At 68.5% G+C, this 103,113-nt stretch carries 83 protein-coding genes, 2 tRNA genes, 1 other RNA gene and 1 CRISPR repeat array; of the genes, 43 read left to right on the forward strand and 43 right to left on the reverse strand.

Going from position 1 to position 103,113, the window contains the following annotated elements; translation table 11 throughout:
- From LBC97_07815 to rnpB, 11 genes are all read left to right on the forward strand, one after another.
- On the forward strand, positions 1-671 hold a 671-nt coding region (locus tag LBC97_07815; GenBank protein ID MDR2565953.1), incomplete at its 5' end, for a hypothetical protein.
- A gap of 164 nt (positions 672-835) precedes the next feature.
- Entirely contained in the window at positions 836-2,344 is a 1,509-nt protein-coding gene (locus LBC97_07820) for an acetyl-CoA hydrolase/transferase family protein (protein ID MDR2565954.1), read from the forward strand.
- A gap of 80 nt (positions 2,345-2,424) precedes the next feature.
- Positions 2,425-3,042, forward strand: coding sequence for a hydrolase (locus LBC97_07825; protein MDR2565955.1), 618 nt, complete (start codon positions 2,425-2,427; stop codon positions 3,040-3,042).
- A gap of 19 nt (positions 3,043-3,061) precedes the next feature.
- Positions 3,062-3,883 carry an aldo/keto reductase gene (locus LBC97_07830; GenBank protein ID MDR2565956.1) on the forward strand — a complete coding sequence of 274 codons (822 nt, stop codon included), beginning with the start codon at positions 3,062-3,064 and terminating at the stop codon, positions 3,881-3,883.
- A gap of 109 nt (positions 3,884-3,992) precedes the next feature.
- Complete coding sequence (locus tag LBC97_07835; GenBank protein ID MDR2565957.1) at positions 3,993-5,033, forward strand: ABC transporter substrate-binding protein; 1,041 nt, start codon at positions 3,993-3,995, stop codon at positions 5,031-5,033.
- A 172-nt stretch (positions 5,034-5,205) separates the two neighbouring features.
- Positions 5,206-6,282, forward strand: a complete 1,077-nt coding sequence (locus LBC97_07840; GenBank protein ID MDR2565958.1) for an ABC transporter permease — start codon at positions 5,206-5,208, stop codon at positions 6,280-6,282.
- Between the two features lie 3 nt (positions 6,283-6,285).
- Complete coding sequence (locus LBC97_07845; protein ID MDR2565959.1) at positions 6,286-7,074, forward strand: ABC transporter ATP-binding protein; 789 nt, start codon at positions 6,286-6,288, stop codon at positions 7,072-7,074.
- A 59-nt stretch (positions 7,075-7,133) separates the two neighbouring features.
- Positions 7,134-7,982 (forward strand): Nif3-like dinuclear metal center hexameric protein, encoded by an 849-nt coding sequence (locus tag LBC97_07850; GenBank protein MDR2565960.1) that lies wholly within the window; start codon positions 7,134-7,136, stop codon positions 7,980-7,982.
- On the forward strand, positions 7,979-8,719 hold the full coding sequence (locus LBC97_07855) for a C4-type zinc ribbon domain-containing protein (protein MDR2565961.1): 741 nt from the start codon (positions 7,979-7,981) through the stop codon (positions 8,717-8,719). The genes LBC97_07850 and LBC97_07855 overlap by 4 nt, the downstream gene beginning before the upstream one ends.
- A complete protein-coding gene (locus tag LBC97_07860) occupies positions 8,716-9,912 on the forward strand; it encodes a bifunctional RNase H/acid phosphatase (protein ID MDR2565962.1) in 1,197 nt (398 codons plus the stop codon). The genes LBC97_07855 and LBC97_07860 overlap by 4 nt, the downstream gene beginning before the upstream one ends.
- 14 nt (positions 9,913-9,926) lie before the next feature.
- Positions 9,927-10,281, forward strand: an RNA gene (gene rnpB, locus LBC97_07865) — RNase P RNA component class A.
- A 29-nt stretch (positions 10,282-10,310) separates the two neighbouring features.
- On the opposite strand, the gene LBC97_07870 is transcribed toward rnpB, so the two are convergent.
- Positions 10,311-11,126: an ROK family protein gene (locus LBC97_07870; GenBank protein ID MDR2565963.1), complete on the reverse strand. Its 816-nt coding sequence runs from the start codon at positions 11,124-11,126 to the stop codon at positions 10,311-10,313.
- A 161-nt stretch (positions 11,127-11,287) separates the two neighbouring features.
- Between LBC97_07870 and LBC97_07875 the strand changes: the two genes are divergently transcribed.
- The gene (locus LBC97_07875) at positions 11,288-12,046 is read left to right on the forward strand and encodes an RNA methyltransferase (GenBank protein ID MDR2565964.1); all 759 of its coding nucleotides are present in this window, start codon (positions 11,288-11,290) and stop codon (positions 12,044-12,046) included.
- Between the two features lie 22 nt (positions 12,047-12,068).
- Here LBC97_07875 and LBC97_07880 read toward each other — a convergent pair whose 3' ends face one another.
- Positions 12,069-12,686, reverse strand: a complete 618-nt coding sequence (locus tag LBC97_07880; GenBank protein MDR2565965.1) for a superoxide dismutase — start codon at positions 12,684-12,686, stop codon at positions 12,069-12,071.
- An 84-nt stretch (positions 12,687-12,770) separates the two neighbouring features.
- On the opposite strand from LBC97_07880, the gene LBC97_07885 reads away from it, so the two are divergent.
- Together LBC97_07885 and trpD are read left to right on the forward strand one after the other, a co-directional pair.
- On the forward strand, positions 12,771-13,205 hold the full coding sequence (locus tag LBC97_07885; protein MDR2565966.1) for a response regulator: 435 nt from the start codon (positions 12,771-12,773) through the stop codon (positions 13,203-13,205).
- A gap of 17 nt (positions 13,206-13,222) precedes the next feature.
- On the forward strand, positions 13,223-14,299 hold the full coding sequence (trpD, locus tag LBC97_07890; protein MDR2565967.1) for an anthranilate phosphoribosyltransferase: 1,077 nt from the start codon (positions 13,223-13,225) through the stop codon (positions 14,297-14,299).
- On the opposite strand, the gene LBC97_07895 is transcribed toward trpD, so the two are convergent.
- From LBC97_07895 to LBC97_07905, 3 genes are read right to left on the reverse strand one after another with little or no spacing between them, the layout of a single operon-like run.
- Positions 14,275-14,556 carry an Lrp/AsnC ligand binding domain-containing protein gene (locus tag LBC97_07895; GenBank protein MDR2565968.1) on the reverse strand — a complete coding sequence of 94 codons (282 nt, stop codon included), beginning with the start codon at positions 14,554-14,556 and terminating at the stop codon, positions 14,275-14,277. The genes trpD and LBC97_07895 overlap by 25 nt on opposite strands.
- Entirely contained in the window at positions 14,553-15,122 is a 570-nt protein-coding gene (locus LBC97_07900) for a hypothetical protein (protein ID MDR2565969.1), read from the reverse strand. Before LBC97_07900 ends, LBC97_07895 begins: the two co-directional genes overlap by 4 nt.
- A 30-nt stretch (positions 15,123-15,152) precedes the next feature.
- Positions 15,153-16,997: a long-chain fatty acid--CoA ligase gene (locus LBC97_07905; protein ID MDR2565970.1), complete on the reverse strand. Its 1,845-nt coding sequence runs from the start codon at positions 16,995-16,997 to the stop codon at positions 15,153-15,155.
- A gap of 71 nt (positions 16,998-17,068) precedes the next feature.
- On the opposite strand from LBC97_07905, the gene recO reads away from it, so the two are divergent.
- The 3 genes from recO (at position 17,069) to LBC97_07920 (ending at position 18,595) form a co-directional block, all read left to right on the forward strand.
- Positions 17,069-17,872, forward strand: coding sequence for a DNA repair protein RecO (gene recO, locus LBC97_07910; GenBank protein MDR2565971.1), 804 nt, complete (start codon positions 17,069-17,071; stop codon positions 17,870-17,872).
- A gap of 118 nt (positions 17,873-17,990) precedes the next feature.
- Positions 17,991-18,260: a hypothetical protein gene (locus LBC97_07915; protein MDR2565972.1), complete on the forward strand. Its 270-nt coding sequence runs from the start codon at positions 17,991-17,993 to the stop codon at positions 18,258-18,260.
- The gene (locus LBC97_07920) at positions 18,257-18,595 is read left to right on the forward strand and encodes a ribbon-helix-helix protein, CopG family (GenBank protein MDR2565973.1); all 339 of its coding nucleotides are present in this window, start codon (positions 18,257-18,259) and stop codon (positions 18,593-18,595) included. The genes LBC97_07915 and LBC97_07920 overlap by 4 nt, the downstream gene beginning before the upstream one ends.
- Positions 18,596-18,639: 44 nt before the next feature.
- Here the strand turns inward: LBC97_07920 and LBC97_07925 are convergent, their stop codons facing one another.
- On the reverse strand, positions 18,640-20,355 hold the full coding sequence (locus tag LBC97_07925; GenBank protein MDR2565974.1) for a PQQ-like beta-propeller repeat protein: 1,716 nt from the start codon (positions 20,353-20,355) through the stop codon (positions 18,640-18,642).
- Between the two features lie 48 nt (positions 20,356-20,403).
- On the opposite strand from LBC97_07925, the gene uppS reads away from it, so the two are divergent.
- Positions 20,404-21,129 carry a di-trans,poly-cis-decaprenylcistransferase gene (gene uppS, locus LBC97_07930; GenBank protein ID MDR2565975.1) on the forward strand — a complete coding sequence of 242 codons (726 nt, stop codon included), beginning with the start codon at positions 20,404-20,406 and terminating at the stop codon, positions 21,127-21,129.
- Here uppS and LBC97_07935 read toward each other — a convergent pair.
- The 4 genes from LBC97_07935 to LBC97_07950 are packed head-to-tail and all read right to left on the reverse strand — an operon-like array spanning position 21,114 to position 24,134.
- On the reverse strand, positions 21,114-21,551 hold the full coding sequence (locus tag LBC97_07935; GenBank protein ID MDR2565976.1) for a transcriptional repressor: 438 nt from the start codon (positions 21,549-21,551) through the stop codon (positions 21,114-21,116). The genes uppS and LBC97_07935 overlap by 16 nt on opposite strands.
- Positions 21,548-22,417, reverse strand: a complete 870-nt coding sequence (locus tag LBC97_07940) for a metal ABC transporter permease (GenBank protein ID MDR2565977.1) — start codon at positions 22,415-22,417, stop codon at positions 21,548-21,550. The genes LBC97_07935 and LBC97_07940 overlap by 4 nt, the downstream gene beginning before the upstream one ends.
- Positions 22,414-23,160: an ATP-binding cassette domain-containing protein gene (locus tag LBC97_07945; GenBank protein ID MDR2565978.1), complete on the reverse strand. Its 747-nt coding sequence runs from the start codon at positions 23,158-23,160 to the stop codon at positions 22,414-22,416. The genes LBC97_07940 and LBC97_07945 overlap by 4 nt, the downstream gene beginning before the upstream one ends.
- On the reverse strand, positions 23,157-24,134 hold the full coding sequence (locus LBC97_07950) for a metal ABC transporter substrate-binding protein (protein ID MDR2565979.1): 978 nt from the start codon (positions 24,132-24,134) through the stop codon (positions 23,157-23,159). Before LBC97_07950 ends, LBC97_07945 begins: the two co-directional genes overlap by 4 nt.
- A gap of 181 nt (positions 24,135-24,315) precedes the next feature.
- Between LBC97_07950 and LBC97_07955 the strand changes: the two genes are divergently transcribed.
- Both LBC97_07955 and dusB read left to right on the forward strand, forming a co-directional pair.
- Positions 24,316-25,704: a glycine--tRNA ligase gene (locus tag LBC97_07955; protein MDR2565980.1), complete on the forward strand. Its 1,389-nt coding sequence runs from the start codon at positions 24,316-24,318 to the stop codon at positions 25,702-25,704.
- On the forward strand, positions 25,701-26,876 hold the full coding sequence (gene dusB / locus LBC97_07960) for a tRNA dihydrouridine synthase DusB (protein MDR2565981.1): 1,176 nt from the start codon (positions 25,701-25,703) through the stop codon (positions 26,874-26,876). Before LBC97_07955 ends, dusB begins: the two co-directional genes overlap by 4 nt.
- A 37-nt stretch (positions 26,877-26,913) precedes the next feature.
- On the opposite strand, the gene LBC97_07965 is transcribed toward dusB, so the two are convergent.
- Positions 26,914-28,308: a hypothetical protein gene (locus LBC97_07965; GenBank protein ID MDR2565982.1), complete on the reverse strand. Its 1,395-nt coding sequence runs from the start codon at positions 28,306-28,308 to the stop codon at positions 26,914-26,916.
- A complete protein-coding gene (locus LBC97_07970; GenBank protein MDR2565983.1) occupies positions 28,305-29,075 on the reverse strand; it encodes an ATP-binding cassette domain-containing protein in 771 nt (256 codons plus the stop codon). Before LBC97_07970 ends, LBC97_07965 begins: the two co-directional genes overlap by 4 nt.
- Positions 29,076-29,110: 35 nt before the next feature.
- Between LBC97_07970 and LBC97_07975 the strand changes: the two genes are divergently transcribed.
- Positions 29,111-30,409, forward strand: coding sequence for a deoxyguanosinetriphosphate triphosphohydrolase (locus LBC97_07975; GenBank protein MDR2565984.1), 1,299 nt, complete (start codon positions 29,111-29,113; stop codon positions 30,407-30,409).
- Between the two features lie 11 nt (positions 30,410-30,420).
- The gene (dnaG, locus tag LBC97_07980) at positions 30,421-32,328 is read left to right on the forward strand and encodes a DNA primase (GenBank protein MDR2565985.1); all 1,908 of its coding nucleotides are present in this window, start codon (positions 30,421-30,423) and stop codon (positions 32,326-32,328) included.
- Positions 32,329-32,330: 2 nt separating this feature from the next.
- Here the strand turns inward: dnaG and LBC97_07985 are convergent, their stop codons facing one another.
- Entirely contained in the window at positions 32,331-32,636 is a 306-nt protein-coding gene (locus tag LBC97_07985; protein MDR2565986.1) for a DUF3467 domain-containing protein, read from the reverse strand.
- A 91-nt stretch (positions 32,637-32,727) separates the two neighbouring features.
- Between LBC97_07985 and LBC97_07990 the strand changes: the two genes are divergently transcribed.
- From LBC97_07990 to LBC97_08000, 3 genes are all read left to right on the forward strand, one after another.
- A complete protein-coding gene (locus LBC97_07990) occupies positions 32,728-33,240 on the forward strand; it encodes a hypothetical protein (protein ID MDR2565987.1) in 513 nt (170 codons plus the stop codon).
- Between the two features lie 15 nt (positions 33,241-33,255).
- Positions 33,256-33,331, forward strand: a tRNA-Asn gene (locus LBC97_07995).
- 13 nt (positions 33,332-33,344) lie between these two features.
- Positions 33,345-33,418 (forward strand) — tRNA-Ile (locus LBC97_08000).
- Positions 33,419-33,480: 62 nt separating this feature from the next.
- On the opposite strand, the gene LBC97_08005 is transcribed toward LBC97_08000, so the two are convergent.
- Together LBC97_08005 and LBC97_08010 are read right to left on the reverse strand one after the other, a co-directional pair.
- Positions 33,481-33,918 (reverse strand): transposase, encoded by a 438-nt coding sequence (locus LBC97_08005; protein MDR2565988.1) that lies wholly within the window; start codon positions 33,916-33,918, stop codon positions 33,481-33,483.
- Between the two features lie 16 nt (positions 33,919-33,934).
- Entirely contained in the window at positions 33,935-34,162 is a 228-nt protein-coding gene (locus LBC97_08010) for a peptidase C39 family protein (GenBank protein ID MDR2565989.1), read from the reverse strand.
- A 245-nt stretch (positions 34,163-34,407) separates the two neighbouring features.
- Between LBC97_08010 and LBC97_08015 the strand changes: the two genes are divergently transcribed.
- From LBC97_08015 to LBC97_08025, 3 genes are all read left to right on the forward strand, one after another.
- Positions 34,408-35,622, forward strand: coding sequence for an aminotransferase class V-fold PLP-dependent enzyme (locus LBC97_08015; GenBank protein ID MDR2565990.1), 1,215 nt, complete (start codon positions 34,408-34,410; stop codon positions 35,620-35,622).
- 927 nt (positions 35,623-36,549) lie between these two features.
- A complete protein-coding gene (locus LBC97_08020; protein MDR2565991.1) occupies positions 36,550-40,710 on the forward strand; it encodes a choice-of-anchor M domain-containing protein in 4,161 nt (1,386 codons plus the stop codon).
- A 150-nt stretch (positions 40,711-40,860) separates the two neighbouring features.
- Positions 40,861-41,130, forward strand: a complete 270-nt coding sequence (locus tag LBC97_08025; protein ID MDR2565992.1) for a hypothetical protein — start codon at positions 40,861-40,863, stop codon at positions 41,128-41,130.
- Here the strand turns inward: LBC97_08025 and LBC97_08030 are convergent.
- The 3 genes from LBC97_08030 to LBC97_08040 all read right to left on the reverse strand — a co-directional run bounded on the left by LBC97_08030 (position 41,061) and on the right by LBC97_08040 (position 45,073).
- Positions 41,061-42,131, reverse strand: a complete 1,071-nt coding sequence (locus tag LBC97_08030) for a hypothetical protein (protein ID MDR2565993.1) — start codon at positions 42,129-42,131, stop codon at positions 41,061-41,063. The genes LBC97_08025 and LBC97_08030 overlap by 70 nt on opposite strands.
- A 205-nt stretch (positions 42,132-42,336) precedes the next feature.
- A complete protein-coding gene (locus tag LBC97_08035; GenBank protein MDR2565994.1) occupies positions 42,337-43,989 on the reverse strand; it encodes a glycosyltransferase family 39 protein in 1,653 nt (550 codons plus the stop codon).
- An 88-nt stretch (positions 43,990-44,077) separates the two neighbouring features.
- On the reverse strand, positions 44,078-45,073 hold the full coding sequence (locus tag LBC97_08040) for a DMT family transporter (protein ID MDR2565995.1): 996 nt from the start codon (positions 45,071-45,073) through the stop codon (positions 44,078-44,080).
- 233 nt (positions 45,074-45,306) lie between these two features.
- Between LBC97_08040 and LBC97_08045 the strand changes: the two genes are divergently transcribed.
- The 3 genes from LBC97_08045 (at position 45,307) to LBC97_08055 (ending at position 47,476) form a co-directional block, all read left to right on the forward strand.
- The gene (locus tag LBC97_08045; protein MDR2565996.1) at positions 45,307-45,870 is read left to right on the forward strand and encodes a methylated-DNA--[protein]-cysteine S-methyltransferase; all 564 of its coding nucleotides are present in this window, start codon (positions 45,307-45,309) and stop codon (positions 45,868-45,870) included.
- Positions 45,867-46,856, forward strand: a complete 990-nt coding sequence (locus LBC97_08050) for a Gfo/Idh/MocA family oxidoreductase (protein MDR2565997.1) — start codon at positions 45,867-45,869, stop codon at positions 46,854-46,856. Before LBC97_08045 ends, LBC97_08050 begins: the two co-directional genes overlap by 4 nt.
- 113 nt (positions 46,857-46,969) lie before the next feature.
- Entirely contained in the window at positions 46,970-47,476 is a 507-nt protein-coding gene (locus LBC97_08055) for a sigma-70 family RNA polymerase sigma factor (protein MDR2565998.1), read from the forward strand.
- 127 nt (positions 47,477-47,603) lie between these two features.
- Here the strand turns inward: LBC97_08055 and LBC97_08060 are convergent, their stop codons facing one another.
- The 6 genes from LBC97_08060 to LBC97_08085 form a co-directional block, all read right to left on the reverse strand.
- A complete protein-coding gene (locus LBC97_08060) occupies positions 47,604-47,882 on the reverse strand; it encodes a hypothetical protein (GenBank protein ID MDR2565999.1) in 279 nt (92 codons plus the stop codon).
- On the reverse strand, positions 47,879-48,151 hold the full coding sequence (locus LBC97_08065; GenBank protein ID MDR2566000.1) for a hypothetical protein: 273 nt from the start codon (positions 48,149-48,151) through the stop codon (positions 47,879-47,881). Before LBC97_08065 ends, LBC97_08060 begins: the two co-directional genes overlap by 4 nt.
- 59 nt (positions 48,152-48,210) lie before the next feature.
- Positions 48,211-50,583 carry an FtsX-like permease family protein gene (locus tag LBC97_08070; GenBank protein MDR2566001.1) on the reverse strand — a complete coding sequence of 791 codons (2,373 nt, stop codon included), beginning with the start codon at positions 50,581-50,583 and terminating at the stop codon, positions 48,211-48,213.
- 2 nt (positions 50,584-50,585) lie between these two features.
- A complete protein-coding gene (locus tag LBC97_08075) occupies positions 50,586-51,473 on the reverse strand; it encodes an ABC transporter ATP-binding protein (GenBank protein ID MDR2566002.1) in 888 nt (295 codons plus the stop codon).
- A gap of 290 nt (positions 51,474-51,763) precedes the next feature.
- Positions 51,764-53,038, reverse strand: a complete 1,275-nt coding sequence (locus tag LBC97_08080) for a HAMP domain-containing histidine kinase (GenBank protein MDR2566003.1) — start codon at positions 53,036-53,038, stop codon at positions 51,764-51,766.
- Positions 53,035-53,913, reverse strand: coding sequence for a response regulator transcription factor (locus LBC97_08085; protein ID MDR2566004.1), 879 nt, complete (start codon positions 53,911-53,913; stop codon positions 53,035-53,037). Before LBC97_08085 ends, LBC97_08080 begins: the two co-directional genes overlap by 4 nt.
- 628 nt (positions 53,914-54,541) lie before the next feature.
- Here LBC97_08085 and LBC97_08090 point away from each other — a divergent pair.
- On the forward strand, positions 54,542-54,916 hold the full coding sequence (locus tag LBC97_08090; protein MDR2566005.1) for a hypothetical protein: 375 nt from the start codon (positions 54,542-54,544) through the stop codon (positions 54,914-54,916).
- Between the two features lie 15 nt (positions 54,917-54,931).
- Here LBC97_08090 and LBC97_08095 read toward each other — a convergent pair whose 3' ends face one another.
- The 3 genes from LBC97_08095 to LBC97_08105 all read right to left on the reverse strand — a co-directional run bounded on the left by LBC97_08095 (position 54,932) and on the right by LBC97_08105 (position 58,485).
- Positions 54,932-56,314, reverse strand: a complete 1,383-nt coding sequence (locus LBC97_08095) for a hypothetical protein (protein MDR2566006.1) — start codon at positions 56,312-56,314, stop codon at positions 54,932-54,934.
- Between the two features lie 121 nt (positions 56,315-56,435).
- Entirely contained in the window at positions 56,436-57,803 is a 1,368-nt protein-coding gene (locus LBC97_08100; GenBank protein ID MDR2566007.1) for a hypothetical protein, read from the reverse strand.
- Between the two features lie 292 nt (positions 57,804-58,095).
- Positions 58,096-58,485: a hotdog fold thioesterase gene (locus LBC97_08105; protein MDR2566008.1), complete on the reverse strand. Its 390-nt coding sequence runs from the start codon at positions 58,483-58,485 to the stop codon at positions 58,096-58,098.
- Positions 58,486-58,502: 17 nt separating this feature from the next.
- Here LBC97_08105 and LBC97_08110 point away from each other — a divergent pair, with 17 nt between their 5' ends.
- The 7 genes from LBC97_08110 (at position 58,503) to LBC97_08140 (ending at position 66,228) form a co-directional block, all read left to right on the forward strand.
- Positions 58,503-59,993: an aldehyde dehydrogenase family protein gene (locus tag LBC97_08110; protein ID MDR2566009.1), complete on the forward strand. Its 1,491-nt coding sequence runs from the start codon at positions 58,503-58,505 to the stop codon at positions 59,991-59,993.
- A gap of 10 nt (positions 59,994-60,003) precedes the next feature.
- On the forward strand, positions 60,004-60,978 hold the full coding sequence (locus tag LBC97_08115; protein MDR2566010.1) for a MoxR family ATPase: 975 nt from the start codon (positions 60,004-60,006) through the stop codon (positions 60,976-60,978).
- Positions 60,975-61,877 carry a DUF58 domain-containing protein gene (locus LBC97_08120; protein ID MDR2566011.1) on the forward strand — a complete coding sequence of 301 codons (903 nt, stop codon included), beginning with the start codon at positions 60,975-60,977 and terminating at the stop codon, positions 61,875-61,877. Before LBC97_08115 ends, LBC97_08120 begins: the two co-directional genes overlap by 4 nt.
- Positions 61,864-62,337, forward strand: coding sequence for a hypothetical protein (locus tag LBC97_08125; GenBank protein MDR2566012.1), 474 nt, complete (start codon positions 61,864-61,866; stop codon positions 62,335-62,337). Before LBC97_08120 ends, LBC97_08125 begins: the two co-directional genes overlap by 14 nt.
- Positions 62,334-64,337, forward strand: a complete 2,004-nt coding sequence (locus LBC97_08130; protein MDR2566013.1) for a VWA domain-containing protein — start codon at positions 62,334-62,336, stop codon at positions 64,335-64,337. Before LBC97_08125 ends, LBC97_08130 begins: the two co-directional genes overlap by 4 nt.
- Positions 64,334-65,278, forward strand: a complete 945-nt coding sequence (locus LBC97_08135) for a hypothetical protein (GenBank protein MDR2566014.1) — start codon at positions 64,334-64,336, stop codon at positions 65,276-65,278. Before LBC97_08130 ends, LBC97_08135 begins: the two co-directional genes overlap by 4 nt.
- 314 nt (positions 65,279-65,592) lie before the next feature.
- Complete coding sequence (locus LBC97_08140) at positions 65,593-66,228, forward strand: cysteine hydrolase (protein MDR2566015.1); 636 nt, start codon at positions 65,593-65,595, stop codon at positions 66,226-66,228.
- 13 nt (positions 66,229-66,241) lie between these two features.
- Here the strand turns inward: LBC97_08140 and LBC97_08145 are convergent, their stop codons facing one another.
- The 7 genes from LBC97_08145 to cas7u all read right to left on the reverse strand — a co-directional run bounded on the left by LBC97_08145 (position 66,242) and on the right by cas7u (position 82,376).
- The gene (locus LBC97_08145) at positions 66,242-69,142 is read right to left on the reverse strand and encodes an FAD-binding oxidoreductase (GenBank protein ID MDR2566016.1); all 2,901 of its coding nucleotides are present in this window, start codon (positions 69,140-69,142) and stop codon (positions 66,242-66,244) included.
- Between the two features lie 487 nt (positions 69,143-69,629).
- Positions 69,630-73,453: a CRISPR direct-repeat array (repeat unit 36 nt; unit sequence GCCTCAATGAAGGGCGCCGCTGAAGAGCGGCGCAAT).
- A gap of 192 nt (positions 73,454-73,645) precedes the next feature.
- The gene (gene cas2 / locus LBC97_08150) at positions 73,646-73,948 is read right to left on the reverse strand and encodes a CRISPR-associated endonuclease Cas2 (GenBank protein MDR2566017.1); all 303 of its coding nucleotides are present in this window, start codon (positions 73,946-73,948) and stop codon (positions 73,646-73,648) included.
- Entirely contained in the window at positions 73,945-75,546 is a 1,602-nt protein-coding gene (gene cas1 / locus LBC97_08155; protein MDR2566018.1) for a CRISPR-associated endonuclease Cas1, read from the reverse strand. The genes cas2 and cas1 overlap by 4 nt, the downstream gene beginning before the upstream one ends.
- A complete protein-coding gene (locus LBC97_08160; GenBank protein ID MDR2566019.1) occupies positions 75,543-76,619 on the reverse strand; it encodes a hypothetical protein in 1,077 nt (358 codons plus the stop codon). Before LBC97_08160 ends, cas1 begins: the two co-directional genes overlap by 4 nt.
- On the reverse strand, positions 76,616-79,576 hold the full coding sequence (gene cas3u / locus LBC97_08165) for a type I-U CRISPR-associated helicase/endonuclease Cas3 (protein ID MDR2566020.1): 2,961 nt from the start codon (positions 79,574-79,576) through the stop codon (positions 76,616-76,618). Before cas3u ends, LBC97_08160 begins: the two co-directional genes overlap by 4 nt.
- Positions 79,573-81,150 carry a type I-U CRISPR-associated protein Cas5/Cas6 gene (cas5u6u, locus tag LBC97_08170; protein ID MDR2566021.1) on the reverse strand — a complete coding sequence of 526 codons (1,578 nt, stop codon included), beginning with the start codon at positions 81,148-81,150 and terminating at the stop codon, positions 79,573-79,575. The genes cas3u and cas5u6u overlap by 4 nt, the downstream gene beginning before the upstream one ends.
- Positions 81,151-81,152: 2 nt before the next feature.
- Positions 81,153-82,376 (reverse strand): type I-U CRISPR-associated protein Cas7, encoded by a 1,224-nt coding sequence (gene cas7u, locus LBC97_08175; GenBank protein ID MDR2566022.1) that lies wholly within the window; start codon positions 82,374-82,376, stop codon positions 81,153-81,155.
- A gap of 678 nt (positions 82,377-83,054) precedes the next feature.
- Here cas7u and LBC97_08180 point away from each other — a divergent pair.
- On the forward strand, positions 83,055-83,405 hold the full coding sequence (locus LBC97_08180) for an RNA polymerase-binding protein RbpA (protein ID MDR2566023.1): 351 nt from the start codon (positions 83,055-83,057) through the stop codon (positions 83,403-83,405).
- A gap of 39 nt (positions 83,406-83,444) precedes the next feature.
- Here the strand turns inward: LBC97_08180 and lnt are convergent, their stop codons facing one another.
- The 5 genes from lnt to LBC97_08205 form a co-directional block, all read right to left on the reverse strand.
- Positions 83,445-85,247, reverse strand: a complete 1,803-nt coding sequence (gene lnt, locus LBC97_08185; protein MDR2566024.1) for an apolipoprotein N-acyltransferase — start codon at positions 85,245-85,247, stop codon at positions 83,445-83,447.
- Between the two features lie 445 nt (positions 85,248-85,692).
- Positions 85,693-88,710, reverse strand: coding sequence for a DEAD/DEAH box helicase (locus tag LBC97_08190; protein ID MDR2566025.1), 3,018 nt, complete (start codon positions 88,708-88,710; stop codon positions 85,693-85,695).
- Positions 88,707-89,633, reverse strand: a complete 927-nt coding sequence (locus LBC97_08195; GenBank protein MDR2566026.1) for a diacylglycerol kinase family lipid kinase — start codon at positions 89,631-89,633, stop codon at positions 88,707-88,709. Before LBC97_08195 ends, LBC97_08190 begins: the two co-directional genes overlap by 4 nt.
- 1 nt (position 89,634) lies before the next feature.
- The gene (locus LBC97_08200) at positions 89,635-90,084 is read right to left on the reverse strand and encodes a hypothetical protein (protein MDR2566027.1); all 450 of its coding nucleotides are present in this window, start codon (positions 90,082-90,084) and stop codon (positions 89,635-89,637) included.
- 11 nt (positions 90,085-90,095) lie between these two features.
- Entirely contained in the window at positions 90,096-92,186 is a 2,091-nt protein-coding gene (locus tag LBC97_08205; GenBank protein MDR2566028.1) for a WYL domain-containing protein, read from the reverse strand.
- A 24-nt stretch (positions 92,187-92,210) separates the two neighbouring features.
- Here LBC97_08205 and LBC97_08210 point away from each other — a divergent pair, with 24 nt between their 5' ends.
- Entirely contained in the window at positions 92,211-93,464 is a 1,254-nt protein-coding gene (locus LBC97_08210; GenBank protein MDR2566029.1) for a DUF3866 family protein, read from the forward strand.
- Positions 93,465-93,836: 372 nt separating this feature from the next.
- Here LBC97_08210 and LBC97_08215 read toward each other — a convergent pair whose 3' ends face one another.
- Entirely contained in the window at positions 93,837-96,017 is a 2,181-nt protein-coding gene (locus LBC97_08215; protein MDR2566030.1) for a VWA domain-containing protein, read from the reverse strand.
- Between the two features lie 496 nt (positions 96,018-96,513).
- On the opposite strand from LBC97_08215, the gene LBC97_08220 reads away from it, so the two are divergent.
- Positions 96,514-97,716: a class A beta-lactamase-related serine hydrolase gene (locus LBC97_08220; GenBank protein MDR2566031.1), complete on the forward strand. Its 1,203-nt coding sequence runs from the start codon at positions 96,514-96,516 to the stop codon at positions 97,714-97,716.
- Positions 97,717-98,019: 303 nt separating this feature from the next.
- Here the strand turns inward: LBC97_08220 and LBC97_08225 are convergent, their stop codons facing one another.
- Both LBC97_08225 and xylA read right to left on the reverse strand, forming a co-directional pair.
- The gene (locus LBC97_08225) at positions 98,020-99,462 is read right to left on the reverse strand and encodes a xylulose kinase (GenBank protein ID MDR2566032.1); all 1,443 of its coding nucleotides are present in this window, start codon (positions 99,460-99,462) and stop codon (positions 98,020-98,022) included.
- A complete protein-coding gene (gene xylA, locus LBC97_08230) occupies positions 99,459-100,652 on the reverse strand; it encodes a xylose isomerase (protein ID MDR2566033.1) in 1,194 nt (397 codons plus the stop codon). The genes LBC97_08225 and xylA overlap by 4 nt, the downstream gene beginning before the upstream one ends.
- 181 nt (positions 100,653-100,833) lie before the next feature.
- On the opposite strand from xylA, the gene LBC97_08235 reads away from it, so the two are divergent.
- Entirely contained in the window at positions 100,834-102,072 is a 1,239-nt protein-coding gene (locus LBC97_08235; protein MDR2566034.1) for an ROK family protein, read from the forward strand.
- 137 nt (positions 102,073-102,209) lie between these two features.
- Here LBC97_08235 and coaE read toward each other — a convergent pair whose 3' ends face one another.
- Positions 102,210-102,818 (reverse strand): dephospho-CoA kinase, encoded by a 609-nt coding sequence (gene coaE / locus LBC97_08240; protein MDR2566035.1) that lies wholly within the window; start codon positions 102,816-102,818, stop codon positions 102,210-102,212.
- Positions 102,819-103,113: the final 295 nt, after the last annotated feature.

The following is a 103,113-nucleotide window of genomic DNA, read 5'->3' on the forward strand; positions in this document are numbered from 1 at the left end:
CGATGTACCGGGCGGCGGAGGCCGCGCTCGAGGCGGCGGCCGGGCGCGGGCTGGACGTGGCCGAACACCTGGAGCGGGTGCGGCGCCGCCAAGCCAACGCCGCGGCCTACAGCCAGACCGTGGACCGGTACGCCTGGCCGACGAACGGTTTGGAGGGCGTGCAAATCGCGCCTTTCCAACTGCTCGCCGCCAGCGGACAGGCCCTCTACGGCCGGGGCCACGAGTGGCACATGGCCGTGGCTGAGCGGCTGGCCGCCGCCGACCAGGCCCTGATCCGGCCAACGCGGTGGCTGGCGCTCAACCCGGGGGACCAGGCCGACCGCCGGCGCGGGGTCCAATGGTGGGAGGACCTGACACGGGCCGGGGGAGAGGGCATGGTGGTCAAACCGGCGGCGGGGCCGGTCAAACAGGGCCAGCGGTTGGTCCAGCCGGGGCTGAAGGTCCGCGGCCGCGACTACCTGCGCATGACCTACGGCCCGGACTACCTGGACCGGCTTGGGGACCTCAGGCAACGCCAACTCGGCCTGAAGCGGTCGCTGGCGCTGAGGGAGTACGCGCTGGGGCTGGAGGCGATCGACCGCCTGGTCGCAGGCGACCCGCTGTGGCGGCGCCATGAGGCAGTGTTCGCCGTGCTGGCCCTCGAGTCGGAGCCGACCGACCCCAGGCTGTGAGACTGGCGGCGAGACGGCCGGGAAACAACCGGGGGCCAGGCGCAAGTGTGGCGCTGATCACAGGCTTTGGGTGGGCGATCAGGTCTAAAGACCTATTAAGATAGATGGCAGGCGGTTCACTCGAAGGCCGCGCTGAGGAAGAATCTCACGAACCAGGAGCAAGGATGAGCCGAATCAGGAACGCGCAGTTCGCCAGCAAGGTCATGACCGCCGATCAAGCCGCGACCTTCATCGAGGACGGCAGCAACGTCGGATTCTCGGGATTCACCGGCTCGGGCTACCCGAAGGCGGTGCCACAGGCGTTGGCTGCCCGGATTCAACAACTGCACGCGGACGGACAGCCGTTCAAGATCGGCGTGTTCACGGGCGCCTCGACGGCGCCCGAACTGGACGGGGTCCTGGCGGAGGCGGACGGGATCGCCTGGCGGATGCCCTACCAATCGGACCCCGTGCTGCGCGGCAAGATCAACGAGGGCGTGACGGACTACTGCGACATCCACTTGGGGCTGTCGGGTCCGCTGACGGCATCGGGCTTCCTGGGCAAACTCGACACGGCGGTGATCGAGATCACGGCGATCACTGAGGACGGCGACCTGATCCCGTCCTCCTCGCTGGGCAACAACCTGCTGTGGATCGAAACGGCGCGTCAGGTGATCCTGGAGGTCAACCACTGGCAGTCGCTGGACCTCTACGGCATGCACGACGTGTATTACCAGCCCGCGCTGCCGCCGGACCGCGTCCCCATCCCGATTGTCGCGGCTGGCGACCGGATTGGCCAAAAGACCCTCAGGATCGACCCGGAGAAAGTGGTCGCGGTGGTGGAAACCGAGGCGCCGGACCGCAACTCGCCGTTCAAACCGTTGGACGACCAATCGAAGCTGATCGCCGGGCACCTGCTGGACTTCCTCCAGCACGAGGTCCAGATCGGGCGCCTGCCGAAGAACCTGCTGCCGCTGCAATCCGGGGTGGGCAACATAGCCAACGCGGTGTTGGCCGGGCTGCTCGACGGGCCCTTCGACGCGATCACCTCCTACACCGAGGTGATCCAGGACGGGATGGTGGACTTGCTGGATTCCGGCAAGATGACCGTCGCGTCGGCCACCGCCTTCTCGCTCAGCCCGGAATACGCCGAAAAGCTCAACGACGGCGCCGCCGAATACTCGCAGAAGATCATCCTGCGCCCGCAGGACGTGTCCAACAACCCGGAGGTAATCCGACGGTTGGGTGTGATCGCCTGCAACGGCCTGATCGAGGCAGACATCTACGGCAACGTCAACTCCACGCACATCATGGGCTCGCGTATGCAGAACGGACTGGGCGGCTCCGGCGACTTCACGCGCAACGCCTACATCTCTTCGTTCGTGACGCCGTCCGTGGCGAAGGGCGGCGCCATCTCCTGCATTGTGCCCATGGTTTCCCACGTGGACCACACCGAGCATGACGTGCAGGTCATCATCACGGAACAAGGCCTGGCGGACCTGCGCGGCCTGGCGCCGCGCAAACGCGCCCGCGTGGTGATCGACAAATGCGCGCACCCCGACTTCAAGCCTGCGCTGGAGGAGTACTTCGAGCGCGCCCAGCGGGTCGCCAACTCGCAGCACACCCCGCACGACCTGAAGACCGCGCTAGGTTGGCACGTCCGCTTCTTGGAGACGGGGTCCATGAAGGCCTGAAAGTCGGCTGGCGTCCGCCCTGTGAGCAGTCGGGGGCGGACGCCGCGCGCCGGTTGGGCGCCGGCCTAGCCTCTGTTGGCATGACTAGCTACCCGCCGCGCGACCCGGCCAAGGATCCTTTGCTCAGCCCATCGAACGCCGCCCTGCTGATCATCGACTATCAGCCGACGCAGCTTGAGTCGCTGCAGTCCCATCCGCAAGAGCAGATCATCGAGAAAGTGGTGGAGCTGGCGCGCACCGGCGTCATCTACGGCCTGCCGATCATTTTGAGCACGGTCAACGTCTCCTCCGGCCGCGAGCAGCCGACCATTCCACGCCTCGCCTCGGTGCTCCAAGGCGTCACCACGTATGACCGCACCTCAATCAACTCCTGGGAGGACCAACAGTTCAACGAGGCGGTCCACGCGACCGGCCGCAAGAAGCTGGTCATTGCGGGACTGTGGACGGAGGCGTGCGTCACTTTCCCAACGGTCGACGCGCTCGCGGAGGGTTTCGAGGTCTATCCGGTGGTGGACGCTATTGCGGGCACCTCGTTGACCTCCCACAACACAGCGCTGCGGCGCATTGAGCACGCCGGGGCGCACCTGACGTCCGTGGTGCAGTTGCTGTGCGAACTTCAGCGCGACTGGAACCGCCAGAACACGGTCCAACCGTTCGTCAAGGAGATGTTCCAGGTCCACGCCTTCCCGCAGTACTGACCGGGTTTATGGTGAACCCATGGCGATTCCCACCTTCCGGCTCAATTCGGGCCATGGCATCCCGGCTCTTGGGGTCGGCACCTACAAGTTGGAGCCGTCGCTGACGGCCGCGACCGTTGAGCAGGCCCTTCAGCTGGGCTACCGGCATGTCGACACGGCCGCGCTCTACGGCAACGAGGCCGAGGTGGGGGAGGGGCTCAGACGTTCCGGGGTCCCGCGCGAGGAGGTTTTCGTCACAACCAAGCTTTGGAACGACCAGCACGGGCACCGTGCCGCGTTGGCGGCTTTCGACCATTCGCTCGGTTTGCTGGGTCTGGACTATGTGGACCTCTACCTGATCCACTGGCCCGTGCCGGCGAACGGGCTGATGGTGGAGGCGTGGCAGGCGCTGATTGACATCGCCGCGACCGGCCGGGCCCGGTCGATCGGCGTGTCCAACTTCCGCTCCGAGGACCTGGCGGCCGTCATCGACGCGACGGGCGTGGTGCCCGCGGTCAACCAGATCGAGTTGCATCCGCTCTACCAGCAGCGCGACCTGCGCTCCGTGGACGCCGACCTGGGCATTGTGACGGAGGCTTGGAGCCCGTTGGGGCGGGGCGCGGACCTGGGGAACGACACCATCCGCGCCGTCGCCGGCGAGACGGGCAAGAGCGCGGCCCAGGTGGTTTTGCGCTGGCTGATCCAGCTTGGGATTGTCGCGTTCCCCAAGACGTCGAAGCCCGCCCGGCTGGCGGAGAACCTCGCCATTGACGACTTCGAACTGCGGCCCGACCAGATGGAGCGAATCAACGCCATCCGGGACGCGTCACGGGTCGGCAGCAATCCGGCCACTGTCCATTAGTCGAACCGATCTGTCCATAGGGTGAGATTCGGGTAAACTGCCGGGGTAATGCCCGTGCAGCATCCAGTGTTGCCCGGCTTCGCCCCCTTTTGGAGAGGTAAACGGACTAGTGAAAACACGCTCTCGTATAGCAGCCCTGGCCGTCGTCGCGGCCGCCGCGGTGGCATTGACCGGCTGCGGCACCAACGAGCCGGCCGGCGGCGGCTCGAAGACTCCGGACGCCGGGCGTTCGGCGGACGCCGGCGCGCAAGGCGCCGAGGCTTACAAGATCGCCATCACGCAGTACTTGGCGCACCCCTCGCTCGACCTGATCACGCAGGGTTTCAAGGACGGCTTGGCGGAGAAGAACGTCCAAGTCGAGTACACGTACGATGACGCCCAGGGCGATCCGAACAACACCGCCACGATCGCGGGCAAGTACGCCGCCGACGCGTCCTTCGACTTGATCTTGGCGGTCGCGACGCCCTCAGCCCAGGCGGTTGTGAACCAGGTTGGCGACCGGCCGGTGCTGTTCGCGGGCGTGACGGACCCGGTTGACGCGGGCCTGGTACCCTCCTGGGAGCCTTCCGGCACAAACGTCACCGGCACCTCCGACCTGAACCCGGAGGGTTACCCGGCCGCGTTGATTCAGGAGATCCTGGGTGTGGACAAGGTCAAGACCATCGGCTACCTCTACTCGTTGGGTGAGAAGAACTCGGTGGTCCAACTCAACATGCTGCAGGCTGAGGCGGAAGCCCTCGGGATCGAGGTGAAGGAGTCCGGCATCACCAACGCCTCGGAGCTGACCGCCGGCGTGCAGGCTCTGGCCGACGTGGATGCGATCTACGTGGGCACCGACAACACCGTGGTGGAGGGGATTGAGCAAGTGGTCGCGTTCGGCCAGGAGAACAAGATCCCGGTGTTCGTGGCCGACGCGGCGTCGGTGGAACGGGGCGGCTTGGCCACCCGCGGAATCGACTACTACGAACTGGGCAAGCGGACGGCCGAGCAGGCTTACGAGATCCTGGTCAACGGGGCCGATCCGGGTTCGATCGCGCCGCTGCAGGTCACCGACACCCAGATCGTGGCGAACCCGGAGGCGGCGGAGCAGTACGGCGTCACCATCCCCGAGTCGGTGTTGGCGGACGCCACACAGGTCACCACGAGCTGACCGCCGGACCGCCGGCGGCCTTCGCCCGCCGGCAGTCTCTTGCGAAAACCGGCCCCGGCGCGCCGGGCAGCCGCCCCTTTGGGCGGTTTACCAGGCGCGGCGGGGCCGGTTAGGCTGTGTCCGCAGTGATTTCACATCCTCTTAGCCATCCCAGAAGTCAAGGAAGCCGCCGTTGCTAGCAGCCGTCGAACAAGGCCTTATCTTCTCCCTGCTGGCGCTGGGCGTCTTCCTGACCTACCGAATCCTCAACTTCGCGGACCTGACCGTTGACGGTTCGTTCACCACGGGCGCCGGCACGGCCGCGATCCTGATCTACAACGGCTGCAACCCCTACCTGGCGACGGCCGCCGGGTTCGCCGTCGGCGCGGTGGCCGGCCTGATCACCGCCTTGCTGCACACCAAGCTCAGGATCGATCCGCTGCTGGCCTCGATCTTGACCATGATCGGCCTGTATTCGATCAACTTGAGGATCATGGGCGGTCCGAACGTCGGGCTGAACATGCGCAGCGGCCAGTTGATTGAGACCGTCTTCACACCGCTCAAACAGGCCAAGCTGATGTCCTCCTGGCAAACCGCGACCATTTTGACCGCGGTGGCGCTGGCGTTCACGGCCGGGATCGTCTGGTTCCTGGCCACCAACTTCGGGCTGGCCACGCAGGCCACCGGCGACAACCCGCAGATGGCCCTGGCGGGCGGGATCTCCACCGACTGGACCAAGATCGTGACCCTGATGATCTCGAACGGCTTGGTGGGGCTGTCCGGCGCGATTTACGCGCAATTCCAGGGCTACGCGGACGTGCAGATGGGGATCGGGCTGATCCTGGTCGGGTTGGCCTCTGTGATCGTGGGCAACGCCATACTCGGCACCCGCTACATGGCCCTCGCGGTGCTGGGCGTGGTGGTTGGCTCGGTGGTCTACAGACTGGTGCTCTATTACGCGATCTACTGGGAGATCGCCGAGGCGGGGGACATGAAGCTGATCTCGGCGGTATTGGTGGTGATCGCCCTGGTGATCTCGCAAAGCGAGACTGTGCGCGGCCTGATGAACAAGCTCTCTCCTTTCAAGTCGCCCGTGGTGCCGGAGCCGCTGACCGCCCCGGAACTGGGCGCGGAACCGGCCGAGGGGCCAACGCCGGTCGACCCGGATCCGTTCTTAGACCAGGGCGACCTTATGGAAGGCGACCGCGAGGAGGCGGGCGCCCGGCCGGGATTGCGGCGCCGCCGCCACGACCAGGACGGGGAGGTGTGAGCCATGCTCAATCTGACCGGGGTGTCGAAAACCTTCTTCGCGGGCACGGCGAACGAGCGCCGGGCGTTGCGCCACGTCTCGCTGGAACTGGCGGAAGGCGATTTCGCCACCGTGATCGGCTCAAACGGCGCCGGCAAGTCGACCCTGCTGAACGTGATCGCCGGCTCGCTGCCCACGGACGGCGGCAGCGTCTTGATCGACGGCCACGACGTGACCAAGCTGCCGGCCTACCGACGGGCCTCGCTGTTGGCGCGGGTCTTCCAGGACCCGCAGGCGGGGACGGCGCCGCACCTGACGATCGAACAGAACATGGCAATCGCCCTGACGCGAGGCTCCCGCCGGGGGCTGGGAATGGGCGTGGGCCCGAAACGCCGGGCCATGTTCCGCGAGGAGCTGGAGGTGCTGGGGCTAGGCCTGGAGAATCGCCTCAAGACCAGGGTCGGCATGCTCTCCGGCGGGCAGCGCCAGGCCTTGTCGTTGCTGATGGCCTCTTTCACGGAGCCCCGCCTGCTGCTGCTGGACGAGCACACCGCCGCGCTGGACCCGGCCCGCGCCGAACTGGTCACCGAGCTGACCGTGAAGGTTGTGGCGGAGTCCAACCTGACCGCCTTGATGGTCACCCACAACATGGCCCAGGCTTTGCGGGTCGGAAACCGCCTCTTGATGATGCACGAGGGCGAGATCATCCTCGAATTGAACGCCGCCCAGAAGCGGCGCACCACTGTGGCCGACTTGATGGAGCGCTTCACCTCCGTCAAGGGCCAGATGGCGGACCGGAGCCTGCTGAGCTGACGGGTCTTGGCGCCACCCGGCGGCGATCCGGGCCGGGGGCGGGTCCCTAAGCTAGAAGGATGACTGCCACCCTGGCCGGCGCCGTGCGCGTCCTGGACGACCTCTACCCGCCCTCGCTGAAAGAGGAGTGGGACCGGATCGGTCTGGTCTGCGGCGAACCGGAGGCGCCGGTCGCGCGGGTCGCCTTCGCGGTCGACCCGACCCTGCGGTCGGTCCGCCAGGCGATCGACTGGGGCGCTGACCTGTTTGTGGTCCACCATCCGCTGCTGCTGCGGCCGGTCAACTCGGTCGCGGCCACGACCTTCAAGGGCGCGATTGTGCATTCGCTGATCAAGGCCGGCTGCGCCCTTTACACCGCCCACACCAACGCGGACGCGGCCGCCGGGGGCGTCGCGGACGCCCTGGCTGGCGGTCTGGGCCTGGAACGAACCCGGCCGCTGGTGCCGGACGCGGCCGACCCGGCGGTCGGCATCGGACGCGTCGGGTCGTTGCCCGGCCCGGCGGCGTTGGGGGAACTCGCGGCGCGCCTGGCCGCCTCCCTGCCCCCCAACCGCCACGGGGTGCGGATCGCCGGGCCGGTGGACGCCATGGTCGCCACGGCGGCGGTGGTCGGGGGAGCGGGCGATTCGCTGTTCGATGCCGTCCGGGCGGCCGGAGTGGACGTGTACGTCACGGCCGACCTCCGGCACCATCCGGCCCTGGAAGCCCGCGAGCAAGCCGAATTCGCAGGTCACGGGCGGCCGTACCTGCTGGACGTGTCGCATGCGGCCTCCGAATGGGGGTGGCTGGCGCGAGCGGCGCGGCAACTCGAGGAGAGGCTGGCGGCTGCGGGCGATAGGGTTGTGACCTGGGTGAATCCCGAGGTGGCCGATCCCTGGACGGCCCGTGTGGAAAGGACAGACGCTTGAAAGCCCCATCCGCTGATCAACAACGACTATTGGTTGTGCAAGCGCACGACACCCAACTGCATCAACTGGCGCACAAGCGCGCCAACCTGCCGACCCGGGGCGAATTGGCCCTGGCGCAGGACGAGGAGCAACTCGCGGGCGAGGAACTGGAAATCGCCAAGGCCAAAGCCGGCGACATCCGGCGCGAGCTGACCCGCGTGGAGGACGAGCTTTCGAAAGTGGCCGCCCGGCACCGGCGCGACCGCGAGCGTCTGGAGTCCGGGGGCGGGCAATCCCGCGAACTGGTGACGCTGCAACAGGACATCGAACTGCTGGAACGTCGGCGCGACCGCCTGGAGGAAGAGGCGCTTGAAGTCATGGAGCGGCTCGAGGAGGCCCAGCGGGTCGTCTCGGGCCTGGAAGAGACCCTGAAGCGGCTGGGCGCGCGGGGGGCCGAATTGCGCGGGCGGCTGGAGGGCGAATTGGCCCAGATTGACCAGGCCGCCGCCGCGGAGCAGGCCGAGCGGGCCGCCGCCGCGCAGGGGCTGGACGAAGGCCTGCTCAAACTCTACGAGCGCTTGCGCGAGCGGTTGGGCGGGGTCGGGGCGGCGGCGCTGACGCGGCGGCGGTGCGAGGGTTGCGGCATGGACGTGAACACCTCCGACTTGGCCGCGATCCGCGCCCTGGCGGCGGACGAGGTCGCCCGCTGCGAAGAGTGCGGCCGGATTCTGGTGAGGGGCGAGGACTCCGGCCTGTGAAGCTGATCATCGAGGCGGACGGCGGTTCGCGCGGGAATCCGGGGGTGGCGGCGTTCGGTGCCCTGGTCCGCGAGTCGGCCAGCGGTCGCGTGCTGGCCGAAAGGGCCGCGTACTTGGGTGACGCGGTGACGAACAACGTGGCGGAGTACTCGGGGCTGATCGCCGGGTTGGAGGCGGCCGTCGCGGTTGAACCGGCGGCCGCGCTCGAAGTGCGGATGGACTCCAAACTGGTGGTCTCCCAGATGGCGGGGGTCTGGAAGATCAAGAACGCCGACCTGGCGAAGCTGGCGGCGAAGGCCCGCCAGGTGATCGGCGACAGGACGGTGACCTTCAAGTGGGTCCCGCGCGCCCACAACCAGGCGGCCGACTTGCTCGCCAACGAGGCGATGGACTCGCGCGGCGTGATCGAGCGGTCGCCCGGCGGCGAGGCGAGCGAACCGGGGGAGAAGAGAGCGGGCGGGGAGACGGCATCGGCGGCGTTGTCCTTGGCCGGCGCAGTGCGGTTGGCGCAGGCGGTCAGCTCCGGCGCGCAGCGGCATCCGGGAACGTTCGGGCCCATCACCACTGTGATCCTGATCCGCCACGGCATGTCGGTCGACACGGACCGGGACGTGTTCGCGGGCGGCCTGGTGCCGGGGCCGGCCCTGTCCGCGGCGGGGCGGCTGCAGGCGCAAGCCGCCCAGGAGGAGTTGGAGCGAATGCTGCAGGTGCCGTGGTTCGGTCTGGAGCGGCCCTCGGCGCTGGCCTCCTCGCCGACCCGGCGGGCGTTGGAGACGGCGGAGCCGCTGGCGGCGGCCTTCGGGCTGACGGTCCAGGTGGACCCCGGATTCGTGGAGGAGGAGTTCGGCGATTGGGACGGCTTGACGAAGTCCCAGGTGGAGGCGCGCTGGCCGGGCGGGGTGGACCGGTGGGCGGCCGACCCGGACTACACGCCGAGCGGCGGCGAGTCACGCCGCCAGGTGGGCATTCGGGTCAAGGCGGCCCTGGAACGGGTGGCGCAAGCCAATTTGGGCGGCACGGTGGTGATCACCTCGCACGCGGTCGCGGTGCGGGCCGCGCTCGGGGCGGCCCTGGGCGCCCCACCCGAGGCCTGGTTCGGCTTTAGGGTCGCGCCCGCCTCGATCAACATTGTGCGCCTGTGGGAACTGGGCAAGACCGAGGTGGTCTGCACCAACCGGACCGCCGCCCGGTAGGGTAGTGCCTTGGATGAGCCGGCTGGACGGCCGCGTCGGGGGAGACCCCGCCGAGGAAAGTCCGGGCTCCGCAGAGCAGGGCGGTGGGCAACACCCACCCGGGGCGACCCGCGGGAAAGTGCCACAGAAAACAGACCGCCGCCGCCTTTGGGGCGGCGGTAAGGGTGAAACGGCGGTGTAAGAGACCACCAGCGCCCAGGGCGACCTGGGCGGCTCGGCAAACCCCGCCCGGAGCAAGGCCAGACAGGCGGCGCTTGAGGGCTGCTCGCCCAAGCCGCCGGGTAGGCCGCTTGAGGCCCGCGGCAACGCGGGCCCTAGATGGATGGCCGTCTTGAATGACAGAACCCGGCTTACAGGCCGGCTCATCCACCCATCGGCGGGGTGCCGCCGCGCGGTTCCTAGTCCGAGGCGGTCGGCGTGGCGCGCAGAGCCGGGGTGGCCGCCGCACGGGCGCTGGCCGCGTCTTGCCAGGCCAAGACCGCCGCGCCGACAATGCCGGCGGTGTTGCGCAAAGCCGCCGGCACAATCTTCGGCCGGATGTGGAGCAGCGGCAGGAACTTGTCGTGCTTGCGGGAGATGCCGCCGCCCACCACGATCAAATCGGGCCAGAGCAGGCGGTCGATCTCGGTGAAGTAGCGTTGCAGCCGGCGGGCCCATTTGGCGTAGGTCAAACCCTCGCGCTCCTTGGCGGACGCCGCCGCCCACTTTTCCGCGTCCTTCCCGTTGATCTTGATGTGCCCCAGTTCGGCGTTGGGCCACAGCTTTCCCGCCGTGATCAGGGCGACTCCAATGCCGGTGCCCAGCGTCATGACGGCGACGGTGCCGGGGTGGTCCTTGGCGGCGCCGAAGGCGACCTCCGCGTAGCCGGCGGCGTCCGCGTCGTTGACCACGGTGGCGCCACGCCCGGTGCCCTGGCGGACCGCCTCGGCCAGGTTGACGCCAACCCAGGACTGGTCCAGGTTGGACATCCACGGGACCACGCCGCCAAGGATGGGACTGGGGAAGGACACCCCGACCGGGACGGATTGATCCAAGTCGAAGTGGTCCAGCAACTCGGCGATCACGCCTACCACCGCCTGGGGCGTGGCCGGCTGGGGCGTGGGGATCTTGAAGCGATCCTCCGTCAACTCGCCGGTGTCGAGGTCGACCGGCGCGCCTTTCACGCCGGAGCCGCCAACATCCACGCCGAAGGCTATCTTGCCGGACATAGTGATCCTCCTTGGCCTGCCCAAACGATGGTTTTCCCAATCTTCGCACATGGCGGCGGCGACCCGCTGGGCCGCCTGGCCAGCATCTCGGCGTGGGCCAAAGCCCCGCGCGGTACCCTGGGCCGGTGCTTGTGCCAGTGGCCGGCCCGGAAGACCCGCGGCTGGAAATGTACCGTCACCTCACCGACGTGACTTTGAGGAAACGCCTCGAGCCGGAGCGGGGCCTGTTCATGGCCGAGTCCGCCTACGTGATCGGGCGCGCGCTGGACGCGTGCCTGGAGCCGTACTCGCTGCTCATGACGCCAAAATGGGTCGACGCCCTGGACGGCATCCTGAGCCGCCTGGACCCGGCGGTCCCCGTCTACGTGGGCCCGGATGACGTGTTGCACCAGGTCACAGGCTTCCATGTGCACAGGGGCGCGGTCGCGGCGATGCGCCGCCCGGCCTTGCCGGCCTGGCTGGACCTGGTGGCCGGCGCGCGCCGGATTTGCGTGGTCGAGGACGTGGTGGACCACACCAACCTGGGCGCCATCTTCCGGTCCGCCGCAGGCCTGGGCGTGGACGCGGTCTTGGCGACGCCCCGCAGCGCCGATCCGCTCTACCGCCGGTCGGTGCGCGTCTCCATGGGCACCGTGTTCCAGGTCCCCTGGACCCGGATCGCGCCCTGGCCGGCGGCTTTGGACACGCTCAAGCGCGACGGCTGGCATGTGGCCGCGTTGGCCCCCGCCGCCGATGCCGTGCCCCTCGACCAGTTCGCCGCCCGCCTCCCAGCCCGCCTGGCTTTGCTCCTTGGGACTGAGGGCGACGGCCTGACGGCCCACGCCCTGGAGTTGGCGGACTCGGTGGTCTCGATCCCCATGGCGGCGGGGGTGGACTCGCTGAACGTGGCGGCCGCCTCCGCGGTGGCGTTCTGGGCCACCCGCTGACGCCGGCCTTTTGGCAACCGTCCTAGATCAGGCCGGCGGTGCCGGACTTGGCGCGGGCGAAGCGCGCCGCCACGTCGTACCAGTTGACAATGTTCCAGAACGCGGCGACGTAGTCCGCCTTGACGTTCAGGTAGTCCAGGTAGAAGGCGTGCTCCCACATGTCGAGGACCAGCAGCGGGACCAGACCGGCGGACAGGTTGGCTTGATGGTCGTAGACCTGGTTGACCAGCAGTTGGCCCGCCAGCGGCTCCCAGGTGAGCATGGCCCAGCCGGAGCCCTGGATGGATGTGGCGGCGGCGGAGAACTGGGCCTTGAAGGCGTCGAAGGCGCCGAACTGGTCGGCGATCGCGTCCGCCAGGTCGCCGTCTGGCGTCAGCGGCGCCTCGGGGCTCAGGTTCTTCCAGAACACCGAGTGGTTGACATGGCCGGCCAGGTTGAACGCCAGGTCCTTCTCCAACTTCGGCAGGACGGCGAAGTTGCCGGACTCGCGGGCGGCCTCAAGTTGCTCCAAAGCCGTGTTGAGCCCGGCCACGTACGCGGCGTGGTGCTTGTCGTGGTGAAGTTCCATGATGCGGCCGGAGATGTGCGGCTCGAGGGCGGAGTAGTCGTAAGGAAGCTCGGGCAAGACATAAAGAGCCATTGGTCCTCTTTCGTTCGGTTTGGGTGTGTGTTATGGCATCTTCATTAGATCACTAGTCGGCCGCCGCCCGGTAACATTTAGCGCATGACTGTAAGTGTCCCCGCATCGGGCGAAGTCCAATCCAACCCCTCCAACGCCGTTCGCATCCTTCTCTACAGCGACAACGCGCGGGTCCGCCACGAGGTCCAAGACAACTTGGGCGACACGCTTGGCGCCGACAACCGGCCAATCCAGTGGACGGAGGCGGCGACCCACGAGGTGGCCATGATCCTGTGCCAGGAGGGCACCTTCGACCTGATCGTGATGGACAACGAGACCAACAAGCTGGGGGGCGTGGGCCTGACCCGGCAGATGCGGAGCGAACTCGATTGGCAGCCCACGGTGCTGCTGCTGCTCGCCCGCCAGCAGGACGCCTGGCTGGGCGCCTGGTCCGGCGCGGACGCCGCGCTGTTGCAGCCGATCGACCCCCTCGAGTTGACCACCACGGTTGCGGACCTGGTGGGCGTGCCGCAGGCCTAGACCGCGAGCCCAGACCAGTGACCGACAACCGCCCCGAGGTGACTTGGCCCGGGCTTATCTCCACCCTGTTGCGGGGCCGCCACCTTTCAACCGCCGATGCCGCCTGGGCCATGGACGAGGTCATGTCCGGCAACGCTTCCCCCGTCCAGTTGGCCGGGCTGCTGGTGGCCCTTCGCGCCAAAGGCGAGACCGTGGACGAGTTGTCCGGGCTGGCCGCCTCCATGCTGGAGCACGCCCGGCCAATCGACCTGCCGACAGACGCCGTCGACATTGTCGGCACCGGAGGGGACAGGGCCTTCACGGTCAACATCTCGACCATGGCGGCGCTCGTCATAGCCGGCGCCGGGGCGCGGGTGGTCAAGCACGGCAACCGAGCGGCATCGTCGAAATCCGGTTCGGCGGACGTGCTGGAGGCACTGGGCGTCAACCTGGCCATGTCGGCGGAGCGCATCCGCGAGGTCTTCGACCAGGTGGGCGTGGCGTTCTTGTTCGCCCAGGCTTTTCACCCGTCCATGCGGCACGCGGCGGTCGCCCGCCGGGAGCTGGGCGTGGCGACGGTGTTCAACTTCCTGGGCCCCTTGACGAACCCGGCCAAGCCGCGGGCCTCCGCGATCGGCTGCACCGATGAGGCCATGGCCCCGCTGATGGCGGGCGTGTTGGCGGCCAGGGGCGGAACAGCGCTGGTCTTCCGGGGCCTGGCGGACGGGCTCGACGAGATGGCCGCGACCGGGCCGATCCAGCTGTGGGAGGCGCGGGGCGGCCGGGTGGAGGCGAGCGTTCTGGACCCGGTGGCCGAGCTGGGGCTGGCGCAGATCACGTTGGCGGACCTCCGGGGCGCGGACGCCGCCGCCAACGCCGCCGTCGCGCGGCAAGTCTTAGAGGGGCAGCCGGGGCCGATCCGCGACACGGTGCTGCTGAACGCCGCCGCCGGGCTGGTCGCCGCTGGCGAGCGCGCGGGCCTGACCGACGGGCCGTTGGCGCGCCGCCTGCGCTCGGGCATGGACCTGGCGGCCGAGGCAGTCGACTCTGGCGCCGCCGCCCGCGTGCTGGACCGCTGGGTCGAGGCTTCTCAGTCGCCCAGTCCCAGGTCGTAGGCCTGGTCCAAGTCGCGGGCCGAATAGGTCTGGAAGGCGATGAAAGTCTGGGTGGAGACAACCCCGGCGGTCTTGGAGACCCTTTCCGCGATCACCCCGGCCAGGTCCTCATGGCGGCGGACCTTGGCGATGGCGATCAGGTTGACCTCGCCCGTGACCGAGTAGACCTCGGCGATTCCCGGGATGTTGGCGATGGCCTGGGCTGCCTCCGGGATTAGCTGGGCCTCGGTGGTGATCATGACGACGGCGGTGATCATTGCGGCTCCTCGGAGGACTCCGCGCCGGCGTCTTCAGGCGCCTGCTCTTGTTGGCCGCCCGGCTGGGGGACCTCGTCCCACTCGAAGTTGATGTACGGATCCTCCAAGGCGGCATGCACCAGTTCGCGGTCGCCCAACGGCTTGGCCAGTTTGACCGTGCCCCATTTGAACGCCCTCGCGGGATCCGAGGGGCAGTCGCCGGCGTCCGGCACCTTGAGGACGTAGACGCCCACAGTCACTTTCGAATCCGACTCCTCCAATGTGAAGCCGGCGTGGCCGTAGCACACCGTGTCGCCGTCCACATAGTAGATCTGGAGCTCCTGGCTGTCCGGGGCGGGCTTGGCCACATTGCCCCAGGGCGCTGAAATCCAGCCGTCTTCGGGCTTGTCGCCGGTGGGCAACTCTTCATCCAATTGGGCCAGCTCTGCCGGGTCGCGGACCACCACGGTGCCGTCGTCCACTTGCGGCTCGCTGGTCTTGGTCTCTTCGCCGCCGCCGCTGCCGCAAGCGCTCAAAGTGGTGGCGAGGGCGAGGCAGACCAGGGCGGTCAGGGGTCGTTTGCGCATGGGGACCACTGTAGCGGACCCGGCCTGGGGTCAGACGGCCGGGACAGAGCCGCCGTTCTTGCCGTTCGCGCCGTAAAGCTGGTCGATCTGGGCGGCGAAATCGCGCAGCACCTTGTCGCGCTTGACTTTGAGGGACGGGGTCAGATAGCCGTTCAACTCGGTGAAATCACCCTCCAAGACCACGAACTTGCGGATCGACTCCGCTCGCGAGACGGCCTCATTGGTGCGCTGGACCGCCCGCTCAAGCGACGCCCAAACGTCGGGGTCGGTGCGGGCGTCCGCGAGCGGCATCGGCGCCTTGCCGTGGTTGGCCAGCCAGCCGGGCAGCATCTCCTCGTCCAAAGTGATGAGCGCGCCTACGAACGGCCGGCCGTCGCCCACAACCACCACCTGGGAGACCAGGGGATGGCCGCGCAGCCGGTCCTCGAGCAGAGCCGGGGCGACGTTCTTGCCGCCCGCGGTTACCAGCAACTCCTTCTTGCGTCCGGTGATGAACAGGTACTTGTCCTTGTCGAGGTAGCCCATGTCGCCGGTGTGGAACCAGCCGTCGCGCAAGGCCTCCGCCGTCGCCTCGGGGTTCTTGTGGTACTGGTCGAACACGTTGACGCCTTGGAGCAGGATCTCGCCGTCCTCGGCGATCCGGGCGGCGCAGCCGGGGAAGGGGAGGCCGACCGACCCGATCTTTTGCCGGCTCGGCCGGTTGACCGCGATCGGGGCCGTGGTCTCGGTCAGGCCGTAGCCCTCCAGCACCGTCAGGCCGATCCCTCGGTAGAAGTGGCCCAGGCGTTCGCCCAGCGGCGCGCCGCCGCTGACCGCGTACTTGGTGTGCCCGCCGATCGCCTCGCGGATCGAGCTGTAGACCAGCTTGTCGGCTATGGAATGCTGGCGTTTCAGCCACCACGACGCCCCGCGCTTGGTGTCCAGTGCTCGCGAGTAGACGATCGCGACCTTGGCGGACCAGCGGAAAATCTTCAGCTTGAGGCCGGAGCCGGCCTTCTGTTCGGCCGCGTTGTAGACCTTCTCCAACACCCTGGGCACCGCCAGCAGGAAAGTCGGCTTGAAGGAGCCGAGCGCCGGGACCAGGTTTTTCACGTCCGGGCAATGCCCGATCACTGTCTTCGAGGAGATCGCCACCACCTGGAGGAACCGGGCGAAGACGTGGGCCAGCGGCAGGAACAGCAGCGTCCGGCAGCCCTGCTTGGCGATCACGTCCACCACCGACGTCTCCGACTGGTCGAACTGGGTGTTGTCGGTCAGGCGCACAAAGTGCCCGTGCGTCAGTTCCGTCCCCTTGGGGCGGCCCGTGGTGCCGGACGTGTAGATGATGGTGGCCAGGTCTTGGCCCACAATCCCGAGGCGCCGCTGGTTTATGTCCGCGTCCGGCACGCCCGCCCCGACTTCTTTGAGGGCCGCGATCGCGCCCTGGTTCAGCTGCCAGACCTGGCGCAGCGTGGGGTCCTGGCCCCGGACCGCTTCGAGGATTAGGCCGTGGGCGGGGGTTTCGGCGAACGCGCCGCTGACGCCCGCGTCCGAGCAAATCCACTGCGCCTGCTCCACCGAACTGGTCTCGTAGATGGGCACCGACACGGCGCCCGCCGTCCAGATCGCGTAGTCCAACACCGCCCAGTCATAAGAGGTGCGGGACATGATGGCGATCTTGTCGCCGACCGCCACGCCAAGGGCGACCAGGCCCTTCGCCACCTCGACCACGTCCTGGTCGAACTGGCGGGCGGTGATCGGGGACCAACTGCCGTCCGGTTGCTGGACTTCGATCAGGGTGTCTTCGGGGTCTTGTTCCAGCCGGCGGAGGAAAAGGTCGATGATGCTGAGATTGGGATCAACTTCGACGCTCGCCGGCATCGCGATGGTATCCACGACGGCGAGTTTACAGGCACCCTACGGCACCGTAGGTGAACACCGCGCGGCCGACTGGGACAATTGTGGCCATGGCCACCTTTCGAGACGCGGCGCTTGTGCTGCGCACTCACAAATTGGCCGAGGCCGACCGCATTATCACGCTGCTGACCCGCGACCATGGGAAGGTGCGGGCCGTGGCCAAATCGGTCCGCCGGACCACCTCCCGGTTCGGCGCTCGCCTGGAGCCGTTCATGCATGTGGACCTGCAACTGTACGAGGGCCGCTCGCTTGACACGATCACGCAGGCGGTCACCGTCGCGGCCTACGGCGGGCGGATAGCCTCTGACTATCCCGCCTTCACCGCCGCGAACGCGGTCGTCGAGACGGCGGACAAGCTCAGCCCGATTGAGCACCTGCCGGCACGGGCTCTGTTTCGACTGACTCTGGGCGCGGTGGCGGCCTTGGCGCGCTGCTCGGCACAGGATGCCGCCGGCGCGGCGGCTGACGTTCCGGGGCCGACGCCGCCGAGCCCGGGCGCGGTGGTCGACTCGTACCTCCTGCGGGCTTTGGCCTTGTCCGGCTACGCGCCCTCCCTTTCCGGCTGCGCCCAATGCGGCGCGGCGGGCCCCCACCGGGCCTTTTCGGCGCAGGCGGGGGGCATGGTCTGCCAGGACTGCCGGCCGCCGGGCGCGCAGGCGCCCGCCCCGGCCACGGTGGTGCTCCTGGGCGCGCTTCTGGAGGGCGACTGGGCGGCGGTCGCGCCCGCGCCGCCGGCGGCGGCCGCTGAGGCCGCTGCTTTGGTCAGGACGTTCTCCGAATTCCACATGGAGCGCGCGGTCCGCTCACTGCGCCTAGTCGACCGGGGCCAGGCGACCCAGGCCTTGCCTGGGTGACCCCAGCGCGGCGGTCCTGGCACGCAAACCGTGAGCGGCACACGACCACGTCACGCACGCCGCGACAGTCAACGGAGCAGCTTTTGGTGCTACCATAATGGAAGGAGGGAGGGCACCCATGGCTCCAGTGGAGTTGACGCCCAGCGCGTATCGGCACGGCTTCGAATTCGATCAGGCGCTGTACGTCATGAGCAACGCGCTGGCGACTGGCGACTTGGGCTCGGTCGGCGGCCAGGCGACCGTCGTGTTTGTTGGATATCCACATGATGGGTCGGCTCGACGGGTCGAACTCATTGCGGAGATCCGGCAGCCGAGGACCGTGGTGGTGTTCCACTTCTCAGACTTGACCGACAACTACCGACATCTATGGCCAACGGATGAGGGATGAACTTGAGAGACGACGAGTATTACGAGGGCCTTGCAGACAAAGCCGAACGGGGCGAATTGCCTGCCCCGGAAAAGGTGTTGACTGGCCAGGAGGCCGCGAATCGGGGCAGGGCGCTGCTCATGTGGGCCACCGACACGGACACTTTGGATGATGCGGTCAAGGCCGCGAGGCGCGGTCGGCCGCGCCTAGGGCCTGGCGAGGGACGCTCGCCGGTTGTTCGTGGGCGGGTCTCCGCAGATGAATACGCCGCCCTTGAAGCGCTGGCCGAGCGCACCGGCCGGAGCCTCAGCGAGCTTGTTCGCGAGGGCGTTGCGCTTGTGTTGGCGAACGCTTGAAGGCCGACTCCTGCCGTCCCGAGGGGGACCTTGGGCTCCCGTGGTCAGGTGATTCGGACGCCGTAGATCTTGAGCGAGTAGTTGGCGACCACGATCATGTCGCCGTAGACGGCGGGGGAGGCCTCGGTGTTGCCGCCCAACGCGAGCGTGTCGAAGTCTTCGCCGGTCAGCGGGTCGAACAGGCGCATCACGCCCGCTGAGTCGCACAGGATGCCGTACTGGAGGCCGTCCGTCGACATGACCCCCACGGGCGAGGACCACGAGTAGTTGAGCAGGTGGCGCTGCCACCTGACCGCTCCCGTGGCGGTGTCCAGCGCCAGCAGCGCGCCCCCGCCGCCCACGGTCTTGGCCACATTGAAAATGACCAGTCCGGCGGCTTGGCCGGCGCCCAGGAGCGGGGTGGCCATCAGCCCGCCGTTGGTGACCTCGTCATAGACGACCGGCACGTCGTGCTGCCAGACCACCTCGCCGGTCAGGGCGTCGATCTTGCGGAGGTTGGCGCTCGCGTCCCGGCCCCGGTGGTCCACCTCGTTGCCGACGTAGAGATAGGCTCCGACCCGGCCTGGAATCGGTTCGACCACAATGGTGGCGTCCGCGTCATCCCCGACCTGCCGGGCCCACACATTGGTCAGGGAGGCGGCGTCCCAGGCGGCCAGAACGCCGTCGTTGTCCTGCGTGAAGAGCAGGTTGCGGTAGGCGGCGACCGAACCCTCCAGTCCCTGGCGGGACGAAACCGAGGCGTGGTAACGCAGTTTGGTGAGCTCCGGGCTGACGGTCACCGTCCCCGCTGCGGGGTCGAAGCTCGCGCCCAGTTTGACCTTGTAGACAAGGCCGTTCTCGCCCGCTTCGACCAAGTGGTCGCTTTCGCCGTGGACCAGCGCCGAGGGGTCGAAGGCACCCCAACCCGCGCGGAAAGCGTCCGGGTCGGAGCCGGGCCAGCCCGCCACCTCCTCGCCTTTGATCAGGTCAAAGACGCGGAAGCGCCAGGGGCATTCGACCCCGTTCCGGTCCGGCAGCCCCTGCCCGGCGTAAAGGAGCGGGTAGCCGCGCGGATCGATTGAACCGGTGCCCTTGAACGGGCACGAACCCTCGATCGCCGGTTTGGTGACCGCTCCGGTCGCGAGGTCCAGCCGATGGATCACGCCCCCGAAGACCGGGTAGAGCACCTCGACAAAGCCGTCATTGGAGGCGAACGGCTCGTCGAAGCCCATGGCGGCGCGGGTTTCGGCCGGCCAGGCGACCAACAGCGGCTGTCCGGTCCAACCGGCGCCGGGCCACACGGAATCGTAGGACTCGACCGAGGTGATCGGGTGGGTCCACTCGATTTGCAGCTTCTTGGCGGTGACGGCGGCCTGGCCGTAGGCCGGGGCGTCGCGGTAGTGGTTGCCCCGGAAAGTGAGGACGCCGGGCACGTCGGTGTAGTCGTCGCGGCCGCCCCAGGAGACAGGAGCGCCGGCCTCGCCGGCGCCGAGCACCCGCCAAGTCAGCTCGCCTCCGCCATCCGCCAAGGACCGGGTCCGGCCGCCGTCGGGCGTGGCCGCGGGCTTGGTGTAACCAGGCAGCCAGAGCAGCGGGATGGCCGCAGCCGGGTCGGCCGCCAGCGCGCCGGCCAAGTCGGGCGGAGCCGACTTGTGATTTGCCAGCGACAACCGGCTGGGGTTTGGCGCGTCAGGTGGCGCGGGTTCCGCCGCGCAACCGAGCGCCAGCCCGAGCGCCGCCGCGGCCACGGCTGAGGCAATTGCCCGGGGGAGGCGCGTCACTCGGGCAACTATAGCGATCCGCCCGCCCGGCGTTGGTAGGGTCGAACCGTGCCAGTCGCGCTGCCAGCCCATCCGTCGGGAGCCAAACCGCCGCCGATGCCGCCCGGTCGGGTTCCCCCCCACGTCGCCGTCGTGATGGACGGGAACGGCCGCTGGGCTTCTCAGCGTGGGCTGCCCCGCACCGAAGGCCACCGGGCCGGGGAAGAGGCGCTGGTGGAGGTTGTGGCTGGGGCGATCGAGATCGGGGTCGGCTGGCTCAGCGTCTACGCCTTCTCCACTGAGAACTGGCGCCGCTCACCCGCCGAAGTGCGGTTCCTGATGGGCTATTCGCGCCGCGTGCTGCGGTCAAGGCGCGACCTGTTTGACTCCTGGAACGTGCGCGTGCGTTGGTCCGGCGAACGGCGCCGGCTTTGGCCCTCAGTTGTCAAGGAACTCGAGGAGGCGGAAGCCCAAACCCAGGCCAACACGGGGCTGACTCTGACGCTGTGCGTCAACTCCGGCGGACGGGCGGAAATCGCGGCGGCGGCCAGGCGCCGGGCCGCCGAGGGTGCCGAAATCACCGAAGAAGCCATTTCGGAGCGCATGTCAACGCCGCCGGTGGACCTGTTCTGGCGGACCAGCGGGGAAGCGCGCCTGTCCAACTTCCTGCTCTGGCAGAGCGCCTACGCCGAACTGGTCTTCGCCGACAAGCTGTGGCCGGACGTTGACCGGCGGGACCTGTGGGACGGCATCGTGCAATATGGGGAACGGGACCGGCGCTACGGGGCGGCCTGACCCACGGTGGGGGCGCCGGCTCTGGGCGCCTGGGCGGCGCAGGCCTGGCAAATGCCGCTGATCTCGAGCGAATGGCGCACGTCCGCGTAGCCGGCCGCGGCCGCGACCTTGTCGGCCCAAACCTCGAAATCTGGGCCTGTGACGGCGGCTGAGCGTCCGCAGGAACGGCAGATGACGTGATGGTGGTGGCCGCCCTCGGCGCAAACGCGGTAAAGGGCCTCGGCGCCTTCGACCCGAACTTGGTCCACCAGGCCGTGCTCGGCCAGGATTTGAAGATTGCGGTAGACGGTGGCCAGCCCCATCGGGTGGCCCGCCGCGCGGAGCTCGTGATGCAGCGCCTGGGCAGACCGGAACGCGCCAGCTTGGCGCAAGGCGTCCAGCACGGCGACGCGGGCCTTGGACGTGCGTCTGATGGCGGTCATTCTTGGGCGCTCCTCACTCTCTCCAGGACGGGCCGGGCGATTGCTGCCAGGGCGTAGACCACAATGGCCAACACGACGATTGTCGCACCTGGAGGCAAGTCGTACCAATACGACGCGACCAGGCCCCCCGCGCCGGTGGCCGCGCCGATCACGGCAGCTAGGCCCATGGTGCGCCAGAACGACCGCGCCCAGAGCTGCGTGATGGCGACGGGCACAATCATCAACGCGCTGACCAGGAGCAATCCCACTACCCGCATGGCGACCGTGACGGTCAGCGCGGCCAGCGCGGCGGTGACTATGTTCCACCAGGCGGTCGGCAGGCCGGAGGCCTTGGCGAAATCCTCGTCCGCGGCGACCGCGAACAGCGACCAACGCGCCGCCAGCCCCACCACCAGGATGACGGCGGCCAAGACGACGGCGGTCGCGACATCGCCGGTGGACAGGGTCGAAAGCGACCCGAAGAGGTAAGCCACCAGCGTCGCGGAGGTGCCGCCCGCCACCTTGATCAGGGCCGCGCCGCCGGCAATCCCGCCGTAAAACATGAGCGCCAGAGCCAGGTCGCCGGAGGTCCGGCCGGAGGCCCTGACCAGTTCGATCACAATGGCGCCAACCACGGCCGCGACCACGGCTCCGGGGACGGCCAGGGCGCCCGGCGCGAGATCCATGCCCGCCCCGATCAGCCAGCCCAGGGCGACCCCGGTCAGCGCCACATGGCCAATGCCGTCGCCCAACAGCGCCAGCCGACGCTGAACCAGATAGGTGCCCACCACCGGCGCGGCGCCGCCCACCAGCACCGCGACCAGCAGGGCGCGTTGCACCAGCGGGTCCGCAAGCATGTCGGCCCAGTACTCCAGGTAGCCGGTCACGGCCCAACCTTGAGTTCCGGGGTTCGGGACCGGCGCGGCCGGGGCTCCTCATGATGGTGGTGATGATCGGTCGGCAAGACCTCGCCAAGCGGGCCGTCCGCCACCACCCGGCCGTGGCTCAGGACAATCCCGCGCTGGAGGTAGCGCTCGAAGGGCCCCAAGTCGTGGAGCACCACCAGGCAGGTCAGGCCGGCGCGGGCCTCGAGCGCCGCCACCAGTTGCTCCGCTGAGGCCGAGTCGACTCCGGCCAGCGGTTCGTCCATGATCAAGAGCTCGGGATCCCTTACCAGGGCGCGGGCCAGGAGCACTCGGTGCCGCTGGCCGCCCGAGAGCTGGGCGACGGCCCGCTTGGTGGCGTTTGGCAGTCCCACCGCGTTCAGCGCGGCGGCGGCGCGGACCTTCGAGCCGCGAGGCGGCCAAGGTCGCCAACCCGTCAGCATCCCGGCCCGGACCACCTCCATTGGCGAGGTCGGAACGCCGGACCCGACCTGGGAGGACTGGGGCACATAGGCCAGCTTGCGCCAGGTCAGGGTGCGCCCCGGCGGCCTTCCGAGCACCTCGACTTGGCCGGCCGTGACGGGGATCAACCCGAGCAGCGCCTTGACCAGGGTCGACTTGCCGGAGCCGTTCGCGCCCAGAATGCCGACTCGCTCGCCTTCTTGGACGGTCAGGCTGATGTCGCTGAGGATGCGGTTGCCTCCCAGGTTGACGTCAGCGCCGATGGCTTTGGCGACGGCGGTCAAGGCGCGACCAGTCCCGATTGGAGGGCTCCTAGGTTTGATTGCATGACTTGAAGGTAGTCGCCGGCGCTGTCGTTTTCGAGCGGGCTCAGCACAGCCGTGGTCATGCCGAGCCGGTCGGCTAGGACCTCGGCGGTCTTCGGCGACGCCTGGTCTTCGAAGTAGATGGTCTTGACCTTGAGGCCTTCCAACTGTTTGGCGACCTCGGAAATGCGGGCGGGGCTCGGCTCCGCCTCCGGGTCAACCCCGGAGATCGAGATCGCGTCCAGCCCGTAGCGGTTGGCGAAGTAGTTGAAAGCGGCATGGGTGGTGACCAGCGTGGCGCCCGCGAAGCCCGTGAGGCCTTCGGCCAGCTCCTCGTCAAGCGCCTTGAGCTGGTCGGCTGTGGCGTTGGCGCGCTCCTCGTACCCCTGGGCGCCTTCCGGGTCGGCCTGGGCCAAGGCTTCGCCGATGGGGCCGGTCAGTTCCGCCATCAGGGTCGGGTCCAGCCAGAAATGCGGATCGCCGTCCAGGATTTGGACCACGTCCGCCGCGTCCAAGACCGCCTTGGGCGGGTTGGAGGTGATCGCCTCATCCACCGCTGCCTGGAAACCGCCCAGCGTGACCAGAAGGTCGGCCTGGCCAAGGGCCGAGACCTGGGACAGCTCAAGCTCCGAGTCATGCGGCTCCGCGCCCTTTGGCGTGAGGCTCCCAACGCTAATCTGGTCCCCGGCGATCTGCTGGGTCAGCCACTGCAACGGGTAGAAGGACGCCATCACCTTGGGGCCGCTGGCCGCCTGCTGACTGTCGTCATCCCCGGACCGGCCAGACCCGGCCGGCGCGCCGCAGGCGCTTACCAGCAGGGTCAGCCCGACGGCGGTCGCCAGGACCCTCGGAAGGGGCCTTCTTGGGGCGCGCCCGGAGCTGCGCGCGGGGATGCGGGCGGACGGCGGGGTCTGGCGTTTCAACGCGCGAAGGCGTTTAAGAGTCTCTAACACGCAAATGATTATCATTTTGTGGGGTGACGGAAGTCAAGTCGGGTGGCGGCGGGTCTCATTCTCTGGCGGTGCCAGACGGGCGAGATCGCCGGTTGGTCCGTCCAAACGCGAGCGAAAACGCGATCATGATCCGGCGGTCATCCCCGAGGGGCACGGCGGCCCTGGGCTAGGCTTGTGCGCCATGGCAGCACCTTCCTCCACAATCGATTCGGTTATCTCACTGGCCAAACGGCGGGGCTTCGTTTTCCCGTGCGGGGAAATCTACGGTGGGACCAGGTCGGCCTGGGATTACGGGCCGCTCGGGGTCGAATTGAAGGAGAACATCAAGCGGGCGTGGTGGCAGGCGATGGTGACCTCGCGGGACGACGTGGTGGGGCTTGATTCGTCGGTGATCCTGCCGCGCCAAGTCTGGGAGGCCTCCGGCCATGTGGCTGTCTTCACCGACCCGCTGATCGAATGCACAAACTGCCACAAGCGCTTCCGCGAGGACACGCTGCTGGAGGAGTTCGAGGAGCGCAAACACCACGCGCCTGAAGGCGGCCTGGCGGGACTGCCCTGCCCGAACTGCGGGGTCAAGGGCGCCTGGACGGAGCCAAAGCAGTTCTCGGGGCTACTCCGCACATTCCTGGGCCCCGTGGAGGATGAGAAGGGACTGCACTACCTGCGCCCCGAAACCGCACAGGGAATCTTCGTCAACTTCGCCAACGTGCAGGCGGCGTCCCGCAAGAAGCCGCCATTCGGGATTGGGCAGGTGGGGAAGTCGTTCCGCAACGAGATCACTCCGGGCAACTTCATTTTCCGCACGCGCGAGTTCGAGCAGATGGAAATGGAGTTCTTCGTGGTGCCGGGGACGGACGAGGAATGGCACCAATACTGGATTGACGAGCGGACCCGTTGGTACACGGACCTTGGCATCAAACCGGAGAACTTGCGCCATTACGAGCACCCGCAGGAGAAGTTGTCGCACTACTCCAAGCGCACCGTCGACATTGAGTACCGGTTCCATTTCCAGGGGTCCGAATGGGGCGAGCTCGAGGGGATCGCCAACCGAACCGACTTCGACCTGACCACGCATTCGCAGCACTCCGGCCAGGACCTGTCGGTGTTTGACCAGGCCAGTGGCGAGCGCTACGTGCCCTATGTGATCGAGCCGGCGGCGGGTCTGTCGCGTTCCGTCATGGCTTTCCTGGTGGACGCCTACGCGGTGGACGAGGCGCCCAACACCAAAGGCGGCGTGGACCAGCGCACGGTCTTGCGCCTGGACCCCCGGCTGGCGCCCGTCAAGGCCGCCGTGCTGCCGCTGTCCAGGGACGCCCGGCTCTCGCCGAAGGCCCGCGACCTGGCCGCCGAGTTGCGCAAGTACTGGAACATCGACTTTGACGACGCGGGCGCTATTGGCCGCCGCTACCGCCGGCAAGATGAGATCGGCACGCCGTTGTGCGTCACGATCGACTTCGATTCTTTGGACGATGACGCCGCCACCATCCGTCAGCGCGACTCCATGGCCCAGGAGCGGGTCGGCATAGGCCAAGTCAAGGAGCGCCTGGCGGGGCTGCTCGCGGGGGCATGACGAGGGATTCGGCTGTCGGCGGAGCGCTCGACTTCCCGCCACGAGTCCTGCGCCTGGGCCCCGTCAGGGCCCCGTTGCCGGTGATGCTCGCCCCAATGGCGGGCGTCACCAATCTGCCGTTCCGGTTGCTGTGCCGGGAGTTTGGCCGGGGCCTGTTCGTGACGGAGATGGTCACCAGTCGCGGTCTGGTTGGGGGCAACGCCGCGACGCGCCGACTGCTGCGCCACGACCCGTCGGAGCAGCCGCGTTCGGTGCAGCTTTACGGCGTGGAGCCGGGCACGGTCGCGGCGGCGGTGGCGCTGATCCGACGAGAAGACCTGGCGGACCACATCGACCTGAACTTCGGCTGCCCGGCCCCCAAGATCACCCGCCAGGGCGGGGGAGCGGCTCTGCCCTGGAAGCTGGAACTGTTCCGCCGGATCGTTGGCGGCGCGGTCGCCGCCGCCGGGCCACTCCCTGTCACGGTCAAGCTCAGGCTCGGCATTGACGAGTCCCACCTGACGTTTCTTGACGCCGGGCTGGCCGCCCAGGCCGAGGGCGCGGCCGGTCTCACCCTGCACGCGCGCACCGCCGCGCAACACTATTCCGGACGGGCGGACTGGTCGCAGATCGCACTGCTGAAGCGGGAGGTCGCAGCCATCCCCGTGTTGGGGAACGGGGACGTCTTCACAGCGGACGATGCCGTCGCGATGGTCCGCGAAACCAGTTGCGACGGGGTGGTGGTCGGCCGGGGCTGTTTGGGGCGTCCGTGGCTTTTCGCGGACCTCGAAGCCGCTTTGGATGGTCGGGCGGATCGCGTGCGGCCGTCGCTGGGGTTTGTGGCGGACGTGATCCGCCGCCACGCCGAGGGCCTAGTCGCCTTCTTCGGCTCGGAGTCGAAGGCGCTGGCCGACCTCAGGCGGCACATGAGCTGGTACTTGCGCGGCTATCCGGTGGGCGGCACGGAACGCGCCGCCGCGCACCAATTGTCCTCACTGGCCGACCTGGAGCGGCTCATCTCCGGGCTTGACCAGGCTTCACCGTATCCCGGTCCGGTCGCCGAGGCCCCGCGCGGGCGCGCGGGCGGACCAAAACACCCCCGCCTGCCGGACCGCTGGCTGGACTCGCGTGACGTGACCGCGGCCCACCGGGCCGCGCTGGCGGGAGCCGAACTCTCGGTGTCCGGCGGCTAGCGATGGACCGGCGCGGAAATAGGTACCGTCCCCGTTCTTAGGGGGCGCTGGAGATGGATTGGCGCAGGCCCCTGAGGAGGGATGGGAGCGCGACGGCGGTGATCAAGGCCATGCCGGCCACCATGACCCCGAGGGGGGCGAGCCAGACCACCGGGTCGAATCCCAAGGTGGCGGGCCATTTGGGGGCAGCGGCCACATTCGCCAGGCCTATTCCGGAGCTCAGGCCGACCACGGCCACGCCGGCCAAGGCGACCGCGGTCGCGGTGACGGCCAGAATGAACGCCTCGGTGAAGCCGGCCAGCAAGACCTGCCAGGTCGTCGCACCGGCCAGGCGCAGGACTTGGGCCTCGGCGGCGCGGCTGCGGGCGGTCACTATGACGGTCAGGACCGAGCCGGTCAGGGCGACCACGACCGGCACGCCGGCCAGCACAACGCCGGACACGTCACGGGCCTGGACCCAGCCGCGGCCGGCCGGGTCCAGGGCGCTCCGGGAGAAGTAGATCGACAACGTGGCGCCGGCCAGCAGGGCCCCGACCAGCACCAGGTTGAAGGACTCGAGCGAACGGCGGGCCTGGAAAGCGGCCCCGAGGCGGCCAAGCGACAGCGCCGGAAGGTGGTGGCGCGGCAGGAACACCGTCCAGGCGCGGATCAGGAGCGGGCAGTAGACGGGCGCGCTCAGCGAGAAGAAGACCGCGAGCAGGACGGTGGTGGCGCCAGCCAGGGTGGCGCCAATGTTGGCCGCTTCGACCGTGCCCAGGCGGAGCGAGTCAAGCCCGGGCAGGGTGGCCGTCAGACCGGCGGTGACGCAGGCGCCCACGCCGCAGATCGCGGCGAGCGCCACGCGCTTGCGCGAACGCACGCGGAGCGGCTGAAACGGCAGCGGCTTGATGGCCTCGATCGGCTCGACTGCACGCGCTTGGCTGGAGCCCTGGGTGGCGGCGATCAAGGCCAAGCCAAGCGTGATGACGAACGCGCCCAGAATCGCGTGCGCGTCCGTGTGGCCGCGCAGGTCGCCCCGGCCTGAACTGGCCCAGGCGATGAAGCGCATCGCCTGGGGGGCGGTGGCCCAGCCCAAGACGATCCCAACCACGGACGACACGGCCGCTATCCCGACCACTTGGTGGGAGAACTGGCTGGCTGCCCCGCTCGGCGTGAGGCCGACTATCGCGAGGCGCGCGACCCGCTGGCGTGTGCGCTGGGCCGCCTGGTAGACGGAGATGGCGGTCGCGCCGACTCCCGCGAGCAGGACCAGCGCCAAGAGGGTGGCGTCGTACTGATCCATCAGCCCGACCTCCTCGTCCGCCAGCGACTCGTTGAGCGAACGCATGGAGAAGGTGATGGTCAGCAGGGCAGCGGTCAACCCCAGCAGCGGGCCCGCCGCCAGCCAGAGCCGGATGTTGGTCAGCATCTCGCGGACCGCCAAGGGGATCATTCGTCGTCTCCGTAGGGGGTCTGGTCCAGCGCGGCCAGGATCTCCTCGGCGCTGGGGCGCTCCAAGGTCGCGCCGAGCGACCCGTCCACAATGGTGATGACCCGGTCGGCTTGGGAGGCGAGGTGGAGGTCGTGGGTGGCGAGCACCACCGCCGTCCCCGTGACGGACAGCTTCTGAAGCGAATGCAACACGATCCTCGAGTCGGCGGTGCTGAGGCGGCCGGTCGGCTCGTCGGCGAAAACGATTTTCGGGTGCTGGGTGAGCAAACGCGCTAGGGAGATTTTGGCGGCCTGCGGCGGGGTCAATTGTTCGGGCGACTTCTTGGCCAGGTCGGCCGCGCCCAATTCCTCCAGGGTCCGCAGCGACAATTCGCGGTTGGACCAGGCCGACCGCCCGGCCAGTTGGCCTGGCAGCTCCACGTTCTGGAGCGCCGTCAACGACGGCACCAGCGGCGGGTTGATCAGCAGCAGGCCCACGTTTTCACGCAGCATGCCGGCAATGGTGGACCGGGAGGCCCGCGCCAGGTTGGTTTCCAGCAAAACCACGTGCCCCTCGGTGACGGGCTCCAGTCCGGCCAGGCAGCGCAGCAGCGTTGACTTGCCGGAACCGGATGGGCCCACCAGGGCGAGCATTTCGCCCGCCCGCAAGGTCAAAGAGACGCCGGAGAAGACATGCAAAGGGTGCTTGGCGTCCTTCATCCAGAAGACTTTTGAAATCTTGTGGGCGCTGAGAACAGTCGGTCCGGGAGTGAGAGCGGCTTGGTCCACAGGCTTAAGGTTATCCGGCCTGATAGCGTGCCTGCATGGCAGGTTACGGTCCGCTCGACTCAGAACGTCTGATTGAGGAGACGGACAAGACCTCCAACCGCACCGAATTCGAGCGGGACAGGGCGCGTTTGCTGCATTCGGCGGCCCTGCGGCGGTTGGGTGCGAAAACCCAAGTCAGAACCCCATGGCGGCGCCTGGACCACCCGACTGGCGACGACTTCATCCGCACCCGGTTGACCCATTCGCTGGAGGTCGCCCAGGTGGGCCGCGAGCTGGGAAAAGCCCTGGGCTGCGACCCGGACGTGGTGGACACCGCCTGCCTGGCCCACGACTTGGGGCACCCGCCTTTTGGCCACAACGGCGAGCGCGCCCTGGCGGAGGTGGCGGAGGAGGCTGGCGGCTTCGAGGGCAACGCCCAGACGCTGCGGCTGCTGACAAGGTTGGAGGCGAAGGTTTACGCGGACGGGCGCTCGTGGGGCCTGAATCTGTCACGGGCGTCCCTGGACGCCTCGATCAAATACCCGTGGCGTCGCGGAGAGGGGCCGCCCGGCGCGGATCCCGCCAAGTTCGGCGTCTACGAACCGGAGATGGAGGTCTTCGAGTGGGTCAGGCGCGGGGCCGCGCCGGCGGCCAAGTGCGTGGAGGCCCAGGTGATGGATTTGGCGGACGACATCGCGTACTCGGTCCATGACGTGGAGGACGGGATAGTCGGCGGCTCGATCGCCCCGTTGGCCTTGGCCAGCGAGCCAGAGCGGCGGGCCGTCGCGGAACTGGCCGCCCGGCGCTACTGGGGCGGCTCGCCGGCGGAGTTGGAGGGCGCGGCCAACCGGCTGACGCGCCTGCCGTTCTGGCCGCGCCAATGGGACGGGTCCCGCCAGGCCTTGGCGGGTCTGAAGAACATGACGTCCGGGCTGATCGGGCGGTTCGTCGTGGCCGCCCAGACCGCCACGCGGCGGCTCTACGGGCCCGGACGGCTGACCCGGTACGCCGCCGAACTGGTGGTGCCACCGGAGACTGGCACTGAGATCGCGGTGTTGAAGGCGCTGGCCGCGTTGTTCGTCATGGAGCCCCGTCAGGGCGACCCGGTTTACGTGCACCAGCGCACCATCTTGAAAGAATTGTTCGGTTTTCTGATGGAGCGGGCCCCCGGTTCGCTGCAGCCGGAGTTCCAAGCCGACTTCGCGGAGGCCGCCGATCCCGCCGCCAGGACCCGCGTTGTCGTGGACCAGTTGGCGTCGTTGACCGATTCGTCCGCTTTGATTGAGCACCGGCGCTTTGCGGCCGGGAGCGAACTGTCCCCGCCGGCGTGGCCCGGTGACAGTGCCGTCTTCTAGACTTGGGCTCCGTGGCCGGGCGCATCACCAAAGCGGACGTTGAGGCCGTCAGGGCCGCCGCCCAGGTGGACCAGATAGTCGGCGAGAGGGTCAACCTCAAACGCGCCGGCGTGGGCTCGTTGAAGGGCCTGTGCCCGTTCCATGACGAGCGCACCGCCTCCTTCCACGTGCGCCCGCAGGTGGGCTTGTGGCATTGCTTCGGCTGCGGCGAGGGCGGCGACACGATCGCCTTCCTGATGAAGGCGGACGGCCTGAGCTTCACCGAGGCGATCGAATACTTGGCGGGGCGCTACGGCATCACCCTGCATTACGAGGAGACGGCCCCGGGTCGGGAACGCGACCCGTCGGAGCCGACCCGCGCCCGCCTTCTGGAGGCGAACCGCTTGGCCGCCGAGTATTACGCCGAGCGGCTGGGCACGCCGGAGGCCCGGCCCGCGCGGGACTTCTTGCGGTCCCGCAACTTTGACCGGGTGGTCGCGGACCGCTTCGGGGTCGGCTTCGCGCCTGGCGGCTGGGACAATCTGACTCGCCACCTGCGGGGACGCGGTTTCCAGGAGGCGGAATTGGCCGCGGCGGGCCTGACCTCGCCGGGCCGCCAGGGGCCGGTCGACCGGTTCCGGGAGCGGCTCGTCTGGCCGATCCGGGACTTGACCGGCGCCGTGGTGGGTTTTGGGGCCCGGCGGTTGTCCGATGCCGCCGAGTCGGCCAAGTATCTGAACACCCCGGAGACGCCGTTGTACCGCAAGTCGCAGCTTCTATACGGCGTTGACCTGGCCAAGAAGGCGATCGCGCGGCGCCGGCGCGTGGTGGTGGTCGAGGGGTACACAGACGTCATGGCGGCGCATCTGTCCGGGGTGGAGGAGGCGGTGGCGACCTGCGGGACCGCGTTCGGGAACGACCACATCAGGGTGGTCCGGCGCTTGCTGGGAGACGTCGGCTCGCCGGCGTCTGGCGTGCAGATGTCGGACGGGGCCTCGGTCGGCGGCAAAGTCGTGTTCACCTTCGACGGGGACGAGGCGGGCCAAAAGGCCGCCATGCGCGCGTTCGGCGAGGAGCAGCGGTTCTACGCGGGAACCTTCGTGGCGGTGGCGCCCCAGGGGCAGGACCCGTGCGAGTTGTGGGTCGGCCAGGGCGAACAAGCCGTGCGGGACCTAGTCGAGGGCGCCGAGCCGATGTTCCGCTGGGCGGTGCGCACGGCCCTGAAGTCAGTGGACCTGGAGACTGCGGAGGGCCGGGTGGCCGGGATGCGGATGGCGGCGCCCATGGTGGCGGGAATCCGGGACGACGCGCTCAGGCGCGACTACACCCGGCTGCTCGCGGGCTGGGTGGGCCAAGACGAGGCGCTGGTGCGGCGCGAGGTGGCTGGGGTGCGGTCCGGGGGAAGGGGGCGGACGGCATCGGCCAATGGCGGAGGCGGCCCGGGCGGACGGGGGGAGGGCTGGCGGGCGCCCGTCGACTCGGTGGGGCGGTCGGAGCACGACGCCCTGGCGGCCGTGCTGCAACTGCCCCGGCTGGTGCCGCCCCAATTTGACGACTTGGCGGGAGACGTTTTCCAGGTCCCCGAACTGCGGGCGGTGCATGACGCGATCCGGGCCGCGGGCGGGGTGGGGGCGGCCCAAGCCGAGGGCGCGGACCCGGCGGCGTGGATGGCGGAGGTTCGGGAACTGGCCGCGCCGCCGGTGGCCGGGGTGGTCGTGGCCCTCGCGGTGGAAGCGCTGCCGATCCGCGAGGGAGGCGAGGCCGACTACGTGGCGGGAGTGGTGAACGGGTTGCGGCAACTCGGGATCACGCGGCGCCTGGGGGAGTTGCGCTCCCGGCTGGGCCGACAGGACGCGGCGGGGGACGCGGCGGGAAGGGCCGCGACGCTGATGGAAATCAATGAGTTGATGCGCAGCCGCGACGAACTGCGGCCGGACTGAGGTCAGACCTCCTCGGGCGGGAACGCGCCGGGCTCCGGGGGCCGCTTGCCGTGCTGCTTCTCCCAACTCGACAGCTGCTGTTCCAGGGCTTTCATCAGCTCGAACACCTGCGCCGGGGGAATGCGGACGCGGGCGCCCACCACGGCGGTCAAGACCACCTGGCCGGATTCCCGCCGGGGCGGTTCCAACAGGGCCGCGAAGTCCAGCACGAACGCATCGTTGGTGTGCCAAGCGCGGACGAAGTCGGCGTAGACGCCGGTTTCCAGTTCGGTCGGAAGCTTGATCTGGATGCGCTGCTCAGTTGCCATTGGCAAATCCTATCGACCCGGCCCGCGCCGCCAGTCAACGACGGGCCGCGCGCCTCGGCGACGCGGGCGGGCGCGCGGGTAGGGTGGCGGGATGGTTTACGTGCACGTTGACAAGCCGCCGGGCCACCTGATCGCCGCCTTGGGTTTGCCGCGCGGCGCCAAGGTCCTGGCCGTCGCCGCCTTGCCCGATGCCGTCACCTGGCTGATCGCCGCCAACCTCGGTTTGGGCGTGGCCAGCACCGAGGCGCAGGAGTTCCACCCGTGGGATCAGATTGAGCGCGCGAAGATGCGACCCGCTGACGGCGTGCTAACGGTCACCTACTCCGACACCCGGCGGACCGTAGAGTACACGCTGCGTTCGAAGGACAAACGCTTCGCGTCGATTGTCAACGAACGGGTCAAGGCGTCGGTGGTGGAGGTTGAACACGTGCCCGTGGACGGCGGCCAGGTGATCGTGGCGCTGCGCCGCCGTCCCACCGACCAGTCCGTTTACCTCCAGGAACTGCCCGGTCCGGGCGTCGACCCGGCGGTCGCGGAGCCCTTGGTGCGGGCCGCGCGCGCCCGCCTGGGCGAAGCCGCCGGATTGCCGAGCGGCACCTGGTAAGCTGTAGCCCGCCCTTCCCGGCTAGCTCAATCGGCAGAGCATCTGACTGTTAATCAGAGGGTTACTGGTTCGAGTCCAGTGCCGGGAGCCACCCGCCCAGCGCGGGGCCAGTAGCTCAGCCGGTCAGAGCAGCGGACTCATAATCCGCCGGTCGCGGGTTCAAGCCCCGCCTGGCCCACCGTGGACAGGCGGTCCTCGTCTGGGGGGTGTCTCGGAGGCAGGTTGTGATTCCGGCGAGGACTATCCCGGCCCAGTAGTTGCGGGCATGTCTGTCGTAGCGGGTGGCCGGCCGCCGAGGGAGCCTTTGGCTTTGCGCCGGGCGATCTGGTCCGCCCTCTCCGGGATCGTCGCTCTGATCTTCTCGGTCCGAAGCGTCCGCCTGGTCGAGGGATGCGAGAACGCCTTGTCGGCGATCACCCGGCCGACTCGGCAGCCGGTCTGGCCCAGGACGTCGAACAGGCGGGGATTCTCGCCGGCCTGGCCGGGCGTGACGACCACCGAACGCAGATGCCCGTCGCCGTCGACCACGACGTGCGCCTTCGTGCTCCACCCGCCCCGCGAATGCCCAAGCGCGTGGCCTCCGGGCTCGGCGCCGGTCTCCTTGTAATTCGGGTCAGCCCCCTTTTCGCTCCCCGGCCGCGTGCTGATGCGCCCTCGCCACGCAACCCACCATGCCACGCCACAACGCCAACCCCTATGAGACACGCCCCAGACGGCTGGCCGCTAGCGCCAAACCGTAGTTGTCGCAGGCGGGCATAGTGATCGCCGCACGCCACAGGTCGATTTCTTGGGCACGGTCTGGCCGAGCGGACAGCCCGCGTGCCTCCAGCGCCATCAGCAAAGCGATTGACCCGCAGGTGACCAAAGTGGTTTGGCGGCAATAGCCGAGTTCCCGCGCAGGTCCCGGCGAGGCGCGGGCCACCGAATTGGGAGGATGGCTCGACCCGGTCCATGGTGAGCCTCGGATGACGGACCGGGGACCGGGTACTTGGTTATCGCGCCCAAGAACCGGCAGAACCTGGTCAAGGCGCGGCGCCGCCCTTGGGGCGGCCATGAACGCTGAGGGAAAGCGAGCGCTTTCACTTTGCCGCGTAAAGGCGGCGAGATGAAGCCCAGGCCGGCTTTACAAATGGGCATTTCCGCGTGGCGTCGCCCTATGTTGGCGGGGTGACTAATCGCCCGGCTCGGGATGACCCGGCAACTCTCCGGTTCGCTAGTGCGGCTGTCCACGCCGGTAACGCCGTCGATGAGGGAACTGGCGCGATCCGTTCGCCGCTCATAATGGCCAACTCCTATGCGCTGCCGGAAGATCCTTCAGCGCTGTCATGGTCGGCTGCCGACGGGCTGCTTTACACTCGCAACTCGGGGGCGAACCAACTTGGGTTGCAGCGCAAAGTCGCCGCCTTGGAGGGCGGCGAGGACGCCGTGGTGTTGGCCTCGGGCGTTGCGGCGTTGCACGCGGTCTTCTTCACTTTCCTGCGGACCGGCGATCATGTGGTGGTGGCGGATGTGACATATGAGGCCACGTGGCGGTTGTGGGCGGAGTTGTTGCCCCAGAAGTATCAGATTGACGTTGCGTTCGTGGACGCGGCCGATGAGGCGGCAATGGCCGGGGCGATTGGGCCGCGCACCAAGCTCGTCCATGTCGAGACGATTGGCAATCCCACCACCAAGGTCAGCGACATTGGCGCTGCGGTGCGCCTGGCGCACGCGGCGGGAGCGCTGGTCAGCGTTGATTCGACGTTCACGCCGCCGCCGTTGTACCGACCTTTGGACGACGGTGTCGATCTGGTGGTCCACTCATTGACCAAGTACATCAACGGACACGGCGACGCCATGGGCGGCGCGGTCGTCGGGCGGCGCGACTTGATCGAGCCGATCAAGGCCGACGCGATGGTGGACGCCGGTGGGGTGATCTCGCCTTTCAACGCTTGGCTGATCCAGCGGGGATCGGTCACGCTACCGCTACGTCTAGCTCAGCAGCAGGCATCAGCGGCACGTGTGGCGGCGTTCCTAGAAGCCGACCCGCGCGTCGCCTACGTTTACTATCCGGGTCTTGCATCGCATCCCCAGCACGAGTTGGCGACCCGCCAGTTCGGTGGGCGCGGCCACGGCGCCATGATCGCCTTCGCGCTCGACGGGGACCGTGACACCCAGAATCGGTTCGTCGCCAACCTTCGGCTTATCACATCAGCGGTGTCATTAGGCCACGACGAGTCGCTGATAGTCCACATCGGCGCAACCGGGCCACGCGTGACCGCCTACTTCGAGCCGATTCGCCGCTTCGGCCAACTCCGCCTGTCAATCGGCCTAGAAGACCCCGAAGACCTGACCGCCGACCTGGCCGCAGCCCTCGACCAAACCTTCGCCCCCGGCCGTTAGCGCGCGTCTGGGGCCTTGCCGGGCGGAACTACTCGGCTCGGCGCGTGGATGCCTGCCGGCCTGGGGGTCGATCTTGGCTTGGCGCCTGTGGGGACTGGGTGGTGGCGGACGGCGGTGTCATGACAGTGGCTGCGGTCTTTGACTGGCCAAATGACGGGCGCGACGCGCGGTTGGGGTATTCGAAGCTCGTGCCAGCCGCGCCGGCCGGGCAATGGTAAGAGTGCTGGCTCCGGGCTTGGCCGGTGGCGGTGGAGAACGACCAATTGCTCAAAGCGGTGGTGGGGCTCAGCGCACACATTGACGATCAACTCAGCGTTGGGCGGTTCGGTTTGCCGCCGGACGATTTGACAGCGGCTTCAGGGGCCTGGCACAGTTATCCCCAACGCGAACGATTATCATTCCTACCGGGGCGGCTTTCGTCCCCGCGACCGACGGGGCGAGGTGGACATGCGGTTGCTCAGACGTGGCGGCACCCGCCCGATGGCGCGCGCGGTCGCCCGCCGCTCAGACCCGGCAACCGGGTTCGCGGCCGGCGCGCACCTGCACGGCCGCAGCCACCTCGGGCGCGGCGGGGCGCCCCGGTGCGGCTGCGGGCCTGCCACCCCGGCAGGGGAAACCCGCCAAGACCCTTCGTGGGCTGTGCGCGCCGGCGCGCCCGTCCCGGCCCGCCAACGGCACGCCTACGTCAGAAGCCACTTCATCTACTCCGACCGAATGGCCCACACGTTCCGCTAGCCCAACACCCAGCCCGCGGCCAAGCCACGGGCGCCCGAATACCGCAGCGGAACGAACCAACGGCCGCCAGCCTGCTCGCAGCACCGCCACCATCACGGCGACGCCCTGTATCGGGGGCGAATCGCCACGCACCGTGCCACACGGCCACGGTCAATCCAAGAACTAGCAAGAAGGAAGAATCCAGAGAGCACCATGACCCCAACCCGACTGCGGCGAGACCGCACCTCGACCATCCGAACCACCTCGCTCCTTTCGATCTCGGCACTCGTCCTCGGAGGCATCTCCTTCCTTAGCAGCACACCGGCCATCGCCGACGAACCCGCTGCGGCGGTGGAGCGGGCGGTGGTGGATTCGGGTTGGGCGTTCCTGGATACGACGTTGGTCGATGGTGTGCCGACGCTTGGGCTGGTGCGCAGCGAGCACTCGACGACGACGAACGCGGCGGCGAACCCGGTTTCCTATGACCTGGACGAGGTCGTGGTGCGGATCGACGACTCGCACAAGACGGTGCTGCCGAGTGACGACACGCTGGCGGGGCAGAGCTGGCGGGAGTTCGGCCCAGCAGGCGCGGAGGTCTGGGAGACTTCGAGCACCACGGCGTTCAGCTCATCGTCCTTCCCCTCTAGCGACTTCCTGGTGGCCGGCTACAACGCACGAGGGATCCCGAAGTCCGCTTTGTCGTCGGGCAACGATCGGGTGACGATCGAGGTCGAGTCGTTCGCCGGGCCTGGCCGCTGGTATTCCGGCGCCGGCTCTGCGACCGTCAACACGATGTCGACCAGTCGCCTGGACAGCTTCACCGAAGGCGGAACGGTGTCGGTTCCGGCGGCGAATGCCGGTCGACACTACTGGGACTTCACCGCGGCCGGGGTCTACTGCATCAGTTTCACCGCGACCGTGACGCTCGCCAGCGCGACCGAGCCGGTGACCAGCCAGCCCGGAACCCTGCGCATCATCGTCGGCGAGGTCGAGAACTGGGAAACCGCCGCCTGCGGCAGCGGCGAGGAGGAGTACGTTCCGCCGGAGATCGATCTCATGGACCCGGCGAACAACTGGCTGCTTCCGAATGCGCACGCCGATGTCGCGGCCAAGCTCGAGAGCGACGGCTCGCTCGGTCTGCATCTTCGCAGCGGTCGTTGGTGGGAGTTCGCCAACACGATCGTATTCATGTCCGACGCGACCGAAGTCACAATTCCAGAGCCGACCGCGACCCGTGACTATACCTTCATCGCCCCAGCAGGGTCGACGGTCTGGCGACTGTCCAAGGCTCCGATCGACTATGCGACGTGGCTCGGGTTTTCGTCCGAGCACATCAGCGACGCCGACTTCGAGCGACTGCTGACCTGGCAACTCTATGGCGTGGCGGGAATCGACGGTGGCGCCGCGCCCGGCGAGTTCGTGCTCGGTGCTGAAGAGTCCCTTGTCGCGGCCGGCGGTAGTCCCATTTTCTCGACCAGGCAAGGCATGCCGCAGGCGCTCCAGATGATCCCGGCCGCCTGGGCGCACAGGCACGCCTCATGGGACTTCACCGCGCCGGGGGTCTACTGCCTCGACATGGGGATGAGCGGCCGCCTGCCGGATGGCACGCCGGTGAGCGACCGCCAGGTGATGACAGTCGTCGTCGGCGGCGACAGCCTCAATCCGAAGTCCATGCAGACCTGCATGCAGGCTGGCATCACCGCGACCGACACCCCGAGCGCCAACACCACGCTGGCCCTCGACACGGATGCCCCCATTGTGCTCCGACCCGAGAGCACGTCGCGAACCCTTACGACGATGCTGAGGCCGACCGTGAGCGACGGCACGCTGACGGTGGATCTCGTCGTCGAGGACCAGTTGAGCGGCGGAACCGCCTACGATCCGAACGATGTCGTGATCCCAGTCCGCGCGCCCGGAGATGCGGGTCAACAACTGGGGGGCTCACGCCCGTGGGACGGGTCTGCTGGTGATCGCTACTGGGCGCTCAACGGTGCCGTCGGTCGGGTTTCGCTCGGCTGGGATGCGACTAGGCTCCCGACGAGCGCCATTAGTGGCGACCTTGGCTGGACGATGACTGAGATCGCCGGCGGGGATCTCATCCTCAGCGACAACTACACGTCGGTGTCTCATCAGCCGGTCTTCAGCAGCCGTGCTGGATACGAATCGTATTCCTACCCGATCTGGCCGGAGACACGGGTTGAGGATCCTTCGTGGGTCTTCAAGTCAACCGGGGTGTATTGCGTCGCCTTCGAGTGGTCAGGCACTGCGGCCGGCGGCGCTTCGCTGGGGCCGGTGCAGAAGACGTTGACCTTCGCCGTGGGCGTCGATCCCGCCAAGATCATCCCGTGCTCGTGGGAGGGTGGCGGCGATCAGGGCGGCGGAGATGATGACGACCCCGACCCGGGCGAGGAGGTGCCGGACGATTGGTCGCAGCTCCCGCTGTCCGGGCGGCATGTGCTCGACGGCGGTCACGTCGACATTCGTTCCGTGTTGACTGCGAGCGAGCACACCGTGGCGGTGCATGACGACAACACCCAGCCTGCGACGCTGCGCGCGGTCGGCGAGGTGACATTCTCGGTGCCGCCGGCGGCCGAGCAGACGGTCCCCAGCGCCGAGTTTGCGTTCCTGGGAGCAGAAGGCGACTCTGTGTGGACTCTGCCGCAGACCGCGCAGGCGGGCCTGGTTTGGCCGGGCTGGAACCTGGAACTCGGTTCGGGCTCGACGGCGACCGGTGTGCGGTGGGTCTTGGACGAGGTCACCGGTCCGGGTGGGTTCGCGCTCTATCAAAGCCTCAGCTTCGGTGATGTCTCGGTGCTGCTCGACAGCGACGATCCAGAGAACAGCGCGTTCGAGGTCAGTCAGCACGGGCACGGGAACTGGGCGTTCACTGCCGAGGGGGTCTACTGCGTCGACCTGACGGTATCCCCGGTTCCTGCCGCCGATGGCCTGGACCGAGCGGTCACGCTGCTGTTCGGCGTCGGCGGCGTCGACCCGGAGCGGGTCACGCCGGAGCAGTGCGGTAAAACTCCCGCGCAGATCGTCGGGTCAGAGCCCACGCCGGACCCGGCTGTGCCGGCCACACCAGGCCAGCCAGGTATCACCACAGACGGCTCCACCGTGTCGGTGACCTGGACGGCGCCCGATGACGGCGGTTCCGCGATCACCGGCTACACGGTGGTGCTTGCCGGCGCGTTCGGGGTCCCGTTGGTGGTGGCGGCGGCCGCGGACGCGACGTCGGTTGTGTTCACTGAAGTGCCTGCCGGTTCTTGGACGGCGACGGTGGCGGCCGTGAACTCGGTTGGGTCCTCGGAGCCGTCGTCGGCGTCCAACGCGGTCACGGTCGCCTCGGCCCCAGAAGACCCAGCAGACCCGGACCCGGACCCTGGCCCTGAGCCGACCGTGCCGGCGGCGCCGGCGGCGCCTAGTGTGGTTGTGGACGGGGATGCGGTGACTGTTAGTTGGGTCGCTCCGGACGATGGGGGTTCCCCGTTGACCGGGTTCACTGTGAGCCTTCTGGGCGGAGGTAACCCGCTGGTGCGGGATGTGGGCGGGGATGCCACCTCGGCCCGGTTCGCCGGTGTTGATCCGGGCGCCTACCGTGCCACGGTGATCGCGGTCAACGCCGTCGGCGCGTCGGCGGCTTCCCCCGAATCAGCGCCGGTGACAATCGAACCCACCGCCTCAGAACCCGGTCCCGGCGAACCCGACCCAGGCGAAACAGACCCTGGTGACCCCGATCCCGGCGAACCCGACCCAGGCGAAACAGACCCTGGTGACCCTGGTCCCGGTGAGCCTGATCCCGGCGAGCCCGGTCCCGGTGACCTTGACCCCGGTGAGCCCGGTCCCGGCGAGCGCGATCCTGGCGACCCTGACCCTGGTGACCCTGACCCTGGTGACCCTGACCCTGGTGACCCTGATCCGGAGGTGGCTCCGGTGCCTGAGGGCGAGTTGACGGATGCGTCGCGCGGTGGGGTGGACGTGCCGGACGCGGCGGCGCCTGGTGCCCAGATTGTGGTCACGGTGCCCGGGCGCGCAGGCCAGCGGGTGCGGGTGTGGCTGCATTCGGCCCCGGTTCTGTTGGGCACGGTCACGTTGGACGCGGATGGCCGGGTGGTGGTGACCATCCCGGCTGGCACGCCGCTAGGCGACCACCGGGTCGTGGTGCAGGCGCTGGACGGCTCCCTGGTCGGGTGGGACGGCATCGTGATCCGCGCGGCCTCCCATCCGGCCGACCCGGACCCGGGCGACAAGGCGCTTCCCGTGACGGGCGCGGACGTGAGCTGGCCGCTGATCGGGGCGGTCGGGCTGTTGCTGCTCGGAGCGTTCGCGCGGATCAGGGCGCGCGAACACGGCGCCCGCCCGGCGAACGCCTGACAGACCGCGTCCGCCGGCCGCCGGGGCCCCCGTCGCGGCGCCCGGCGGACCCGGCGAGTCCGGGGCGCTCCGGCTGGGGCGCGCAACCGCAAACGCCGACCCTGAGCAGAGCGGCACTGCACAGACACGTGTGAATCGACGCGAGCGCGTTTGCGACGCCTCGGCCGCGCGGTCGAATGCCACCGGGCGCAAGGCGCCGTCACAAACGCCACCGCAGCCGTCTCCAACGCCTTGGACGCCGTCCTCGCGGCCAGCGACACCGGGATCACCGAGGACGCCTCTCGGGTTGAGAACGCCGCCAGCGACCTAGCCGCCGAACTGGCGGCCACCGCCCTGGGCCGGGCCGGGGGTCAGGCGGTCGGGTCGGTGACCGCGCCCAGGGAGAGCGGAACCCCCGTCTCCAAATCCACTATCCCGTAGACGAACGGGCGGTCAAACTCGACCGTGAACGGGTTGGCGGCCAAGTGGGCCGATTGAAGCATCGCGACCAGGGTGGCGGCGGCCGCTTCGGTGCCGGTCTCCTCCACCTTGATGACACCCTGGTGGAAAGCCTTGTCGACGTGCCCCGCGTTGGGCGCTATCCCGCTGAAGTCGGCGTTTTCGCCGAAGGCGTCGACCAGGCCCAACGACTGGAGAATCGGGATCAAGTCGACCGGGCCGCTGTCCGCCTCCCACTTCGGCAGCGTGATCGTCAACTCGGTGCTGGGCACGCTCTGGGCAAGCCACGCCCCCAACTGCGCGCCGTTCCAGTCCACTGAGCCAAGGCCGCCGCTTGGCATCACCGCGACCATCGCCAGGCTCGACGCGGCATAGGGAAGAACCGCGCCCAACGTGCCATCCGGCAGATTGATGTAGGCGGCCCCGTCCGTGGCCTCAAGCACCGCGTGCATCAACTGAGCCTGGACCACCTCGCCGGACGGCAAAGTGAAATCGCCCTCGGCCGTCAAGGGCTCGTCGAATGGCTGCGCCCAAGACGCCTTCAGATAGAGCGCGTTGACCAACGCGATGGTTGTCGCTGGGTCCAATTGGTCCACCAGCCTCGGGATCAGCTCGTTGGTCTTGTCGGAAACCCAAGCATTAATCAGGTCCACGGTGTCCGGGTCGGCGAACGACACGTCTTTGACCTCCGCGGCGTAGTTTTCACGGGCATTCGCCTCAAACGAAGGGTCCGCCGAAAGCCGATCAGGGTCGAACCAAAGCGAGTCGGCCACCGTAAGCAACGGGAGGACCGGTCCCCAATCGTCGCCCTCCCGTGTCCCGTTGTACCCGGACCAGGCCGCGATCAGTTCGGCCGCGCGGGCGTTCGCGCCCGCCCGGTCCATGCCGAGGACCTCGGCGAATTGGCGCTCGGTCTCGCCGCGCGCGCCTTCGCCCGTCATGGCCAGGGCGAAGAAAAAGGTTAACTCCTGGCAGGTGGTCAAAAGGTAACCGGCAAGCGTCCGCCAATCCGATCGCCTGGGGCCTGCCCATCCGATCCGCCGCGCCGCCCGGAACGCGCCACAGATCCGGCAGAAGACCCGGCCGTGCCCCGGACGCCGCGCAGATCTCTGGCGAAAGACCCGGCCGTGCCGTTTGGGTGCCCTCGGCGTCAACGATGACCGGGGCGAACGGTTCCGAACGCGGCGGTCAGGCCGACGGCGGGGCCAAGGTCGCCGCCCGCCGTTTCTTGGGCGGTCCCTGGCCGAGCCGTCGGCGTTCGCCGGTCAGCCAAGACCAGGCGGGCCCCGTCAAAGCGAAGATTGCGGGCATGGCGAGGTAGCGGTAGCGGGGCTGGACCTCAATGGCGAGGTGGACCAGGGCGTAGGCGGACACGAACAGGGCCAGGAAGACGGCCAGGCGGCTCCACCGGCGGTCGCGGTTCAGCGCGAACACGCCGGCGGCGGCCAGCAACACGGCTGGCAGGAACACGCCGCGCTCCAGGAGCACCGAGTAGTGCGCCACCGTGAACAGGTGCTTGTCCGGAATGGCGTAGTAGTCGGCCACGGTCTTGTAGCTGGGGCCGTACTGGGGCCAGAACTGGAAGGTCGAGGTGTCCTGCCGCGCCCACAGGAGGGAGGACTGGCGGTCGACAACATGGGGCCAGCTATCCGGGAGGCGGCGCAAGCTTTGCTTCAACAGTTCCCGTGCGATCTTCCGGGCCTCCGGATTGGGGGTGGGCGCGTAGGCGCCAATGGATCCGTAATCGCTGCCCTCCGGCGGCTGAAGGCCAAGGACGAACTTCCACTCCGGCAAGTTGTTGGCGCTTCCCTCCGGATTGATCCCGGACGCCTTGACCACCAGGTTGGCGCCGACCCCCACCAGCGCGTAGACCGCCAGGGCGGCGAGGGCCGCCGCGACCGATAAGCCCAGCGGGCGCCACGACTGCCCGGCGTGCCGCCGCATAACCGGCCACACCACCGAAGTGGCTGCAAGAGCCACGCACACCACGATCCCGGCGGGGCGGGCCAAGTTGCCCAATTCGAGCACCAAGCCGCCCAAGACCACCAGGGCCCAACCGGCCCACCTGCCTTTCCGCAGGCCCCTGCCGCTCCCGCCGCTCGCCGAACCGGCGGCGGGCGACCCGCCACGGGTGGTCCGCGACGTGATCCGGCCAACGCCGCACAACACCAGATACGCGCCGAGTATCAGGAGGAAGGCCGACAAATGGTCGTTGGTTAGGACGTTGGCCTCGAGATACGGCCCTGGGTAGGCCAAGTACAGGCAGCCGGCGAACAGGCCGGCCACGGCGGACCCGGTCAAGCGGCGCGCGAACAGGTAGACCAGGAAGTTGGTGCCCGCCATGGCCAGGGCACCCACAATCAGCAAGGGGATGATCGAGCCGCCGAACAGCTTCAGCATCACCGCCTCGTAAATGGCGAACGGCGTCTGATAGGCGAAGAAGTGCCAGTAGGCCAACTCGGTGAAGCTGTGGTCGCCCCGCAGGATCGCCTCCGCCGCCTGGTACATGGTCAAGAAGTCGGACCGCTGCTGGGTCTTCCAGCGCAGGGCGAAAACGGCCTTGACCGCGAAGAACATGAGGAAGATGGCGGCTGGCGCCACCCACTTGGGGAGGCGCCAGGAGCGCCAGACGGCCAGCGCCCGGCGTCCCGCGATCCGCCAGAGGCCCGCCGCCGCCAGGCATGCCGCCCCGGCGCCCAACCACCACAGCCCGAAGTCCGCCCGCGATCCGCGTAGGACGGCCACGGCCGCGATCGCCGCCAGGACGGCGAACGATCCGGCGGCCACGAGCCAACGCGTCAGCCACCCCAGTTTGGTCTCCGCTGGCCGGGTCGGGCTCATGCCTTACCACTCCTGTTCCTGTCGCAATTCACAAGCGCCCTGCCAGACGGGCGGGCGTGCGGGCGCATGGCCCCCCAACACCCTAACGTCACGCGCCGCCCGTCTGGTCGTCGCCGTCCGGGCGCGAGGCGCGACTTGGGGTGGCGCCCGAAGGCGCCGGCGCCAATGGTTTGGGCCGTGTGGTCTTGGTGGGCCGCGCGGGGGGTCCAACCTGTGAGAGGAGGATTCCGGCCATCATCAGGCAGGCGCCCAGGTAGCCGCGCGGCCCCATGTTCTCATGGAGGATCAGCGCTCCGCCCAGCGCCCCGAAGACGGCCTCCAACGACATGATCAGGGCGGCGGGCGTGGGCGCGGCATCGCGTTGCGCCAGGACCTGGAAGGTGTAGGCCAACCCGACTGAAATCAGACCCCCGTAAAGCACGGGGATGAGCGCCAGGTCCAGACCCGCGAACGGCCTGGGGTCCAAAACCAGGGCCAGGAGGGCCGAAGTCAAAGCGCAAAAGCCGAATTGCGAACAGGCGAAGCGGAGGGCCGGCAGCCGGCCGGCGTAACGGTCCACCGCGAGGATCTGGACTGCGAAGCAAACCGCCGAGAGCATTGCCAGGCCGTCGCCCCGCGCAAAGCTGAAGGTGTCGGTGATCGCCACGAAATACAGCCCGACCAGCGCCAGCACAATCCCGGCGACGGTCAGCCAGCGGATCCGCATGCCGATGAACACTCCGAAGACCGGGACCAGCACCAGGTACAAGCCGGTGACGAACGCGGCGTTGCCGGCGGTGGTGTCCGGCATGGCGGCCTGTTGGAGTCCCGCCGCCGCCGTCAGCAGGGCGCCGCAGGCCAGGCCGGGCAAGATCACCGGCCGGGTCAGGCGCCGCCGCCGCTCCCGGTCGAAGCGCCGCCGCCGGTCGAGCGCCATCACCACGCCGCCAATCATGGCCGCCCCGAGCGCGAAGCGGACGGCGTTGAAGGTGAACGGGCCAACGTGGTCCGACCCTTCCTTTTGGGCGGTGAAGGCCAGCCCCCACAGCATCGCTGCCACCACCAGCATCAAGTTGGCTCGGATCAGGCGGCGGTTAGGCGGCAAGGCTCGGCTTTCTCGGCTGACGGGTGGATGGTGCACGGTCCCGTCGCCGCCTCCCCGCCCACCTCCGGTCGTTGAAGACAGGCGTTGGCCGGCCGCTGGCGGCATTGGGTCAACACAGGGTACTCCGAACGGGCCCATCCCCGCCGCGCGGGCGTCCAGCGTGCGCTGGCCACGAGAGCGCAAGGCCCCAAAGTCGCCAACCGCGGGCTTCCGCCGGTGGAACAATGGCGGACGTGACTGCCCCGCCCACCTGGCCCGACGCACGGGCTGACCACCGCGCACCACGGCCAGTGACTCTGGCGGCCGGGTCCTTCGAGTCGCCCATCGGCCGCTTGGGACTTTTCGCCACCGAGGCGGGGTTGGCGAAGGTGGCCTTCGAGGCGGAGGAGGCCGACCAGACGGCACGGATGGTGGCGGAACAATTGGGCGCAACGCCGGTCGACCAGCCGGAGCGGCTCGACCCGGTGAAACGGCAGCTTGAGCAGTACTTCGACCGGGGTCGTCGCATCTTCGACCTAAAGCTCGACCTGAGCTTGATCCACGGCTTCACCTTGGCGGTGATCAAACGGCTGAACATACTGCCGTACGGTCGAACCATCTCCTACGGCGACATCGCGAAGGCGGTTGGCCAACCCGACGCGGCTCGGGCCGTGGGCCGGGCCTGTTCGGCCAATCCCGTGCCGGTCGTGGTCCCCTGCCACCGGGTGGTCCGGGGCGACGGGGCCGTGGGCGGCTTCGGCGGTGGGATCGAAATCAAGAAGGCGCTGCTCCACCTGGAAGGGGTCAAACTGCAGTGAGCGAACTCGGCTGGGGAATCATGGCGACCGGCGGGATCGCCCGGCAATTCGCCAAAGACCTGAAACTGGACGGACACCGGCTGGCGGCCGTCGGATCACGGGACGTCCGCAAGGCCCAAGCGTTCGCCGACCAGTTCGGGGCCGAACGCGCCCACGGCTCCTACGAGGATTTGGCGGCGGACCCGGCGGTCGACATCGTGTACGTGGCCACCCCCCACACCCACCACCTGACCGGCGCGCTGACGGCCATCGAAGCGGGCAAACACGTGCTGGTGGAGAAGCCGCTGACGGTCAACGCCGCCGAAGCGCGCGCCCTGGCCAAGGCGGCCCAGCAGGCCGGCGTCACCGCCATGGAGGCCATGTGGACGCGCTTCCTGCCCCACATGATCCGGTTGCGGGAACTGATCGCCGAAGGCGTGCTGGGCGAACTGGAAGGCCTGGTGGCGGACCACACGCAGGCTTTGCCTGACGACCCGCGTCACCGCCTCAACGATCCGGCCCTGGGCGGCGGAGCGCTGCTTGACCTGGGTGTATACCCCATCTCCTTCGCGTTCGACTTGTTGGGCCGCCCGAGCGGGATCGATGTGAAGTCATCCAGCCTGGGTCCCACAGGCGTTGACAAATCAGTGGCCGCCGAGTTCGCCTACCCCAGCGGCGCGCGGGCGCTGTGGGTGACCGGATCCGACAACCGCGGCCCAAACGTGGCGGTGGTGCTCGGCTCGCGCGCCCAGGCCAAACTGGACGCAGTCTGGTACACGCCCACCCAGATGCGGATCTCCACACCGGACGGGAAAGTGGTCGGCGCTTTCGAAGGTGCCACTCCGGGCCGCGGCATGCAGTTCCAAGCCCGCGAACTGGAGCGCCTGGTCGAAGAGGGCAAGCCGACCAGCGACCTGATGCCGCTGACGCAGTCGATCGCCATCATGGAGGTAATGGACCAGATCAGGGCTCAGATCGGGGTGCGCTACGCCGCCGATTCGGCGTGAGCCGCCAGCTGCCGGAACAACAAGTGGGCGTTGAAGTGCGGCAAACGGCCCCCTGCCGGACATGACCATGGCAGGGGAACGAACCGAACCGTCCTTCCACGAACGGAGCACTTGTGACACAGCCCGGCCCCGCCGCCGGCCACGGCCTGGTGGAGCAGTTGTTCGCGGAGCACGCGTCCACCGTGTACCGGTATTGCCGCCTCAGGTTGGAGAAAGACGACGCGCACGATGCCGTCAGCGAGGTTTTCGTGGTCGCTTTGCGCCGCTGGGATCAGATTCCCGAGGCGCGGGTCGCGTGGTTGCTGGGGGTGGCCCGCCGGGTGGTGGCGAACATGCTCCGCAGTCGTCGGCGCTCCATCGCGCTGGCGCTGAAACTCGGCTTTGACCGGGGCGACCGGGTGCCGGATGTGGCCGAGTCGGTGGTGGCGTCCGACGCCGCCTACAGGGCTCTGGCCCGCCTCAGGGCGCCCGACCGCGAGGTCTTGCTCTTGGCTTTGTCCGGGCCGCTGACCCACATGACTCGGGAACCTATTCGGCGGAAGGCGGCGAGGCACTGGGTCAGAGCCCCGACGGATCCGCTGGCACAAGCCCTGGGACCGTGTTGGAAGAATACGAGCTGAGCGCCGAAGAGGTCCTCGACTACATGCGCTCCGGGGGGACCTGGCCTCCGCCAGTGGAGCCAAAATGAGCGGCGCTACTCGGAGGCCGTGACCGGGCGGCTGCCCGGAGCCTCGGCCCGCTCCCTTGTCAGACCCCGGAGTAGCGTTTTCGGACCGCCTCGCCGGTGGTGCCAAGGGCCAGGCCGATCTTGTGCCACGACAAGCCGGCCGCGCGCGCCGAGCCAACCGCCTGACGCATCACCGACTCGCCCCGCTGGACGTAGAGTTGGCGAGCCGCGGCCGCCTGAGTCAGGCGCAGGTCCGGCGGGAGGTCGTCGCCAGGCTCGTAAACCGTGGCGGTTGCGGGGTCGAATTCCTCGAACCGCCGCGCCAAGGAGGCTTGCTCTTCAGGCGTGAGGATCGTCATGGTCTGGCTCGGCTCCTTCTTTGGTTGGCTGGCAGGAACTTCTTTCTGGCCGGTCGCATCGCGTGGGCTATGGCGCGCGTGCCGTCGCGCAACGAGACCACGCCGACCTCCATGAGCCGTCCGGCCGAGTCCGGTCCCACGAACATGGTCATGCCGTCGTCCTGTTTGTACGTCCGAACGGCAAGGGCCACCGCGTGGAGGAGATCAGGGTCTGCGTATCCGCGTTTGCGGGCGCTCTCCAAAATGAGCAGCGCCCCGACCACTCTCACAACGATAGCTTGGCAACGGAGCCTTGGCAACGGGGCCTTGGCAACCTGTGGTAGCAGCGCTACTCGGTGACTAAGGCGTAGGCCGTGACCCGGCGGACGCCGGCGGCCAGGCCGAGGGCCACGGCCAAGGCGAAGGCCGCCAGCGCGGCGGCGAGCACGGCCACGGCGGCGGCCGGGGCCGCCATGTCGAGCGAGTAGATGCCGAGCGACCGAAACAGGGCTCCCATCAGGGCGGGGAAGAGGGCCCAGCCGGCGGCGCAGCCCAGCGCCGTTCCGATGGCGGCCGCCGGCCAGTAGGTCGCGGCCACCTGACGGGCCAACTGCCCGGTGGTGAACCCCAAAGCGCGTTGGACGCCGAAGGCGGTCCGCTGCCGGCGGATGGCCGTCCCTAGCACGCCGACCAACACCAGCGCCGTGACGGCCGCGGCGACGGCCGCCATCACCCCCGCCACGCCGGCCATGATGGCGCCGTAGGCCTGCAACTGAGCCTGCCCCTGCTCGCGCAGATTCAACGCGCCCAGCAGTGGCGGCCCCACCAAGTCGCCGTCCGCGAGCCGCGCCGCGAAGTCCGCCGCCTCAGCCGGGTCCCGCAGGTAGACGCCGATCTGGGTCCAGGGGCGGCCGGGCCAGATTCGCTCCAGTCCGGCTGTTGTCGCCGCCGTGACCAAGCCCGATTCGTTCATCGTTTGGATCAACCCCGTGACCAGGTAGGAGGCTTCGGTCCCCGCCGCGGCGAGCCGGACCTCGTCGCCCACGGCCAAGTCGAGGAGTTCGGCGTGCCTGGCGCTGACCGCCACCTCGTTCGGGTGGGCCGGGAACCGGCCCTTGAACACAAGCGTGCCCTCAAACTTCGCGAAATCGCCGGTGACCAGCCCAAACGTGAGGTCGCCGTTGAGGCGCAGGCGGACGGTGTTGGAGTATTCGGCGGCTTTGCGGACCTGGGGCAGGCCCTCCAGTTCCGCCAGCGCGCGCGGCGCGTCGAGCGGGTCGGCGACCTCCGCGATCACGTCGGGGACCTCCCCTCCGACGATCCGGTAGAAGCTGTCCTGCTCCACGCCGATGCCGTTGTAGGCGGCCAGGGCGGCCGTCGCCATGAAAGCAGCGGGCGCCACCACCAGGGCTATGGTGGCCGATTGCGCCGGGGAGCGGACCACGGCTTTGAGCGCGAGGGCGAAGGGCAGGCGCGCCCGGACGCGCGCCAGCGGCAACCGGTCGCGCTTGAAGTCGTGGACCTCCAGACCGAACCGCAACGCGGTGAGCGGCGGCAGCGAGCGCAGCCGCCAGCAAGCCCAGCCCGCCACCGCCGCGGCGACGCCGACGATGCCGCCCGCGCAGGTTCCCCCCGCCGCCCAGTCGAAGCCGGGCCGCCAGGTCAGCGCCGACTGCGCGCTGAGGGCGTCCGCCAACGCGGGCAGGGCGGCGTGCCCCAGCAGGGTCCCGGCCACCGCGCCCACCGACGCGATCAGCCCGACCTGTAAAACCAGCCCCGCCGCGAGTTGGCCCGACGTGTACCCCAGCGCTTTGAGCGTGCCGATGTCCGCCATGGAGTCCTCGATTTGGGCGCGCACCCGAAAACGGATCATGATCAGCGCCACCACGCCCACAATCGCGGCGAAGGCCATGGCGATGGTCGCCAAGATGCTCGCCATGAAGACTCTGCCCTGGCGCATCACCTCCCAGTCCGTGACCCGAAGGACGGCCTGGCCGGCGGCGACCGCGTCCATGGCGGCCGGGTTGTCCTCGAGCGCTTGCGAGGAGTAGTCGGTGGCGATCCGGACGGCATCGGCCTTGTCGGCGAACTGCGCCGTTACCAGTGTGGCGCGCGCGTCCGGAAACTGTTCGGCCAACCCGGCGAACGTGTCGGGCGAGACGACCAGGCGGTACCACTGGTTGAGGAGGGAACCGAACATGGCCTCGTCGGCGAACCCGGCCACGGTCAACTCGATCACATCCTCGCCCCTGGTCAAGGTGATCGGGTCGCCCACCGCGTAGCCGCCGGCCACCTCGAAGAGGTAGGGGAGGTAGACGCCGCCGGCGCGGAGGTCTTGGGCGCCGGGCCGCATGTCCACCAAGTCCATGGACCGGTCTTGGGTGGCGGAGACGATCATCACGACCATGGTCAACTCGCCGTCGCCGAACCGGGTCTTGGCTCCGGCGGCGAACACCGGCTCCGTCTCCACGGCCGTGGCGTCGGGGCGGTCGGCCAACTGGTCGCGGTGGGCGGGGGAGTAGACGGAATCAGACTCCATGATCACCACGTGCGGCACGTTGGCTTGGGCCGCCGCCTGGTCGTAGGAGGCGGGGTAGCGGAGCCCCACCACCAGCCCGATGGTCGCCACGGCGGCGGCCAGCGCCACGAAGGCGAGCAGGACGGCCGCCTGGCCGCGCTTGCGGCGCAGGTCGGCGCGGGCCAGCAGCCAAGCGCGCCGCATGGTCACCACCCCTGGTCGATCAGGAAGGAGCGCAGGGCCTGGGCGCGCGCCGCGTCCGGGCCCGAACCGGGGCGGTGGCCCGAACCGCGGGCGTCGGCGGGGCCGGCCGCCACCGTTTCCGCCCCGCCAGGCCCACGTGCTGCGTTGGCACCCCCGTGGCCCTCGCCAGCCGGGGCGTTTGCGCCGCCGCTTATCGCGCGCAGGTCCAACTCACCCGCGATTTGCCCGTCGCTCAGATACAACACGCGGTCGCCGCGGCGGGCGGACTTCAGGTCGTGGGTCACCAGGACCACGCTCTGGCCGCCCTGGTTGGCGGCCGTCAGGGCGTCCAGCACGGCCGTGCCGGACGTCTGGTCGAGGGCGCCGGTCGGCTCGTCCGCGAAGAGCGCCGCCGGGGAGTTGACCAGCGCGCGGACCACGGCGGCGCGCTGGGCTTCGCCGCCGGAGGTTTGGGCGGGGAGCTTGCGCCAGGTCGCCTGGTCAATGCCGACCTGCGCGAACAACTCCTCGGCGCGCCGCGCCACCGCCGCCCGGTCCTTTGACACGAGCAACCCGGCGGCCATCGCGTTGTCGAACAGGGAGAGCGTCTCCAACAGATGGATCTGCTGAAACACGAACCCGCAGGCGCGCCGGCGGAACCGGGCCAGCGCGCTCTGCGAGAGCCCGGCCAGCGAGCGGCCCTGGAAGCGCACGTCCCCAAGCGTGGGAGTGTCCATGCCGGACAGCGCGTACAACAGCGTGGATTTGCCCGCGCCGGACGCGCCCATGATGACGGTGAAGTCGCCTTGGCGGATCGTCAGGTCCAGGTTTCGCAGAACGTGCTGCTGCACGCCTTCGCGGGAGAACGTCTTGGAGAGCTTCTCGGTCTCGATCAGGGCTGGGGTGGCCATGCCCTCCATCCTGCCGCCGCAATCCTTACGCCGTCCCGGCGCGGCGGCCGCAGCGCCTTACGGAATCCTTACGCGAAACCGACTGCGGGCGGACGGCGTCGGCTGTCAGACGGGGGTTGGGCGCAAGGCCACCGCGAAGCCGCCTGCGGCGCGGACGGCATCGGCGGTCAGGCGGGTGCCGGGCGCGGCGTCGCCGTGAAACCGGTTGCGCGGCGGACGGCATCGGCGGTCAAGCGGAGGTTGGGCGCAAGGCCATCGCGATACCGACTGTGGGGCGACGGCATCGGCTGTCAGGCGAGGGCCAGGCGCAACGTCACCGCGAAACCGCTGCCTTCGGCGTTTTCGCAGGTCAGGTGTCCGCCCATGCGGGTCATCAGGTGATCGGCCAGGTACAGGCCCAAGCCCGCCCCGGTCTTCCCGGCACCCGCCCGTCCCCGGTAGAACTTGCGGGTCAGGAGCGAGAGCTCCTCCGGGTCCGCGCCGGGGCCGCCGTCCGCCAGGGTCAGGACCAGCCAGCCCGCCTCGATGCGCGCCGCCGGCCGGATGGGCGGCGCCCCGTACTTGTACGAGTTCGCGACAATGTTCCCCAGCGTTTGCGCCAGGCGCAGCGGGTCCGCTTTGACCAGGCAGTCCGGGAGCGCGGCGCCGTCCAGCCAACCCAGGTGGTCGGCCTCGGTCAGCATTTCGGCGACCTCCCGGGAGCCGATCTCGCGGGGGTTGACGGGCAAGACCTCTAGGTCCTGGAGGGCGCCGTCCAGCAGATTCGACGCGAGGGCGTCTATCTGGTCCGCCTTCGCGCCGATCACAGCCAGCCGCTTGGCCGCCTGTTCGTCACTGGTCTGGGCGGCCATGAGCTCCGCCACCGCTTTGATGGACGCGACCGGCGTCTTCATGTCGTGACCCAGGGAGGCCACCAGTTCCTTGCGGGCCCGGTCCTGGGCGCGTTCCCGCTCGCGGGCGTCGCTCAGCTCTCCGCGCATCAGGTCGAACGCCTCCGTGAACGCGCCGAAGGCGTTCGCCTTGTCCATCCTGAGCGGCGCGTCCAAGTCCCCGGCGGCCACCTGGCGGGCGAACGCCCGCATCTCGCGGAAGGGGCGCAACATGGTCCGGTGCGCTCGCCAAAGGAGGGCCAGGGCGGCGATCTCCAGGGCCGCCGCCAAGGCGACGAACGTCCACCGGAGGGCTTTGGCCTGGGCGGCCAGGGCGGCATCGTCGGCGGTGGCGAACAAAACCTGGCCCGCCAAGCGGTCGCCGTCCAGCAGGTTGAGCACCGTGCCCCGGCGGTTGATAGCGGCGGCGACGGTGCCGGGGGCGTCGGGGCCGGTGGCGTCGAGCAAGCGGCCATCAGGGCCGACCACCGCGTACGGGGGAGTGCCCGGCGGGTTCGGCAACTCGTATCCAGCGGTACCCACGCGGCTGATCTCCCGTGTCAACTGGGCCGCGACGTCGTTGAGCGCGGGCAGGTCGGGGGTGGGGGGCTGGGGCGGCTTGATGAGCGCCCAGGCCAGCGCGGTCAACGCGGCCACGGCCGCAGTCAACGCGACGGCGAGGCGGCGGGCGGTCATGCGGCGGCGCGGTCCGGGTCGAGCGCGTAGCCGACCCCCCAGGCGGTGGAGATCAGTTGGTCGTGGCCGGGGGCGGCGGCCGCCAGCTTGGCGCGCAGGCGGCGGATGTGGACGTTGAGGGCGCCCTCGCCAACCTGGGTGTGGCCCCACGCGGCCACGAAGAGCTCGCGTTTGGGCACCACCTGGCCGGGCGCGCGGGCCAGGCGCGCGAGCAGGGCGTACTCGATCGCGGTGAGGGCGATGGGGCCGGCCGGGCCGAACGCCCGCTCCAGGTCGAATCGGAGTTGGATTTGGCCGCACCGGAACTCTTGCGACGCGTGGGCGTGGGCGGGGTCTGCGTGGGTCCGGTCTGCGTTGGCGAGGTCTGCGTTGGCGAACTCCATGGGGGAGAGGTCTGCGTTGGCGAACTCCATGGGGGAGAGGTCGGTGGGGGCGAGGTCTGGGCCGACGAGGTCTCCGGCCTGGCGGGCCGCTGGCCCCGCCGCGGGTGCCGCGCTCTGGCGGCTTCGGCGCAGCACCGCCTGGACCTTGGCGTGCAGGACCGCCAGGGAATAGGGCTTGGCGATGTAGTCGTCCCCGCCCACGCCGAGGCCCAACAGGATGTCGTCATCGCCGCCGCGGGCGGAGATGAACAGGATGGGGATGTCGGTCTCGCGGCGCAGCCGCCGGCACAGCGCGAACCCCGACTCGCCCTCCAAATTGATGTCCAGCAGGATCACGCCGACGTCGTTGTTGGCCAAGAGGGTCAGGGCGCCCGCCGAGTCCGGCGCCCAAGCGGCCGGGGTTCCCAACATGGTGAAGTACTCGACGGTGGCCTGCGAAAGCGCGGCCTCGTCGTCAATGATCAGGCAGTCAACGCGCTGGCGGCGGCTCATAGGCGGTGTTCCGGACGCGACATGGCGGGCGGGCACGGTTCGCGCGCGGCGCTCGTCGCGGGCGACCCCCGACCGACGCGCGAGACGCGGGCGTAGATCGTGGATTCCATCGGCTCAGACACGCGCCACCGCCTAACTTGGGAGTCGGGTAGTCCCAGACTAGCGCCGCCGAAAGCGAGTGTAGGTTCTCATCTGAAGCGGGACGGCGAATGTAGGTTCCTGTCTGGTCTGAACCGGCGAGTGTAGGGTTCCGTCTGGCTTAGCCGCCCGAGTGTACGATCCGATCTGCGCGGCCTGCCCGAGCGTAGGATCCCATCTACTCCAAAGTGGACCGCGAGCCTCTGAACAGGCGCTACGCAAATGAGACCAAGACAGGAATCTACATTCGACTCCTTGCGCCAGATGGAATCCGACAGTCGACGGCGAAGACCAGACAAGAACCTACGCTCGGCTCCAAAAAGGCTCCAAAAGGCGCACAAAGGGCGACATTCGAGGCCGAGCGCACCGCTGGGTCAACCCTTTCGTCTGGGCGGGCGTGAGGCCGCCAAGAAGCGACACCAGGTAGTGGTCGGCGATGAGCGCTTCGAGCACGTCCCCGAAGCGGGGATCGTCGCCGCACCGTTCCCGAATGGCTTTCACGGTGAGGCTCGCGGGTGCCGTCGCCGTGGTCGAGGATCTTGAAGGCCAGGTCCTTGTCGTCGGCGTAGTAAGGATCGATTCGGGTGACGAACTCGGTCACCGCGTGGCTCTGGTCGCGGTCGTCAACGAAAGCGTCAAAGGTGTGACCGACCTCTTGCGCCGTGATGCGGTCGCGGCCCACGAAGTTGGCCGGGTCGAGTTCGGATCCGGGGTTGGGCTTGATGGGCCGCAGGCCGTCCATGGCTGCCTCCTGGCGCATGCCGATGCGAGGGCGAGATTTATACTCGCCAGTTCGAGTACAAATAGACTCGAAATGGCGAGTATAACCAGCGATCCGATGAACGCCCTGGTCAAGTGGGTATAGGGACGCCTCCGCCGTCTAATCGCCAGGCATCAGTTCCCTGATCGTCTCGCGCTCCCCGAAGGTGTAGACCGCGAACAGCCGGCTCTCTGTCCAGCGGTACCAGACCGAGTCCGCTCCGGCCAGGGCCGGGCTGGTGTCGATCGACCAGAGTTCCTCCAGGCCGTCAAGGGCGTAGGCGGTCAGTTCACGGCGGTCGCCGTCCCAGGGCTGGAGGTAGACGGTGGCGGATCCGGCGCCGACAAAGCTGAAGCTTGGGGGAAGGGTCATGCGGGCCAGTTCCCGTCCTGAGCGCAGCTTGCGTGTCGTCATGTGCTGGCCGCGCAGGATCAGGGCGGCGTCCCCGCGAACCGCGCCGATTCTGCCGGCGCCCGTCCACAGGGCGGTGCCCGTCGCCAGGTCGCGGGCCCACAGCAGGCCGGATCGCTCCCGCACTGTGGGTCCCACCAGGAGGGTGCGTCCGCGGGTCTCAAGCGCTAGGTCCCCCTGCGCGCTGGCCGCCGCGGATTCCCACAACGGAGCGCCGGTCGCCGGATCGACCAGCATGACGGGGCCGTCCTCGCCCACTCGGCGCAGGACCAGATCCCCAGGCCCGTGGACTAGGGAGAAAGTGACTCCGGGGTTGAACGGGCCGACGCGCAGTTCGGTGGGTTGGCCGGTGTCCACGTCGACGACTTGGTCGTTCGGCGCGGTCCAATAGGTGCCCGTCCACGAGTTGTGGGTTCTGGTCGACAGCGAGTCGGAATAGGCGTGGGCCCGCCACAGCGGACGGCCGAGGTCCGTGGCGTCATAAGCGGCCTGATGCTCTTCGCCCAGCGTGCTGGACCAGACCAACACCACGCCGGTGCCCAAGCCCACCATTTCGCCGCCGATGTCCGACGTCTTTGACAGAACCTCTCCCGAGGCCCCGATCGTCGCGGCCGGATAGCGGAAACCGCCGTCATCGATCTTGACGGCGTACACCGCGATCAACCCGTCGGGGTCCAGCAGCACCTCTGGGATGTACGCGTCGGAGAATTCCTCGCCCAAGGACTTGTCGACGTCGATCAGCCATGAGGGTTCGCCGGAGTCCAGGTCGAACGCCACGAGCCTGGCGGGCGGGTCAGCCTGGGGACTGCCAGGCTCGTCGGCCAACTGCACCGCCACGTCGCTCGTGGCGACCACCAGCCCGGTCTGTTCGCCCAGGAACCCCCGAAACTCGACGGCGGCAAAGTCGCCGCCGGCCAGCTCCGCCAAGTCGATCGCGTCGCCCCACACGGGCTGGGCCGCGAAGTCCGGCAGTTGGCCGGGCGTGTAGTTGTCGCTCTTGTGCGGCAGCGACGGCCATACGAAGACGGCCGCCACCGCCAAAATGGCCAGGGCGGAACCCGGTGGACGATGCCGCCACACCGCTCCCAGCACCGACTCACCTCCCGTCCGGCCCGTTCAGGCGCACGGACCGGTCTTCGACAATACCGGCCTCCACCGCCCGGCGCCCCGCTGAAGTTGCGGATACCGGAACGGAGAAACCTCCCAAGCGGACCTATCCGGCCGGAACCAGTTGGCGGATGACATGGTCGTGATCGGAGGAGAACTCCGCGAACAGCCGGTTGTCGGTCCAGCGGTACCAGATCCAATGGTCGCTGGCTTGGACGGCGGAGTCGAGCGACCAGAGTTTGTTCAGGCCGTCAAGGGAGTAGGCGGCAAGTTCGCGGCGGTCGTCCCCAATCACTTGGATGTACACCGTCTTGGCACCCACGCCGACCAGGCGGTAGCGGCCGGTTATGCGGGTGTGGGCGAACTGCCGCCCGGTGCGCAGGTCTCGGGTGGCTATGCTCGAACCGTTGAGGATCAGGGCGGTTCGGCCGCGAACCGCACCCACAGTCCCGGTGGCGGTCCACAAGCCCCGGCCGGTGGCCGCGTCCCGGGCCCAGATCGTGTCCGCCGCGTCGGCCGTTGTCGGGCCTGTCAGCAAAGTGTCCTCCCGGACCTCGAGCCGCTGATCGGGGTTGAGATCCTCCACGGGCGACCCCCACAAAGGCTCGCCGGTTTGCGGATCGACCCGCATGGCCTTGCCGTCTCGCCCCTCCCACCGCAAGACCAGGTCGTAGGGGCCGTTGGCCAGGAGATGGGCCCCGCCCGCAAGGTTGCGGCGCAGCGCAGTCGGTTGGCCGGTGTCCACGCTGATCACGCGGGCTTCCGGCGCGGTCCAGTAGGTCCCGGTCCACAGGTTGAAAGTGGTGGTGTCAAGCGAGTCCGGAAGGGCGTACGCCTCCCAAACCGGCTGGCTCAGGTCTTCGGCCCGGTAGGCGGATTGGCGCTCATATCCGGGCGTGTTGTCCCAGATCAACAGCACTCCGGTGCCCAACCCGAGCAGTTGGCCGCCAATGTCGTCCGTCACCGACATGACCTCGCCCTGGGCCCCGATCGTCGCGGTCGGATGGGACTGGCCGCCGCCGGACTCGCCGAAGGCGGAGACGGCGACCATGCCCCTGGGGTCCACCATGAAGTCGCCGAACGTGGCCGAGGCGAATCCTTGGCTGAGCGATCCGTCTATGTCGACCTGCCACCGGCGTTCGCCGGAGTCCGGGTCGAACCCGGCGACGGCGGCGATGGGCGCGTCGGCGCGAGGGGGTTCGCCTTCTTCAAGCGCCCAGTCGTTCTGGGCCAACACCAGGCCGGTGTGGTCGCCCAGGAAGCCTTTGAAGTCCACGGAGTCGAATTCGCCGTCCACCAACCCCGCCAGGTCGATGGCGGCGCCCCAGGTCGGCTTGGCCGGCAGGTCTGGCGGCTGCCGGGGCCCGCTCGCGTCGACTTGGGGCGGGTGCGGGGGGAGGAGCACAATCGCGGCGGCGATCAGCAAGAACAGCGACGCCCCCGGTGGACGATGCCGCCACAACGATCCCAGCACCCGCTCGCCTCCCGCCCGCTTTGGTTTGGGCCGCCAAAGCCCATCCCCGACAATACCGGGCTGGTGGCAGCGCTCGGGTCGCCAGGCGAAGCCCGCGATTGGGGCACGCCGCCGGTTCCGTGTTAGGTTGACAACGAGGCGCGGATGGAAACCGGTCCATCCGAACCCGGCGTCAGTCCCCCTTGGCGTGGCGCACCGGACCTCAACGGCTCAGACCTCGCCACTGAGGAAGAAGACAGTGTTTAACTGCCTTGTGAAGGCCCCGGCGGTGGTACGCGGGAATTGGGCCGGGTCAACGCGTGCCCGGATCCAGCAGCATGTTTGTGATTCGAACGGTCGCGATCAGGCGGCCCGAATCGTCCTCGACCGTCACCTCGTGGCTGGTCAGGTGTTCTCCCAAATGCAAAGGGCGGGCGGTGCCGGTGACATGGCCATCGCGAACGCCCAGGTAATGGGTGGTGTTCACGTCCACGCCCACGGCGATCCGCCCTTGTCCGGCTGCGTGCGCGGTGGCCGCCAAAGAGCCGAGGGTTTCCCCCAAGGCCGCCGTGGCGCCGCCGTGGAGGCGGCCGAACGGCTGGCGGTTCCCCGCGACCGGCATGCGGCCAACGAAATGGTCGGGCGAGGGGTCGATTATCTCAATGCCGAGTTTGGACGCCAATTCTCCGAGTTTCAACTCCACGCCCGAAAGGATATGCGATGACCAGCTTCAGTTATGTCGGGGGCGACTGGGTGGCCACGAGCGGCGATTCGGCTGATCCGCTGGTCCCCGCCGCGCTCAGGTTCGCGCGCCGCGCCGGTGTGCCGGGGATGACGCGGTTGACCTTTCACGAACGCGCCCGGATTCTGTTGAAATTGGCGGATCACCTGCAGGCCAATTCGGAAAGCCTGTATCGCCTCAGCATTCGGGTGGGCGCCACCCGGCGGGACGCGGTGGGCGACTTGGCCGCCGCTCTGGGCGTGATGCGGGGTTTGGCCGACGCGACGCTGGCGGACTTGCCGGACGCGACCATCGCGCCGGACGGCCCGGCCGTGGCGCTTGGGCGCGATTCGGACCTGACCGCCCGCCACCTGTACGTGTCGCCGCGGGGTGTCGGGGTGATTGTCAACGCCAGCAGCTACTTCCGTTGGAGTTCGACAGCCCGCCTGACGCCGGCGTTCCTGGCTGGTGTCCCGATCATTGTCAAGCCGGCGGTGGCGACCGCGCCGGTCGCCACCGAGATCATCCGGCTGTTGGTGGAGGCCCGGCTGGCGCCATCCGGTTCGCTGCAATTGCTGAACGGGAACATTGAGACGTATTGGGATCACCTCAAACTGGGGGACCGGGTCTGCTTCACCGGCTCGGGGCGGGCTGCGCTCAAGCTGTCGCAGCAGCCAAAGGTCGCCTCCGGCCGGGTCAAGCTCATCACGGGGACCATGTGCGTCAACGCGGCCGTTCTGGGGCCGGACGAGGCCCCGGGGTCCAGGGGTTTCGAGGCCCTGGTGCGTTGCGTGGCCCACGAGATGACCACCCATGCGGGCCAGACCGGCACGGCGATTCGCCGGGTGTTGGTGCCGCGTCCGCGGGTGAACCAGTTCGCGGACGCGCTCAGCCGCTACCTTGACCGGACCGCCAAGGTGGGCGATCCGGCCGATCCGACAACCACCGTGGGCCCGTTGATGGATCACAGCCAACTGCGCCATCTGCGCCGCCAGGTCAAAGAATTGGTGACGTTCGGCGGCCGGATTGTCCGGGGCGGCGCCAAACCCCGGCACTTGAACGGCCCGTATTTCGAGCCCACGGTTCTGGTGTTCGACCAGCCGACGCCGGTCCTTTGCGACGTGGAGCCGTTTGGGCCGGTCGTGTCGATAGCCGGCTACGGGTCCATAGGCGGCGCTGTGCGCCTGGCCAACGACGGGGGCAGTTCGCTGGTCATCACCTTGGCCAGCCGCGACGAAGAGTTCCTGGCTGAGGTGGCCCACGGCGTGGCGCCGTATCATGCGCGGGTGCGCTTGCTCTGCCCGACTGCGCCGACCGGCGAGGCGGGCGAGGAGGCGAAGCCGAAGGCCGGGTTCGGCTGGCTGAAGCGGCCCGAGGAGCTTTCAGGGGTCAGGGCGATTCACCAATGGCTGCATCAGGTGACGGTTGAGGGCCCTTGGGCGGCGGTCGATCAGTTGACCCATGCCGGAGCATTGGCCCACGCCAAGTAGTCTTGGGGGCATGGCCGAACCGATCCAGCGGGCAGAGCTAGAACAAACAGTCGCTTTGGTTGAGCGGCTGTCGCAGTCGTACCGCACCCGCGTGGTGGGGCAGACCGGGCTTTGGTGGTCTCTGCTGGCGGGGTTGCTGGCGAACGGGCACGTGCTGTTGGAGTCGGTGCCGGGGCTGGCCAAGACCACGGCGGCGCGGACGTTGGCCACGCTTTGCGGGGGCACGTTCTCCCGCATTCAGTGCACGCCGGATTTGCTGCCTTCGGACATTGTGGGCACCCAGGTGTTCGACTCGGCCCGGTCCACTTTCTACACGGAGATCGGCCCGATCAACGCCAACTTCGTGCTGGTCGACGAGGTCAACCGGGCCAACACCAAGACGCAGTCCGCCATGCTGGAGGCCATGCAGGAACGTCAGGTCACGCTGGCGGGCCAGATCCACCGGTTGCCGGAACCCTTCATAGTCTTCGCGACGCAGAACCCGATCGAACAGGAGGGCACGTACGAGTTGCCGGAGGCGCAACTCGACCGGTTCCTCCTCAAAGAGGTCATCACGTATCCATCGCCGGACGAGGAGCTCAAGATCATGGATCAGGCGGACCAGGACGCGGCCGCGTTGACCGCCGTGGTCAGCCCCGAACACATTATGGCCATGCAGGCGTTGGCGCGGCGGGTCCACATCGCCCGTTCCGTCAAGGACTACATTGTGCGCCTGGTCGCGGCGACCCGGAACGCCAGAGCGGTGGGCGACTTGGGACGGTACATCGAATACGGCGCCTCGCCCAGGGCGTCGCTGGCTTTCCAGTCCGCTGGACGCGCGATCGCCCTGCTGTCCGGCCGCGACCACGTTGTGCCGGAGGACGTGAAGTATCTCCGCCACCAAGTCCTGCGCCACCGGTTGATCCTGACCTATGAGGCGGTGGCGGACTCGGTGCGGCCGGAGTCGGTCATCGACGCGATTTTCGCGGCCACGCCCACGCCATGACCGGCCGGCCTGGCCGCCCCGGCCGCCTCGCGGCCGTCCAGGCGCTGCTCGAGTTGCATTCGCACCGCCGCGCGCGGCTGGTGCTGGACGGCGACTACACGTCGGTGTTCCGGGGCCGGGGAACCGATTTCGAGGATCTGCGCGAATACGTGCCCGGCGACCCGGTCTCCGACATCGACTGGAAGGCGACGGCCCGCGCCGGCAAGCCGCTGGTGCGCCGCTATCTGCCGGAGCACAAGAACCACCTGCTGCTGCTCGTTTCGACGGGGCGGTCCATGACCGCGGTCGCGCCCGACGGCACCTCGAAGCTTCAGTTGGCGCTGGACGTGGCGGGGGTGTTCGCGCATTTGGCGATCCGGCACCGCGACGTGGTGGGGGCGGTCTTCGGGGACGCCGGGGGCCTGGCCGCGATCGCCCCGCGCGGATCGCGGGCGCACGCCGAGTACTTGCTGCAGCGCCTGTCAGATGAGACGGTGGACCCGGACGGGCCGGAATCCGACCTGCCGGCCGTGCTGGACCTGGCCGTGCGGTCCCGTCTTCCGCACGGCATAGCGGTTCTGATCACAGACGATGCCGATTTGGGGCCAAACGGGGCACGGTCCCTGACCATGCTGCACGCCCGCCACCAGATCATGGTGGTGAGGATCGCGGACATGAATCTGGCGGACGCGGGCGCGCTCGACCCGTTCGACGTGGAGACCGGGCTGCGGGTCCCGGACGAGGTGCGCTGGCACCCCCGGTTGCGGTACGAGGCGGCCACCGTCACGTCGGTGCGGGCGCAGACCATTGAGCGGGCATTGGCCACGCGGGGGATCGCCCACGGGCGCGTGACCGGGCAGGATGATTTGGTGGAAACGCTCATCGGGGTGCTGGAGAGGCATCGGCATGCCGGGCGGTGACGTGGTCGAGCCGCTGCCGCCGGAGGCGTTTTCCGCCTGGTGGCCGGCCCTCGCCATTGTGCTGCTGGTCGTGGCGGCCGTGCTCGCGGCCTGGCCGTGGCTGCGGCGGCTGCTCGGACGGCATCGGCGGAAGGCTGGCGAGGCCGCTGCCCGCAGTCTTGACCCCGTGACGGGGCCGACCGGGGCGGAGGCGGCGCTGGCGGAGATCGACCGGCTGGAGCGGGCCTGGCGGGCGGGCGAGCTGACCGACCGGGCCGCCGCGGAGGCGTTGGCGGCGCTGGTGCGGGACTTCACCGGCCGCGACGCGGCCGTGTTGACGCTCCTGGACCTGCGGGTGAAGGGCGACTTGCCGAAGCTGACCGCCCTGATCGAGGCCGCCTATCCGGTGGAGTTCGGGGTCAAGGGGCAGGGCGACGTGGGCGAATTGGCCGAGCGGGCGCGGCGGGCGGTGCGCGCATGAGCTTCGCCTACCCGTGGCTGCTGGCGATCCTGCCCCTGGCGGTGGCGGGGGTGTTGGCGGCGGTCTGGCGTTGGCGCTGGCGGCGGCGCGACCGGGAGCGTGCGGGCACCCGCCTGGCCAACACGACCAGCTTCGCGAGCCTGCCGGGTTACGCGCAGGTGGCGCGGCAGCATTATGTGGGGACCGCGCTCGGGCTGGCGGCCGGACTGGTGGCCGCGCTCGGCGCCGTGGTGCTGGCGGCGCGCCCCGTGTCCGTGGAGGTCGTGGAGCAGGAGAAGCGCTCCCGCGACGTGGTGCTGTGCCTGGACGTGTCCGGCTCCATGTTCCCCGTGGACGCGGAGGTGATAGGCCAGTTTCGGGAGATCATCGAGGGTTTCGACGGGGAGCGGGTGGCCATGTCGTGGTTCAACTCGTCGTCTGTGACGCTGTTTCCCCTGACGGACGACTACGTGTACATCGAGGACGTGCTGCGGCCGCTGGAGAAGCAGTTCCGGGCGGTCGCCGAGGCGATGAGCTGGTTGGATTGGCTCACCGTGCCGCTGGACCAGGTGCCGGACCTGGCGGGAACGGAGTTGGGGGAGGGGTCCTCGCTGCCGGGAGACGGCCTGGTGTCCTGTCTATCGCTTTTCGACGATTCGGACCAGGAGCGGTCGCGGTCGGTCATCCTCGCGACGGACAACGTGGTTGAGGGCCAGCCGATCTTCCCGCTGGCGGAGGCGGCCGGGCTGGCCTCCGGCGCTGACGTACATGTGTTCGCTTTATGTCCATCCTTGTACGGCGTACCGATGGGTGATCCGGACACGGACGCGTACGTCGCCGCGGCGGAGGAACTGGAGACGCAGGTCGAGGCGGCGGGGGGCAGCTACTACGAGGTCGGCGACCGGCAGTCGGTCAACCGGATTCTGGACTCGATCCTGGCCCAGGCCGCCGCGCCCGTGGACGGGCCGCCCCGGCGGCTGGTCACCGATCGGCCGGCGTGGGGGATAGCCTTGCTGGCCACGGGACTGGCCGGGGTGGCCGTCTGGGGCGGGTGGCGGCGGAGACCCGCTTGGCCGGCTTGGGTCCGGCGGGGCGGGGCGGCGGCCCTGACCGTGATGATCGCGTGGAACCCGGCGTTTGGCGCGGAAAGGGTTTCGATCCAGGCCGCCGATGCCGATGTGCTGATTCTGGTGGACACGTCGCCTTCCATAGCGGCGGAGGACTGGGACGGGTCGGAGCCCAGGCTGGACGGGGTCCGCGCCGACCTGAAGGCTTTGGCGGAGGAGTACGCGGGCGCGCACGTCGGGATAATCGTGTTCGACTCCTCGGCCCGGCTCCTGATGCCGTTGTCCACGGATCCGGGGGCCGTGGCGGCCGCCGCGGACACTTTGACGCCTGTGCCGGCCTGGGTGGCCAGCGGGTCGTCCATCAGCGCGGGCCTGGACCTGTTGGAGGACACGTTGGCGCGCCTGGCCGACGAGCATCCCGAGCGCGCGCGCCTGGTCTACTACCTGGGCGACGGCGAGCAGACGACGGAGGCGGTCGTGGACTCGTTCGCCGGGGTCGCGCCTTTGGTGGACGGGGGAGCGGTGTTCGGATACGGCACGGCCGAGGGCGGTCCCATGCTGGAGGACCGCCAGACGATTGTGGGTCAGTCGACCGGGCCGGGCGAGTACATCCGAGGCCCCGACGGTGAACGGGGGATCTCGCGCATCGACGAGGAGGCGCTCCGAACGATCGCGTCCGAACTGGGTGTCGAGTACGTGCACCGGGCCGCCGACCAGCCGGTGGAGGAGGCGTTTTGGAGGGGCGACCTGCCCCAGCGTTCAATCCCCGATTCGGCCACGACGGGGCGGCGCCTCGGCTTCGTGTTCGCGTGGGCTGTGCTCGGGCTGCTGGTGTGGGAGCTGGCCTTGGCGTGGCGCCGGGCCGCCCAGGCGAAGTCGGCCAGCCAGATGGCCGCCGGACCGCGCCTTGCGGTTGGCGGCGGGGTCCCGAGGATCCCAGAGGTGGCGCGATGAGCGGCGGCGCGATGGGCGGCGGCGTTGGCGGGTCGGCGGGGCGAGGCGATGGCGTGGCGGCGGGGCGGGCTCGGGGCGGCCGCGCGGCCGGGCGGGCCGGCGGCGCGACGGGGGACCGGGCGGCGGTCGCGCGGTTCCTGCGGTTCACGGCCGCCGCGATCGCGGTGCTGTTGGCGGCCTGGTTGGGGTTCATCTGGTGGGCGGGGCAGTCCGGCGCGCGCGCCTACAGCTCGGGGGACCACGCCAAGGCCGAGGACCGGTATTCGCTGGCCGGTTCGTTCATGATGGCGGAGCGGTGGAAGGCCTGGTTCGGCGACGGCACGGCCGTGCTCGCGGGCGGGAACGCCGCGCGGGCGGAGGACCTGCTCAAAGAGGCTCTGGCGGGGGTGCCCGCCGCCAAGGAGTGCGTGGTGCGGATCAACCTGTCGCTGGCGCAGGAGCGCCAGGGCGACCAGGCCGCGGCAGCGGACCCCCTGACCGCCCAGGAGCTCTACACCGAGGCCCTGGAGACGCTGCGCGCGGGCGGATGCCCGGCCGAGGACCAGACCGCCGCCGAGGCGGAGCAGCGCCTGGAGCTGAAGCGCAAAGACCCGGGCGAGGAGCCGGAAGACGACCCTTCGGATGGAGGCGACGAGGAGGACGACCAGTCCGGTGAGGGCGACGAGTCGGATGACGGGGAGGATGGGGAAGGCGGCGAAACCGGCGGCACCGGCGGGCAGAGCGGTCAGGGGAGCGCCAGCGCCGAGACCGGCCAGACGAGCGACCCGACCGGCTCTGGGGACGGGGGCGACCCGACCGGCGGCCAGGAGTCCGAGGACGACGACCTGAACGACCGCCTTGAGGAACTGCGGGAACGGAACCGCCAAGGCCAGATGGACCGCCAGGACGGCCAGGTTGAACCGGATTGGTCCGGCCGCTATTGGGACCGGCCCATCTGGTGATCGCGCCTCCGGCGCGGCGGGCGGCGATTGGGGGAGGGCGCTTCGTCATCCGGGGCCGACGGGCCGGCGGGCGGCCCGGACGGCGAGGGCGGAGACGCCTCTCTCAACCTCGATCGGACATAATGTCGATTATCGGCGCTTCGGGGGTGGGGCGCGGGGCGGGCTGGGAGTCTTGGCACGGCATCGGCGGAGTCACGGCCGGGCCTCTCAACTGTGACGACGGCGGGCCGCGGGCTTGCCACGGCGGCGGGCGTCCACCCATACTGAGTTTCAAGCGCGACATTCTGGTCGCGGCCGACGAAAGGACAAGCCCCATGAAACCCGCAACCACAGCGCTGGTTTTGATCGAGTTCCAGAACGACTTCACCTCGCCCGGCGGAACCTTGCATGACGCGGTGGCGGGCGTCATGGAGCGGACGAACATGCTCGTCAACGCCGCCAAGACGGCGGCCGCGGTCCGCCAGGCTGGCGCCACCGTGATCCACTCGCCGATCCAATACGCTCCCGGCTACGGCGAGCTGACCCCGAAGCCCTACGGGATCCTGGCCGGCGTGGTGGACACCGGCTCGTTCGTCAAGGGCACCTGGGGCGCCCAGATTGTCGACGAGTTGACCCCGGTGGCCGGCGACATCGTCCTGGAGGGCAAGCGCGGGCTGGACGCCTTCGGGTCGACCAACATCGACTTTATTTTGAGGTCGAAGGGCATTGAGACGGTCGCGTTGGCCGGATTCCTGACGAACTGCTGTGTCGAGTCGACCATGCGTTCGGCCTACGAACGCGGTTTCGAAGTCATCACTCTGACGGACGCGGTCGCCGCGACCAGCGTCGAGGAGCATGAGAACGCGATCAAGTTCGACTATCCGATGTTCTCCAAGCCGATGACCCACGCCGAGTTCATCGCCGCCGTGCAGGTGGGCGCGTCGGTGGCCGACTCGTCGCGCGGGTACTGAGAGGGGCACGGCCTCAAGCCCTCCGGGCGAGCGGCGCCAGCACCTCCAGGATGTGGCGGTAGGTGCGGCCGGTGGCGCGGCTGATGCCGAGTTCGCAGGTGCGGTTTGCGCTGACGTAGGCGTCGAAGCGGCCGCCTGGTCCAGGGCTGGCGGGGGTCGCCTGGCGGGCCCTTTCGGCCTCCGCCGCCCAGACCGCTTGCGCCTCGGGGCGGGTCGCGGCGGCGGTCAACTCCGGGTGGAGCATGCCCCGGTCGCCGGCGAAGGCGCAGCAACCCCAGGTCAGCGGCACGAACACGGTTTGGGCGGCCTGCCCGGCCAAGGCGATCAAGTCCTCCTTGGCCCCGAGTTGCACGGTTGAACAGGTCGGATGCACGGCCACCGCGCCGAGTTTGCCGTCCACCGTCAGGCGCGGCATGATCGAGCCGCGCGCGAAGGTCACGGCGTCCACAACCCGCAGATCTGCGGCCTGTGCCGCCCGCCTCTCGTCAAGATGGTCCCGCAGGCCGGTCAGGCCGTGCGTGCAGGAGGCCGCGTCGCTCACGACGGGCAGTTCTCCCCCGGCGGTCGCCTCCCAAAGGGCGTCGAAGGTGAGCCGGGCCATGGTGGCCGAGCCCTTGGTCAAACCCTTGGATTCCCAAACCGTGCCGCAGCAGAGAGCTCTGATCGCGGACGGAACGGTCAACCTGAGGCCCGCCTCGCGGCACAGGCGGTCCAGCGCCTCGCCCACGCCTGGGCCGTCCGGCGCCGGGGCGAAAAGCGAGTTGATGCAGGTGGCGAAGTATACGGCGGCGACCGGGGCGCGGGGGTCGCCCAGCACTCCCCCGGCGGCGCGGCGCGGTCCGGGACCCGGCAGGTCGGGCCCGGCCTGCGGAACCCAATCCTCGGGCAGCACGGATCTGGCTGCCTTGGTGACTGCGGGAAGGACGGGCGCGGGAAGCAATTGGGCGGCGCCGAGCGCTGTTCGCAGCGTGGCGACCGCGCCGCCCCAATGGTTCGCGGCCCACTCCCCCGCCGCCTGCACCGCGGCGGGATGCCTGGCCGCCCGTTGGGCCTTCATGAGCTTCCCGGTGTCGATCCCGACCGGGCAGGCGATCACGCAGAGGGAGTCCGCGGCGCAGGTGTCGACGGCGCTGTAGGCGAAGTCCTTCTCTGCCGCGCGCCTGGCGGACGGGCCCAGGCGGGCAATGGTCCGCATCGCTGCGATGCGTCCCCTGGGCGTGAGGGTGAGGTTCCTGGCTGGGCACGTCGGCTCGCAGTAGCCGCATTCGACGCAACGGTCGAAGGCTTGGTCCACTTGGGGAATGGCCTTGATGTGCTCCATGTGTTCGCGCGGGTTCGCGGTGATTAGGACCCCCGGGGACAGCATGTCGGTTGGGTCAAACAAACGTTTGACTTCCCTCATGATTTGATATAGCTCCTTGCCGAACTGCCTTTCGACGAAGGGCGCCATGATGCGGCCGGTGCCGTGTTCGGCCTTAAGCGTTCCGCGGTTGCCCAGCACCAAGTCCACCAGGCCGTCCGTGAACCGGTCCAGGTTCCTGAGCTGGTCGGACCGGTCCAAGTCGAGGGTCATGAGGAAGTGGAGGTTGCCGTCCTTGGCGTGGCCGAAGGTCACCGAGTCGGGGAATCCGTGCTGGTCAAAGAGCTGTCTGAGCCCCGCGCAGGTCTCGGATAGAGCCGGCACCGGAACCGCGATGTCCTCGATCAGGGCGGTGGTGCCCGGAGGGCGGGCGCCGGCCACCGCTGTGTAGAGGCCGTTGCGCGAGGACCAGAGGCGGTCGCGCTCGGCCGGGTCGCGGGTGAACGCGGCGGGGGCATCCAGCCTCAGGTCTGGCAGAACGGCTGTAAGGGCCTTTACCCTTTCGTTCAGCGTTTCCTCGTCTTCGGCGCGGACTTCGACGATCAGGGCGGTCTGGGTCGGCTTGGTCGCCTGCGGCACGGGGTCCGGGCCTTTCGCGGCGGCCCTGGCCGCCCTGATGGACGCCGGATCCATGAGTTCCAGGGTCTTGGCTCCCGCCGCGCGGAGGGTTTCGATGGAGTCGGTCGCGTCTTCAAGGCGCGCGAACACCATCAGGGCGGTCGCCGCGTACGGCTCCACGGGGATGGTGCGGAGCGTGACCGAGGAGATGAACCCCAGCGTGCCCTCGGAGCCGACCATCAGGTGTTCCAGGATCTCGATCGGCTCCGCGAAGTCCGCGAACGAGTTCAGGCCGTAGCCCATGGTGTTCTTCATCGAGTACTGGGCCGCGATGCGGCGGAGCGAGTCCTGGTTGGAGCGCACGCGGTCGCGCAGTTTGGCCAACCCCGCGCAGAGTGCGGGCTCCAGTTCGGCGAGTTTCGCGGCGGCGTCCGGCGAGGTTGTGTCTATGGTGGTCCCGGACGGAAGCGTGACGGTGAGCCCTTGGATTGTGCTGTAGGTGTTGAACTCGGTGCCGCAGGCCATGCCGGAGGAATTGTTGGCCACCACTCCCCCGATGGTCGCCGCGACGCCGCTGGCCGGGTCGGGGCCCAGCTGCCGTCCGTGGCGGGCCAACGCGGCGTTGACCGCCCTGACCGTGAGGCCGGGGCCGCAACGCACCTGGTCTTTGTGCTGATCAATGTGAAGGTCGGTGAACCCGCGCCTGACGTCCACCATCACCCCGGCGCCGCCGGCCTGGCCGGAGAGCGACGTCCCGGCGGAGCGGAACGTCAAAGCAACCCGCTCGGCGCAGGCCAGGCGCATCGCCGCCGCCACGTCCTCAACGGAATCCGCCGTCACGACTCCGCGCGGCACCAGCAGGTAATGCGACGCGTCGTGGGCGGCCGTGGCAACGTCTAGGGGTTGGCTCCGCAACCGCGCCCCGAACCGCTCCTGCCAGGCCGCGCCCAGGGGCTCGGCGCCACGTGACGCCACGTTGCGAGGTGCTGATGACACGGATGCCACGATACAGGCAGGCGCTGCCCAGGGCAGCGGGCCCTTGGCTACTTCACGTGGGACCCGAAGCAGGACCCTCGGCGGAATGGGCCAGGCACAACCCGATGGCGGTTGGGGCAATCGGTCCCGGACTCCGTGACCGGCGGTGCTCGTGAGCCGAGTCTGAGCCTGCCGTAGGCAATCAAGTGCCGAAAAGCGGCCTGGTTTCAGCCCAGGGCAAAGAAGGGCGCCGCACTCACGGCGACGCATCGGAAAGGCGGCTGAGGACGAGTTTGAATTCCTCCTGGCCTCAATGAAGGGCACCGCTCAAGAGCAGCGCAATCAGACGGCACCGCCGAGTTTGGCGGCTACACGATCAGGCCTCAATGAAGGGTGCCGCTGATGAGCGGCCCAATAAGGCGAGCTGGCCCCCGTCCACGGCGCGCACGCGGAGCCTCAAGGAAGGGCGCAATGTGAAGTCCGCCCGAATGACTCCGAAGCGTTCATGGCCTCAATGAAGGGAGCCGCTGATGAGCGGCGCAATCCCGCCGGCGGACGCTGCCCAGGCCGGCGCTGGAATGCCTCAATGAAGGGCGCCGCTGAAGAGCGGCGCAATTTGGCCTTGCTGGAGAAAGTCGGTTTGCCAGACCATGCCTCAATGAAGGGCGCCGCTGAAGAGCGGCGCAATCCTTCTCACCATGACGGCTCCGGCGTCGTGAACTCACCTCAATGAAGGGCGCCGCTGAAGAGCGGCGCAATGCCACAAACCGAAATTCGTTCGTTTGTTCGAACAGCCTCTTTGAGGGGTGCCGCTGAAGAGCGGCGCAATACCGTCAATCCCCCCGACACGCCGTTGGTCCACCGCGCCTCAATGAAGGGCGCCGCTGCAGAGCGGCGCAATCAGGTCAACCCGACGGTTCAGAGGCCGCTCTACGTGCCTCAATGAAGGGCGCCGCTGAAGAGCGGCGCAATTTCGCGCCGTCAAAGAAGGGATCGGCAATGGTCGCGCCTCAATGAAGGGCGCCGCTGCAGAGCGGCGCAATGACGCGTTCGCCGGATCCGCCCGAAGGTTGCTCGGGCCTCAATGAAGGGCGCCGCTGAAGAGCGGCGCAATTTCCCTTCAGTCTGCCACAAGGATCTCTTCTCATGCAGCCTCAATGAAGGGCGCCGCTGAAGAGCGGCGCAATTTGGTGTCCCGAATGTCACGGAACCGATCTGCATGCGCCTCAATGAAGGGCACCGCTGAAGAGCGGCGCAATCTGGGCGTTCCGGAGGGTCAACGACGAGTCAAGCAGCCTCAATGAAGGGCGCCGCTGAAGAGCGGCGCAATCCGTCCACGGGCACCGTCAGGGAGCCGTCGGACTCGTTGCCTCAATGAAGGGCGCCGCTGAAGAGCGGCGCAATCGGGCGCTGGACGGCGGATCGGATAAAGGAGATGCGCCTCAATGAAGGGCGCCGCTGAAGAGCGGCGCAATCTCTTCCTCCCACACCACGTTGGCGAGCGCCTGCTCTTCGCCTCAATGAAGGGCGCCGCTGAAGAGCGGCGCAATAGCACCTGCGCCAGGCCCACGGCATGACCGTCGAAGAGCCTCAATGAAGGGCGCCGCTGAAGAGCGGCGCAATGGGGCTGCTGGAATTGTCTGGTGGTGGACTAGCGGCCTCAATGAAGGGCGCCGCTGAAGAGCGGCGCAATTGCCGCTTCCCCCGGCGATGGCGGAAATCCTGCGGAGGCCTCAACGAAGGGAGCCGCTGAAGAGCGGCGCAATACGAATCCGGACGCGTTGGACGATTGGGAGTGTTAGCCTCAATGAAGGGCGCCGCTGAAGAGCGGCGCAATCAATTTGAAGGCGATGTGTCAGGGCTGCCACCTGTTGCCTCAATGAAGGGCGCCGCTGAAGAGCGGCGCAATCCGGGTGAAGTGGTCGCCCAACCCATGCGGGTCCTGGCCTCAATGAAGGGCGCCGCTGAAGAGCGGCGCAATGGCGTGGCGGGGAGGCAACACCCTCACGGCCCTCAGGCCTCAATGAAGGGCGCCGCTGAAGAGCGGCGCAATAATGCTCGATGAGTTGTTCCCCGATGAACTGCGTGCCTCAATGAAGGGCGCCGCTGAAGAGCGGCGCAATCGCTCCGACATCGACGGAGCCCTGGACGTCCGCGAGCCTCAATGAAGGGCGCCGCTGAAGAGCGGCGCAATGCGTCAGCGTCTCGCGGAGTCCGGGCGGAAGCCTGACGCCTCAATGAAGGGCGCCGCTGAAGAGCGGCGCAATCCGAGACGCGAACCGCAGAACCCGCTCCGTCAGAATGCCTCAATGAAGGGCGCCGCTGAAGAGCGGCGCAATACCTCTTCCTGCGCCAGCCGCAGGTCGGCGTTCGCGCCTCAATGAAGGGCGCCGCTGAAGAGCGGCGCAATGCCCGCAACGCCCGGTAGAACGCCTCCGTCGTGGTGCCTCAATGAAGGGCGCCGCTGAAGAGCGGCGCAATGCGGGTTTGGGGTTGACGCAGCCCCAGGCACGGGTGCCTCAATGAAGGGCGCCGCTGAAGAGCGGCGCAATTTGGAAGCTTTGGCATGGGTTCGTGCTAAGGAGATTGGCCTCAATGAAGGGCGCCGCTGAAGAGCGGCGCAATTTCCGGATGAAGGACGGGGCGTCGAAGGTGCGCCTGCCTCAATGAAGGGCGCCGCTGAAGAGCGGCGCAATTTGGGGGGCGCGGCTGGGGGCCGTTTCATGCGGTCGGGCCTCAATGAAGGGCGCCGCTGAAGAGCGGCGCAATAGGTCGCCGCGTCGGCGGTCGCGGCGGCGGTCGAGCCTCAATGAAGGGCGCCGCTGAAGAGCGGCGCAATCTCAGCACCGTTGACCACAGAACACTGAACTGCGAGCCTCAATGAAGGGCGCCGCTGAAGAGCGGCGCAATCCGGCCGACACGTACCGTGCGGCCGGGCTCCAAGCCTCAATGAAGGGCGCCGCTGAAGAGCGGCGCAATTCGAGAAGAACTCGCCTATCGCCCCCCAGTTCTGGAGCCTCAATGAAGGGCGCCGCTGAAGAGCGGCGCAATGGCGACGTTCGGGAGTTACGCGGGCGCGGGGCTCACGCCTCAATGAAGGGCGCCGCTGAAGAGCGGCGCAATAACCTGCGGAGGCGCATTGAAACTGCCCTTTCCAGGCCTCAATGAAGGGCGCCGCTGAAGAGCGGCGCAATGTCCCAGCTCAGAGACGTGCTGGGACCGGTTTCCCGCCTCAATGAAGGGCGCCGCTGAAGAGCGGCGCAATGAGGCCGGAATCACCGAGGTTCGTGCGCAGACCCGCCTCAATGAAGGGCGCCGCTGAAGAGCGGCGCCATCCACTCAAGTTTGACCGGCGCCGAGATGAGGCCCGGCCTCAATGAAGGGCGCCGCTGAAGAGCGGCGCAATCCGTGGCGGTCCGGGCTTGCTGGAGCCGCTCCAGGTGCCTCAATGAAGGGCGCCGCTGAAGAGCGGCGCAATACGATCACCGCCAGGCGGTTCGGAAAACACTGGACGCCTCAATGAAGGGCGCCGCTGAAGAGCGGCGCAATAACTCGATCCCCTCTCGCGACGACTACGGGGTCCTGCCTCAATGAAGGGCGCCGCTGAAGAGCGGCGCAATCTTGCCCTCGACCAGGGCCTCCGCCAGTTCGTTGTCGCCTCAATGAAGGGCGCCGCTGAAGAGCGGCGCAATCCCGACTGACGGGGCACGACGATAACAATTTCTCTGCCTCAATGAAGGGCGCCGCTGAAGAGCGGCGCAATATCGCCACCCGCGCCCCACAGGCGGGAGATTTGGGGCCTCAATGAAGGGCGCCGCTGAAGAGCGGCGCAATTCGAGCGGGTGAGGCCCGGCGGCGTGACGGGGGGAGCCTCAATGAAGGGCGCCGCTGAAGAGCGGCGCAATGGCGCTGGGTTCATCCATGGTGACGACTGTATCATCGCCTCAATGAAGGGCGCCGCTGAAGAGCGGCGCAATCCGCGACCAGCGCTTTTAACCGGACCGAAGCCCGAGCCTCAATGAAGGGCGCCGCTGAAGAGCGGCGCAATACGGCACCTTTGATCCCCTCACCCTAGTGAGTTGCCTCAATGAAGGGCGCCGCTGAAGAGCGGCGCAATCAATCCCCACCATCAGAACATTTATTCCTTGCCCTTGCCTCAATGAAGGGCGCCGCTGAAGAGCGGCGCAATGTGTTCCCGCCACGGGTGTCCCGCCGGGATGAGCGCGCCTCAATGAAGGGCGCCGCTGAAGAGCGGCGCAATTCTAGGGAGGTGTGGCCGACGTTTTCCCAGTCCGCGCCTCAATGAAGGGCGCCGCTGAAGAGCGGCGCAATAGTGCCTAGATTACACCGGTTCGGACCTGCGGAGGTGCGCTGGCGCGCGAGCGCTGTCGGAGAATCGGTGGCGAGGATGGGGCCTGGATGGCCGGTGGGCCTGATCTAGGGCTGTGGCCAGGGCAGATGTCCCGCGAGCGCCCGAGCACGGAGGCCGTGTCATCGGAGCGCTCGCGGGGTGCCAGCGGCCTGCTAGAGGATGATCGCCTCATTGGGTGTGACTGGCCGGTCCCGGCCGATGAAAGAGAACTTGGATTCTTCCAGTGACGAGACTGGCCCCAGATCGCAGAGAAGCACAGAATCCTCTTCGAGATTGATTTCCGCTCCGACGGCAACCTTGAGCCTGACAAGAGCCGCTGGCTTGGCGTCAACGACAAACACCGAATACTGAACGCGGTCGCCGTAGGTCTGAAGGCACTTGGCGACCCGTGTGCGTCGTTTGTCCTCCGGAATGTCATAGGCGATCAGATACCTTCTGGCGGTGTCGGGTATCATCGGGTTCGGACCCCGATGTAGCGGTCCTGCGTACCGTCAAGGACGCCAAGGACGAGTCGAGCTTGAATCTCGATTGCCCGTCTCCAACTGCAGCTGTAATCGAAGGTTGGGTGCACAAACTCGGTACTCACACGACGCTCGTACGCTGCGATCAGAGCCTTGCGTCCCTTGTCGGTCAGATTGACGGCCGCGAGGTTCACCTGGAAATCGCCGCTGCGAAGCTCGCCGTTGTTGAGCGCCCTGACCACTGCGGAGTCCGCTACGGGTGCCCGGAATTCCTCGGCGAGGTCCAAAGCCAACGCGGGCTTGTTGCGGTTGCTGCTGTGCAGGAACCCGGCGTGCGGATCCAGCCCGCAACTTCGAACCGCGCGGATGCAGTCTCCCAGTAGAAGCGCGTAGGCGTAATTGAGAGCGGCATTCACTGGGTCGTGAGCGGGGCGGCGCGACCTGGTTGAGAACTCGAAGTCGGGCGCGCGGAGCATTGTGCCAAACGAGCCAAAGTAGAGGCCGGCGGCGGCACCTTCCACGCCAAGAAGTTCGTTGACTGACGGGGCGTCGGCGGCCTGGCTGGCGAACGATCTCAACCTGGCCACGGCTTCCGGTGCGTTGCCATTCCTCCTCAAGAAGGTCGCTTGGTTGGACACCTTCGACGCCACGAACTCCTGCGCAAGGTCCAGCCGACCGGAGTGTGCGCTGGCGTACTGCAACGCTCGGGCCGATCCATTGGGCCCGGATGCCGAGGCGGCGTCTCCGACCACGCGCCCGGTGCTGGTGCACCACACGATGGATAGGCCGCGCCACAGAAGCTCCCGAATCAGACCTCCCGTGAGGTCAACGTTGCCATGTACTGCCACGCCTTGAACCCTTTCAAGGGGTATTGAAGCGGCTTCCTCTCCGTGCGTTGCCACGATCATTCGGCCGCTTCGGACGAACGCGCGGCTTCCGGGAGTGGCGAGGTGCACAATCTGCGTGTCTGGGTCGGCGACCACAATTCGGCGCTTGATAGACGCGAGTTTTCGCTCATCCGGCAAGCAGACGCTGGCATGCGAACAGCGTGTGCATTTCGGATCATCCTCAAGTGGCTGTGGTGCTGTATCGCTCTCAACACAGGTCCGGGTGGCCTCTACTGCCGCGCGAGCGCGCTCGAAGTCGATATCCGAAAGCTCGACCTCAACCCGGCGTTTGTGTTCGGTGAAATACACGTACTGCGCGTGGACCCGCTCGCCCATGTCTATCAGAGCGGCGACCTGAAGAGCGAGTTGGGTGCGCATAGGTTGGGTGACGTCCGTGCGGCGGCGCACAGGCGTGGCCTTGTATTCGACCACCTCCAGTGACCCGTCCGGATTGACCTCGATCGTGTCGCATCTGCCCGTGTATGACCATCCCAGGTGGGCAACGTCAACGGCTCGCTTGATGTCGCGGCGACCAGTGCTCGGATCATCGGTGGCCGCATGGGAGGCGACTCCAACAGCCATCTGCCGGGTGTCTGTGCGCTCGCCAGCGGCCTCCAGCCAGGCGCGACGTGGGCAGAACTCGTGATGGGCGACCAAGCTGATCGTAACGGCATCGCCCCGCTCGGTTGCTTGGTGGTCGCTCATCGGAGTTCCCCCGGTTCAATGATTTGCCCGAGCTCGGCCCACTTTTCGGGAGCATTCGGATTGTTGCTCCGGTGCACGGGGAACCTGACCACGGCTGGCGCTCCCCTGGCCTCGAGCCAGTCCCATGCGGCAAGACAGTCGCTTGACGATGGCCGCAGCGCCTTGGGAACGCTTTGATCGGGAAGGCCAAAGGCGCATACGCGGACCAGTTGCGGTGACCGCAAAACAGTCCGCAGCCGGCCCAGCGTCCATGGCCGGGTCATCACCGGCAGGCAAAAGTAGCCGTCAAGATGACTGCCGAAGTGCGCCGTTGTGAGCGACGCACCAGACGCCTGGTGGGTCACGGACATTTGAGAAATCCCCCACAACGCGCACCAAGCGCGTGTGTTGTCAGTCTTCTCCGGCGCCTTCAGCCCGGTGGGTGTCCGTGAGTCGGCCGACTCCTTGCCGACAATATCCAAGGTGAGCTGACCGCTCAAGCCCCCGGCCACCTCGGTCTCTGTCATGCCCGCGACAGCTGCGGCGAGGAGCCGTAGCCGATTGGCCATGAAGTCTTCGCCCCTGTTCCGGGTCTTCATTTCCCATCGACTGGCCCCGTAGTCCGGCCGGGACTGCCGCTCCCTGCTAAACGACCAGTAAGAAGGCTCGCCCAGGCTCCCAATCATGTCGAAGTCGAGTTCATCGAGTTCGGCCGTTCCGTCAAGAACCGAATACTTCCGTTCTCGCCAGGCCCGCGCGCCTTCTTGGTTGAGCGCCATCACCCTGGGGCTGAATAGTCCCGCGGAAGCGCTTTTCGGCTTTTTCCCGGGATTCGCCTGCCAGTCCGCTGGTATCTCGCAACAGATCTGCACCCAAGAGTCCGGCAATGAGTGGCGCTGGGCGTGCTCAAGCACTGCGTTCCCAAGTTCGTCCAAGGAGAGGCCCAACACGCGGACGCGCGACTCCAGGTCCGGCGTCCAGGCAAAGCCGACTTCCTTGCCCGTCACGGCCTGGCCTATCGCAGCAGCTCCGTAGGCCGCGAGATGGTCGAATGCGACCTTGATGTCGCCCTTCAATTCAATCGCGTCGCTCATGATCCGCTCCTCGAAACGTTTGCGTCGGCCGCTCGAAGGAGGGCCTCGAGGTAGGCGCAGCCCCATGTCCCCCATTGCCGGTGTGTCCGCTCAAGTAGGGCGTCCCAGCCGCCGCGCTCGAAGAGAGCCTCTCGGCCCCGCAAACCCAATTCGGCGTCGGAGAGGTTTCTGCCAGTGTGTGGAAACTCGTGTCGGCCTCGGCCGTGGGAAGTGCCAATGAGCCGCAGTACTAGATCCGTCTGATCCAGAAGTGCGTCCTCAGCCAACTCCCACGCGATCGCTGCCGACAGTTGCTCGTGGCGCCATCCTCTGGGCAGGCCTGAGGCCGCCTTTGCCTGGCCGATGGCGCGTTGGCTTGTCATCCCGCTCTTGGCCAGCCAAAGGCCGGGATGATCCCCTTCGCGCCACCGCAAGAGACGCTGGAAACGGGGATCCCGTTTGCCTTCGTCGTGCACGAGTCCCGCGAACGACAGCGCAGTCACCAATTGGTCGGAAAGGCCCAATTCCCTTGTTAGCAAGCGCGCCAACCTTTCCACCGCCTGCTGGTGCTGGGCAAGCTGAACAGGATGACGGATCTCCCGTGGAGTGTTTGGCTGGGAGCCCTCGCCATTCAGCGCCTTGTCAGCGTTGGCCTTCTTGGCAGGGTGCCAAACCTGCAGAGACTCGTCATCGGCCAAAGCCTCAGAGCCCGCCAACACCACCCAAAAATCGTCGGGGATGCCCGACGGGCGTGTGTCGTACGCCGGGTATTCGGCCGGGACAACCTCGAGATCCTCAGATTTCAGAAGGGCGGCCAGCAGGTTGAGGCGGTCGTTTCCACGGTCTGCCTCCGGCACGCTGGACAGCCAGCCGCTGACCAATTCCTGAACGCCGCCGCCCACGTCCTCGCCGCCGGAGGCGGTCACCAAACGGTATACGTCGCTCAGCAAATCGACCGCGCCTGCGATCAGTCCGTCTTTGGCGCGGAGGGCCGGCGCTGACGCGGCCAGGCGGACCCAGCGGCGTTTCGGGCGCCCGTCCGGGCCGCCCGGCAGTTCGCCCACATCTTCTCGCTCGTTGCCGTCTGCGGACTCCGTGGTGATGACGCCTTCTTGACGGCTGATGCTTTTCACGGAGTCCAACACCACCAAGTCCCCGGGCCGAAAAGCGAAGGTCGCCACGGCCTCCCTTCCCGACAGGGCCTCGATTCCCGAGGGTCTGACCACAAATGCCCTCCGGCGAGAGATTGACTCTTCGGGTGAGCTCGCGATCGTTCGCCACACCGGCAGGCTTACCGGGAAGACCTCGTGGTTCAGCGGCGGTGTGGCGGCGATCTGTTGGCGCGCTGACGTGTCGTCTTCTGGGAGGCCGGCTCGCACTAGGAGTCCCACCGCCAGGTCTGGGTCGAGGCTGTCTGAGAGCCAAAGGTCGAGCCAGGGCTCGGTCACGGGCCAGTCCCCAGTCCGCGCCCACTCCTTGACGTCCCAGCGTTCAGGTCTGTGAAGAACGCCGCGGGGCAATGACGCGGCGGGCGGTGACATTCCTCCCCCACGGGGATGGATTGACCACGGAGCGAGGCCGAGAGGCGACTCGGCGATCTCTTTCAGCCACTCATACGCCTCGCAGATCTCGGCACCCGCATACGGCCGGGTTGTCGACATGTCCGCAGCGGTCTCATCGGGCACGATCACGTAGACCGGACCGGCGGGGCGGTCCCCTGAGCGGTTCACTCGTCCCGCCCGCTGGGCGATCGCCGACCCGGACGCAAGCTGCGTGACTAGGCATGACAGATTCAGGTCCATCCCCACTTCTACCGTCTGCGTGGCGACGAGGACATCCACTGACGCATCTCCCGCCAGAGTGAAGAGGGGGCTGTGTTCGTTCCGGAGATTGTGAAGCTCGACTGGGCGCATCGGTCCGACCAACGTCACGACTTCCAAGGAGCGACCGAGCCCGGTTGCACTCTCGGATCGAGATCGCCCCGCCGGCGTTTGAAGTCTTCGGGAAACCGCCAAGGCAAGTTCGACCCGGTTTACCACACAGCCCACAGTGGACCCATGCTCTGCATGGGCCTGCCTGACCAGATCGGCTATCTGCCGAGCCATCATGTCGACGTCATGCCGCTTCGGAGACCACGCGCTGGTCGGAACGATGGTGACAGGCTTCGGCCGGGTAAGACGGTCAGCCAGCGTCGCGTCGGAGCCGCCTGCCTCCAGATCCTCAGCTTCCACGCCAATCTCCTGTCCGATGCCGTCCGCCTGAGTCGCCGTCATAGCGCAGACTCCCAGCGGAGGCACGCCGATTCCGGAAGACTCTTCGGTGACGAGCTGGCCGATCCGCCTGCCGGTGGTGACGAGTTGCCGGTTGAGGTGCGCCTCGTCCACCACCATCACGGTGTCGAACGCAAGGAGCCCGGCTTCGCGCGGCCAAGCAAAACGGGTGGAGCCATATCCCCGGAACAGGAGCCGGCTGCCGATCATGTCGGGAGTGCCCGCGATCACCTGGCAGGCGGTCGGGGCGTCGAGCCATTCCCTGTCCGGCTTCGCGCCGCCTCGAAGCTTGGCCGTCACCAGCGGCATGTCAGTATGTTCTTCACCCTCAGCTCTCATTTGGCGCAGTGCGTTGGCCACAGATTGCACCAACGGGTCGGCTCGTGGATTGGCTAGCAAGAGGGCCAAACGGTCGGCTCGTTCGCTGTGGTCATCGACCAAAGCCCTTCTGTCGACTGTGATGGCCAGGCGTCTGGGGGGCCGGGCGGTGCCTTTGCCCAGTCCGGACCGGCATGCTGCCACCGCATTCACGAACGCGTGAATCTCGATCACGGCGCTCTTGCCGGATCCCGTGGGCGCGTCAATTTGGTCTGGCCAGCGGCCCTCCCGCAAAATGTGCTCCACGAGGCGCATCTGCCAGGAGAAGGGCTGTAGACCGTGGTTCACTGCTCCGAAGAAGCGCGGAAAATCAGCAAGATGGACGCTCATGACCCCAACCTCCAACTCTCAGCGACATCCTCCGGCACGTCATTCGGAACCAGGAGGCCGCCACCTAGATGGCGGCTCTGCCCAATCGCGGCGAATGCCGTACCCGCGCCTTCGAGTTCTCCCAACTCGACGCTCGCCTGGTATGGCAGAGGCGCTAGACCCTCCGGAGTCTTGTGGACAAACCGCTCGACCTGGCTGACCGGAAGGGAGTGAACGCTCAACACGCGAACGCCTGCGGCGCGAGCGGCGGCCAACACGAGCCGGTAGCGCTCGCTCCCCCGCGCGGTGGACCAGTGGTCTTGGTCCAACTGATCCTTCCAGACCAACCCAATTGACAGGGTCACCGCATCCGCAAGCGACCAGTTGTGGCCTTGGGCGCGCGTTTCCACAACGGCGGGTAGCACGGACCAGGTCCGGTACAGCCCGTCTTCCGGCGGCCGCCAGAAGGCGGCCGCGTCGACCAGCGCGGACCGGTCGGCATCCACAGAGAGCCTCACAGCGCGGCCGAGCGCGCGGATGGTCTCGGCCGCCATCAGCGCTTCTCCGATCACGGCAACGTCGGCGGGATCCGCGCTCCGGGGCACCGCCACCACAAACGCTTGGCGCGTTGGAATGGGTTCAGCGGTACAAGCCGAAGCGGACACGATCTGGATAGCCAGCCGATTCGAAGGCTTCGCCACGCCCTCGGCATATCTGCCGGTGAGTAACGAGGGAGCGTCTCCATCGAAATGCGAAATCAGGGTCTTCCGAAACGCGACGCTGAAGGCCACGGCCTGTTCCCTGGTGATCCGTGCGCTGGCCTCAAAAGGAACCACCCAGCACCATTCCCAGGGTCCTTCGGCTGGTTGCGCGTCAACACTCTGGAATCGTTCGATTCCCAAACTGGATGAGCAGACTGCGGGCGTGAGCTCCCTTTCATCCGTTTTCGAAGCGTCAGCGCTCACGGTGGGAACCTTGGCGCTGGCCTCTAGGTCATGGAGTTGCGAGAGTGCGGCGGTTCGGCCCCTTCTGGGGACCGCGAGGTCGAGCGAGCCCGGTCGCCGCGAACCGAGCCGAGCTCCGGGGTTCCGGCGGTGCGACAGGCGGGGCAATGCCGCGCGCTCCACTCTCAGCCGAACAGGCGAGTCCGCCTGGCCAAGATAGGGGACGTCAGGGCAGAGCGCCTCAAGGCTTTGGCGCACATCCGGCGGGGGGTCGGTCTCCCAAACCCAGCAGACGGAACCTCCCAGCGCCACGCCCGCAAGATCTTGCTTGCCAATTTGCTTGATGCCGGTTCGTTTGGGCTTCAGCAAGCCGAGGTTCCGGTAGGCGGTGGCATCAGTCCGGCTCTGGGCACGGGTTGGCATCACCATGCCATCTGATGGGTTCTCTTCGATCCATTCCAATGCGGCGGTGTCGGCCGGGCACGGGCGAAGCGTTGACTGGCCGGCCGTTTCGGCGCGGGTGCCGGAGCCAGCTGCGGCGAGCAGCGCGGCATGAAGCCGCGCCTGGGACGGAAACAAGTCGACCTCTCCCTGCCCTGTGTGCCCGCGATATGTGCCAAACGGAAAGGTTGCGACAATCGCGAAGGCCATGATCAGTCCTCGGGCGTCTCGTCAGCGGCACCGGCCAAGACGGCGGGATTCCCCGCGACGTCGAAGCACTGGCCGTGCCAATCGAGGCCCGCAACGTGCGCGGCGTGGCTGATGGCGGCGTCCAAAAGGGCGTCGGCCTGCTCAATCGAGGACGGTTCCAATTCCTCAAATGAGCCGCCGCGCTGGTCAATAACCATGCGGGTCGGCCCCGCCTCGACCAGGTGGCAGTTGGCGCGTATGTAGAGTTCCGCGTTGGAGCGGGTGAGTCCGTTCAGAGCCAATGCCGCCAGCACTGCCCGCAGCGCCGCATCGCCCTCGGGCCCTTTGCCGAATCGGATTTGCCTGAGGGAAGCGAAGCTCACGACTTGGGTCCTGGTGACCGCGCGGCACGACACGGCCCCGAGTTGCGAGAGCGTCGGCGGGATCCCGCCGAATCCGAGCGCCGAGGCGCTGGCCTTTTCCCCAGCTTTCAGCTTGCGCGCGCCGTCAACGACCTTCTTGAAGGTGGCCGCGCTCAATTCGTCCTCCTGTTGTACGGCGAGGGCTTCCAACGTGGCGCCGTCCAACTGCGCGCTCATGCCGATCGGATCGACGCGCGCGCCGCCCTTCTTTGGCGTGGAACGCTCTGTCGCGCCGCCCTGGTCGGTCAGGACGCCGATGATCTCGCCGGTCACAACACTCGGCCAGCGGCCTTGCCTGGCCTTTCGCGAGGCGTCCCAGCTGCCTAAAGCAAGCGAACAGGGTGACAGGTTGAGCAGATCCCACGCGTTGGCGGGCGACGAGTCACGTGCCGCTCGGTAGGCCGCGTGCTGGGTCACCGGCTTTCCATCTACCGTGCCGGCGCGGACGTGTGCGTCAAATGCGCGGTGAGGCAGTTCAAGGTCGGTGTAGCTCTCCACAAGACCGTCCCGCTCATAGGTCACCCGGATTCGCGGCAGGCGGCCGAGGACGGCGTTCCCGTCATCGATGGCCTGCACAAGGGCGATCTCCATGCGGTTCCGGGAGGATTGGGCCGAGTCGATGAGGACCGTGTGGACGGCTTCCCCGTCTACGAAGCGCACTTCGTAGACGTAAGTGCCAAGGTCGCCTCGCGGCGACGCGTATTTTGCCGGGGCGATGGCCGCCTGCGGACCTGCGGCCGGCGCCAACGGCGTGGTGGCGCTGAGGGCGCTGGGCCCCCCGGCCGAGGTGGCTTGCAGCAAGAGATTGAAATCGAGGTTTGCCATGATGGCAGCTCCTTAGATCGCTGGATCAAGTTGGCGCCGGTTGGTGCCGACTCCGAAGCTAGACGCCGCCTCTGACAGTCAAAAGAAACGTCGAGCTCGCCCCCAATAGACCAAACCCTACACCATGAATCCCAGTATATGGCAGACCACTTAGCGGCATGCTATGCTTGGGGTGCCAGCTGGTCCTCATCTATCGGCTCGGAGCGGGAAAGGAAAGGGGTACAGGCCAGTGCTCACTCGAACTGTTGTACTGGTGCGCCGGGTCGCTTGGGTCCGATGAGATCCCAAGCCACCCGGCGTCGAAGCAGCATTGCGCTGCGAATGAAGGGCGCCCCGGCCTTGCAGGCGCTGCACCTTGGATGCCGCAAGACAAGAAGTGGTCGGCCATCCCTCAATGAAGGCTTCCTTGGCAGTCTACCCACGGGAACTCGCCGCAAGTTGGGCCGCGTCGGAACTAGTAATGAAATGGCAAAAGGCAGGACCTTGGCCTCTGTCTCGGGCAGTGGACACCACTTAAACGTGACCATCAGATCACATGGCTATGACCTGCGGCTATGCCTCCCGTGCGCCCCGCGACTTGTTCGTGTGGCGAACATCACAGGCCGCGGGCCTACCTCGGCGCGCATGCGGCCGGTACGATTTACGGAAATTACTTAGCCAACGAAGGGGGAGTTGGTCATGGCTGATAGGTCATTGCGGGGCAGCGGGATTGGGTTTCAGTCGCTGGAGTCCGAGGACGGCGTCGAGTTCGCTGAACGAGTCGAAGTGGCCTATGACTGCCCCGACGGCCACACGACCATCTTGCCCTTCGCCCTCGAAGCTGAAGTCCCGGACTATTGGCAATGCCGGTGCGGCATGGTGGCGATCCTCCGGGACGCGGTGAACCCGATCCTGCCGAAGGAGAAGCGCCAACGCAGCCACTGGGACATGCTGATGGAACGCCGCACGGTCGAGGAGCTCGAAGAGGTCCTCGCCGAACGACTCGGCGTTTTGCGCGCCCGCCGCGCCGAGCAAACCGTCGCCGCCTGAGGCGAAGGACCGCGCGGGGGCCGGGAAAGAACGCCCTGATCAAGCGGTTGGCCGCCGGCGGCGGGCCGACTGGACCTTCGCCAGGCGCGCGCCCACCCCGGCGACTGCCAAGCCCAGCGGCCCGATCATCAAGGCCCAGCAGACCGCGTCCCCGATCCGCGTCGCGGGCGTGATGGAGGTCCGCAGGGGCAGGTCGGCTATGAAATAGGCGGGCTCATAGAGCGACGTCAAAGGGGTCAGCAGCGACCCATCCGGCGCGATCGCGGCCGAAACCCCAACGGTGGAAATCTGGACGGTGGCGCGGCCGTGCTCAATGGCGCGCAGGCGCGCCATGGCGAACTGCTGCGTGGACTCCTCGCTGAAGCCGAAGGACGCGTTGTTGGTCTGCACCACCACGACCTCGGCGCCCTCCCGCACCACGTCCGCGACGATCGAGTCGTAGGCGACCTCGAAGCAGATGATGTCCCCCAGTGCCACCTCGCGCCCAAGCGCGGCGCCGTCGAACCGCATCACCCCCACCTCGGAGCCGGGCAGCATGTCCGTGTTGATCAAGTCGACCTTGGAGGTGAAGAGCCGGAAGAACGACCGGGCGGGCATGTACTCCGCGAACGGCGCCGGATGGCGCTTCGCGTACACCTCCACCACGCCCAGCCCCGGCTGCCACAGCAAGCCCTGGTTGTACCGGTTGGAGCGGTTGACGTACTCCATGGCCCCGACCAGCACGGGCACGCCCAACTCATCGGCGGCGGCCTCGATCGAGGCGTACGCCTGCTCGTCGGTCCTGGGGTCTATGTCGGTCGAGTTCTCCGGCCATAGCACAATGTCGAGCCGCTCCCCCTTAGCGGCCACCTGGGCGGCCAACTCCCGGCTGACTTCCACATGGTTCTCAAGGACCTCGCGCTGGCGAGCGAACAAACCCTCCGACGTCACCTCGACGTCGCCCTGCACCGCCCCGACCTTGAGCGACCCGCCCTGCGCTGCGGCGTTGATCGGCGCGGTCAACGGCAACAAGACCGCCGCCGCCGCCAGGGCAACAGCCCAGGCGAAGGTCCGCCAGCGCCCCCCGGACCCGCCGGGGCGCCCAGCCCGCGCAACCCCCGAGCCCGCCCCCGCCGATGCCGCCGGGCCGCGCCGGGAGCCCTTCCCCGCCCCGCTCGCGGTGCCAGCCCCAGAACCGGTGCCAGAACCAGCTTTGGGACCGGCCGTGGAAGCTGTCCCGGCACTCCGCGCCGCATTCGCCGCGGCCGCGCGGGCCCGTGTTCCGCCCCCCGCCCTCGCAGGGCCCCGCCAGCGCGTCAGCGCCAGCACCGCCACGCCCAACGCCGACCCGGCCAAAGCCGCCGCCAATCCGACCAGCGGCACGCCGCCCAGCCAGGCCCAACGTGCCATGGGCCCGACGGCCTGGGTGAAACCGAGCCTCCCCCACGGGAACCCGCCGAACGGGAAGAACTGGCGGAAAGTGTCGGCGGCGGTGAAGGCGAGGGCGAACAGGACGGCATCGGGCACGGAGGCCGAGCGGTCCCGCAACAGGAACCGGGCATACCCGTACAAGACCGCGCTCAAGGCCAGAAGCGCGGCGCTGGTCAAGCTGAGCGCCAAATACGGGAGCACGCCGGCGGCGTTGTAAGCCCAGGTGAGCATGGGCAGGAACTGGGCCAGCCCGAAGACCAAGGCGACCGCGAACCCCCGCCAGGGCCTGAGCGTCCGCAGCGTGAGATAGAGCAAAGCCAGCGCCGCTGGGGCGGCGAACCACCAACCCGCCGGGCGGAACGACAAATATGAGACGACTCCCGCGACCGCCGCGACAATCCAAACGGTCCAACGGGGTGGGGCAGCCGGCATGACGCCCGATCATACCGGCCCCGGCCAGCGTCCACCGGCCTAGTTCGCCCCAGCGCTCGGCCCGGCCTGGCTTCGGCCTCGACGCCAGCCCAGGTCCCGGTCCCGACCCGGCCCGGCCCGGCCCGGCCCAAGTCTCAACGCCACCCCGGCTTCGGCCCGAACGCCCGGCCGCCGGGGACAAGGAAAGGATCAAACGGCCCCGGACTCCAGACCGGCGAGGGGGCGGCGCCCGCTCACCCTTCGGACCAGGTCGAGCCTGTTTTCTACTGAGCGGCGGGCGCCGGCGCAGCCTAGGGCTAATACGCGGGGGGCGACTCGCTCAGCGTTGTCGCGGGACGATTACTCAAGCTGCACTAGGAAAGCTACTCGACACGCCGATGGATGCCAAACTGGCTGTGTCGCGCCTCGGCGTGTCTGAAGCTGAACTTCAAAGCCCGCCGCGAAGTCACAGGTCAGCGGCCACAACCCCGCGCCGCAGAGCGTTAATGGCGGCGTCCGCTACCTCAAATAGCCGCTCTTCGGGGGCAACGGCCCGGATATGGTCAAGAACGTCGATCAAGCGTGTCACCAGACGGACAAAATCTCCGGGCGAGAGCAAATCCGAGGTCAGCGTGCTAAGGAGGGTTCGCCCCGAGGCCCACCGCCACACCGTCGCGGACGCGGCCGGCTCCACCCCCTGCGAGGGCGCCAAAGAATGCCGCTCCTCCGCCTCGCGGATGCGCGCCCAAGCCTCCTCCTGGGCGCTGACCGCCTCCCTGATCGGGCGGCTCAGCGGCTCCACCGGCGGCGTCAGATCGCTCCTCGGCTCGTACACCAGCGCCGCCACGGCCGCCGCCAGGCCCGCCGGGTCGAGTCCGTTCCACACCCCCGAGCGCACGCATTCCGCCATCACCAAGTCCCGCTCGGCGTAGACCCGCGCCAGGATCCGGCCCGCCGCCGTGACGTGGCCGTCCTTCAGGTAGCCCAAGTCCTCCAGCACCGAGCTGACCCGGTCGAACTGCCGGGCCAAGGAGCCCGTGCGATTCTCCATTGAGCGGACCAGGCCGTTCCGCTGCCGCACCGCCTTCAGCCAGCGCCGTGCCCAGCGCGCGTGCGCCTCCCGGTCCGGGCAGTTGTGCACAGGGTGGGCTTTGAGCGCCGCCCGCAGCTCGGCGACGGTCGGCTCGGGTCCGTCCCCCGCGCCCGATGCCGTCCCCGTGCCCCCACCCTGACGCCCGGGGGCGGCCCCAATCGGATCGGCCCCGACCGGGTTCCCGCCCGGCCGCCCGTTCGTCTGGCCGGTCGCGGGGCCACTCGGCGCCCGCCCGGCGTGGTCAAGGGCCGCCTCGGCCTGGGCGCCGGCGGCGCGCGTCCGGTCGCTCGTCCAAGCGGGCGGGTCGCCGGGTGCCGGCGCGGCGGCGGCATCCAGGTCCGCTCCGAGGCGGACCAGTTCGCGCGCCATGCGGGCGCGCTCCTCCGGGGTTTTGACCGCGTCCCCGGCCTTGAGTTTGATGTGGCCCACCTTGGCGACGGCGGTGTCCGCCAGGACGATCCGGCGGGACTTGCCCTTCTCCGTCAGCACCAGCGGCCGCCCCGCACCCGTCTTGCCCGCGTGGACCACCAGCAGCAGGCCCCGGTTCTGGCCGCCCGCCAGGCGCAAAACGTCGCCGCGTCTGAGTTCGGCCACCACCGTCCGGGTTTGGTCGCGCCGTTCGGAGGCTCTCGACTTGGAGGCCGTCTTCTCGGCCAAGCTCAACTGGTCGCGCAGCGCCTGGTATTCGGCGAAGTCGCCCCGGTCGCACTCCATCGCCTTGGCGTAGCCGTCAATCCCCTGGTCCAACCGCCTGAGCTGGTCGGTCAGGCCGACCACCGACCGGTCGGCCTGGAATTGGGCGAAGGACAGCCCGAGCACCTGGCGCGCCTCCGCTGGCCCCAGCCGCTGGATCAGGTTGACCGTCATGTTGTAGGTCGGGTGGAAGGCGCTGCGCAGCGGATACGTCCGCTTGGAGGCCAACGGCAGCACCTTGGCTGGCGCCACGCGCGGCCCGGCCACCACCACCGCGTGGCCCTCCACGTCAATGCCGCGCCTCCCGGCGCGACCCGTCAACTGGGTGTACTCCCCCGGGGTCAAATCGGTGTGGGCGGTGCCGTCCCATTTGTCCAGCCGGTCGATCACCACCGTGCGCGCGGGCATGTTGATCCCCAACGCGAGGGTCTCGGTGGCGAAGACCACTTTCAGCAGCCCCGCCTGGAACAACTCCTCGACCGCCTCCTTGAAGAGCGGCAGCATGCCCGCGTGGTGCGGGGCGAAGCCCTGGGCGGCCCCGGCCAGGAAGTCCGGGAAATCGACCACGCCCAGGTCCGCCGGCGCCAAGGCCATGGCCCGGCGCTCCAGCACCTCCCGGATGCGGTCCGCCTCCGCCTGGTTGGTCAGCACCAGGCCGGCGGACCGGCACTGGGCGGCGGCCGCCTCGCAGCCCGCCCGCGAGAACACGAAGAAGATGGCGGGCAGCAGGCCTTCGCGGTCCAGCGCCTCGACCACCGCGAACCGGGGCAGCGCCCGGTTGGCCCGGCCGCCGCCGGGACCACCAGGGCCGCGCGTCCGCCCCCTCCCCGTGTGGGGCCGGCCGTGGCCGTGGAAGGCCCCCACGGTGCGCCCGCCCCCCGAACCCGACCGGTGGCTTTGGGATCTTTGCCCTATCAACGCCAACTCGGGATTCAAGTTGGTCGACTGCCCGCCGGAGGGAGTGGGCGCGTACAGGTCTTTCAGCCCCTCGCCGGTCAGGACGTGCTGCCACAGCGGCACCGGCCGGATGTCCGAGACCACCACCCGGACCGCGCCGCGAACCAGGGCCATCCACTCGCCGAACTCCTCCGCGTTGGAGACCGTCGCGGACAGGGCCACCACCTGGACCGATTCGGGCAGTTGGATCAGCACCTCCTCCCAGACGGGGCCCCGGAAGCGGTCCGCCAGGTAGTGGACCTCGTCCAGCACCACCAGTCCCAGCCCCGCCAGGGCGGTCGCGTCCGCGTACAGCATGTTGCGCAGCACTTCCGTGGTCATGACCACGATTGGGGCCTCGGGGCGGATCGACTGGTCGCCGGTCAACAGCCCCACGGAATCGGAACCGTAGCGCTCCGACAACTCGCGGAACTTCTGATTCGACAGGGCCTTGATCGGCGTGGTGTAAAAGGCCCGGCGCTGGGACTTGGCGGCGGAGGCGGAGCGGCGCCGGACGGCATCGGGCACCGGCGCGGCGCCCTCCTCCACGCCCAGGGCGTGGTCAATGCCGAACAACGCGACAACGGTCTTGCCGGCGCCTGTCGGAGCCGCCACCAACACGGACTCCCCCGCCGCCAAACCCAGGCAGGCCTCGCGCTGGTACGCGTCCAGCGGAAAACCCAAACCCGCCGCGAACTGGTCCAACGGGGCCTCGCCCTGGCGGGCCTTGAACGCGGCGAAGGCCTCGGCCGGGGAGGTCACCGTTTGCCCGCCAGGACCCGCAAAGCGCCGGGCTCGCAACGACACGACAGGGGCAGCGGGCCCACCCGTTCGCCGTCCGTGTGCGCGTCGGGGGGCTGGGCGCCCAGGTCCGGGCGCGCCTTGACGGTCACCTCGCGGCCCCTGAGGACCGTCACGGCCGGATGGGTGACGTGCGTGCCCCGGTAGACCCTGGGGAACACGGCCAACAGCGTGGCGACCGACACGGGGCCCGCGATGACCACGTCCAGCATGCCGTCGTCCAGCGAGGCGTCCGGGGCTATGTGCATGCCCCCGCCAATGTCCGAGCCGTTGGCCACCGCCACCAGCGCCGCCGCGGACTGCCAGGCCAACTCGCCGTCAATGTCAATCTCGAACCCGTACGGCTTGTAGCGGGCGAGCTCCTTGAAGAGCGCCCTCACATACACGGATTCGCCGCGCGGCCAGGTCAGCTTGTTCGCGGTCGCGTTGGCGGCGGCGTCGAAACCGGCCGACAGCACCCCGGCGTACCACTCCGACATGGAGTGGCTTGTGTCGGTGACGCGCACCGCGTCTATCACGCGCGGGCCGGTCTCCAGCCCCTCCTCGATCAGGTCGATGGCCAACTCCAAGTCGTGGAGTGGCAGTCCCAGGATGCGGGCCACGTCGTTGCCGGTGCCCAGCGGGATGATCCCCAGCGGCAGGGTGGTCCCCGCCACCACGTTCACCCCCAAGTGCGTCATGCCGTCCCCGCCCGCCACGACCAGCGCGTCCACCCCGTCCACCACCGCCTGGCGCGCGGAGGTGTGCGCGCCCGCCAGGTCCGGGGCGGACAAGTCCACCACCTGGTGCCCGCGCTCTTTGAAGATTTGGGCCACCTTGGCGCCCCGGTTCTCGGCCTTGCCTTTGCCCGCTGTCGGGTTCACCACCACGCCCAGCACGGCCACGTCAGTTCGCCCCGCCCAGATAGGCGGACGCGCAAGCTTTGCCCGCCGGACGGTCTTGGCGGTTCGGCCGCCCAAGGGAGCCGGCCAGGCCAAGTTCGCCCGCCAAGCGGCCGATGCCGTCCGGCCCGGCATCCCGGTATCCGGCCAGCACCGCCCAGGCGTCGTAGGCCGCCTGATGCCGTTCTTGGCGGCGCCGGCGGCGGGCGGCCTTGCGGTCCCAGCGCGCCTGCACGCGTTCCATCAGGTCCTCCGGCTTCGCGAACACCGCGACTTCCGGGACCGGGGCGGGCTCAAAAGCGCTGTTGGCCGAGTCTGCGGCGGTGCCCGCCTTGTCAGCCGCGGCCGAGGCCGCCTCCATTAAGGCCTTGACTTGCCGCCACAGCCAGCGCAGGCCGAAGAAGACCCCGACCAGCCAAGCCGCGATCAAACCCGTCCAAAGCCAAAACCACACGGTCCCACAGCCTACCGAAGCGCCGCCGCCGCCGCTTTCGCGATCCGCTCCCGGAGCTCGGCCGGGGCGAGGACCTCAATCCCGCCGCCCGCGCCCAAGGCCATCGCCGTGATCCACGCGGGGTTGACCACGCCCAATCTGACCTGCAACGCCCCGCCCGCCAGCGGCAACGGGGGCGCCAAAGTCTCCAACTCCTCGGCGCGCCAGCGTTCGCGGGGCGCGAAGACGGCATCGACCACCAACTCCGCGCGGTTGGACCAACCGGTGCGGCGCGGCCGGTACGGGTGGGTCTCCGCCGGTTCGTCGCCGGCTTGCGGGTTCGCCATGCGGTCCAGGCGGAAATGCCGCTCCGCCTCCGCGTCCAGGTCCCAGGCGGCGAAGAGCCAATGGTCCTGGGCGCTGAACAACTCCAACGGGTCCACCCGCCTTTGGCTGAGATCGCCCGCCTGGTTGACGTAGTCGAACGTCAGGCGGCGGTTTTGGGTGATCGCCTGGCGGACCGTCTCCAGCGTTGGGCCGCCTTGCGGGAGGTTGAAATCGACGCCCGCCGCCGTTCCCAGCGCCTCCTCCAGTTTGACGCGCGCCGATGCCGCCGCCGAGGCCTCGCTCAGCCCGCCCGCCTCCTCCACGGAGCGCAGGGCGGCTATCAGCGTGATGGCTTCGACTTGGGAGAGGCGGGCCGGGCGGTCCAGCCCCTGGGAGTCGATCAGCGCTACCTCCGACTCGTCCTCAGACCAGGCGAAATCCAACAGGTCGCCGCCCGCCCGGCTCCTGCCCACGTCCGTCCAAAGCAGGTACAGGTCGCGGTGGATCTCCTCCGGGCTGACGTCGAACCGCTCGGCCAGCTCGGCCAGCGTGACCGTGCCGCGGTCGCCCAGGTAGGAGACCACCGAGACCAGCCGCGCGGCGCGCGCGGCGCCGCGCTCCTTCGGGTTGCGGCGGGCGGAGCGGGCCGGGCGCTGATACGGCAGAGGCGGTTCGGCCTCGCCCCGATGGGCCCGGGCGGCGCCCCGCCAACGCTGTTGCACCTCCTCCCTGAGGCTCGCGGGTTCCACGACCTCGAGCTGCGCGCCCCATGCGGCCAGTTCGAACGGATCGGCGCTGGGCACCCGCCAAAGCGCGCGCCCGGCGTGGGTTAACGGGTGGGCGTCGGCGGCGGGGGCGGCCGCGGCGTTGAGGCCAGCGGCGGGAACGGCATCGGCGGTGCCGGGGGCTGCAACGGCGGCGGCGGGAACGTCGGGAACGTCGTCGGCAGCGGCTGGACGTGCGTCGATGAAGTCGGGGACGGCATCGGCGGCGGGAAAGGCGTCAGCGGCGTGGGGAACGCCATCGGCGGAGGGATGCGCGCCCTGGAGCGCAAGCACGTGGGCGGCGGCGGGAACCGCCCAGACCAAAGACGGGCCCGTCAGGGGGCGGTCCAGGGCGGCGGCGAGCTTGGACGTGACCGCTGCGGGGGCTGGCGGGTCGAAGGCCCCCACCTGGCCCACGGGCGTGACGGGGCCGATGATCCGGCGCAAGTTGAACACGCGCTCGGCCTGGCGGTCCAGGTCGAAGCCGTAGAGGTACCAAATGCCGCCGCGCTTGGCGAGGCGCCAAGGTTCCACGTGGCGTCGCGCGAGTTGACCGGTGGCCCCGGTGACGTGGTCGAAGCGGACTCGTCGGCGGTCGGCGATGGCTCCGATCAGCGGGGCGGCGCCCTCGGTGGGCGCGTAGAGGGCCAGGTCCAGGCCGTCGGCCGGATCGGGCCGGAGGTCGGCTTCCTCAAGGGGGGCCAGCTTCGTCAGGACCCCCCTCGCGGCCCACTCGATCTCGGAGCCGCGCCAGGCGCCCAGGGCCAAGGCGATCGCGGCGTGCTCGGGGGGCGTGAACTGGAGGGGCGGCATGGCGTAACCGGCGCCTCCCAGGCGGTAATGCCCCTGGTCGGATTCCTCGAGGGCCACCCCCAGCGCCGAGCGCAGCGCGTCTTTGGTGCGCTCGAAGGTGCGTTCCTCCGTGATCTCCAACACGGCCATCAACTGCTCGCGGCTCAGTCCGCGCGGATGCACCATCAACGCGATGATCAGGTTCAACAGGCGGGCCGCCGTCTGGTCGCTGCCGCTCACGAATCCAACGTATAACGTTGAGGCGTGGTTGAGGCGATTGAGTGGGCGCGCGCCGTGGTCTTGAGTTCCCGCGAGGCGCATCCGGGTCTCCAAGAGTTGACGTGCCGGCTAGACGGCGGCGCCGAGGTCTTGGCGATCGCGTACACCGAGTTGGTCGGTGCCCTCTCCCCCGGCGCGCCTGTCTGGTTGAACACCAAGGCTTTGACCTTGGGACTGGGCACGGGAGGCGCGGCGTTTGTGATCGGTCCGAGCCTGGATCCTGGGACGCCAGGCCTTGAGAAGGCGGTTCAGGCGGAAACTGAGAAGGGCCGGCCGGAGACGGGCGGCCACTGGTGCGCTTCGAACCCGCCGCCCGCGCCCTCAGCGCCTGAGACGCCAAAGGTCGGTCAGGCCCCCGACCGTCCCAGGGAGGATTCGGGTTTCCTGGTCAAAGCCCGTTACACGCCCATGCAAGTGGCCACCCGAGGAGTCGACTCGCCCCATTCGCAGTACCACGACGTGTTGCGGCGGGCGGAATCCCTGGAGCGTATGCCGGTAGTCGTGGCGGATCTGCATTCTTGTCTGCCCGCGATCTGCGCCGCCATCCGCCACGACGCCCTGGCGGCCGGGCAGCCTCAGCCCCGCCTGGCCTACGTGATGACGGACGGCGCCGCCCTGCCGATCGCGTTCTCCAAGACTGTGGCGCGGCTGGTCAAAGGCGGGGTGCTTTGCGCCACCATCACCGCAGGCCAGGCCTTCGGAGGTGACTTCGAGGCGGTGTCGGTCCACTCCGCCTTGCTCGCCGCGAGGCACGTCGCTAAAGCCGACATCACGATTTGCGTCCAGGGGCCCGGCAACTTGGGCACGGACACCCGCTGGGGATTCTCGGGCGTCGCCGTGGGCGATTCCGTCAACGCCATTTCCGTGCTAGACGGCCAACCGGTCGGTTGCCTGCGGGTGTCGGCAGTGGATCCCCGTCCGCGGCACCGCGGCTTGTCCCACCACTCGTTGACCGCCTACGGGCGGGTGGCGTTGGCGCGGGCTGACCTGGCGGTGCCCGTCTTCGAGGGCGGCCTTGCAACCCTGGGCCATGTGGTGGAGGCGGCAGCCGGGCGCTTGGCCGAACGGCACAGTCTCCACCGGGTGTCGCTTGACGGCCTGATGGGGGCGCTGGAACAGACGCCGGGCCTCAGCACCATGGGGCGCACCCTGGAAGACGACCCGGCCCCGTTCCTGGCCGCCGCTGCGGCGGGCCGCCTGGCGTACCGCCTTGGACCGGCTGTGGGCTCCGCCGCGTGAGCCGGTGGCTGGGGCGCGTACGGCGCTCCTTCTTGGCGCGCCCGGCACAGGCCGACCGTTCGCGGTCCGCGAGGGGAGGATTCTGTCTACTCTGTCTGCACTAGAGCCGAATCTTGTCCACTTCGGCACGAGCTCCTGATCGGTGACCAGCGGAGAAGCCGAAGGGTCATAGACAGAACCGGGCTCTCGCGGACAATTGGCAGACACGATCCGCCTTTCGCGGTGGTCTAACAGACAGAACCCGGCTTTCGCGGGCTCAGACCGACGGGCCGAACGACCAATCTGGCTGGTCGGGCCGGTGGTAGCCCACCGGCCCGACCAGCTATTTCAGTTGGGTCGCGCGTCTCCTCGCGACGCCCATCCGGTGTTGGACTAGCGGCGGTGCGTCCCGGCCCGGCTTGTGCGGCTCGACAAGAGCATCGCCAAGCCGAGCGCGAAGATCCCCAACGCGACCCAGGGCACCACCGGCGCGGTGCGCGAGCCTGTGACCGCCAACGCCGGGGCCTTGACCGGCTGAGACGCGGAGGCCGCGCCAGCCGAGCCCTGCGGCTGTGCGGCTGGCGCCCCCGCGCCGCCGACCGAGCCCGCGAGGTCCGCCTGGCTCGCCCCGGCGGAGTCCGGTTCGGCCGCGACGAGCCAAGCGGCGCCCGGGGTGGGATCGCACGCGTCGCCCAAGCCATCCTCATCTGTGTCGACTTGTTCCCAGTTGTAGTCGTTCGGGCAGTTGTCGAGTTCCGGGGGCGTGTAGTCGCCGTCATTCGTCACCAGCACCCTGGCGGACGCGACCGCCGTCCGGCCCTGAGAATCTGTCACGCGCACTGCGACAACGCCATCGAACGCGTCGTTGAACTGGCGGGTGACAAGTCCCTCGGTGGTGGTCTCATCCCAGATCTGATCGCCGTCGAAGTCCCACTCGAACTTTTCCAGCAGACCTGCTTCGGCCATGGAGCCTCTGGCGTCGAAAGCGATCGTGGTGCCCACCTGCTGCACCCCCGGATTGTCGAGCGAGGCGATCGGCTCGGCCAGGGCCGAGTCAATGGCTTCGGTCAGCGCGGCCACGCCATCAGCGCCGGCGGCGTTGATCACCTGGCCACCCGTGGCCGCGGCCAGGGGCGCCAGCGCCTGGAGCCCCGATCCGCTCGTGTCGACGGCGTACACTTCGGCGCCGCCCACCTCGAGCGCCTTGGCCGCAACATCCTGCGCGGTCGGACCGCCAGCGGTGCCGACGCTGTCCGCCTCATCGCCGAAGACAACCACCACTTTCCGGTCGGCGGAGGCCGGCAGCTCATCAAGAGCGGTCATAATTCCCTCATAGGCCGAGGCCGGCGTGGGTGAAGCTCCGTCATCGCTCGCGGTCAGGTTCTGGACCGAAGACTGTGCCTCTGCCACAGAATCCGTTGACGCCAGAGCGACCTCCGCTTCAGCGCCGTATTCGACCAGCGAGAAGCTGGGTGCCTGCGACTGGTCGTCAACCTTGTCCACCACTTCTCCGATTGCCTCCCTGACGTCGGCGATCTGGGGCTCCATTGAACTGGCCGTCTTGACCACGAAGGAGACACCAACAGGCGAGCCCGCGAAGGTGTTCTGATAAGCCCGGTTTGGGATGCCAATTTCACGGGCGAGCTCCATTGCGATCTCGTGGTGCCCGGTGATGTTCGGGTGGTACCACTCGTGATATTCCGAACTTGGCGTTGACTGGATCACACCATCGCTGCCCGCCTCACCTCGGGTCTCGGTCAACTCATTTGCCCAGCGATATGCGTTGCGGTCGTCTGCATGGGAATCTTGCTCATGCCCGGCGAACAGGGTGGGCAGCGATGAAATGTAGCGAACCCGCATGTGGTGCTTCGGGTGCTGGTTCCACTGGTCCACCAGCTTTTCCTGTTGGATGGTGGCTGCCTCGACCACCCTGCGGACTTCAGTGGCGGCCTCGTAGTCTTCACCTGTGAAATAGGCCTGAAGAACGTAGTCCGGGTCCACCTTGGCGATGTGCGCGTAACCGATCAGGACCAGTTCGGCGCGGCTCGGGTCCACGGCGTTCTCGATCTCCTCAAGCGCCTTCCACAGGCCTATCCCAAGGTCGGTGCCCATGGGGTCTTTCAGATTGTCGTCCTCGTCGAGAATGCCCATTCCCGCGCGAGCGGCATCCACCCTCTCCTTGCACCCGACTGGACCGCGTAGGACCGGGAAGAAACAGTACTCGACCACAGAGGTGAAATCCACACCCGGGTCGTTCCCTCCCGTTGTGAGCATGACCAGGTCGGCGGTCTTCAGCTTGGCTTTGGCTTCGTTGATTTGCGACGGCCGAATCACGTCCTTCTTGATGATGAAGCCGCTCCTGAATGTCTCGTCCTTGTAGATGGAACTTGTCATGTCGCCGCCGCGGGCGACATTGGTGACGGTGGCGGCAACTCCTTGCTCCCTCAGCCACTTGGCGTATTCCTGACCCCAGTTGCAGGCGCTGCGGAAGTAGGCCTTGCCCTGGGCCTTCTCGTTCTCTAGAGCGTAGGAGCCGGCGCCGTTGCCTGCGGTGTAGGAATCACCCAACAGCACAATTGAAAGTGAGGGCTGGGTCGACGAGGCGGCTGAAGGCCCTTCGGAAGGCGGGGCAGCACCATCGCGATGTTGGCATTCAGGCTCATCCGGGTTGGCAGTTTTCGCCAGCGCGGCCGAGGTGCCCGCGAGCTTCGGAAGCGAAGCCGCGGTGGCTGTTCCTTGAGCGCTGGACGGCAGACCGACCAGCAGCATTGACAATCCGACTAGCGAAGTGGTTAATCCGAAACGATGGCGTTGACTTGGTTTGTGGCGTTTCATATGGGCGGTTTCCTTCATGTGGGGGGGGTTGCGCTCGGGCGAGACGCACATTGATCGTACTGCCGCGGGGCCGCCCCTGCTTACCCACGCAGCGGCGGCCGCCGGGAGCGAACCTGGCTGCGATCCACAACCGTGACACTCCGTCAACTGCTGTGAAACCCACCAGAAACCGCAGGGCGGTTGACTTGGCAGCGTTCCGCCTGTTCCGGACACTCCTCTTGGCGAAAGGACGCCCATGCGCACGCGCGATTCCTCGATTCCCAGGCCTACACGTTGGCTCGCCCAGGCGGGATCAGTCGCCCTCGCCCTGTGCCTGGCATTCGGCGCGGCGGCCCCTGCTGGCGCGGTTTCGCCAACCGAAGCGGCGTGGGACGCCCTCGGTTCGCGGCTGCAAGCCGTCATCGACGAAGCCGGCGCCGATGGCGTCCGGATGGGGATTGCGGTAGCCGATCTGAGCGGGACCTACGGCGGCTTGACGTCATCGCTCGGGAGCGCGGAGCCGTACAAGGCTGCGAGCGTCATCAAATTGCCGCTGCTCGCCCTGCTCATGGACTACGCCGACCAGGGGACGTTGAGCCTTGGCGAGTTGGTTCACATCGAAGAGGGCGACAGCAACATTGTGGGCGGGTCCGGAACCCTGAGGAATCGTGAATTCCCGCTCGACATCACAGTTGGCGAGTTGATGGAATTGATGGTCCAGGTCAGCGACAACACCGCCACCAATGTGCTGATCGACCGGGCTGGCGGATTTGACGCGGTCAACGCGTACATAGCCTCGCTCGGGTTCGACACAATGTGGTTAGGGCGCAAGATGATCCATCCCGCTGTACCGCCGCTGCAAGAGAACTATCTCAACGCGCAGGAAGTCCGGGATCTGCTGATTATGCTCTGGGACCACGAAATCTTGAGCCCCGAATCAAGCGAACACATCATTACGTTGATGAAAGGCCAACTGGTCGACACAAAGTTCGGGGCCGTCATCCCGCGCGAGTTCTTGGCCAACAAGACGGGGGAACTCGGCGACGTATCCCATGATTCGGGGTACATCCTTCTGCCGGGCCGGGAGACCGCACTGGCGGTGACGACCGCGTTCGACTCCTCCCGGCCGCGCGCCGAAGTGGACCTGTACGTGCAGCGGGCCGCGACTATCACATACGAATTCCTCCAGGAGCCGCTGGCCTCCCCCGAGCCGTCCGATTCGGACTCCCCCTCCGCGACGGCCACAGGAGGGGAATCGGCCGTCGGAGCGACCGGCACGCCGCAGTCGGGCGACCGGTCGGCTCAATCCGGCGAGTCCCTCGCGGCCACGGGTGCCGCCAACCCGCCGTGGTCTCTCATGCTGAGCGCCGCCGCCTTGATCGGTCTGGGCGGATGCTTGTCGGCGGCCGCCGCGCGGCTCCGAACCCGCCACCGCGCCGCCTGGGAGGCCAGCCCCTGAGAGGCGGTGACTCCGACGCTCTGCCCCCAAAGCCGACGATGCCGTGGCGCAAGACCCAGCGGCAAAGAAGCGCGGCCCCCTTGGGGTTCCGGCGCGGTCGCTGCGATCTGCCGGCTCACCCTCGACTGGACGGCATGGGCCCCGTTTGGCTCATCCACCACGAATCCTCTACTTGCACTTGTGGACGGTCATGTTGTTGAGCCGTTGGCGCGTCACGGTTTTGAGCCGTCTTTGCGGCTGGGTTGGGGTTGGTCCGCGCGTCTCGGCGCGGTGTTGGTGCGGGCTTGGCAGCCTCCTTGAGGATCAGTGGCTGCCGATCGTCAGCTCCTTCACCTGGTCGTACTGCTCGCGGACAATCGGGGCGGGTTTCGCCGTCATCACCTGGGTGCCCTCGCGGGGCCAGGACGGCAGCTGGCCGGTGGCGACCCATGCCGCTTGGCGGGCGGCGCCGTCTGCCACATATTCGCCCGGGGGCGGCACAATGACGTCCCGGCCGAAGACCGTTGGCGCGATCTGGCGCACCGCTTCGGAGTTGGCGCCGCCGCCGATCAGGAACAGGCGCTCCACCTCCAAGCCTTGGCGTTCGATGGCGCTCAAACCGTCCGCCAACAAGCACAACAGGCCCTCCACCGCGGCACGGGCGGCATGCGCCGGGGTGGAGTTGGACAGCCGCCAACCGTGCCAGGCGCCGGCCGCGTGGGGTTTGTTCGGAGTTCGCTCCCCCTCCAAATAGGGCACCATGACCAGGCCGCCGGCCCCAGGCGGGGCGGACAGCGCCAAGCGGTCGAACTCTTGGTAGGACGCGCCGACAAAGCCCGCGACCGCCTCAATAATCCGCGCGCCGTTGAGTGTGCACGCCAGCGGCAGGTAGCGTCCCGTCGCGTCCGCGAAGCCGGCGACCAGGCCGGATTCGTCGGCCGTGGGGCGCGGCGAGATGGCGCTGACCACCCCGGACGTGCCGATTGAGACCGCCACGTCGCCCTTTTGCAAGCCCAGGCCCAGGGCGGCGGCGGCGTTGTCGCCGGCGCCCGGTCCGAGCAGCGCCTCCGGGTTCAGGGCCAGTCCCTCGGCCGCCGCGCGGCCAACCGGCTCTGCGGGCCCGAACACCCTTGGCAGGACTGGCAGGTTCCCGACCGGGCGGCCCAAGGCCGCCGCGAGGAGGTCCAGTCTGTAGGACTCGTCAAAAGGCGACCAGTAGCCGGTCCCAGAGACGTCGGAGCGGTCCGTCGCCAATCGATCCAAGCCCGGCGCGCCCGCCAGCTGCCAAGTCAGCCAGTCGTGCGGGAGCGCCACAGCGGCCAGGCGGGCAGCGTTGGCCGGTTCGTTCTCAGCCAGCCAGCGCAGCTTCGTGACGGTCAGGGATGCGACCGGCACGCTGCCGATGGCGTTCGCCCACGCGCGCGCACCGGCGGCCCGGTCCCCCTCGCCCAACTCGGTGATCAACTGCTCGGCCGCGGCGGCTGAACGCGTGTCGTTCCACAGCAGAGCCGGCCGGATCACATCGCCGTCCTGGTCCAGAGCCACCAGGCCGTGCTGCTGGCCGCCCACCCCGATCGCGGCGACGTCCTCAAGTCCCCCGGCGGCATCGGCGGCCTGGCAAAGCGCGTCCCACCACGCGGCGGGGTCCACCTCGGTGCCCTCCGGATGCGCGGCCCGGCCGGAGCGGCGCAACTGGCCGGTGGCGGCGTCGCGGATGACGATCTTGCAAGACTGGGTCGAGGTGTCTACCCCGGCGACCAGGGTCATCGGGCCCCCACCAGGAACTCGACGGCCAACTGGTTGAGCCGGACAAAGCCGAAGCCCCGCGAGGCGAGGGCGTCCGGGTCGGCGTTGCGGTAGACCGAATCATCGGCCAGGAACTCGGCCAGGCTCTCCCCTGGGTCCAGGGTCGGCTCGGACAACTCGTTGACGCCGGACGCCGCCACCGCCGCCTGCACCTCCGGGTCGGCCCGGAAAGCCAGCGCGCGTTCCTTCAGCAGCAGGTACATCCGCATGTTGGCGGCCGCGGTCTGCCAAACCTGCGCGGAATCCTCGGTGCGGGACGGCTTGTAGTCGAAGTGCCGGGGGCCGTCGTAGCGCGGGCCGCCGCCGGGGAAGCCGTTTTCCAGCAGGTCGACCGTGCCGAAGGCGCTCAACAGGTCGCCGTGGCCGAACACCAAGTCTTGGTCGTATTTGATCGACTTTTGCCCGTTCAGGTCGATGTGGAAGAGCTTGTCCGCCCAGAGCGCTTGCGCTATGCCGACCGTGTAGTTCAAGCAGGCCATCTGCTCGTGGCCCACCTCCGGATTGAGCCCCACGATGTCCTTGTTCTCCAGGCGCTCAATGAACGCCAGCGCGTGGCCCACCGTTGGAAGCAAGATGTCGCCGCGAGGCTCGTTAGGCTTCGGTTCCAGGGCGATCCTGAGGGCGTAGCCCTTGTCCTTGATGTATTGGGCCACGGTGTCCAAGCCCTCGGCGTAGCGGCTCAGGGCCGCGAAGTAGTCTTTCGAGGTGTCGTATTCGGCGCCCTCGCGGCCGCCCCACATGACGAATGTCTGGGCGCCCAGTTCGGCGGCCAGGTCCACGTTGCGGAGCACTTTGGCCAGGCCGAACCGCCGAACGCGGCGGTCGTTGGAGGTGAAGGAGCCGTCCTTGAACACCGGGTGGGAGAACGTGTTGGTGGTCACCATCTCGACCACAATGCCCGTGTCGGCCAGCGCTTGCTTGAACCGGCCCAAGATGCGGTCGCGTTCCGCGTCGGAAGCGCCGAACGGGATGAGGTCGTCGTCGTGGAACGTGATCCCCCACGCTCCGATCTCCTTCAGCCTCCAGACCACTTCGACTGGGTCGAAGTGGGGGCGCGAGCCGGACCCGAATTGGTCCTGGCCCACCCAGTCGACGGTCCACAGCCCGAAAGAGAACCTGTCGGCGGGGGTCGGGGTTGGGATACCTGGCATGGCATGCTCCTAGCTCTGCTGGTCAAAGGCCATTCGCGGGCTTTCCGGGCGCCTTTGCGCCGGCCAGCGGGCCCTTGCCGATGATTTGTAGATGTCATAAACTTATCCGATCCGGACGGCGCGTCGGGAGGGGCAATGGTCCCGGCGGGCAAGCTTGCGCGGCAACCAGGAAGGCGGCGAGATGGCCAACCCCTCAGAACTCCGCGAGCGCAACCTGGGCGCCGTCTTGACCGAGATCTGCGCGGGCGCCATCCCAGGCGGCCGCGCCCCCGCCCGCAGCGAGATCGCCCGGCGAACCGGCCTGCACAAGACGACGGTGTCGCTGCTGGCCGACGAATTGCTGGCGGCGGGGCTGATCGCGGAACTTGACCCCCCGGCCGCCACCCGGTCCGGGCGGCCGCCGCTCCCGCTGGTTCCCGCCCCCGGCCGCCTGGCCGGTTTGGGCCTCGAGGTGAACGTTGAGTACCTTGGCCTGACCGCGATCGACCTGGCCGGCGCGGTTCAGGCGCAGAGGTTCGAGGCGGGCGACTTGCGCGGGTCGAAACCTCAGGCGGTGTTGGATCGGCTGGCCCGGCAAAGCGCGGACGTGATCGAACGGCTGGAGCGAAACGGGACCGAGGTGGTCGGCATCGGGCTCGCGTTGCCGGGCTTGACCACCACGGCAGGCGGGCAATTCGCGCTGCTCAACGCCCCCAATCTGGGCTGGCGGGACCTCGACTTGGCCCCGTTTCGGGACCGCTTCGGGCGCCCGCTGACGCTCGACAACGAGGCAAATCTGGCCGCCCGCGCGGAAGTCAGGCTCGCCCACCCGAACCCAGCCGAACGGACGTTCGTGTACCTGTCCGGGGGCGTCGGGATAGGGGCAGCCTTAGTGTCCGATGCCGTCCAGATCGCCGGTCTCCACGGCTGGGCCGGGGAGGTGGGCCACGTCACGGTCGAACCCGGCGGGCCTGTGTGCACTTGCGGAGCGCGCGGCTGCCTGGAGGTGTTCGCCGGACGGCGGGCGATCGCACGGGCGGCCCGACTGGGCGAAACGGCGGGGCCGCGGGAGGCGCTCGAGGCGCTGGGCGGGGCTTCCGGCGGTTCGGGTCTCGCCTGCCGGCGCGGCGAAAATCCGCTGGAAGGGGTGGTGGATCACCTGGCCACGGGCTTGAGCGGCGTGCTCAACCTGCTCGACTTCACGCAAGTGGTGCTGGGCGGGGATTTCGCGATCTTGGCTCCTGTGTTGGCGAGGCCGCTCCAGGCTGCCCTGACCGAGCGGGTGCTCGCGGCGCGTTGGGGCGGGGCGGAAGTGACGGTGCGGGCCGCCCGAGCGGGCACGACCGCCGCCATGGAAGGGGCCGCCTGGGCGGTCTTGGACGGGGTCCTGGCAAATCCGGCGCCGCACCTGGCCGGACCCGGCCGGCACGCGGCCGCCTGACGGATGTTTCCGCGCTCTGCGGCTCGTCCGGCGCGGCCGGGCGCGGCTGAAACGGCGATCGTGATCCGGGAGCGGATCACGAAGGGCTTATCGGTCGCGCCGGGGGGTGGGGAACCGCTCCCCGCGGGCGGCAGTCGCTACTCGGGACTGTTCGGGGCCGCCAAGGCCGGCAGCAGCCGGGAGTTGATTTGCTCGCGCAGATTGGATTCGGCGCCGGAGCCGTCCAACACTATGTCCGCCACGGCCGCGCGTTCGGCCTCGGTGACCTGGGCGCGGATGCGGGCCAGCGCGTGGCTCGGCGTCATCCCGCGTTTTGTCAGTCGCTCCAGCCGCACCGACTCCGGAGCGGCGACTGTGACGACCAGGTCGAAGTCCCCCGCCTGGCTGGTTTCGACCAGCAGCGGGATGTCGCAGATCACCGCCTGGGCGCCGGCGGCGCGCGCCCGCTCCTGGATGCGCGCCGACTCACTTTGGATGAGAGGATGCGTGATCGCCTCAAGGCGCGCCCGGGCCTGCGCGTCCGCGAAGACGATTCGCCCCAAAGCCGCCCGGTCAAGCGACCCGTCGGTGAGCAAAATGGCCTGGCCGAACGCTTGCGCCACAGCCGCCAGCCCCGGCGCTCCGGGCGCCACGACCGCACGGGCCAACACGTCGGAATCCACCACCGGGTAGCCAAGCTCCGCCAGGCGCCGCAGGGCGGTGGACTTCCCCGCCCCGATTCCCCCGGTCAACGCCACCCGCAGCACCCCACCAGCATAGGCGCGGGCGTTTGATCGCTCGCAACGGCCCTGCGCCCAAGCGGCGCGAGCTCCGAACGGCCCTGGGCAAACGCAAACGGGCGGGTGGCCCGGCCGAAACCGGTACCACCCGCCCGTTCAAAGCACTGACGGCGAACCGTCAGTTGCTGGTCAGCTTCTCCCGTAGGGCCGCAAGGGCCTCGTCAGAGGCCAATGTGCCCTCCGCCTCCGTGAGGTCGGAGCGGTAGTTGGTGGCGCTGCCGTCCTCGACGGCGGCGTGCTGATCGGCCTGCCGCGCGGTCTG

The sequence above is a fragment of the Bifidobacteriaceae bacterium genome, assembly GCA_031281585.1.
Lineage (GTDB): Bacteria > Actinomycetota > Actinomycetes > Actinomycetales > WQXJ01 > JAIRTF01.

What these genes read in the sequence shown, in the direction of transcription:
- LBC97_07820 (MDR2565954.1), top strand. Translation starts at nt 836, where the DNA reads ATGAGCCGAATCAGGAACGCGCAGTTCGCCAGCAAGGTCATGACCGCC.
- LBC97_07920 (MDR2565973.1), top strand. Translation starts at nt 18,257, where the DNA reads ATGAACTTGAGAGACGACGAGTATTACGAGGGCCTTGCAGACAAAGCC.
- LBC97_08070 (MDR2566001.1), bottom strand. Translation starts at nt 50,583, where the DNA reads ATGCGGCGCGCTTGGCTGCTGGCCCGCGCCGACCTGCGCCGCAAGCGC.
- LBC97_08060 (MDR2565999.1), bottom strand. Translation starts at nt 47,882, where the DNA reads ATGACGATCCTCACGCCTGAAGAGCAAGCCTCCTTGGCGCGGCGGTTC.
- LBC97_08125 (MDR2566012.1), top strand. Translation starts at nt 61,864, where the DNA reads ATGCCGGGCGGTGACGTGGTCGAGCCGCTGCCGCCGGAGGCGTTTTCC.
- cas7u (MDR2566022.1), bottom strand. Translation starts at nt 82,376, where the DNA reads ATGGCAAACCTCGATTTCAATCTCTTGCTGCAAGCCACCTCGGCCGGG.
- LBC97_08140 (MDR2566015.1), top strand. Translation starts at nt 65,593, where the DNA reads ATGAAACCCGCAACCACAGCGCTGGTTTTGATCGAGTTCCAGAACGAC.
- cas1 (MDR2566018.1), bottom strand. Translation starts at nt 75,546, where the DNA reads ATGAGCGACCACCAAGCAACCGAGCGGGGCGATGCCGTTACGATCAGC.
- cas3u (MDR2566020.1), bottom strand. Translation starts at nt 79,576, where the DNA reads ATGAGCGTCCATCTTGCTGATTTTCCGCGCTTCTTCGGAGCAGTGAAC.
- LBC97_08130 (MDR2566013.1), top strand. Translation starts at nt 62,334, where the DNA reads ATGAGCTTCGCCTACCCGTGGCTGCTGGCGATCCTGCCCCTGGCGGTG.
- LBC97_07990 (MDR2565987.1), top strand. Translation starts at nt 32,728, where the DNA reads ATGGTTTACGTGCACGTTGACAAGCCGCCGGGCCACCTGATCGCCGCC.
- lnt (MDR2566024.1), bottom strand. Translation starts at nt 85,247, where the DNA reads ATGCCGGCTGCCCCACCCCGTTGGACCGTTTGGATTGTCGCGGCGGTC.
- LBC97_07895 (MDR2565968.1), bottom strand. Translation starts at nt 14,556, where the DNA reads ATGATCACCGCCGTCGTCATGATCACCACCGAGGCCCAGCTAATCCCG.
- LBC97_08090 (MDR2566005.1), top strand. Translation starts at nt 54,542, where the DNA reads ATGGCTTTCACGGTGAGGCTCGCGGGTGCCGTCGCCGTGGTCGAGGAT.
- LBC97_08035 (MDR2565994.1), bottom strand. Translation starts at nt 43,989, where the DNA reads ATGAGCCCGACCCGGCCAGCGGAGACCAAACTGGGGTGGCTGACGCGT.
- LBC97_07845 (MDR2565959.1), top strand. Translation starts at nt 6,286, where the DNA reads ATGCTCAATCTGACCGGGGTGTCGAAAACCTTCTTCGCGGGCACGGCG.
- LBC97_08160 (MDR2566019.1), bottom strand. Translation starts at nt 76,619, where the DNA reads ATGAGCGACGCGATTGAATTGAAGGGCGACATCAAGGTCGCATTCGAC.
- LBC97_08120 (MDR2566011.1), top strand. Translation starts at nt 60,975, where the DNA reads ATGACCGGCCGGCCTGGCCGCCCCGGCCGCCTCGCGGCCGTCCAGGCG.
- LBC97_07885 (MDR2565966.1), top strand. Translation starts at nt 12,771, where the DNA reads ATGACTGTAAGTGTCCCCGCATCGGGCGAAGTCCAATCCAACCCCTCC.
- LBC97_07965 (MDR2565982.1), bottom strand. Translation starts at nt 28,308, where the DNA reads ATGATCCCCTTGGCGGTCCGCGAGATGCTGACCAACATCCGGCTCTGG.
- LBC97_08235 (MDR2566034.1), top strand. Translation starts at nt 100,834, where the DNA reads ATGGCCAACCCCTCAGAACTCCGCGAGCGCAACCTGGGCGCCGTCTTG.
- LBC97_08220 (MDR2566031.1), top strand. Translation starts at nt 96,514, where the DNA reads ATGCGCACGCGCGATTCCTCGATTCCCAGGCCTACACGTTGGCTCGCC.
- LBC97_07985 (MDR2565986.1), bottom strand. Translation starts at nt 32,636, where the DNA reads ATGGCAACTGAGCAGCGCATCCAGATCAAGCTTCCGACCGAACTGGAA.
- LBC97_07875 (MDR2565964.1), top strand. Translation starts at nt 11,288, where the DNA reads ATGTACCGTCACCTCACCGACGTGACTTTGAGGAAACGCCTCGAGCCG.
- LBC97_07900 (MDR2565969.1), bottom strand. Translation starts at nt 15,122, where the DNA reads ATGCGCAAACGACCCCTGACCGCCCTGGTCTGCCTCGCCCTCGCCACC.
- xylA (MDR2566033.1), bottom strand. Translation starts at nt 100,652, where the DNA reads ATGCCAGGTATCCCAACCCCGACCCCCGCCGACAGGTTCTCTTTCGGG.
- LBC97_08075 (MDR2566002.1), bottom strand. Translation starts at nt 51,473, where the DNA reads ATGGCCACCCCAGCCCTGATCGAGACCGAGAAGCTCTCCAAGACGTTC.
- LBC97_07915 (MDR2565972.1), top strand. Translation starts at nt 17,991, where the DNA reads ATGGCTCCAGTGGAGTTGACGCCCAGCGCGTATCGGCACGGCTTCGAA.
- LBC97_07935 (MDR2565976.1), bottom strand. Translation starts at nt 21,551, where the DNA reads ATGACCGCCATCAGACGCACGTCCAAGGCCCGCGTCGCCGTGCTGGAC.
- LBC97_07880 (MDR2565965.1), bottom strand. Translation starts at nt 12,686, where the DNA reads ATGGCTCTTTATGTCTTGCCCGAGCTTCCTTACGACTACTCCGCCCTC.
- dusB (MDR2565981.1), top strand. Translation starts at nt 25,701, where the DNA reads ATGACGAGGGATTCGGCTGTCGGCGGAGCGCTCGACTTCCCGCCACGA.
- LBC97_08080 (MDR2566003.1), bottom strand. Translation starts at nt 53,038, where the DNA reads ATGACCGCCCGCCGCCTCGCCGTCGCGTTGACTGCGGCCGTGGCCGCG.
- cas5u6u (MDR2566021.1), bottom strand. Translation starts at nt 81,150, where the DNA reads ATGGCCTTCGCGATTGTCGCAACCTTTCCGTTTGGCACATATCGCGGG.
- LBC97_07975 (MDR2565984.1), top strand. Translation starts at nt 29,111, where the DNA reads ATGGCAGGTTACGGTCCGCTCGACTCAGAACGTCTGATTGAGGAGACG.
- LBC97_08115 (MDR2566010.1), top strand. Translation starts at nt 60,004, where the DNA reads ATGGCCGAACCGATCCAGCGGGCAGAGCTAGAACAAACAGTCGCTTTG.
- cas2 (MDR2566017.1), bottom strand. Translation starts at nt 73,948, where the DNA reads ATGATACCCGACACCGCCAGAAGGTATCTGATCGCCTATGACATTCCG.
- LBC97_08020 (MDR2565991.1), top strand. Translation starts at nt 36,550, where the DNA reads ATGACCCCAACCCGACTGCGGCGAGACCGCACCTCGACCATCCGAACC.
- LBC97_08225 (MDR2566032.1), bottom strand. Translation starts at nt 99,462, where the DNA reads ATGACCCTGGTCGCCGGGGTAGACACCTCGACCCAGTCTTGCAAGATC.
- LBC97_07850 (MDR2565960.1), top strand. Translation starts at nt 7,134, where the DNA reads ATGACTGCCACCCTGGCCGGCGCCGTGCGCGTCCTGGACGACCTCTAC.
- LBC97_08110 (MDR2566009.1), top strand. Translation starts at nt 58,503, where the DNA reads ATGACCAGCTTCAGTTATGTCGGGGGCGACTGGGTGGCCACGAGCGGC.
- LBC97_08085 (MDR2566004.1), bottom strand. Translation starts at nt 53,913, where the DNA reads ATGAGCCGCCGCCAGCGCGTTGACTGCCTGATCATTGACGACGAGGCC.
- LBC97_07830 (MDR2565956.1), top strand. Translation starts at nt 3,062, where the DNA reads ATGGCGATTCCCACCTTCCGGCTCAATTCGGGCCATGGCATCCCGGCT.
- LBC97_07825 (MDR2565955.1), top strand. Translation starts at nt 2,425, where the DNA reads ATGACTAGCTACCCGCCGCGCGACCCGGCCAAGGATCCTTTGCTCAGC.
- LBC97_08180 (MDR2566023.1), top strand. Translation starts at nt 83,055, where the DNA reads ATGGCTGATAGGTCATTGCGGGGCAGCGGGATTGGGTTTCAGTCGCTG.
- LBC97_08135 (MDR2566014.1), top strand. Translation starts at nt 64,334, where the DNA reads ATGAGCGGCGGCGCGATGGGCGGCGGCGTTGGCGGGTCGGCGGGGCGA.
- LBC97_07955 (MDR2565980.1), top strand. Translation starts at nt 24,316, where the DNA reads ATGGCAGCACCTTCCTCCACAATCGATTCGGTTATCTCACTGGCCAAA.
- recO (MDR2565971.1), top strand. Translation starts at nt 17,069, where the DNA reads ATGGCCACCTTTCGAGACGCGGCGCTTGTGCTGCGCACTCACAAATTG.